We start from the raw sequence: 111258 nt of genomic DNA on the forward strand, positions 1-111258 counted from the left end.
GGAGAGCCCGTCGGGATCGACTCTTCGTTGCGGCGGTCTCCTGCCTGATGGCAGAGCGAGCAGCACGGCGTAGCACACCAAGGTCACATACACGCTTCCGCCGCTGATAAGGCGCGGTGATCGTGGGCGTGCTTCCCGATCGACCGATGCGGCTGAGGAAGCCAGCGCTGGTGCCGACCGTAGCGCTGGGCCGGCAGGTCACGAGCGGTCGGCGGCCCGGTGCGAGCCCGGTCTAGGGGGAGCAGGTTGGGAGCAGCGGGGTGCCCTGAACAGCTTTGAACAGCATCCAACGGCATCGAACAGCACTCAACTGCACCCACCCCTGCCTGCGGATCCACGTTCTCCCAGGTCAGAGCAGGTGCGGCGTCCTGCTTCCCGCGGAGTGCTCCGCGGTTCTGCGATGTAGTCGACAACGCTCTATGTCGCCTGGCAGGGGAGTGTGCGCAGGTCAAGGCGGTAAGGAGCCATTGGTTGGCCTGGCCTTGCAACTGGGAGCAGATTGGGTGCAGGTTGGCGAAGAGGTCTCCGTGCCCGAAGTGCTCACTGATGCCGGACAGAGACGAGGCGCTTTGACCTGCGGTGATGGAGATGGAGCGGTGCGGCGTGACCTCCCAGTAGATGTCGAAGTGGTCAGGCGTTGCTGCTCCCGCGATGGCTGGCGCCGGCCGACGTCTCGGTTCGCCTAAGGTCACGTCTTTAGGTGTGCTGCGGATCGATGTGGAGCGTTGTGGGTGAGCTTGCTGGGAGTCCGCCGCAGTTCCACCATTCGAGACACTGATCCCACGGGAAGCGTTCTGACCTGGCCCTTCAGGCTGGTGGACTCTTCGGCGGAACCGAAGGCGTCAGCACTGGCAGGCCGCGTGGAAGGCTCCCATGCTGATCAGGCGATCGAACTATCCATGACGCACGTTCCCGCAGGCTGCGGGTTTATGGGGCTCAGATCCCACTTCTGACGAATGACGGCAGGTGCTTGGCTGCCCTGCCGAATGGGTCCTGGTCTCTACGCTGTGCCCATGCAGGTCTTCCTTCCCGTTCTGTCGGCAGCGTTAGGGGCCGTCGTCGCCTTCGCCAGCGTGTGGTTGACCCAGCGCCGCACGGACAGCCGGTCTTTGCAGGAGCGCCGTGAACAGCGCCTGCTCCCCGCCTACTTGCGTTATCACTGCCATGTTCGCGAATGGGTCAAATCGATCGAGGGGCACGCACGGGCTGGTGGCATCACGGACGAATCCAATGACTTGATGCGGTCCGCCTTCGACAGTCTTAAAATGTCAGGCTACGAGATCGATTTGTTGGCCCCTCCTCACATCTCACGTGCAGCCGAGGAAGTTGAAGACCAGCTCTTGAGGCTCACCGAGAATCTGGGGTATGACCTGCGTCTTGCGTCTTTGAGTGCCGCCTCTGTTCCTGTCACCCGAGAGGTGATCAAGGAGGAGTTATTCCAGATAAGCGACGCAAGAATGACTTTGATGGTGCTAATGCAGCAAGATCTAGGTATACGAGTCATGGATGACTCGAGCATTGGAGTGCGAGACGAGAATCGGCTACTTCAGCAATAGCCATGACGGGCCAGGTCTCGGTCGCCGCTACAACTCACTGTGGAGTTGTCAAGGACCGAACGACGAGTGACCGTGCCCGCTGCGTTCCCGCGGCGGTACACCGTGAGCCGTCAGCGAACGCGGCCACGAAAAGCCCGACCTGGTCATCGGCGCAGCCGGCGTTGAGCACCAACCACGAGCCGGGCGCCAGCGGTGCCACCGGCCACGGCGGCGGCCCGTCGTCCGGATCTGTCGCGAGTCGGATGCCACGAGGCGTTTACCACCGCTGTGACCATGAGGACCTGACCGGTGCAAACGCGAGCCGGAGCGTCGCCTGCCGCGGAGAATCTGGTCCCGGTACTGCTGGAAGGTGTGCCGGACAGCGGTTAGCGACCGCCCGGCTGTCTCATGCCGTCTGGATCGGTCACATGGTCATCGAGGTCACCGCCCAGGCACCCGAGCTGGTGGACCGGGCTCGTGCCGCCGGCACCTGGCCATATCAGACTTGGACCCCTCAGGCGTAGCGCCCACACGTTCGGGGCCCGGCCGGCCGCTTTGGGAGCCCGCTCCACATCAGCGGGCTCTCCGCAGCCCGGCCTGACTCGAACGGTGCTGCCACCAGAGCGGGAGCGCATGGGCAAGGTTCGAGCCGAGCGATGCACGCCTCCCCGGTGTCCGGCTCCCCCGGGTTGTCGGCACGCTTCCCGGCGGGCGGTGCCTGGCCTGACGAACGCCGTCAGCGGGCCGGCCAGAAACCGATCATTATCCGCTCGGGGCCGACGGTGCGCCCGACCGGATCGAAGTCGGGCGAGCGCAGCAGCGCCCGCATCTGGGCCCTGCCTGCGACGTCGACGCGTACCCGGTAGCGGCCGGGAGGGCCTACTGGCAGAAGGTCGCTTACGGGGGCCATGTCGAGCAGGTGCGACAGGTACACGGTGCCGGTTTGCAGGGTGACCGCCGTGCTGTCGGTATCCGGCCACGTCGTGGAATCGACGGCCGCGGGTTCTCCGTCCCACGCCTGCACGGTCACCGACGCCCGACAGGTGGCGTTCGACGGGCTGGCGACAAACAGTGCGTCGCGCCCGCTCCAGCAGATGCGGTCCTGACTGAAGTCGGGGTCGCCGATATCGTCGGCGCGCTCGTCGAGCACGAGGAACAGGCCGTGGTCGGCGGCGACCGTGCCGCTGACGCTGCCGAGCAGATGTACCACCGTCACCTCCGCAGGGATATCCCAGCGTCACCTCCGCAGGGATATCTCAGGCCGACGCCGCACGGCGCCGGCCTGGGATATGGTTACCCGACTAACTGTCTACTGATGCACCTGGAGACTGCCCCGCTCAGTGGTTGCGGATCGGCCACGTCAAGGCCCCGGCAGAACCGTCTATTTCGCTTGGCACCGACAAAATACCTTCCGCGGCTGACGTAGCAGTTCATCGGCCCCACGACCGCCTGCTCAGCGAAGCCACCACCGCCGAAAGTCGGTGCGAGCAGGCGACGACCGTCAGTCGCCCGCCCGACAACCTCAGTGCCAGGGATGAAAGGCAGATCCGGCAAGGGTTGATACGACCCGCGAAAGCGGCTGGTACCGGCGAAGTTGACCCCTGCCGCGCTCACGTCGACGAGCAACTGCCCATCGATGGCCACCGGTTCAGGCAACTGACAAGATTCAAGACCTTGGGCCCGCCGAAGCGGGCACACTGCACGGCTCGCATGATCAGCACCGTGTACCGCGCCCGGCAGCAACCGGCCCACGCACAGTCCGACTCCATGATGTCCATCCGGTCCGATCGGCGAAGCGGGTGGTCCGCAAGGCTGTCGTGCCGAAGAGCGTGCGTAGGGCCAGCTAGGTGTTCTGTCCAGAGAGGTTGGGGACGCGGCTGGCGGGGGGCTGCCGAGTGCGGTGTGGTGGCGGTGATTGTTGTTTGTGTGGAGCCAGGCGGGCAAGGCGGCGCGTCGGGCGGACTCCGATCGGTAGGGCTTGACGCCGTGCGGATGCTTGTGCGGCGAGGCGCAACGACCCTGCTCGAACACGCCCGCGCTTCCTGGACCGCCATCTTCCGGAACTATTTCAACGACCCGAACCAGTTCAGGAAGGCCGCCGCGTTTCTCAGCTTCGCCATCGAGCAGCTCACCGACCTCATCGAAGGGTCGGGCTGGGAGCGGGAGTATCCCCGTGACGTCTGGCAGCTGCGCTTGTCTCGGCTACATCCCGCCGCCGCGTTACGGCAACTCAACCACACCGATATTCAGCAGCGCTGGCTCGTCGACTGCGCGAAGCGGTGGCTGCACTGGCGGCTGACCGTCGAGGAGAAGTCGATCAATACCGTGTCGGCCGATCTGCTGGCGCTGCGCCGGCTCTCGGCCTTTTTGACCGTGACCGGGCAAGCGCGCTACTCGATCCGCCAGCTTACCCGCCCAGTACTGGAGCAGCACATCGCCTGGCTGCACCAGCAACCGCAGCTCGGCAGCAGTGCCACCATCCGCGACAGCATCAGCGCCCTGGCGGTCTTCCTCCCGGCGTTGCAGGACCAGAGGACTGGGCGCCCGACCTGCCCCGAAACGCCGTCATCTACGCCCCGGACTACCCGAGAACGGATCCCGCTACGCGCCGGCGGCCTGAACGCCCACATCATGACCCAGGTCCGCGCGCACCTGCCCCGCTGGCCCCAGCCCGACGGCCGATTCCTGACCGAGCCATGCTGGCCACCGGGCTGCGCGTCGGTGACGCCTGCGCGTTCGGCTACGACCCGATCGTCCGCGACCGTGACGACAACCCGTACATCCGGTACTGGAACCACAAGATGCGCCGCGAAGCCTACGTCCCCATCAGCCTGGCAACGCTCGACAAGATCCGTGAACAACAGACCAGGGTGCGCGAGCAGTACCCGGCGGAGACTGCGGCATACCTCAGTCAGCCAGCTCCCCGGGGCCGGCCCGTTGACGGGTTGAGCGTTGGGGGCGGCCTCCCCAAACACGAGGTGGTCGTGCGGCTGTTGCCTGCGGTCCAGGGCAGGTCACCGCGTCTGGTGCCCGTGTTCAGTTGCTTGAGGATGCGGGCTTATGGCTCTCGAAAGAGGATGCGACACGTTGCTGTAAACGTTCGGATTGAGCGACTGACCCACCGCTCACACCAAGACCCTGCCGAGCCGCATGGTAGAAGCGATCACGTCGCGTGTTGGCCTGCTCGATGATTTCGGGTAGCGGCTGGGAAGTCTCCCCGACGCTACGGGCTCGGTGCTCGAGCCTCCAGACCGCCTCTCGCCAATCTTGCGCTGCAGCGACGGTGGCGGCGTCCCCAAGCAGCAGGACGTTTTCCCATACGAGGGTGTGCCTGAGGTCGGCGTTGGCGAGCAGAGCGAGTGCCGCTGTTTCGTCCAACCCCGAGCGGTACGCGTCACCGGCGTTCATGGACAGGACCTTCAGGGATACTGCCTGGATTTCCTTGAGCACTTGGGCGAACTCGCTGTACGCCTCCATCCGTCGTTCGTCCCATCGCACGGCCTGACCGCGTTTCCACTGGCTTCTGCTGGACAGGGCGGTCGCTAGACCTGTAGCCAGGGCACCGACGACGACGCCCAGTAGTGCCGGTAGCTGTGAGACGAACGCGTCCATCGCTCAAGGGTGTCACCCAGCGGCAACTCATGGATGGCGCCGGATTCACCGTTAATGCGACCCGCTGATGTCCTACAGCGCCGGAAACCGATTCCGTCGGCGTCCGCTTGCCTGATACCGCGACGGGCCGCTTCCCGTGATGCTCGCATCATGATCACCGTGATTCTGACCGGGGACGCTGGGAAATCTGGCTATCCGTCCGATCATTATGCGCGCGACGTGGAACGTACAGGAGTTGGTAAGGCGGTTCCCTCACGATGGAGTGAAGGCCTCCGGTTGTGGAGTGGATCTGTCGAGGAACCGCTCCGGCAACCAGGAGGCCTTCATGCTCCACCGTAATGCTGCTCTGACCCCACGCGCGCGTCTGCGGCTTGCGCGTCTGGTCGTGGACGAGGCCTGGCCGGTCGCCAGGCGGCACGGCGTTATGACGTCTCCTGGCGCACGGCCAAACGCTGGGCAGATCGTTACCGCGCGCAGGGCGCTGACGGTATGCGGGACCGTTCGTTTCGCCCCACCACAGCCCGACACGCACACCGCAGCCCGTGGTCCGCAAGGTCGTGCACCTGCGCTCCAAGCAGCGCCTCGGCCCCGTCCAGATCGGCGGGCGCCCGCCACCCCTCGGCCAGTCCTTTGTGGATGACAGCCGCGACCCGCAAGGGAAGAACAGGAATCGACGGACCGCCGAACCATTTGCTCGGGTGGTCCTGGGGCTGCTGACGAGCAGTACGCTGCCCTTGCGGTCGGCTTGCTCAACGGCGAGGGCGAGTGGACGCTCACCGAGCGCCTGGGCGTACGTGGGTCGTCCGCGCACTCGCCACCTGTAGACCACGCCGTCGACCGTGATGAGCCGAGAGCCCTTCGTGGTCAACGCCACGTCGGTCCCCTCGCCATCAGATGCCGGTGCCTGCAGCCAACCACGCCGCACCAGTGGTCGGGGTACACAGGGGGCACAGGACACCGTCAAACGTGGTCGACCAGCAACCAACGATGGCAGCCGGAGACGGTGTGTGACCAGGGACCGACCAGCATTCCTGCTGGTGGCGGGACACCGGCTCTTAGTTCCGCTCCAAGGTTTGAACGCCGTAGCATGCGCGCGTGTCAGATGACCCGATCTTCACGGCAGTGCTCGACAGCTTGCTTGAGTGCCTGGCGTTCTTCGAGCTGTGCGACGACGAGACACTCCACCCGGACATTGCCGTGCAGCAGATCGATGATGCAGCGTCCCGCCTGGGCGCGCTAGAACCTGCCGATCGGGCGCGTCTAGCCGCCGCCATCGCAGCCAGAGCGGAGAACTTCCAACCGCCCTACCGCCAGTTCGTCGAAGATGCGCCGGAGGCGTTCGGTCTCCTGGACGAGGACGATTGACCGAGCACCGCAGCCTGAGCTGTCGACAGCAACGGTGACAGCAACCGGCCCGGACGAAGAGGTCGGGTTGACCAGGCAGGTGGTCAACAAGTCCGGGAAGTATGGCCGGCTGCTGTCACGGGTGGACCTGTTCCAGGTTGTAGCCGCAGGTAGCGGTCGTTATGGAGTAGCCGACGGTGGCCGTCGCCAGCACGAGGCCAACACCGACGCCGAGGGCTGCTGCGCCTTTGGTGGACAGCCCAGTTCGCCAAACGCATACGGCAGTCACCACTGCGGCCGGGGGCAGCGAGAACGCGAGGGAGAGCCATACGGTCTCGCGCAACACCCATACCAACCAGGCTGGGTCTCCAGTGAGTTCCTCGCACGGCACCGGGTGTGCGGGCATAGGTGCCGCCGCCAGCGGCGCGGTGGCCAGACCAGCGAACGCGTATGCCAACAGTGTCCAGCCCATCGCAGCCCGGATCCTCGGCCAGTTATTCACAACACGGGACTGTGCCAGAGGCCGCCGAAGACGGCTACGGCGTTGCGCGTCCGTTTCAGGCGTCGCACCGGGAAGTGCGCCCAGGAGGCGTCGCCTACAGCAGGTGGCGGGTTCGGCGCGGATATTGGCGGGGTGTTGGAGAAGCGGGCGACGGAGTTGACCCGGTGGACCATCCACGGCGAGCGGGTCGTGTACGACACCCGGCGGGCGCGGTTGGGTATCGCTGAGGTGGAGTTGCCAGACGGCGTGCGCTTCGAGCAGTACGTGATCCGGGCTCCCCGGGTCGGCCATGGTCGCCGTCCTCGACGATCGGGAGCGCCTGTTGTTGATGCGGCGGCACCGGTTCGTGTTCGACCGGTGGGTGTGGGAGTTACCCGGCGGTTACGCCGACGAGGAGCAGCCGGCGCAGTGCGCGGTACGGGAGGTCGAGGAGGAAACTGGCTGGCGACCTCATGGGGTGGAGTCGTTGCGCTCCGACCACTGTTCCAGATGAGTCGCGGTCAGCAACTCGGTCATAGGATCTCCCTTACCGCCCCAAGATAGGGCGTCGGGGCGACAGTTTCGCTGCCGCGATGCTGCCTCCGTCTCGCGACTTCGCCGGCGGCCCCGGCCCCGACGCCATGCTCGGGACGGACCCTGACTGCACTGCTTCCGCTTATGCCGCATCGCGCTGGGCAGCGTCCCGCCAGGCTCCCGCATGTGCCGTCGCGCGGATCATCCGGTCCTTCCGGTCCGGCCACGATCCGCCCCGAATCTACGATGGCTTGATGACCATTTCCGACCGCGTCACCACGGACGAAGCCCGGGTCGAGGAGGCCCTGCGGCTGCTCTCCGGCGTGCCCGTCGAGCTGAATGTCGCCGTCAAGCGGCTCAGCCGTGGCAGCGGTGTCTACGCTTGGTGGGCTGCTCCCTCGGTCTTTCCCGACCTCCCCGGGCTGCCGAATGAGAACGTCCCGTCAGTACGGCTGCTGTACCTCGGACGGGCGACCAATTTGCGGGGCCGGATCCTGCGCAACCATCTGAGGCGTTCGGGCAGTTCGACTCTGCGTCGTACCCTGGCCGGACTTCTGCTAGCCGAGGGCTACCGGACGACCTGGACCGACCGTGTCGTCCTGGTCCCCGAGGATGAGGCGCGGCTGACCGCATGGATACACAGGCATCTGCGCTTGACGTGGGTGGAGGACGCGGAGCCGGCGACCATCGAGGCGGCGCTTGTCCGGCGTGTGCACCCACCGCTCAACGTACAAGGCGTCGACCCCGAGCATCTCCAATCGGCCGTGGTCGCGGCCAAGAACTCATACAACGCCAGCAGCCGCCCGGCCGAGCCTCCGCGAATGCCGTAACTGGTTGCCCGCCACACGCACGGGTGCGACTGGCGCTCATGCCGCCGATCTGTTGCTACGCGGTGTCATTCCACCCCGATCGAACCGGCTTCCGTCGTGCCGGCCAGAGCAGGAATTGATGGATTACGCCTCGTCGCCGGGATCGAGCCAGCGCCGGAGTGCGTAGGCGAGTCATGGATAAGTGCGCTCTCTCGAGGTTCGGGGTGAAAAAGTGTGCGAAAGATAGCTGTCATCGCGGAGCCCGGCGTGTGCGACGCTTGGGGGGCGTCCCGCCACGCACGATCCGCAGCACCCGCCTGGTCGACCTGGTCAACACCCTCGACCCCAAGCTCGTCGCCGCAGCACTCGGCCTCGACCCGCAAGCCCCGCTGATCTACCTCGCCGACCGGATCGACCTGGACCGACTCCAGGAGTTCAGCGGCCCATCCCAGTCGAGGGCGTAGATAGCGGCTGCTGACCCTCTCTACATCTCCACCCACAGGGAACCGGGCTCACAGCTCGGCAGGAACTCGCCGCTCATGCGATGCTTGCCGCCGCCTCCACCCTCCAGTGAGAACCCCAACGCAGCCCACTATCCCAGCCGTCAACAGCACCGATCCGCTGATGAAGTCAGCCACACGGTTCGGCCAGGGCAAGATCGAGGGAGTGGTGAACAGACCAAGGACAAACGGTTCAAGCACGGCTCCGGCGGGGACGACAAAGCGGGCCGCCACCCCCCACAGATTCGGCCGCCGCGCGATCGCGCCCACCAGTCCGAGCGGTCCGCCCACAACCATCGCAGCCAGGAGCCAGTGCCGGTTGGCCGTCCAAACACCCGGATCGAACATTCCGAAGGCTATCCCCACGCCGTAGTGCACCACGCAAGCGGTGAGCAAGGAGACCGCTCCGGCGGCAAAGGCCGAGACGGGGCGACGGACGAGCCACCCGGACCCCGCTGCCAGCCCGGCCCAGACCGACCCGGCATTGACCAGCTGGCTGAGCGTCAACCGCGCGGCAAGCAGCGTGTTTGCCTTGCCTTCAAGCTGACTCAGGGTCGTCACGTTCGAGGCAAGTGACACCAGAGCCAGCACGCTGGCCGCGGCAACCACCAGCCACCATCCCCGTCGATCCATAGCAAGAGGTTACGCACTAAAGGATCACCCCTCCGGACAGGACCGTCGCAGGGCTCGGTTGACTCAAGTCGCCCTGGACGAACCTGTCCGCTTTCGACGGTGCCTGACACACGTTCACGTGAACATGTGCCCCTTTGCCGAAGCTCTTGTTCGAGGTGAGCAGGGTGGAGCCCTTCTCGTATCGCTTGGAGATGACCTGGAAGACGAGGTTGGCTTGGGCGGGTTCCAGCGGCTGGTAGCCGACCTCCGGGACGTAGCCAGCGTTCGCGGCTTTGCCGAAGAGAGTGCGTCTGCGTCTCGGCGATAAGCCGCGGTTAGCCGATATCCCAGGACGCGAGGTGAGTGCCGCAATGCAGGCATTGGAACAGATACGCGGTGGGCTCACCGTTGCGATCGAGCCGGTGCAGGAACTCTTCGGTTTCCTCGGGTGACCAGCCCAGTTGCCGGTGGCTCGCCCGAAGCATGTTCAGGGCGTCCGGATGAGGTTCGACATCGCGGTAGCCAGCCGGGCCGAGAAAAGCCGCGCCATCGCCGCAGTGGTAGAGCCATGACTCTTGCTGCCAACCGGTGAAGCCAGGGGTCCGGCGAGTGATCTCCTCGATGACGTGGTGCGGCACGCCGTCAGGCACGTCGACCGCGTCGCTGAACTCGGCAGGCATGTCCAGGAGGTCGCTGCCATTCGTGGCGACGGCAACGACGCCGAGCGCCCTGGAAGCCTCCCCGGAGTAGATGCAGTGCAGGCAAAGAGTCCCGGGTTGCCTGCCGTAGATCGGTCCCCGGTAGCGAACTTGCCGAAGTTGACCGCAGACACTGCATTCGTGCTCAATCTGCATCGCCGAGCCCGTGGCTAAGGGGTCAGGGTGGTATCGAAACACCGGCTCGGTCACGAGCCCATCATGCCAACTGTTGGTCACAGCCCCGACGGGGCTGCTGATCCCCACCACCTCGCACACGCCTTCAAGCCCGGTCAGAGGACCGTTGATCTGGCGGTGTAGAAGAAGGCGTACTCGGGCGAGCCGGGAAGACTCTCGTCGTGGGCTCGACCGGCTCGGATGTCGAACGGCCAGCCGTACTTCGTCGCGAAGGCAGCGGCCACCTCGCGCAGCGCGGTTTCACCGGTGATCGGACGAGCGGTGCCGTTCACCACCAGGTCGAGGTCTTCGCCGCTCGCGGTGATGACGCAGGACGGGTTGCGCGCGAGGTTACGGCTCTTGCGGGAGCTGGGACGGCTTGCGACGCACGGCGTCTCGTCGACCAGCACCGGCATCACCGGTGTGGCGTGCGGGCGCCCATCTGGCCGTACCGTCGAGAGCCAGCACTTCTGCACCGACCGCAGGCAGGCCAGTGCCTGACTCCAGGGTTTCAGGGTCGCGACGTCGGTGTTGAACGGCGTCGCGTCCTCCGGCCGGAAGAGTAGCTCGGCAACCGGTGTGCTGGCGGTCATGCCGGGGCTCCGGACGTGCCGTACTCGTCGTGCAGCCGCCACCACTGGTAGGGCTGGGTCTGCGGCCAGCCCTCCGGCGAGTCCTCCCAGGCCTCCTGCCGGCCGTACGGTGCCAGGTCGAGGAAGGTCCAGTTGCTGCCGACCCGTTCTACCCCGCGGGCGGTGGTGGAGTAGGTACGGAAGATTCGTTCGTCGTCGCGGAGGAAGACGTTCAGCGCGAACCCGTCACCGGCTCCCATGTCCGCGTTGAAGCTGTTGTTCAGCGACGAGTACCACGGGACGGCCCAGCCCATCCGTCGCCGAAACGCCATGAGGTCGGCCAGCGGGCCGTGGGACGCCAGCGCCAGGGTGACGTCACGGGCGTTGAGGTGGGCCAGGTGTCCGATGTTGTCGGCGAACATCGAGCAGCCGGAGCAGACGTCGTCGGCGCCGTGCCACATGAAGGTGTAGACGACGAGCTGGCGGCGACCCTCGAACAGGTCGACCAGGCGGGCCGGCCCGTCGGGGCCCTCGAACACATAGTCCCGTTCGATCAGGGTCATCGGCAGCCTGCGCCGCGCCGCAGCGACGGCATCCAGCTGACGGGTGAGTTCCTTTTCTCTGACGCGGAGGGTGTCCAGGGCGGCTTGCCAGTCCTCGGTCGGCACGACGAGCGGCAGGTTCATGCGGCCTCTTCTCGGTCGAGGGACGTCCGGGCGGTCCGTTCCCTCAAGGGACGGACCAGGTGACGGTAGCAGCGTCCGTTCCCTTAGGGAATCCTCTTGCGTATCGTGGCGTCATGCAGCGAACGCAGTTCGGCGCCATGGCGTGCTCGATCGCCCGAACTCTCGACGTCATCGGTGAGCCGTGGTCCCCGCTGATCCTGCGCGACATCTACGCCGGCACGACTCGCTTCGAGCAGCTCCAGCGGCAGCTCGGCATCTCTCGCAAAGTGCTCGCCGAGCGGTTGAGTTGGCTGGTCGGGCACGGTGTGCTGGCTCGGCGTGAATACTCTGCCCGGCCGGTCCGCCATGAGTACACGTTGACCGACAAGGGCACGGAGTTGTGCGACCTGCTCCTGGTCCTGGTCCGGTGGGGCGACCGGTGGACCGCGAACGACGCCGGCCCGCCGGTGCTCTTCCGCCACCACGACTGCGGCGAGATCAGCCACGTGGAACTGCGGTGCGCGCAATGCGGACGACCCATGCACGCCACGGACATCGATCTGTTGCCCGGCCCGGGTGCCGATGCCGGAGCCGCCGACCGGGGGTGAACGGGTGAGGCGGTCGTCGACGTCTGGCGATCCCCACTTGACGTCTCCGCCTCAGGTGACCGTGGCGGCGGTAAGGAAGAACGTAACCGCGTACGTGAACCGGCGCGCCACAACGGCTTCGTCGAACTGCTCCTCGAAGGCACGAGCTTCGGCCGGGTCGAGTGCGCCGCGTCGAGCAGCTGTGGCAGCCCAACTGCGGAGGCCGAGGACGTTGTCGACGGCGGTGGGATTCCTGACCACCAGCGTTCGGGGCTCGACGGTGACGTCGGCCAGGCCGTGTGCGGCGAGGAGGCCACCATGTTGGTGCGCCAGTGTGCCGTTGCGGAGGAGGACGTCAGCCCGGAACCTCAGCACGCGCCGGGCCAGGCCCTGATCGGCGATGTCGAGCACCTGGGTGTCGTAGTCGGGGTCCGCGAGGACGACGCGACCACCCCGCCGGACGACCCTGATGAGTTCCTTGATCGCCGCGTCCGGATGGGCGAGGTGTTGCAGGGTGCGGTCGGCCCAGGCCCCGTCGAATGAGTCGGCGAGGAAGGGCAGGTGATGAGCGTCGGCGACGGTGCTGTGGGTCAGGCCGCGAGCTTGCATGGCAGCAGCCATGGTCAGTGCGTGGTCCACCGTCACCACGCTGACACTGTGTTGACCCTTCAGCCTGGCTGCGCTTGCCCCCGTGCCAGCCCCGACATCGACGTAGCGACGACCAGGCGCCGGCTCGAGCAGCTGACGGACCCGCTGCTGGTACGCCTGGTAGAAGGGTTCCTCGCTGAGACGGTCCAGGACGTCGACCCACGAGTCCGGATCCGGCTGGCGGTCGACGTCGGTGAACCCGTGCATGGTTGGCAGCTTAGATCGGGGGTTGCGCTCGCGATGTCGCCTCCGACAGCAACGGTGCCGGTCGGCGGCGCTGCTCGGAGGCCGCGCGTGACCACGCACGGTCCGGTCCGGAGCCTGCCGGCGACCGGAATCTGGGAACGGGACCATCAGGAAGGGGTGAAGAGGGTGCCAGTTCCCCTCGGAGAGACGATCTCAACTGCGGGCGCTGCCCCCGGACCACGACACGAGCCGGACAATACGTGGAGCAAGGACGCGCACTCGGACTGCCGCGACACGCAGGTCTCGGGCCACCGCCTCACCGATGACAGAGGGCGACCAGCACACGCCCCCGCCGGTCGAGGTCAGCGGGGGCGCTGTCGTTCCTGGAGCTACTGCTCGGCACCGACGAGGCTGGGGGAGTCGCTCTCTCCCGACACCTTCGCACTCACCAGTGAGGTGAGCACCGACAGCACCGCCGCACCGGATGCGATGCCTCCGGCGGCTGCCCAGTCCGCCTGCCACGCGTTGAACACGACATCAGCGCCCCAATAGAGGAGCAGGCCCTGTGCGGCGCTCTTCACCGCCCGCTCGGCGGTGGCCTTCCAGAACTTGGTGGTGAACATCTCGGTACCTCCAGGGGTAGATGCATCGGACCGTCCATATGCCAAGAATGCCTGGTCAGAGGCGGTAAGTGCTTGCCGCGCTGGCCGGAATCACCGGCTGCTGGGCCGGAGGCATCGGCGGAACAGGCCCGCGAGGAGGCGCTCGCAGTGCGCCACCCGCGTCCCTGGAACCTCGGCGCGGGCGATCACGCCGAGGACTGTCAGATCCGTGACTACGACGGAGGGCGGAAGCTGATGCGCATCAGCCGACTGTCGGCCCAGTCTTCGAGTCGGGTCGGCCGGATGGTGCCGGGGTCGTGGGGCTGATTGAGGTCCGCCACGATCTCCGCCAGCACGGCCTGACGTTCTGCTGGGTCGGTGACAGGGGTGGCCCGTGCGGGCAGATCCGCGCGTACCCCGTTCTTGAGGTGGAAGGTGAAGTCGGGATTGGCGAGCAGGTTCGCATGCCAGTCGGTCGCGCCACCGCCGGCGCCGCTGCACAGGTAGGTGGTGCCCGCGGCTCTGTAGAAGAAGATCTCGATGCGGCGTGGTCGGCCGGTACGGCGCCCCAGCGTGGTGATGTCGATGATCCGTTCGCTGGTGCCCGCGGCGGGGGTGATCTCGATGGCCCGTCGGATGTGGTCGGGCAGGTGGGACACGGACGTGTCCCGTGTGGAGTCGTTCGCCCCGGCCGTCCCCGGGGTGCTCATGCGGTCTCGGCCTGGAGGGCGGGCCCGAGGAGGAGTCCGCCGTCGATGACGTACTCCGACCCCGTGATGAACGACGCGTCCGAGGACGTGAGGAACAGCAGAAGCCGGCTGACCTCGCTCGGCTCCCCGAGCCGGGGGACGGCGAACGGCTCGGGTGAGTAGAAGTCGGCGATCGCCGCGACCGCGCCGGCTGCTGGTTCGTGGATGAAGGATGTCGAGATCACGCCGGGGTGGATGGTGTTCACCCGGATGTGGTCGCGGCCGAGTTCGAGTGCCGCCGTTTGGGTGAGGCCCCGCACGGCCCACTTGCTGGCGACGTACGGCGCGTAGTGCGCCGTGCCGCCCAGGCCCATCGTCGAGGCGACGTTGACGATGGCTCCTCCTCCCGCGCGGCGCAGAGCCGGGGCTGCGACCTTGATGCCGAGGAAGGTCCCGGTGAGGTTGATGTCGAGGATGCGCGACCACGTGGCCTGCTCCGTGCTCTCGATCGTTGCCGGCGGATTCTGCACGCCTGCGTTGTTGACGAGCACGTTCAGGGCGCCGAAGGCGTTCTCGGCGGCCAGCACGGCGGCGGACCACGAGCTTTCGTCGGTGACGTCCAGGCGGGCGAAGCGGGCGCGGTCCCCGAGCTCGTCGGCGAGAGCGGCGCCGCGTCGCGCGTCGATGTCGGCGATCACCACGTTCGCTCCCTCCGCGTGAAAGGCGCGCACGTGGCTTGAGCCCTGGCCGCCGGTCCCGCCGGTCACGAGCACTGTCTGGTTGTGGAAGCGGGGCATCAGATGCTCCTTGGGTACGGGGGTGAAGGGCCGGATCACCGGTGATGAGCGGCGGCCCAATGGTGAGCCGGTCGACTCACCATTACCCGACACTAGGTCGGCGGCGGTTGCGAGTCAAGCCACTCACCTCGTAGGCTCGGCCCATGAGCAAGGTCGTGCCGACGTACCACCAGCGGGTCGCCCAGGAGAAGCGCGCGTTGATCGTGACGGCCGCGACCGCGCTGTTCCTCGAGCTGGGGTACGACCGGACGTCGCTGGCGCGGATCGCCGAGTGCTCCGGCGTTTCGCGGGCCACCTTGTTCAAGCAGTTCCCGACCAAGGCCGCCCTGTTCGACGCCATCGTGACCGAGTCCTGGTCGACCGCGGCCGAGGAGGCTCCTCCGCCGGTCGGCAACGTCATCGACGGGCTGAGCATCATCGGTCGCCGATACGCCGAGCTGCTGGGCCGTTCCCAGATGACCGACCTGTTCAGGATCGTCATCGCCGAGCTGCCGCGCTTCCCCGAGCTGGCCCATGCGCAGTTCTCGCAGGGGAAGATGCCCTACTTCGAGTCCGTACGCAGCTACCTCCTCGCTGAGCACGAGGCGGGCACGGTGCGTGTCGAGGACGCGGAACTCGCCGCCACCCAGTTCCTGGGCATGATCTCCAACTACGTCTTCTGGCCGACACTGCTGGTGCCCGGCTGGGAGGTGAGTGCCGAGCGCGTCGCTCAGGTGGTCGACGAGGCCGTCCGCACCATCGCCGCCCGGTACGCCACCACGGGGCCGGGGGCATCCACCAACGACTGAGCCCCACCCACCGAGACGGAGTCCCGCCGCAGGAGCTGCTGCCCGCGCGAGGCCGTCAGCACGCCAGGTGATCCATCGCCCGATGGGTGCCGAGGTGCTACGAAGGGTACGTGTCAGACCCGACGAGTTCCCTCGACGCCACCTCCCTCGAGACTCCGCGCCTGCTGTTGCGCCGCTTGCAGGACGACGACCTGGACGGGTTCGCCGCGATCAACGCGCAACCCGAGGTGATGCGCTACATCCACGACGGCAACACCCTGGACCGCGCCGCGACCGCGAAGCGCCTGGCCGTCTATCAGCGGCACTGGGACGAGCACGGCTTCGGCCTGTACGCGGTGCAGATCAAGGAGACCGGCGAGCTGGCCGGTTTCACCGGACTGGCCGTGCCGACCTTCCTGCCCGAGATCATGCCGGCGGTGGAGATCGGTTGGCGGCTCGGCCGTTCGCACTGGGGTCGGGGCCTGGCCACCGAGGCGGCCCGGGCCGTCGTCGCCCGCACCCGTGCCGAGCTCGACCTACGGCGGCTGGTCAGCATCCACGTCGTCGGCAATGAGGCGTCCGCTCGGGTGATGGTCAAGCTGGGCATGTCGCTGGAGCGCGAAACGGTGCAGCCGGACACCGGCCGCCGGGTCCGGGTGTACGCGATGGACCTGTAGCGCGGCATCGATGCATGGGCCCGGCGACCAGCGTTGGCCGATCCGATCTGCGAAGCAGCCCACCATGATCGAGCAGTTCCGGTGACGTCGGATCATCCGACACGGCCCGCGGTTCCCGCCCCAGCGTGTTCCTACACTGCTCGGCGTGACATTGCAGGCGTACGACCGCGGGGTGCTCGCCGTGCAGCGGCGCGCTTTCGATGAGGCTCGTGAGCAGTTGGCGTCGGCCGGTTCGGACGACAGGGCGTTGCTGTTGCTGGGCCAGTTGGCCAGCAACGGTGATGGTGAGCCGGTGGACCCGGTGAGGGCCCGCCGGCTGTACGAGCGGGCAGCCGAGTTGGGCAACGGCGAAGGCGCCCACAATCTCGGCGTTCTGTACGCCACAGGACGAGGTGTCGCCCAGGACTTCGCGGTGGCGCTTGAGTGGTATCGGCGTTCGGCCGAGCTGGGTGATGTGCCTGCCCGCCGGATGGTCGGTCTGATGTACGCCACCGGGCAGGGCGTGCCGGTCGACGAGGACGAGGCGGAGCGACAGTGGCGATCGGCAGCGGCCGCCGGCGAAGTCCGGGCACTTCACGACCTGGGGACGCTCTTCGCGTACCACAAGAGCCGGCTGCCGGAGGCAGACCTCCTGGTGCGGCGGCAGGCTTCCCAGAGCGCCGCCGCGCAGCGACAATGCGGCGATGTCTGACGTCACTAAGCCGCTCCGCTATCGCCTCATCACCGGACCCGACGACGCTGAGTTCTGCGCCCGGGTCAGCGCCCTTCTCGACCAGGGCTACCAGCTGCACGGATCGCCGGCCCTGACCTTCGACGGCGACCGCGTCATCGCCGCACAGGCGTTGGTGCTGTCGCACTCCGCCAAGGGCAGCGCAGGGTGGTGACGTCCCAGCCTGCCCTTTCCGGATGACAGTACGTAGGGTCGGGGCGTGATCGAATCCCAACGCGAACCCGTACCGCGCAACGACGGTGGCGAGCTCGACACGACCCTCGCCTTCCTGTCCTTCGCGCGATCATGCGTGCTGAAGAAGGTCGCCGGCCTGAACGAGGAGCAGTTGCGGCGCCGCCTGGTCGTCTCCGACACCACGTTGCTGGGCCTGGTCCAGCACCTGACCGGCGCCGAACGGTACTGGTTCGGCTACACGTTCGCCGGCGACCCGCGTTACGCCGAGGTGGACTCCGGCATGGTGGTCGAGCCGGACCGCTCCCCGGAACAGGTCATCGGCGACTACCGGTCCGCGATCGCCGACAGCGACGCCCACATCGTCGCGGCCGCCGGCCCCGACGTCCGCACCGTGCAGAACGTCGATGACGCGCCCCGTACGCTTCGCTGGGTGCTCGCCCACATGACGGGCGAGACCGTCCGGCATGCCGGTCACGCCGACATCCTGCGAGAGTTGATCGACGGTGCCACCGGCCGGTAGGGAGCGCGGTTCCCGGGGCGACCGTTCCCCGATCGCCCCGGGTTCTCGTTCGGCGGATGTCCGGCGTACCCTAGATCGGGGTTGCGGGAATGAGTTCGACGACGCTGCCGGTGGCGCGGGACTGCTCAGCCGCCCAGACGACCCGGTGTGAGGAGATGCTCTCCTCCGGTCCGGAGGTGACCAGGGATCGGTCGCCGGTGGCGACCGCCGCGATGAACGCCTCGATGAGGGCCCCGTCGGCGCCGCCGTGTCCGTCGGCGGCCGAGGCGTCGCCTGCGGGGTCCAGGTCGATGGTCTCGACGGTGTCGGTGAGGAAGTCGTGGACGCGCAGGGTGCGGCCGTCGCCCTCGATGCTGCCGTACGTGCCGAAGATCCGGGTCTTGCGGAAATCGAGCGCGGTGAAGGCCGTCATCGTGAAGGCGACGGTGATGCCGCCCTCGTATTCGAGGTTGACCACCTGGTGGTCGACGACGTCGTTGCGTCCTGTGTAGACGCAGGTGCCGTACGGGCCGTCCTCCAGGGCCTTGCGGACGCCGTCCGCGCTGACGTCGTCGGTGAGCACGCCCAGCGGCCATGCCTCGTGGACCGGGTCACCGAGGAAACGTTCGTAGATCCGGATCGCGGAGTAGGCGCACGATCGTTCGACCGGGCAGTCGACGCAGCGCGCCGTCGCTCCGGCCGGGCGGTTCTCCGGCCGGAAGTGGGCGAGGCCGCCGAAGGAGGAGACCCGGCGGACCGGTCGGCCGATGAGGTGGCCGAGCCAGTCGATGTCGTGGCACGACTTGGCCAGCAGCATCGAGGAGGACTCGGCCTCCACCGCCCAGTTGCCGCGCACGTAACTGTGGGCGTGGTGCCACCAGCCGACAGGTTCCAGGTGGTCGATGCTGACGATGGCACCGATCCGCCCGGAGTCGATCAGCCGCTTGAGTGTCTGGGAGTAGGGCGTGTACCGGAGTACGTGACAGACGGCGAGGAGGACGTCGTTGTCGACGGCTGCGGCGACGATGCGTTCCGCCTGCTCGGGCAGCGGCGCCATCGGCTTCTCCAGCAGGATCGCGTAGCCGCGTTCGGCGAAGGCCACCACCGGCTCGACGTGCGCGCGATCGGGGGTCGCGACGATCACCGCGTCGGCGAGCCGGGGCTGTGCGGCGAGGTCCTCCCACGAGGCGAACCGGCGCTCCGCGGGTACGTCGAACTCGTCGGCCAGGGCGATGCGGCGGGCGGGGTCGGGATCGGCGACAGCCGCGATCGTGGCTCTGGTGGTGGCGGCGGCGAGGCGTGCGTAGGCAGCGCCTCGCGCTCCGGCACCGACGATCGCCAGTGTGATGGACATCAGGTGTCTCCTATTTGATGGCGCCGGAAAGGATGCCTTTGACGAAGTGGCGCTGGAAGAAGAGGTAGAGGATGACCACGGGCACGATGACGATGATCGTTCCGGCGCTGAGCAGCGGGATGTTGCGGCCGTAGGCCTGGATGAACTTGCCGAGCCCGGACGGCGCCGTACGCATCGCCGGGTCCTGGATGAGGATCAGCGCGAGCAGGAACTGGTTCCACGCCCACATGAAGTAGAGAAGGCCGAGGGTGGTGAGCGCCGGCCGTGCGGTGGGTAGCAGGACCTGGCGCAGGATCTGCCTGCTGGTCGCGCCGTCCATCTCGGCTGCCTCGGTGAGTTCCGGCGGCAGCGACTCGAAATGGCTACGCATCCAGAACACCCCGAACGGCATGAACGCCCCGATGAGCGGCAGGATGACCGCCCAGTAGGTGTTGAGGAGCCCGATCGACTTGAGGTCGTAGTAGAGCGGGATGACGATCGACTCGTACGGCAGGGCCAGACCCAGCATGAGCAACGCGAAGATCGGCCCCCGGACGGCGAGCCGCATCATCGCCAGCCCGTATCCGGCGAGCGTCGCGAGCACCAGTGCGAGGGGTACGACGCCGAGCGCGATGATCAGACTGGACTTCATGAGGTCCGCGAAGCCACCTGTCGACCAGGCGTCGACGTAGTTGTGCCACTGCGGATCCGACGGCCACGCGAGCCCCGGGCTGAGATTGTCCTGTGGTTGCAGGGACGCGGCGAGGATCGCGTAGAAGGGGACGAGCACCGAGGCGGTGGCGGCCAGCAGCGACAACCGGGTCATCGACCGGATCATGTCTTCTCCCGGGTGAGGCGGTTCAGGGCGAACATGACCGCGCAGGTCAGCAGGGACAGGACGACGGCGAGCGCACAGGCGGTGCCGACCTGCCCCGCGGTGAAGGTCAGGCGGTAGATGGCGACACCGGGCACCAGTGTCGACTCGCCGGGGCCGCCGGCGGTCATCACGTAGACGACGTCGAAGCTGGCCAGGGCGGCGATCACGGTGACGGTCGCGGCCACCGACATCTCCCGGCGCAGACCCGGCACCGTGACGTGCCAGAACTCGTGGATCGCGCCGGCGCCGTCGAGCCGGGCGGCTTCGTACAGGGCCGGATCGATCTTGCCGATGCCGGAGTACAGCAGCAGGAAGCAGAGCCCGGTCGAGACCCAGGTCCCGACGACTCCGACCGCGGGGTAGGCCCAGGTGAAGTCACCCAGCCAGGCCCGGGTGAAGTCGGACAGGCCGACCGCGCGCAGCAGCGCGTTGAACGGTCCGTCGTCGTCGAAGAACAGCTTCCAGACGCTGCCGACCGCCACCAGCGGAAGGATCTGCGGCAGGAATATGACGGTACGGACGAAGGGCATGCCCTTCCAGGGCACGTTCGCGACGAGCGCCGCCAGCACCAGGCCGAAACAGATCGGGATGACCGAGTAGAAGATGATCAGCCCGAAGGCGTGGACCAGGGAGAGCCGCAGCGCCGGGTCGGCGAGGATCTCCCGGTAGTTGTCGAGCCCGGCCCAGGTGGCGACGCCGATCCCGTTCCAGTCCCAGAACGAGATCCACAGGCTGTGCAGCCAGGGCGCGATCACGAAGGCCGCGTAGAAGAGCAGTGCCGGTGCGGTGTAGAGCAGCGGTACGAGTCGCGAGCGCCGGGCCCGCACCGGCGTCGCGGATGCGACGACGGTACGGTCCCGGACGGCCACGCGATTCGCGAGGCTGTCAGCCATGCGTCTTGGCCCAGTCGGCCTGGACGGCCCGGATGAACGCGGCCGGGTCGACCTTGCCGGCGATCAGCTTCTGGGTCTCGGCGACCAGCGTGTCGTTCATGGTCGCGGTCGCGTTGTTGTTGAACCCGATGAGCCCGTCATCGGTGTTGACCTTGTTCCACGCGGCGACCAGGTCGGCGGAGATGGTGCCGGGCTCGGCGGTCACCGTCGAGGTGTCCGAGGGCAGGAACCCCTGCGCGAACGAGGCCTTGGCGGCCTCCGGGCCGCGCAGGAAGTCCAGGAAGGCGGCGGCGGCCTGCGCGTTCTTCGACTTGCGCGAGATCCCGTACGCCACCGAGGTGCCGATCGCGGTGGCCTTGGGGCCGGGGAAGGGCACGAAGCCGGCGTCGCCCCGCAGCGCGTCGCCGATCTTCTTCGAGTCCCAGGAACCGTCGACGAAGAAGACGCCGTCGCCCTTGGTGAACTTGTCCACGGCACCCTGCAGGTCGATGCCGTTGGCGTCCTTGGAGTAGTAGCCCTTCGTACCCCAGTCGGCGATGCTCTGGGCGCCCTTGGCGTTCCCGGCGGTGTCGAAGGTAGATCCGCCCTCACCGAAGACCCACTTGGCGTACGCGGCCGGGCCGTCCGTGGACTGACCGATGAGCTGGATCGGGAAGGAGGCGTGGCCCTCCTTGTTGCCGAGTTGCAGCGGGGTCTCGCCGCCGGCCTTGGCCTTGGCCAGCGCGGCCTCCAGGTCCTCCAGGGAGGCCGGAGCGGCGGCGATGCCGAGCTTCTTCAACTTGGCCTTGTTGTAGTAGAGCCCGACCTGGGAGAAGGACGCGGGTGCCGCGTACAGGTCGCCCGAGCCGAGGGTGGTGCCGTCCTTGGCGACCCGCCACTGGTTGAGCTGTCCGGCCGGGTACGCCGACTCCCAGCCGTACGCCTTGGCGTAGGGCTGGAGGTTGAGGATCAACTGGTCCTTGACCGTGGTGCCCACCGCGTTGAGCAGCACGATGTCGGGCGAGGTGTCGCTGGAGAGCGCGAGGTTGAGCGACTTGTTGTAGTCGTCGTACGTGGTGTCGACGTAGTTGATCTTGACGTTGGGGTGCTTGGTCTGGAATGCCGGGATGATGTCCTTCATGGCGGCACCCGACTCGGGGGTGGCGATCAGTTTGAGTTCCACAGGTCCGGACGGAACGCCGGTCTGCACTGCCGCGTTCGCGTCGGCGGCCGGTTCGTCGCTGGATGAACTGCCCGGCGCGCACGCGCCGAGAGCGAGAAGCACGGCGGCCGCGCCGAGCGCACTCTTCGCTGAGGTCATTGACATCATGGGGGATCTCCCTGGGCAGGAGTGGTTTCGAAGAAAACTTGCGTTCGCTATAGTGAGCCGTCTACGAACGCACGTCAAGGGGCAGCGAATGACCGTAGGTGATGCTCTTCCAGGCGGGGACCAGAGCGCCTTACGGCATCTGAACACGCGTCGTGTGCTTCGGCTCCTCTACGAGGGGCCGTCGCTGACCATCAGCGGTGTCGCCCGCGAGACCGGGCTGTCCCGCCCCACCGTGCAGGGCATCCTGACCTCACTGGTGGAGTCCCGACTCCTGGTCCTGGACGGATTCGACAACGCCCCGACCGGAGGACGACCGGCGCAGCGCTACCGCTTCGCCGCGGACGCGGGCATCGTGGCCGGCCTCGACATCGGGGCGCACGCGGTGTCGGTGCGGATCGCCGACCTCGGCGGCGCGCAGGTGGCGGCCGCTCGCGCCGCCATCGACCCGGACCTGGAGCCCGCCGGCCGCATCGACGCCGTGGTCAACCTGCTGCGACGCACGATCCCGACCGACTCACCGCGGTTGTGGGCGGCCTGTGCCGGTTCCCCGGGCATCATCGCCGACGGTGTCGTGCGGCTGAGCGTGGCCATTCCGGACTGGACCGGAACGGCTCTGGCCAAGGAGCTCACCGCCCGTCTGGACTGCCCGGTCAGCGCCGTCAAGGACGCCAACCTCGCGGTCCTCGCCGAGCACCGGGTCGGTGCCGCGCAGGGGGTCGACCACGTCCTGTACGTGCATGCCGGGCACCGCCTCGGCGTGGGCGTGCTGGTGGACGGCAGGCCGTTCGGCGGCGGCCGGGGGGCGGCCGGAGAGATCGGCCGGCATCCGGGCCTGGGCTGGGAGGCGGCACCTCGCAAGCTGCTCTCCGATGCCGGGGTCGCTCCCGGCATGAATTCCCGCGAGTGGGTCTTCGCGCAGGCCAGGCGGGGGGACAGGCGCGCGGTCGAGGCCGTCGACGACTACGCGCGGGCCCTGGCCGAAGGAGTCGGCGCCATGGTCCTCGCCATGGATCCGCAGTTGGTGGTGGTGGGCGGTGGCATCGCCCGCGCCGGCGAGACGGTAATGGAGCCGGTGCGGCGCCACCTCGCCGAGATCCTGTACGAGTTGCCAGGTCTGGCGATCTCCGCGCTGGGAGACGACGCGGTGGCCATCGGCGCTGTCGAGACCGCCCGGGACGCGGTGCGCGCAGAGCTCTTCACCGATGGCTCTTGACAGCGCCAGGGCTCACCGGCATATTCCGAAAGAACTTTTCTTTCGTTTCCCTTCCCCCGGGAGTGCCTCATGGCGCATCGCTTTCGAAGAGTTCTCGCCGCCGCCGGTTCGATGATCCTCGGCGTCACGCTGGCCGGCGTCGTCACCGCCCCGCCGGCCCAGGCCGGCGACACCCCTCCCAGCCCGCTCGCCAAGCCGGGCTACACCCTCGACTTCGCCGAAGAGTTCGACGTCAACACCCTCAACACGAATCGCTGGCTGCCCTACTACCTGCCGCACTGGACCTCCCCGGCCAACCGGGAGCTGGGTGCCAAGGCGCGCTACACCATTGCCGACGGTGTGCTCACCCAGCGGCTCGACGCTGACACCCCGGCGTGGAATCCGCAGTACGACGGCACTGTCAAGATCTCCTCGTTCCAGACCTACAACAAGGACTACTGGCACAAGTTCAACGGGTCCATGCCGTTGAACCACCACGAGCCCGACTTCAACGGCTACACGTTCCAGTACGGCTACGTGGAGCTGCGCGCCAAGAAGTCGAACGTCGGCGGAGGCGGCCACCAGGCGCTCTGGCTGGTCGGCACCGGGGACACCTCCAGCGCCTCGCGCAACCCCGAGGTCGACATGGTCGAGACGTTCTTCAACGAGCCGAACAACTGGCGGATCGCCGCCCACGGCTGGGGCGACCCGAACTTCCTCTCCAGCTCGTACGCCTCGATCGCCCCCGTTCCCAGCGGGTCGCCGACCACCGAGTTCCACACGTACGGCATGGAGTGGTCGCCCACCGACCTCAAGTTCTACTACGACGGCCAGCTCTACCGGACGATCAACGACGCCCCCAACATGCCGATGGGGTTGATCATGGGCATCTACACCGACGCCGGCTCCGGTCAGCACAACAACGTCTGGCCCAAGACCTGGAGCGTCGACTACCTGCGCGTCTACAAGAAGGACGGCGGCTACCCGTTGTCCTACCAGCGGTTGAAGAACCGGCAGACCGGCCAGTACGCCAAGGACGACGGCAGCGGCACCGCCAAGTATGTCGCCGCTTCCGCCTCTGACCAGTCCGCCCAGTGGGCCGTCGAGAACGTCGACGGTTACGTCCGCTTCAAGAACCGCGCCACGGGCAACTACCTGCACGTGGAGAACCAGACCGGCAACGTGCAGACCGGGACGGTGCCCGGCACCTACTGGTCGGCGCAGTGGGCGCAGGAGTCCGTCGACGGTCGCCTTCGCCTGAAGAACCGCTGGAAGGGCACCTACGCCCACACCGAGAACGCGACCGGCAGCATCCAGTACGGCGCCGCGCCCGCCAACTGGTGGACCAGTCAGTGGGTGCTCGAACCCGCCTCCTGACGAACCGTTTCCGGCTCCATCGGCCGCGTGGAGCCGGAAACGGTCCCCCATCAACCGGGCTGCGCCAGTAGGAATAGCAGGAGCAATGCGGCGGCAATCAGCAGAGGGGTCGAGGCCCAGGCGACAGCTACCACCACCGCTGTCCTCGTGCCGTTGTGAGCAGGCTCTGACCTGCTGGTCGTGGTGGCGAATCCGGTCCGGCGGCGTCGTCTCGGGAAGACGTAGACGCCCACTCCCAGGAGTACGAGCCATAGCGGCACCAGCAGCGGCGCGAGCGCCGGCCAGACGGGCCACACCGGCTCGGTGAGTTTCCTGTTTCCAGGACCGCCCAGGTGAGAGCGACACCGGCCCGTGCCGTACACCAGCGGTCCGAAGCGAGCAGCGAATGACCGCAACGGCAGTAACTACTACGCCACGTTGTACGCACTGATCCTCAGTCTGGGTTGCCGAGGCGACTGGTTCCAAGTCATCTGCTTTGGTCCGCCGCCGACCGTGTTCATTGGCCAAAATCGGCCGGTGACCGTCGGTGACCTCCTCTTCTACGACTCCGGCAGCGCCAGCACCCTGGAAGAAGAGTTGGTGTGTGAGGTCAGACAACGGCTGATCCTGCGACAGCGATATGGGGCGGAGATAGCCTCGAGCAAGGGCCCTGACCTGCTCTGGCACGAGCAGGTGCACTCCATGCAGTGGTCCAGGTCCTCCCGTTGGGAAGTGTTCGCTGCTTCGTACCTCAAGGATCCCCACCGGTACGAGTCGGAAGCCAACCTCTATTGGTGCGGTTACGAGGTCTACCCGGGGGCGTCAAGGTGCTAGCCGTGCGGCGGATCTGACCGACCGCATCGAGCATGCGGCCGACGCGACAACGAGTGTCGCGTCGGCCGCATGCGCTGTCCCGACTCAGGGCGTGGCGGGTAACCCGGCGCGGCACAGTTCAAGAGCGTCTCGGGCGCCGCGCAGGGCTGCGATCACATTGGGCGAGGGTCGCACGTGCACTTCAGGGAAATCGGTACCGGTCGACGCGTCGGTGATCGGGTAGGCCAGTTGCTCATGCCCGAGCCGGAATTGGGCGTCGATGCCGGTGCGGTTGCCACGCGGGTCCTGGCGATGCCAGCGGCCCGCGAGGTATACGGCGACGAGGCCGTGCAGGAAGGGTTCTCCTCCGTCGGTCAGCTGTTGGTAACACAACCCTGCCGGAACGCCGGCGGCCCGGGCCACGGCCACCAGCAGGTGCGACTTGGCATAGCAGAGGCCGACGCCGGCGCTGAGCACCTCGCCAGCGGCGACGGTTATCCGCGGATCCTGGGCGTCCACGGAGTGTCGGATCCGGTCACGAACCCATGTGAAGGCGGCCCGCATGAAGTCGACGTCGTCCGGATGCGCCGCGCGTAGTTCACCGGCCAACGCCCGCACTGCCGGATGGCCCACCTCGATGACCGCGTCACCGCCCAGGTACTCCATCGGGTCGCCAGCAACCAGTTGCATAGCTGTCCTTTCCCCGCCGCTTCTCGGATCGAGGCTGCTCCATCGCGCCATGACCCATCGCGTTACGGTGACGGTGCTATCTCACCGCAGCCACGCTTCGCCTGTCGCCCTCATTCCCGCGCGCAGCTGCGGCAACGCGCACTGATCTGCCGCTGACAAGGCGCGGCGATCGTGAGCGTGCTTCCCGACCGGCCGATGCGGCTGCGGGAGCAATCGCCCTGCGGGCCCAACGTGGTGCCGGTGGAGGCCACCAGTTCCTCCCTGGCTGGGTCTCCGGCGCCCCGGCACGGCCGTGCGTTTAGCAGCCCCCGTAGCAGCGGTGGCCCCGGACGCCGCGCAGCCGGGCACCTACCTCGCCTGCGGGGTGCGGCTCAGACCACCGAACGTCGGTGCAGGTCGAGCAGATCAGTGGTCTGGTTCTCCCACACGGTGTAAAGGTCGTCGATGCTGTTGTTTCTGGCGTAGGTGAGTTCAGCGTGCGTCGCCGGCAGTAGCGTGATCAGCTGTAGCTCCGGCTTTCCGTCCGAGTCCGGCAGGGCGTCGAAACCATCGGCGGCGTACGGGTGGGTGCCAGCCACGACGCCGGCGATCTCGGTGCCGGGGACGACCGGGCCCGGATCCGCGGACATGACTACCTCGTCGAGGCCGAGCCCGGCCCGGCGCCCCATCACGATCGCGGTGGTCAAAGGCACGAGCAGGTGTGCCTCCTTCCGCTGCTCCGCGTGTACGGTGCAGACCAGCTCCTGCGGCAGCACCGCGGTGATCCGCTGGAACCGCAGGCCATTGGTGACCACCGAGACGAGGCTGTTCGGTGCGTAGCAGAACAACAGGCCGTAGCCGCGGTTACGGCCGAGGGCGGTCGGTTCCTCGAACTCCCGAGCCTCGCCCAGGTAGCGCTCCAGGTGTGGCAGAAAGTCCGCGAATCGTTCGGTCATGAGGGTCCTCCCAGCCTCGGCGGCCACTGACTATCGCCGGAGTCCGGGCCGGCTGGTATCCATCGGTTGGGTCGAGCCGGCCGTAGCCGAGCCGCCGTTGTCCGTGGCCGCCGCAGTGCAATCTGTCGTGTGGTTCGCTGGAGCACCATATGGCTGTAGTGACCGCAGCCGGGTACTGCGGATTCCGATCCATGAGCGGCGTTCGTCGGTGGGTGCTCGACCTGAAAGTGCCGGGACTCGTTCAACTCGGGTAGAGCCTGGGTGGGCGTTCCGCTATGCCTGCCTGCTGGCTGGGTCGTCAGGCCGGCAGGGGTGGATCAGGTTGCCGAGCGCGCCGGTCGGATCGTGCAACGCGCGGGCGCCGTCGGTGACGACTCGGCGGGTGCCGGGGTCGAGCGGTTCGGTGCCTGCCCAATCGGGCGCGCCGATGTTGATCTCCACTTCCAGGCCAGAGGCGGTGCGGAAGCGGCGTTCGATGACCGCGCCCCAGGATTGAACCCTCATCAGATCGCCGATGGCCAGTTCGTGCACCCAGAGGTTGTCGGCGTATCGAGCCTGGTCGGTAGTGAGCAGGACGAGGTCGACGTCTGAGTCTGGCCGGGCGGAGTTTCGGGCGTACGAGCCGGCCAGAAGTAGGCCGGCGACGTCCCGGTGTCGTGCTGCCCACCGTGTGACACGGCTGATGATCTCTTCAACTTCGGCGATCCGTTCGGACGAGAGCGCACTTGGTCCGTGGGTTGCCGTTCGGTCGTTGTGCATCGATCGGTCTCCTTGGGTGATGCGATGGCTGATCCCGGCGGCGTAGCTGGTCCAGTCGCCGGCGCTGGCGCATTGCCAGGCTGCCGCGCTGGATATGTGGGATGGGCTGCCTCGCCATTCGGCGGCGCCCCACCGAGCGCGAGCGGGCTGATCGCGCTGGTGACCGACCCGGTACGGCAGCGGACGCAGTTCCTGCGACAGCCAGCCGTGGCAAGCTGTCTGATCCTGGCCCGCGACTGCCTCGGCGTCGCTATCGGGCGGTTGCCGCGGGATCGGCTGCGCCGGATCGGCCGGGCCGCGCCGGCCGTGGGCGTGCTCACGCTGGTCACCCTGGTATTCGTCGCCCTCCCCCCGTCGGGGCTGACCGCCCTGCTCGGCTCGTTCACCAATGTGGCAGTGGCGGCGTTGCTCGTGCTCGGGGGGTATGCCTGGGTCGTGAGCCGCGCGGTCCGGCGCCATGGCACCACCCGATCATCGCAATGGGTGCCACGCTGCTGGCCACGACGGCCTGGCTCGCTGTCGACGATGCCTGGCGGAGTCGGCCGGAGCCGCGCGGCAGCGACGCCTTCTACCAGACGGGCGTCAGTGTGTCCGTGGCCGTCGAGACCGGGCCCGACGTCGAGACCGCCGTCGCCGTCGCGGCGCTGCTGCTCGGAGCCGCCCCGACCGTGCTGGCCTGCGCGAGGCTCAGCACGACCCACAACGAGACGCGCTGAGCCGCGCGCCCTCCAGCCGTGACTTCTGAACGGCGAGCGCGCACATCTAGCCGAGATGAGTGCGCCGCAGTGGGAGAGGGCTGCACCTCGTCGCTATGGTCGGTGTCGTGGAGACACTGGGCCGACTTGCCGGAGTCACGGTCGACTGCCGGGATCCGCAGCGACTGGCTGACTTCTGGTCCGTCGTGCTTGGAGGACGCGTGACGGAGTCCCTTCCCGGCTGGCGGCGCGTCACTGTCGCCGGGGGCGGCCCGGTGCTGACCTTCCAGCCGGTCCCGGAGCCCAAGGCCGGCAAGACGCGACTACACCTCGACATCGCCGTTACCGACATTGACGAAGCGGTCGATCGGATTGGGATGTTGGGCGGGCGGTGGACAGGTGAACGGCATGACTACCAAGAGGGCGCGGTCCTCGTCATGACCGACCCGGAGGACAACGAGTTCTGCGTCGTGCAGTACTACCGGGTGTGATCTGGTTAGGCTTTCGACCGAGCATCCGAGACCTGCTGACGGCGTCGTACGCGCCGTCGTCGTTGCACACTGATCACAAGCGGCCGCGAGAGTGTGGAGCCGTCGACACACTCTTCCGCTGCTGACCAGGCGCGGCGATTGTGAGGGTGCTGGCCGATCGACCGAAGCGGCAGCGGGAGCCAGCGCTGGCGCCAACCAAACACTGGCCGGCAGTCCACGATCGATTGGCGCTCGGGGTGAGCTCCGGTCCAGGGGAGCAGATCGGGTGATCCGGGTCGGGTGACGGGATCTCGGCACCGTCCACCCGGCGCCGTGCCCGGCTGGCGAGTCGCCGCACGGCGGCCGGGGTTGACCGGTGGCGAACGCCCGGGCCTGGGCGGACAGCCACGCGGGAACGTCCACGACGGTCTTTCCAGGCGGATCGCTGGCTGTGGGCTGCCCGGTCAGGCAGCGGTGGGATTGGTCAGCCGGTCCAGTTCGGTTGCGGCGAGTCGGCGCACTGTCTGATCGGGGTCGCGGGTATACCGGTGGAGGATGTCTGGGGCGGCGTCGGGCGCGACATGTCGCGCGACGACTGCGACCCGCTGACGGACCATCGGGTCCGGGTCATCCACCAATTCGGCGAGCAGATGCTCCCCGTGCGAAGGCCTGCCACCGGCGCCGGCGAGTCCGCTGAGGGTGGCAGCTCGTACTGCGGCCTCGCCGTCTCCTGCCAGCATCGTGAGTTGCGGCGCCACGCGGGGATCCGAGTCGGCCGCCTGCGCGAGCGCTTTGGCGGCTTGGACTCGCAGCTCCGGGTTTTGGTCGGCAGCCAGCGCCAGCAGCGTATCGACCGCCGCCGGCCCTCCGACCGAGCCGAGGGCTTCCGCGGCGCCTTCGCGGACGTGCCGGTCGGGGTCGTGGAGGAGCCGTTGCAAGGCCGGGGTCGCCTCGTGGCTGCCGAGTCGCCCGAGTGCGTAGGCGATCATGGACCGTACTCGCGGTGTCGGGTCGGCGGCGTGAGCAACGAGAGGTGCGACCGCGTCGACCCGGCCGGTGTAGCCAAGCGCGCTCGCGGCCGATACCCGTACCTGCTCGTTCAGGTCACGCAACGCCAGGACGAGTGCGCCGAATGCCCAGTCGTTGCCGGCTGGGTCAGGGAGCGAGCCGACAGCCATGGACCTGATCTCCGGGTCCGTGTCGGTAACGGCTGCGGCGAGGAGTTCGACATCCTGTACTTCGACCACGAACCCGAGAGCCCACAGCCCCACACGGCGCAGCTCTGAGGTCTCAGCAGTGGCGAAATCACGCGCCACGCCCCGGCTGGTCGCCCGATCTGCGTGCAGCAGCTCGATGACCTCGGCCTGCAAACTGTCCTGGTCGTCTCCGAGATCGCGCGCCGAAGCGCGTAGCAGCACCGGCAGTGCCGCCACGCCCTCGATGCCGGCCAAGACTTGGGCAATGAGGTCCCGGCCGTAGAAATTCCCCTCGTCGAGGAACCGGTCCAGCGCCTCCCGCAGCCGGGGTACCAAGGCAGTGTCCCCGGACGCTGTCAGGGCCGCGACGGTTGGCGCGATGTCGTCGTAATCGTCCTCAAGCTCCACGGCATGCCGGACCACAGTCTCCAACGCCCCACGGCTGTCGATCACCCGGTCACCATGCCAGACAACCATCGGCGGCGGAACTCCGCAGCTGAGCATCAGGTTCTGTGGATCATGCACGGCCGCGATCAGCGCGACTGCAGCGATGCCCACCCTGGCCATTGTCTCGGGTGTCCGGCTCCGTCTTGCGGATAGGCGTATACGCCTATAGGTTGCCTGGATGCCCTTGAACGCGTCACGGAACAGCCTGGTGTTGCCGATACTCGGGCTCCTCGTCGAGCAGCCCGCGCACGGCTACGACATCACGACCCGACTACGCGAGCGGTACGGACACCTCTCGGTCACCCGCAGCACTGTCACGTCCCTGCTGAAGGCGCTCGAGAAGGCAGGCATGGTCTCCTCCCGGCTGCCCGAGCGGGTAGGCAACCGGCCACCACGCACGGCCTACGAGTTGACTGCCGCAGGTCTCGCCGACTTCCGCCACAAGGTCGAGACTGGGGTACGCGACACCCAAGCCGCGTCCGTGGACTTCGTCATGGCGGTCGCCTACGTCGGAGTTCTTCCGATCGACCAGGCGACGTGCATCCTGGACGGTCGGGTCGACCGTCTCGAACAGGAACTGGCTGCCCTTTCGGGGGTGCTCGACGGTGACGTACTCGAAGTCCACATGCTCGAAGTCGCCTACTGGCGCACGATCGTCGCCGCCGAAGCCACCTGGATCAGGAGCCTGGTGCGTCGGATCCGCGCGGGCGAGATCGGCTGGCCAGCCCAGCGAACCGACCAATACGGAAGTGCGGACGCGTGAAGTTCGGTATCTATCCGGGCGGGCGGGTCGGCACGATGTGTTCCCACCCACCCGATGTCGCCGCGATCCGCCACCTCATCGACGACCTCTCGGACGGTCGCCCCTTCGTCATCCGCGAGTACGTGCACTTCTTCGGCGACGCGGCATCGCCGGATGTCGTCACCTCACTCGGTGCCGAAGGCGAACTCGCTCACCTGACGATGCCCGACGGGTGGTACGTCGAGGGAAACCGCGAACTGGACCTCGTGGTCAGCTACATCCCCCGGGCGGCGGACCTCTCCGGATGGCTGACCTTCCTCGACACCGTCATCGACCGCTACGGTCACCTGACGCGCTACCTCCAGGTGACGCTTGAGCCGAACTTCCCCATCCCGCTCATCGACGGAAGCGCACCCGGCGTGCTCGAGGCCCTGACCCTCGGCATCCCGCACGCACGCGCCGCACTGGACCGGCGGGGTCTCCAGCACGTGCGGATCGGCTTCTCCGTCGCCGAACCACCGGAGTGGTTGGGCGGCGACGACCAGTTCTGGTCGCACCTCTCCTCGGTCCCGTACCGGGACTTCGCGTCCCACGTCGACTACGTCGGCCTGGGCCTGTACCCCGACGCCTTCTCACCCGTCGCCCCACGGGGCAACCCGGGAGACACCGCCTCCCTCACCACCCACGCCCTGCACCACCTGCGGGACGGGTCGCTGCCCCGCGCGCACATCCCGCCCAGCACTCCCATCCACATCGCGGAGAACGGCACCCCCAGCGGGCCACCGCGCACCGAGCAGGCACAGTGCGACTCACTGTCAGACATGCTCGGCGTCATCCTCACCGAACAAGAGTCACTGAACATCACCCACTACGAACTGTTCAGCCTCAGGGACGCCGACAGCAGCTCCACGGAACCCACCGGGACACTGGGCATCGTCACCGACACCTACCGACCCAAGCCCGCCCTCGCCGTCTACCGCGACGTCGTCCGCAGCGCTGGCCCACTGCCCGTCCCCGGACATCCCTGAGCACGGCGAACCGAAACGCAGCGGGGCGGGCCAATGTCCACTGTTGGCCCGCCCGCACCGCTCTGAAAGCCGACGAACTCGCCGCCTCCCATCGAGGGGAGGCCGCGAGCCGGTTCTGGTGCCGAATCAGCTCACGCGGGGCCGTCGAGATAGCCGACGCGGGCATCCACGCGATGATGCCTGCCACCGTCAGGATCCGGTATCCGGATCGCCGTCGACCGTGCGCGTCGGCCACGGGCAATGTCCTGAGCAGGCCCATCAGGCTGGCGACCTCTTCGGGGCGTCCGAATGTGTAGGGTGCCGCAGGTGGCCCACCGGCCATCCCCGGATGTGGTCCGCGGCATGCCCCAACTGGCATCTACCGATATTCGAAGGAGGCCCGGCATGACTAGCCCACGCGAGACCTTTCTCCGACTGGTGAACGGTGTCTGCGACGGTCCGTACGAAGACTTGGCCGACCTGTACGCCGAAGACACCCATGTCGAGCATCCGTTCCACCCGCTCAACCCGCCGCCGCTGCGTAGCCGCAGCGAGTTGCACGAGCACTTCACCGCGCCGCCTCCGGTCGCTCGGACGCTGAACCGTAAGCCGGTCGACGTGACGATTCACGAAACTGCGGACCCGGAGGTGATCGTCGCCGAGTTCGCCTATCAGGGGCGGGTCGCCGAGACAGGTGAGGCTTTCACTGTGCCCTGCGTCTTCGTGATGCGTATCCGTGACGGGCTGATCATCGAGTCGCGTGACTACATCGACCACGTCGCCAGCGCGCGGGCTTGGGGTCAACTCGACAGCCTTCTGACCGCGCTCCGTCCACAGGAAAGCGAGGGCAGTGCTCGACCCTGATTCATGCTCGACACCAGAGCACTCGTCCGCTGACAAGGCGCGACGATCCTGAGGTGCGGCGCGGATGCCGTCAGAACGACGAGTCTGGCTCCGGAGCGGCCCCCAAGGGTGGAGGGATTGAGGGGCCTGCAGGGTGTAGCTGCGTGGCTTAGGATCACTGCCGCGCGGGGCCGTCGCCCGGCCTCGGACCTGGGGGAGGTTGTTCGTGCGGCGGTTCGCGGTGGTGTGTGCTGTTGTCGCGCTGTTGAGCGGGTGCGGTGGAGGCTCGTCTGGGCAGCCCACAAGCAGTAGTGGTGCACCGGTGGGTGACGACGGCGTGATCGAGCCGACGGGCCAGGCCGGTCTGCCGTCGGGCATCGTGATCTCGAAGGACAACGTCTCCGCTCGTACCAAGGACCTGCTGGTGTATGACCTCACCACGGGCAATCTGCTCGCCACTGCGGCGGCACCGGGCGAAGCCAGCGTCAACCGTCGGGAGGCGTTCGACGCGACGATGCAACGCCTGGCATACACCAACGGCTGCGAACTGCAGGTGGCGACGCTGACCGATGGCGCCTATGTCCCGTCCGGACAGTGGACCGCGCCGCAGGCGTTCGGCGAAGCTAAGCAGTGCTTTGACAACCCGACGTTCGGCGAGGACGGACGGATCCGAGCCACGGTCGGCGCCACGGTAACGGAGCCTGGCCGGGTGATGTCCGTCGATCCCTCCCAGCCTGACGCGGCTCCGAGGGAGGAGGGCGCGGGAAGCGTGCGAGAGGAGAAGCAGTTCCGTATCGCCGACGTGAAGAAGTCTGACGTGCGGGTTTACGTCCGCGGCAGCTCGGTCGCCAGTCTCATGGTCACCGGGGTCAAGCCGGGCGGTGATGTACTAAGCGGCGACTTCTGGTACGACTGCAAGACGCCTGTCGACAAGACCGCGTTCTTGTGCACCTCCTCTCTCGACATTTCGCGCCAGTACTACGGCAGCGTCGCTCTGGCTACGGTCGACGTGCCTGCTGGCACTGTCACGGTCAAGCAGGTGGCGCCGGCGAGTAAGGCTTCCCGACCGACGGTCCTGCCCTCTCCCGACAAGAAACGGGTGGCGATCAACGACTCCACTGGCTGGTACACCACGAGCCTCGACGGTTCTTCAAGCCCAGCCCGCCAGCCCCTCAGTGATCAGCAGATCCTCGGCGACATCCTCTTCTGGGCCTGAACCCACTCCTCGGAGATCGTGACCCGGCTGGTACGCGCTGAGCCGCGCGGCGCCTTGAACTGCGCCCAACCGCGTCCGCCAGTCGCTGCACAGCGGTGGCCGGGGGATGTTCGAATGATTCGGGGCACCGGAAGGTGTACAGCGAGTAGCCGCGCCCGATCTGCACGCCGACGGTGTCCGGGGACGCGGTCGGGTTCTCCTCGGACGGGCGCCAGCGCCGGAGACGACGTCGAGGGTGATGGACGACTCCCAGCCGTCCTCTCCGCCGGCAGGCGACAACCAGAGCCTCTGGCCGTCCGGGCTGAACGCCACGTTCCGTCGGTACTCGGCCGGGGGAATCCCGTCGAGCACGGTGATGCCCGGAGGGGCCCAGCGGACGGTGCTGTTGCCGTCCGCTACAACCAACTGCGGCTCGCCCGGATGCCAGGCAGCAGAGGGTGCCCGCCGGAGTCGGCCGCGGTGGGAGTCGTAGACGGCCGACCCTGCACCGACACCGCCGATCTCGCGCAGCTGCCCGACCTCGTACTCCCAGATCCGGATCGCCGGGCGTTCGGCGTCCCAACCGGCTATCAACGGCAGCTTGGGGTGGCAGAGCAACCGCTCGAGCGCGGCTCCAGAGGTCGCCGTCCTCAATCCCATTCTCGTCCAGCGCGTTGTAGATCGTCAGCCAGCCGTCCGCGAATCGTAGGCCCAGCGCCATGGCGCCGTCTGCCAAGTCGCCGCCGGCCCACTCCAGAAGCTCTACCGCCTCGAGCCGCTGCCCGTGCCGATCAGCCAACGCGGCGGGAGCATCATCACGCCAGCGGAGCAGGAAGCTGTCTGACGTCGGCCATACCGGCGTCTGGGCCACGTCGATCGAACAAAACGTGATCGACAGATCATCGAACTTCTGATGGTTCACCTCGAGGCGCTCCTCGTCGAAGTCGAAGACCATCGGGCAGTCGGCGAACCAGGTGCCGTCGGCGTCATCCCAGACCACCCAGCTGGACGTCAGTCGCCGGCCGACAAGCCCCCGCAACCGTTGAGCGTGACGACTGGCGACTTCGGCAGCTCCGTTCAGCCAAACTGGCTGGTAGTCGGTGATAGTCCTGAGCCGGCCTGATTCACGGTCGGATATCCGGATCTGCGCCCGTGCCGTGCCGCGCCTCGACGCGAGGAGCTACGGCCGACGCAACGACCGCTGAACGTAAACTGCCCGGGGCCCCGGGAACGACCTGCGGAAGGTGCGTATGTCCTCTGCTGACAAGGCACGGCGGTGGCGGAAGATCCTGTCCGAATTGCGCCCCGCACTGCCGGGAGAGTGGCGCCTGCGCGGCGTCGGCGTCGGCAGCGTGTTGGCACGTGAGCCGCTGGACTGGTCCCTGGCCTGGATCGGATACTCCGGTTCGCCCACCCGGCCCGTGGGCTGGGTCACCGCCGGCGTGCAGCCGCTCGTAACGTCCCTCACGAGTTGGGCTATGACCTATGGCGTGCGGATGGACGAGGCGCCATCAGGGCCGCCGACGGTGGACCTGATGTCCGATGCGGCGGCCGGCCAGACCCGGCAGTTCGTGCTCGACACCGGCCTGACAACAATCGACGAATGGCCGCCCGCGCGCCTCGCCGACGCGGCCGAGCGGTCCTTCGCCCAGGACCCGCGCCAGCGCCGCATACACTGGCACCATCTACCGGGTTGGCGGGTGGTCAACGGCACCGCTTCGCCAGTCGAGCCCGCGACGCAACTCGCTCAGCTGTGCCGCGACCGGGCCGCCGGGTATTCCGGCAAGGGCGTCCGGCAACTGGTGGAGAAGGCCACGTTCTACGAACGGCTCATCCAGGCATGGCACGACGGAGAACGCGAGGCGGCTCTCCGGTTCCTGACCTCGCACCGGGATCAGGCGTTGGCCGCCCGGAAACTCGACAAGGTGCTCACCCCGTAGGTCGCCGTACCCGGTTCGCCCAGGGACACGAATGCCCTCCGGCCGGACCTGAGGGCGTCCTCGCGCAGGTAGACATCGCGGTGGTCGTACTGGCCTCGCCTGCGTCGCCGACAGGTGGCGCAGTAGGTCCTCCCCCCGGTCAGGCCGCCGCTCGGCTCATCGCGGCACTGGCCAGCCCGTTCAACGTGGTCAGATCGGCCGCACCCAGGTACGAGTCCGACATCATGACCACCACCAGGTAGTGGCCGACCGCGGCGGCGACATATCCGACGTAGCGGTCGCCCTCGTCGTAGGTGCCGAGGAACAGCACCGTGTCCGGCCCGAGGTGGTCCTCGGCGACTGGGTCGAAGCCCTCCTCATCGCCGCCAGCCCCGCACCGGCCGAGCTGCGCCTTCAGTTCGGTGACGTACGCGTGTGCCCCATCGCCGCGGTACCAGGCGACGTTCTCGTAGATCCGAAATCGGGTACCGAGGTCGGCCGCCTCGGTGTGGCTCACGACCGGCTGCGGCACCGGCGTGTCCGCGCACGGCTGGGGTAGCAGCGACCACACCAGCCCGTCCTCCACCGGCCCCGGCACGGCCCCGCCGAGATCGTCCGGCTGCAACATGATCCGGTCAGGGATCCCCCGTGGCCGCTGCTGCGCCGCCGCCGGCCCGCTCGCCGACACCAGCCCCAGGATCGCAGCCGTCACCACAACCAATGTCTTTCGCATGCGAACCATCCTTTACATCGCTGGTAACCAATGGATGAGCGCAGATACCCAGCTATTCGTGAGTACGCGACACCACGCCCGGCACTGCTCATGATCAACCGCCAATCAGCGAACCGCCGTCCTGCACCATCCGTGGACCGGTGGGCCGAACCACCCGATGAGGACGCCCATCCGGACCCCTATTGAGCCGATAACGCCGCGTCCTCGTTTCGCGCCGGCGGTGTGCCTCGCCGCCACACCGTCCGTGCAGGGGCCACACCAGGGACGTCTACACAAGCGGGTCGGGCTACTATCTGGCTCTGAGGTCGAGAGGCGCTGCGACGGGCGGAGCCCGCCACGCTCGGCCTGCAATTCTTCGACAAGGGCGCCTCCGAGCTTCGGAGGTGGGCTACTTGAGCGCGTTGTTGAGCCAGAGGACCACTGCATCGGCGCTGCGGCAGCTGATGTCCCAGCGCATTCTGGTGTTGGACGGTGCCTGGGGCACGATGTTGCAGGGCGCACAGCTCACCGCCGCGGACTATCGAGGCGACCTGATCGTCGACCATCCCCAGGACGTCAGCGGTGATCCGGACCTGCTCAACCTCACCCGGCCGGACATCATTCTGGACGTACACCGGCAGTATCTGGCCGCCGGCGCCGACATCACCACCACCAATACCTTCACGGCGACCAGGATCGGCCAGGCCGACTACGGGCTCCAGTCACTCGTTCATGAGATGAACGTTCAGGGTGCGCGGCTGGCCCGGCAGGCGGCGGACGAGTTTGGCGGGCGGTTCGTGGCCGGCTCGGTCGGGCCGCTGAACGTGACGTTGTCGCTGTCGCCGCGGGTCGAGGATCCGGCGTATCGCGCCGTCGACTTCGACGACGTGCGCGCGGCGTACGCGGAGCAGATCTCGGCGTTGGTCGAGGGCGGTGTCGACCTGCTCTTGATCGAGACAATCTTCGACACGTTGAACGCGAAAGCCGCGATCGCCGCGGCCCGTGAGGTCGCACCGCAGCTGCCGCTGTGGATCTCCGTCACCATCGTCGACCTCAGCGGCCGGACCCTGTCGGGGCAGACGGTGGAGGCATTCTGGCGGTCGATAGAGCGGGCCGAACCGCTTGTCGTCGGCGTCAACTGCTCGCTGGGCGCCGCCGAGATGCGCCCGCATGTCGAGGAGCTTTCCAAGATCGCGGGCACCTACGTGGCGTGCCACCCCAACGCCGGTCTGCCGAACGCCTTCGGCGGCTACGACCAGAGGCCGGAGGAGACCGCCAGCCTGATCGGCGAGTTCGCCGCGGCTGGCATGGTCAACATCGTTGGCGGCTGTTGCGGCACCTCACCGGCCCACGTCGCCCGGATCGTCGACGCCGTGGCTGGCACACGCCCGCGGACGGTTCCCGTCCCGGCTGACACCACCCGGTTCAGTGGGCTGGAGCCGTTCGCGATCGGTCCGGACACCGGGTTCGTGATGATCGGCGAGCGCACCAACGTCACCGGCTCGGCCAGGTTCCGTCGGCTCGTCGAGTCCGACAACTATCAGGGCGCCGTCGACGTGGCCCTGGAGCAGGTCCGCGGCGGGGCCAACCTGCTCGACGTCAACATGGACGCTGACCTGCTCGACAGCGAACGCGCCATGACGACCTTCCTCAACCTCATCGCTACCGAGCCCGAGGTCGCCCGGATCCCGGTGATGATCGACAGCTCGAAGTGGACGGTCCTTGAAGCTGGCCTCAAGTGCGTGCAGGGCAAGGGCGTGGTCAACTCGATAAGCCTCAAGGAGGGCGAGGAACCATTCCTGGCTCAGGCGCGCCGGATCCGTGACTACGGCGCCGGCGTGGTGGTGATGGCCTTCGACGAACAGGGCCAGGCCGACACCACGGAACGCAAGGTGTCCATCTGCGGCCGGGCCTACGACCTGCTCGTGGAGCAGGCCGGGTTCGCGCCGGAGGACATCATCTTCGACCCGAACGTCCTCGCGGTCGCCACCGGCATCGCCGAGCACAACGGGTACGCGAAGGCCTTCATCGACGCTCTCCCGCTGATCAAGGCGCGTTGTCCGGGTGCTCGCACCAGCGGCGGCATCTCCAATCTGTCGTTCTCCTTCCGCGGCAACGACGTGGTTCGCGAGGCAATGCATTCGGTGTTCCTGTCGCACGCGGTCCGCGCAGGGTTGGACATGGGCATCGTCAACGCCGGCCAGCTCGCCGTGTACGCCGATATCCCCGCCGACCTCCTCGAACTCGTCGAGGACGTGATCTACGACCGGCGTCCGGACGCCACCGACCGCCTGGTCACCTTCGCGTCGACAGTCACCGGTTCCGGCACGAAGCGCGAGGTCGACCTGTCCTGGCGCGAGGCGCCGGTGACCGAGCGGCTGTCGTACGCGCTGGTCCACGGCATCGTCGACTTCATCGAGCAGGACACGGAGGAGGCCCGGCAGGGTCTGGCCCGCCCGCTCGAAGTCATCGAGGGCCCGCTGATGGACGGAATGAAGATCGTCGGCGACCTGTTCGGCGCCGGCAAGATGTTCCTGCCGCAGGTGGTCAAGAGCGCCCGGGTGATGAAACGCTCGGTCGCCTACCTCCAGCCGTTCATGGCAGCCGAGAAGGAGCAGGCCCGCCTGGCGGGCCGGGTCGACCCGGGCCGCGGGCAGGGCAAGGTCGTGTTGGCGACGGTGAAGGGGGACGTGCACGACATCGGCAAGAACATCGTCGGCGTGGTCCTGGGCTGCAACAACTACGAGGTCATCGACCTGGGTGTGATGGTTCCGGCTGGCCGGATTCTGGACACGGCCGTCGCCGAGGGCGCCGACGCCATCGGCCTGTCCGGCCTGATCACGCCGTCGCTTGACGAGATGGTCTCGGTCGGTGCCGAGATGCAGCGCCGCGGCCTCAAGGTGCCCCTGCTGATCGGCGGGGCCACGACGTCGCGTCAACACACCGCCGTCCGCATCGCCCCCTCGTACGACGGCACAACCGTGCACGTGCTCGACGCGTCCCGGGTCGTCGGCGTGGTCTCCGACCTCCTTGATGACGGGCGGGCCCGCGAGTTGGACCGCGCCAACCGGGTCGAGCAGGAGCAGTTGCGCGAGGCGCATGCCAACCGGCACTCCCAGCCGATGCTCGGCCTGGCTGAGGCCCGCGCAAACCGCGAGAAGGTCGACTTCAGCGACCTGCCGACCCCAGCCTTCACCGGCCTGCGGACAGTCCAGCCCACCCTCCCCGAGCTGCGCGAGATGATCGACTGGCAGTTCCTGTTTCTGGCCTGGGAACTCAGGGGCAAGTTCCCGGCGATCCTGGACCAGCCGGTCGCCCGCGAGCTCTACGACGACGCCAACACCCTGTTGGACGAGATCACGGCGAGCGGGTCCTTCCAGGCCCGGGGCGTCTACGGCTACTGGCCCGCGCACTCCGAGGGCGACGACATCGTCCTCGGCAGCGGGTTGCGCCTACCGATGCTGCGCCAGCAGACGGTCAAACCGGCCGGCCGCGACAACCGTTGCCTGGCCGACTACGTGGCCCCCGACGGCGACCACCTGGGCGGCTTCGCCGTGACCATCCACGGCGCCGATTCCCTCGCCGCACACTATGAGGCCCAGCACGACGACTACCGCGCGATCATGGTCAAGGCGCTGGCCGACCGGCTTGCCGAGGCCTTCGCCGAGTACATCCACCTGAAGGCCCGCCGCGACTGGTTCGAGCCAGACGCCGAGCCGGACCTCGCCGACCTGCACGCCGAACGCTTCCGAGGCATCCGACCGGCGCTCGGCTACCCGGCCAGCCCAGACCACAGCCAGAAGCAGGAGCTGTTCGACCTGCTGAATGCCGCCGAGCTCGGCCTCGGCCTGACGGAGTCCTTCGCGATGACGCCGGCCGCCAGCGTCAGCGGGCTGATCTTCGCCAACCCGGCAGCGAAGTACTTCACAGTGGGTCGTATCGGCAAGGATCAGGTCGAAGACTACGCAGCCCGCCGCGCCATGAACGTCGCTGACGTCGAGCGGTGGCTGCGGCCCAACCTGGCCTATGAACCGTCCTGACCGGTGTGCCGGCCAGTGGGCAGCGCCCCGCCGTCATTGGCCTCCCCGGGTCATCCGGCGCCGACGCGGATCAGGCAGGGTTGGCGGTGGCTTGGACGAACGACAGGAGCCGCGGGAGTACGTAACAGAATTCGCCGCCGCCCCATGAGTCCACGAGGCCGCCGGCTCGTTCCATCGCGTCCCAAAGCGGTTCAGTAGAGCGGATGATGGCTTCCGCAGTGGCCGTATCGACGTCGATGGCGGCGCATACAGCCGCCGTCAGTTCCGTGCGGGACTCGGCCGGCATGTCTTCGAGCGGATCGCGATGCATCCGCAGAAGTTACCTCAGCAGACGTGAGCGCTCACGAAGCTGACAAGGCGCTCGATCGTGGCCGTGCTTCCAATCGTCCGATGCGACTGCGGGTGCAATTGCCCTGTTGCCCAGGCCATTGCGGCTGTCGGTGGGCCGGCGGGTCGGGGGACCTGTTCGGGATCGCGGGGCGGGCGCGGATCCTCCGCGCCCGCCTTGCCGTGCTACCGGGCCGACCAAGTGGGGCAGCCCCTCTCGGCGTCGGGGGACGCCGTGATCGATGGCTACGCGTGGCAGGATGCCTCGGTGCGTCCTCGGCTGTTCCTCCTTTCCGCTGCTGCGCTGAGCTCTGCCGTCCATGTGGCGGGTGTCCTGACGGCTCGTCCGATCTGGCGTTACGCCGAGGTGCTGAGCATCGTTCTGCTCCTTGCCTGTGCCATGGTCAGCCGATCGCCGGGACCTCGCTGGGCGATCGGGGTGGGCCTCACGGTCCTGCTTGTGCACGCGGCCCGGACGGTGCCGGAGGCCCGGGACAGCGGTGGCGGTGGCTGGAAGGTGCTCGTACCCGGCTCGGGCTTCGACACACCGTCCGCGTTCGAATCGGGTCTGTCCCTCTGCTGGCCGTCGTTGACCGCGGTGTTGGGGCTACTCATCGCCTGGCGCCGCGGTGGGTGGCGCCTACCGACGGCCGTGCCGGCTGTCGCGGGGGCACTGCTGGTCATCGGGTACGCGGTCGTCCGTATCGTTGGTACTGGACGTGCCGTTGCTGCTGAACCTTCACGAGCGTCCGGCACCGGCGTGGCCGACGTGATGATGGCCGCCCTGCCGCCCCTGGTTCTCGGGATTACCGCGTTGGCACTCGCCTCGGCGCTCGCAGGTCACCGTCGACGGCTCGCCTCGCTCGGCGCGGCGTTGTTGGCACTCATGGCGCTCCTTTTGATCGACGCCTGCGTTGCCACGGTCCCGATGCCCCTGTACGTGGGTGACGCCTACGCCGTGTTCGCCTGGGATGCCATCACGCCAACGCTGTCCATGCCGCAACCGATGCCGGCGCTCACGGCGGCTGTCGAACTGACCGCGTACCTGCTGCTCGTCGCGGGCCTGACAAATTCACACGGACCGGCGAGTGTCGGGAACGGAGGGTGGCGGACCCGTCGCGTTGGCCTACCCGAGTAGCGTCGCCGCCGCGGCCAGGGTGGCCAGTGACAGCGTCGTGGTCACCACCACCGCCCGATTGGCCACCGCCTCGCCGAAGCCGTACTCCTGACCGAAGATGAACGTGTTCTGCGCTGTCGGCAGGCCCGCGCACACCACCACGGCGAGCAACTGGGGCGCGGACAGGTGCAAGGCCAGCCCGGCCGCGTACGCGATGACCGGCTGTGCGACGAGCTTCAGCGCGGTGATCAGGGCCAGCTCAGCCAGCTCGGTCGGCTCTGCCGGCGACGGCGCCGGGCGGTGCAGCGACGCGCCGAGCGCGACGAGGGCGGCCGGAACCGCGGCGCCCGACAGCAGGGTGAGCGACACGCCGGCCGCCGATGGCAGATGCAGGCCCGCGGCCGAGCACGCGACGCCGAGCAGCGACGCCAGGATCACCGGGTTGCGTACCGGCAGGGTGGCGATACGGCGGACCCTTATCCGCCCGGCCGGGTCGCTGTGCCGGTCCAGGGCGACCAGGATGACGGGCGTCACCACCAGCACCTGCAGCAGCACCACCTCCGCCAGGAACGACACGTCGCCGAGGACCTGCGTTGCGATCGGAATGCCGAGGTTCGCCGAGTTCACGTACCCGGCGGCCATGCCCCAGATCGGCCGTTCGCCGGGCTCGCGACCGAACAGCCAGCTCGCGCCCACCCAGCCGAACCCGACGACCGCGGTGGTGCTCAGCCCAAAGGCGAGCAGTGAACGGCCGTCGAACCCGGAGAGCGGCATTCGGGACAGGGCCAGGAACAGGGCGGCTGGCATCGCAAGGTGGAACACGAACCGACCGAGCACCGACGCCCCAGCCTCGCCCAGCAGGCCCCAACGACAGGCCGCGTAACCGAGCGCGGTGAGGATCCAGATCGGCACGAACGCCGACACCAGGTTCATCCGGGTGTCACCGACGGGCTGGTGTCGCGCCGGTTGTCAGACACATCGACGCGTCCAGGGCACGGCCACCTGGTCGCCAGCTCAGGCGTAGCCGTCCGGCTCGGTGTAGCCGTGTCTGAGCAGCGCGGTCCGGAGCTGGTTCTGCCACGTCTTCTCATCGGCTTCGCGCCATTGGTGCTGGCGTGCGCATTGCCAGTTTGGCGGCGGTTCCTCGGGGACGAGACACCCGCCGAGCGCAAGGTCGCCGTCGGCAGCGGCCTTTCTGGCCTCCGGGGCCGGTAGGCCGAAGAGCAGTGGGACGCCCGTCGTGTGGCATTCGGGGCAGGTTGGATTCACCTCGCCACGGTACCGACCCGGCGGCGTCCACGCGCGCGGGCCGCGGCACGTCGAGCTGCACCGGCCGGCACCACGCCGCCCTCCTCACCTCACCAGGCACCACGCCTGGCAAGGCAGGTCGAATGAGGACCCCGTGGTCCAGGAAAAGAATTGCAGGCTGCTGGTCATCCTGTTCTCGGCATCCGCTCATTCAGGCTGGCGGCGCGCGTGCCCGTATTTCACTGGCAGGTCGACGCGACATGAGGTCAAATGGACTTCCGGGTCCTACTATTCTTGTAATATCCGACCCGCGCCGCTGGATACACTTGACCGATGGGCGACGAGCAGGTGGCTGCGCCAACGAAGCAGCGGAGGATCAGTCAGCGGGGTGCCGCGACGCGAGAGCGGATCCTCGAGGCGGCCAACCGGCTGATGTTCGTCCGCGGAGTGAACGCGACGACCCTCGACGACGTCCGCGAGGCAAGCCAGACGAGCAAGTCCCAGCTCTATCACCACTTCGCCGACAAGCAGGAGTTGGTGCGCGCGTTGGTCAGATACCGAGGCGCGCTTGTGCTTCAGCGCGAGCGTGGCGGGCTTGAACGACTGAGGTCGTTCTCGGGGCTGGTCCGTTGGCGTAACGCGCTTGTCCAGGCCAACTCGCTGAACAACGGCAGACACGGGTGTGGTCTCGGGTCGATGGCCATCGAGTTGTCCGACCAAGATGAGCAGGCTCGATCGATGCTGTCGGAGACGTTCGCGGCATGGGAAAAACTGATAAGTGATGGTTTGCACCGCATGCGGGACAGCGGTGCACTGCGTCCGGACGCCGACCCGGAAAAGCTGGCCACGGGGTTGATGGCAGCACTGCAGGGGGGCTACCTGCTGGCGAACGCCGCGCACGACGTCGCACCCATGGAAGTTGCTCTGGACATGGCGCTGGACCACATCAAATCGTTCCTCGTGAAACCGTCCGGCGAGCCGACCCGCTGAGGTTCCCGTTACGGCCGACCAGCCAGACCGCTTGCTGTCCGCCGAGTTCTCACTGACGAACGCGGATGACCGTCTTTCCGGTGGTTCGTTCGAGCGGACCGGAGGCGACGACGTCGTCGAGGGCCTGGACGCTGCTGATGTTTGTCCGGAGTCGTCCATCCCGCACCCGCTGGACGACCTCACCCAGTTGAGCCCGATCGGGCACGACGACGAAGTCGACAGCCAGGCCGTCGGCGGGCCGCGCCTCCGGCGGCCCGACGACGGACACCAGCGTTCCTCCGGTTCGAACCAGGCCTGCGGACCGCTTCCCGATGTCGCCGCCGATGACATCGAACGCCAGATCGACTCCGCCGACATCTTCGAGGACATCGTTCTCGAGGTCGACGAACTCGTGTGCGCCGAAGTCGAGCGCCGTCTGGCGGTGGGCAGCGCGCCCGGTGCCGATCACGTGGGCGCCGGCCTCACGCGCGAGCTGCGTCACCATCGAACCGACTGCGCCGGCCGCTCCGTGCACGAGGACACTCTGCCCCGCCTGGAGGCGGCCGTGTTCGAACAGGCCCTGCCACGCGGTCAGACCCGAGATCGGCAGGCTCGCGCCCACCGCGAAGTCCACGTCGCCGGGCAGCGGGGCGAGGTTACGCGCCTCGACGGCCACGAACTCCGCCAGGGTGCCGTCACGATGCCAGTCCGTGAGGCCGAACACCCGCTGTCCCACCGACAGTCCCGTCGTGCCATAGCCGAGAGCGGTGACCACTCCGGCCAGCTCGTGCCCGGGGATCGACGGCGTCCGGTCGCGGCCGAGGCGATCGGTCCAGGTCGAGGGCCACGCCAGCTCTGTCGGGACGAATCCCGACGCATGAACCTGAACGACTACGTCATTGAGCGCCGCGGCCGGCTCGGGCCGCTCCGTCAGCGTCATCCCGGCCATTCCCGCGGCCTGATCCGTCACTACAATCGCCAACATTCGGCGCCTCCCTGTATCCGGTCCCCGTTCGCGCGGTCACGAGGTGCACGTTTCGTTTCACAAGCATGTGCGGCGCCAAGCCTCGGTGTCCCACCACGCCGATCGGTAGCGGTTGTGGCGCGAGGGTCTCGAGGAACGAGCGCGATAGCGCATCGTCGGCAAGGCGAGGTTGGGGTCGAGGCCGCGCTGGCGCGGTCCCCGTCGTCACGTTCGAGGGTCAGTCGCGGCCGGTCGTGGCGCCGCCCCCGGCGACGATCTGGCGGGTCGTGGCGAGCCCATGTCGCTGCTGCCGTCGACGATCACTTTACGGCCCTCGGAACTCTCACTCGTGACAGTTGGTCCTCTCCTCACCGAAGCGCCACGCCCCGAACCTAGTCGCGATGGAACTGGTCGGTCAAGTCCAAGTCTTGGGCCGAGTCGGTGCTACTGTGGTGGTGGTCTTCCCCAGTAAAAGCCCATTTTGTCACCATCGAACCGGCTGCTCGCCGCCAGCTTACCTGGACTAGATGGTCCATCAAAGGCGGCGGCTGGGTCGGGAGTGGCGTTGTCGAGAGCGAGGATTCCGGCCACGGGATGGTCCGCACCCGGGCCCGCTCTCGGCACGAGGGTCACGGCGTTGCGGTTCATACACCTCGACGACCTGGCGAGCGCAGGGTACGGCGAAATACGCACGTTTTTCACGAGTGACAGCGACACTGACAGCGACGACAAGTAAGGAGACGACGTGACCACCGAGAAGGTGATTCTCGCCGGCGGCTGCTTCTGGGGCATGGAGGAGCTCTTCCGCCACCAGCCCGGCATCGTGTCCACGCGCGTCGGCTACAGCGGCGGCGACGTCCCGAACGCCACCTACCGCAACCACGGCACCCACGCGGAGTCCATTGAGGTTGTCTACGACACCGAGAAGACCGACTTCCGTACGCTGCTCGAGTTCTTCTTCCAGATCCACGACCCCTCGACGAAGAACCGCCAGGGCAACGACATCGGCATCAGCTACCGCTCGGCCATCTTCTACAACAGCGACGAGCAGAAGCGGGTCGCCGAGGACACGATCGCCGACGTCGACGCCTCGGGCCTGTGGCCCGGCAAGGTCGTTACCGAGGTCACCCCTGCCGGCGACTTCTGGGAAGCCGAGCCCGAGCACCAGAACTATCTGCAGACCTACCCCGACGGCTACACCTGCCACTTCCCCCGCCCCGGGTGGAAGCTCCCGAAGCGGTCGGCGGCCTGACACTCCCGGCGCGCGGATCCCGGGTCCGCGCGCCGGCGTTCCGCCAGGTGCGCCGGCAAGGACGTCCCTACCGCTGGTGCTGTCGATGTCGCCTACGGGAGGTCATCTCTTGGGTACCAGGATCCAGAACGTCCGACTCGACGCCACGTCCAACGAACAACTCATGGCGCTGGCGAACGCCGGTGCCGCAGCCTTCGGCCATACCGCCGCACTCCAGGTGGAACGGACCTTGGCCCAGCTTCTGCGACTACGCGTCGCGCAGATCAACAACTGCAGCTACTGCCTTCTGGTGCACCACGCCGCCGCCAGTACCGCCGACATCCCGCCGTCCAAGGTCGAGACCCTCACCGCGTGGTGGGAAACGCATCTGTTCTCCGAGGAGGAGCGAGCCGCGCTGGCCTACGCCGAGGTGTTGACCCGAGCCGCCGACGCCACAGTCAACAACCGCCTCCAGGAAGCCCACGACAGGATGACCACGCACTTCACGGAGGGCGAGATACTGGAGATCGTGGGGATTGTGATCAACATGAACATCTGGACGAGACTCAAGCTCGCCGAGGGTGCCATGCCCACAACGGCGCCCGCCGCATGAATTGAAACGCCGCCCTGTCGTCGCGGCAGGTTGGCACCCGTCCTGCCGACATCTCGACCCGCACTGGTGGCCCGATGATCTGTGGAGCCCAGGATCCGCACCGGCGCCGAGCTTTCGTGACGGCCGAGCAGTCGGTGCGCGTCCTTGCCCTGCAGTCTCACCTGCGTCGCATTATCTCGTACAGCGCCGTGCCCCCACCTCGGTCACATTGATCAGGCCCCACCCTGCGTGGCTGAGGTGATCGGCCACGGCGAGTGCCTGGCTGATGCTGGCCCCGCCGGCCGCATAGGCGGCCGCTGCACGGTGCCGGTGAGGCTGGAGACGTCTCGTAATTCCGGGTGAGATTCGCAGCCGGATGCGACTCTGGGGGCATGACGGGTCCAGCCCAGGATGACACCGAGGTGGCATACATGCGGGAGGTCACCGCGTTGACCAGGAGCCTCCTCGACGCCGAGGATCCTTACGAGGTGGCGCTGGACATCCACGGGGTTTCTGCGCATGCGTCGTTGGAGGTGGAGTCAGCCGGCTTCGTGTGGCTCATCTGGGGCGATCTGACCGACCGGGTGGAGCTCAACCCTGACGAGCATGAGCAGGCCGCAGCCGAGATGGTCCGGGCGGCACGGGAGTGGCTGTCGCTGGACCTTGCCGATCGTGAGGCGGTGGCCAGGTATCTGGACTACTGGGTGCACGACGTGTGCGGCTACGCCAGGCGGACCGGCACGGGGGCCGACTGATTTGCGAGAACTCTGCTGAGCGGTACCTCGTTATCCGTGCGTCTGTCTGGTAGGGACGCCCGGCAGGATGCCAGGGGTGCAGGCGTTCACGCGACGACCCTCAGGACGTAGATCGACAAACCGCTGTGGACCGTGGTGCCTCGTCGTTCCAGACGTCGTCACACCGTCTTGCTCGCCCAGTAATCCCGTTCGGGCAGGAGAACCCACTGGTCGGCGGGGCCGGTGATGCATCGGGCGTCGGCCGGGCGCAGGCCTACGAACGCGCACGCGTATTGGAGGGCCTGCAGAGGGTAGAGGTAGCTGAGCAGGACCATCTGGCTGGTGTCTCCGCTCCACGCGGCACCGCCAGGGTGCAGGTCCCAGCCGATCATCTCCCCATCGCGGTGGATGCTGCCCTGGTTACCGCTCTTCGGGTTCGCGTAAAGGCCGTAGGCGACGGTGCCGACGGACAGCAGCCGACCGACCAGGGGTGTCTGCGGCTGGTATCCCCACGGTTGGGTGATCACACAGCCGCCAGGCACGTCGGTGATACCGACGAGCAGCAGATCGTTCGTCTCCGAAAGCCATTCCCAGTCGTGCTCGTCGTCCGGCTCGGGCTCCTCTTCGACATCGACGCCGTAGTGGGCGAGCAACTCGTCCTCGGTCATCGGGGTGCCGTCGAGCCGGCGGATCGCCTCGGTCACGTCGACTCCCGCGACGCAGAGGAGCCCGGTCCCGTCGTAGTAGTTGACCTGCAAACGTTCGCCAAGCTCACCGGCCAACGCGACGGCTTCCCGCTCGGCCGGGCTCAGCTCGACACCGGCAGGGGCGGTGCCGAACAGGTCGGGTTCGGGCCCCGCGAGGTTCAGCCGACCGGGTGACCAACCGGCCATCATCGGTCGCCACGGGTCCGCACCAGCGGCAGCCAGAACCTTGGCGTTGTCGTGCCGCCGCGAGTGAACCGCAAGCCACAGTGGGGACCGGCCGTCGTACAGGACATCGATATCGGATGCTGCGGCGGCCATCGCCGCCACAACCGCGGGTGACGAGTGCTCCGCCGCGACGTGCAGTGCCGAGTCGTGCCCGAGCGGCATGCAGGGGTCGGCTCCCGCCGCCAATCGCGCCAGCACCTCATCCTCGCCGCGACCACCCCACAGCCGCACCCCATCCCAGTCCGCCATGACCCGCCCTCCCCGTCGTCTGTCAACGCGCGCGACGCTAGATGGCGCATACGACACCCTGCAAGAGAGTGCCGACAGCCTCGCAGAGCCAAAGCAGATGGAGCTGCACAGCGCCCTTTCCGCGCAGGCACCCCTGAGGATTGTCCCGGTGGCGCTGAAACGCCCCCGCCGGCCGAGGTACGCCTGGTGACGGTTCCTGGCCGAGCAGGACCTGACCACTCCCGGCGGGCAGGAGGACGGATGAGCGTGTAGTTGCCGAGCGGGCGGGTGCTGGTGCGGTCGAGGCAAATTCTTCTGTGCCCTCGGAGAGGGCCGGGGTGCGGAAGCGCAACCCCGGGCCCTCTCCGGTCTGCTCCGCCCGTCTGGCGCGGAGGAGGGGTCTCTCAGGTCACCCGCAGCGTTGACCGTTGAGGGTGAAGGCGGCTGGTGCCGGATTATTGCCGCTCCACGTGCCGTTGAAGCCGATGCTCGTGGACGCGCCGGGGGCGAGGTTGCCGTTCCAACCCATGCTGTCCGCGGTGACGCTCGTTCCGGTCTGTTTCCAGGTGGCCGACCAGCCCTGGCCGACCTTCTGGCCGCTGGTGGGGAAGTCGAAGGCGAGTTTCCACCCGTCGATCGCGGTGGCACCGGTGTTCTTGATCGTCACGCTGGCGGTGAAGCCGCCCGGCCAACTGGTCGCCGTGTAGCCGACAGTGCAGCCGGCGGTCGGGGCGGTGGGCGCGGTCCGCACGGTCAGGCCGGGCGAGGCCGCCGAGACGTTGCCCGCCGCGTCGCGGGCGGTTACCACGAAGGTGTACGGGGTGTCCGGGGTCAGCCCGGTCACTGTGTACGTGGTGCCGGTGGCGCTGCCCACCTTCACCGTTCCGGTGGTGTCGACCCGGTGCACGTCGTAGCCGGTGACGGCGGTGTCGTCGGTGGACGGCGTCCAGGCCAGCGTGACGCTGTCGCCGGTGATCGTGCCGGCGGTCGGCTTGCCCGGGGCGGTCGGCGCCTGGGTGTCGCCGGGCGTGGTGCCGCGCGGCAGCACCAGGTGGGTGATCGAGTTGGCCGGGAAGGTGGCCGTGAGGCCGCTGGCGGTCACCGGCTGGTCGGCCTCCCGGACGACGCCCGCAAGGTCGGCCCCGCTGTAGCGGTAGACCTGGGCGGTGCTGGCGGAGGCGCCGGTGAGGGCGATCGGGCTGGTCAGGTCGTCGCCGGTCTTGTTGACGACGACCACTGTGAGCGCCTTGTCGGCCCTTCGCTCGGCGGCGTACACGGCCAGTTTGCCCTGGTCGGCGCTTGTCGCCTGGACGGAGGTCTCGCCGAACGCCCCGCCCTTGCCGTCGTAGTTGCGGTAGACGCGGAAGGCGTTGGCCACCGGCTGGTCGGCGGTGGGCGCGGTCCAGAGGGTGGCCAGGTCGAGCCCCTCGCGGCCGAAGATGCCGAGCACGTCCGCCTGGGCGAGCGCGCCGTTGAGCGACCCGTAGCCGCCCCAGTTGTACTCGGTCATCGCGATCTTCGTGCCCGGGTAGTGCTTGTCCACCAGCTCGCGCAGCCGCGGAATGTACCGGACCGGCTGGTTGATCCAGCTCTCGTCCACGTAGGTCGGATCCCAGAGCTGGCGGGTCGAGCGCAGTCGCAGCGCCTGGGTGTTGGCGTCGCCAGCCGCGTCGCCCAACACGCCGGACTGCTGCGGGTAGAGGTGGACGTCGAAGTAGTCGAGGATGCGGGTGCCGTGCTGCTGCTCGTACTCGCGCATCCGGTCCAGGTACCACGGGCCGAGATCCTGGCCGCCGTGCGCGGCCTTGTCCGGTGGGTTGGACCAACAGCCGGTGCGTGAGCAGGTGTCCTGGTCGAGGCCCGAATAGAAGATCGAGTTTAGGCCCCAGCCGACCGGCCCGAGCGTCTTCGCACCGGGGTCGGCGGCCTTGATCGCGGCGGCGTACTCGTAGGTGCGGTCGCGTAGCTCGTCGTAGCCCAGCCCGGCCGGGCGGACGTCGCGGTGCGTGGAGTGCCACAGGTCCGGCTCGTTGTCCAGGTTGTAGAACTGGACCCCGCCGTCGGCGGCGGCGCCGAACTGCCCCTTGAGGTGGTTGACGAAGTCCGTGACGTACTCCGGACCGACGGCGATGCTGGTGTCCTTCGGATCGTTGCCGGTGACCGGTGACCCGTCGGGCTTCTTGCCGTTGCCGCAGTCCGGTGCCCACTGGTCGGTGGACTCCTGCGGGCCGTACTTGGCGACGCTGAAGCCACACGCCCGCGACCGGTCCTTGGCGATCCAGCCGAGCATCGGCACCGTCATGACCGTGGCGGCGCCGGTGGCCTTGTTCCGCTGCACGAACCGGTCGGTCTCCGAGCCGTTCGGGAGATCGGCCGGAGCCGGGTTGTCGTTGGGGATGTTCTCGAAATACCAGTCGGCCGCGCGGTTGGTGGTGTCGGCACGGAAGTTGTAGCGGGTGGTGGCGTTGCCGCCGTAGCGGTGCACCGGCAGCCGCAGATCACGGGCGAGGGCCTCGTCGGCGAAGTTCATGCCGTAGATGTACGGGCTGATCTGGTGCCGGGCGGCCGTGGTGTCGACGGTCAGCGCCGGGCCGGCCACGGCCAGGGCGGGCTCCGGCAGGGCCAGACCGCCGAGGGCCGTGGCGAGCACGACCGGGAGTAGAGCGGTGGTGGGACGCACGAGCATTCCTTCCGGATAGGAGGCTCGTCGATGGGAGCGCTTCCAAAGGATTGCGCTTTCCGGACTTCCCGTCAACGCCCGAAGGCCACTTGTGGATCAATCCGAGCCGAGCGATCTGCCGCAGGGGGCGGCTCGTTGCGCAATGGTTCAGCGACCACGTTGCCGGCCACGACGGTCCTGGCCTCGGCCGGGTGGTCACGAGCGCGGGTGCCCCCGGCGAGCACAATGGCCTCGGCGCGCAGCCCGACACGCCAGTGGAGCCAGACCCGGATGACGTGCCGTCGGGGCGCCACCTGGCGCGATGGGTATGGTCGAGCCCGCCACTGCGGCAGCAGGCGGCTCCCCAGATTCGCAGCCGTCGGGCTGGCAGCTCGCTTACACGCCCAGACCTCCCAAGACCGTCACTTCCTGGCTGGTGAACTCACCCGTCAGCATCGGCATGGCCTTGGCGATCGCCGCCTTGGTCTCGGGGAGCTGCAACGAGGCGTCGTGCCTTTCCTTGCTCTGCCACACCTCACTCACCCAGATCGTCACGTCGTCGGTGTCCGAGACGCTCACCACATACAGATCGCATCCGACCTCGCGTAAGGCATCGGTGCCGCTCAGCAGGATGTCCACGACGTCATCCCGGTGGCCGGGCTTGGCTTTCATCGATCCGATGTAGCCGTAGGACACAGCGACTCCTTCAGGCGGCGGCGAGCCGATCGCATACGTCCGACGAGCGACTCGCAAGGGGGCGATTTCTGCCGAGTCGAGCATACTGATCTATCGCTGGCGCGGGCGGCGAGCGCGGGCGGGACGAGCAGCTTTGCCGGTCGGACGCCGAGGTCAAAGACGAAAGCGTTTTCCCACGTGGGAACCTCCGAGTAATTGGGGGAGCATCTGATCCGCGAGCGGCGTGGGTACGTGGTACGACTGCTCCAGCAACAAGCCGACGAAGCGGACGGGCTGGTGATGACCAATAGCGTGACCAGTCTGCTGCGTAAACGTGAGAGTCCCCAGCGGCCGACCTTTCTGGAACTCTTCTTCGACCTCGTGTTCGTCTTCGCGCTCACCCGGATCGTGCACGAGTTGGTGCTGGACTACACCAGGGATCACGTTGCGGAGAGGCTGACCACGTCCCTTGCGGAGAACGGTGAGACTCTGCTGTTGTTCCTGGCGGTCTGGTGGATCTGGACCCAGACGGCATGGGTGACGAGCAAATTCGATCCGTTTCAGCCGGCAATCCAGTTCGTGGTCCTCGCGACGATGTACGGGAGCCTGCTCCTGGCGGTCGCGATTTCGGGCGCTCTGGCCGATACCGGCCTGCTCTTCGCGAGCACCTACGTCGCGATCCAGGTGGGCCGCACCCTCTTCTTCGCGCTCATCGTGCGAGGTCACAACCTCCGCCGGGTCAACATGCTGGCGCTCGTCTGGTTCGGCGCGTCGGCCGTGCCGTGGCTCGCCGGAGCTTTCGCACCGGAGGTGACGCGCAACTCACTGTGGACGCTGGCTCTGGCCATCGACTACCTGGGAGCCAGGCTCGGCTGGCCGGTCCCGGGAATTGGTCGCTCACGGGTGTCCCCGTGGTCCGGCGCGGGCGAGCACCTGGCCGAACGCTACTGGCAGCTCGTCATCGTCGCGCTCGGTGAGACGATCCTGACGTCCGGATCGAGCCTTCTGCGCGGCCCGATCGTGCCGGAACGGACAATGGCCCTCACCGTGTCGTTCCTCATCACTGTGTTGCTGTGGCGGATCTACTTCTATCGAGCCGGCCAGATCCTGGGCGAGGCGATCGCGGTGTCCGCCGACCCCGGCCGCGTCGGCCGGCTCGCCGAGTTCGCACACCTGCTCATGGTGGCCGGCATCCTCGCTGCCTCCGCCGGCTCCGAACTCACTCTGATAGATCCCACCGGAGACGCCAGACCCGCCTGGGTCGGGGCCATCCTCGGTGGGCCCGCGCTCTTCCTCGCCGGGCGCTCGCTGTTCGAGTACGCGGCTTTCGCCCGGGTGTCCCGTCCACGGCCGATCGGGATCCTCGTCCTCGCGGCCATGGCGCCGGTGATGGTCGGCCGACCGCCACTCGTTGTCGCTCTGGCTGCTGTCGTCGTCCTGCTCGGCATCGCCGTCTCGGACACGATCCGCGCTCACGGACGCCCCCTGGAGCAGGCCTCGCCGCCAGGCTGACCTGTGCCCGGGGCCGTCCACCGCCAACGCGCCGCACAGGGAGGCCGGCAGTCAGTCGCGTTGCAGGCCGGCGAAGATCACCGCGAGCGTACGGGCCTGCAGCTGCTCATCCCATCCCCCGTGCAAGGCCCCTTGGCAGACGCTGGCAAGGAGCGCCATCACTTCGGGTAGCCCTACCGGGGCGGCGACGGCTCCGGTGGCTCGGGCCTGTTCCAGTAGCCGACCCACCGCCTCCTCCAGATGGCCGACCGCCTCGGGCAGCCGGATGGTCACCCCGGATCCGGCAAGCAGGTCGACGACTGTCTTCTTCGCCGCGGCCTGCGCCACCATGTGGGCGAAGAAGGCGAACAGGTCGCGCTGCCCGGCCTCCTCGACGAGTTGTCCCAGCAGTCGCTTCATGATCGCAGCCAGCAGGTCGTCCTTCGTGGGGAAGTGGCGGAAGACCGTGCCGATGGCGACGCCGGCCCTGCGGGCCACCTCCTCGGTGGAGCCTCGGGAGCCGAACTCGGCGAAGACGGCCTCGGCGGCGTCCAGGATGCGTGCTCGGTTGCGCTGCGCGTCAGCGCGCAACGGCGGACCCTCTACCAAAATGAGTCTCCACTCACTATTGTCGACGCAAGTCGAGTGCTGACTCATTATCGGGGGGAGACGACTGTGACACCAAGAGCGATCTTCGAGAGCATGCGCACGCAGTGGCTCGCGAACCAGCCCACCTACGAGGCCGACCTGCTCGCCGACGACGTGGTCATCGAGACACCGTTCGCCGCGCCGGGTCGCCCTACCCGTACCGAGGGGAAGCAGCGGGTGCTGGAGTACACGCGGGGGAGTCGAGCAATGTTCCCGGTCCGATTCGACGACTGCCGCAACGTGGTCGTGCACGAGACCACCGACCCCGAGGTGATCGTGGTCGAGTACGAACTCGTCGGCACTCACGCCGAGACCGGGGTGACCGCCGCGGCGCCGTTCGTCGGGGTGCTGCGAACGCGGGACGGCAAACTGGCCCACTGGCGCGAATACCAGCACACTCTCGCCATCGCCCAAGCCGTCGGCCAGGCATAGGCCCGGATCCGATCAGGCTGTAGAGGGCGACCCTGAGACACCAGCACGGGACCGATGACCGACGCCGCACCCGCATGACGTGCACTCGATGATCCGACCTGTGTTCCTGGACGTCGCTGAAACCGCCGCAGTCCTGCTGTGCGAACCGGTGGTCGCCGCACTTTGACGGGCAGATGGAGGTCAGCGCCTCCGCTCGGGCCGCGTGGCCCATGCCGCAGCGACGGCGCAGAGCCCGAGGCAGGCGAACAGGCAACCCAGCGCGCCACCCAGCAGCATGACCCCGGCCGCGATGCCTTCCACGGGCGTCAGCGTAGGCGGCCGGTTGCTGTGTCACCGCAACGGGCAGTCGGGCACCGTGTGGCGCTACGACCACCCGTCGGCGCCCGGCTCGACCCGACCGAGCGCCGACGGGGGACCGTACGACCCTTCTGAGCACCTACTCCTTCACACCGATGTCGTCGATCGGAGGGACGCTGAGCAGCCGACGGACGGGCCACACGGTGGTTGCCAACGCCAGCAGTGTCGTGCCGCCGAGCACCGCCACCCACCCAAGCGGCGGGACGTACGGGATCGGGCTGCCGGTCAGTCCGTTGACGATCGCGCTCAGGGTCAGCGCCGCGATCGTCGCGCCGATCAGCACCGCGGTGCCGAGCAGCCCGGCCTGTTCGGCCTGGACCATCGCCCGAATCTGGCGGCGGGTGACCCCGACCAGTTGAAGTAACGCCAACTCACGGCGGCGGGCCAGTGCGGCCATCACCATCGTGGTGGCCGCCGCCAGCGCCGCGTACCCCACCATCACGCCGATCAGCAGCCGGTTCAGCCAGGCGCCGAGGGCCAGATCGGTGCTGATCAGACGCGTACGGGTGGCGGCGTCGACAACCTCGGCCCCGGGTCGTCCGGCCGACCACGCGGCCAACGCGCTGTCGGCCTCCGGGCCGGCGCGGACCAGGACCTCGTCGACGGTGTTCCCGTCCGTGTGCCCGGCGACCGTCTCGGCAGCCAGTGTGACGTCGCCGAAGCCGAGGCCACGGCCGTAGACGGCGACGACGTCCAACGTGACAGGCGTACCGTCGCCCAGCCAGAGTTCCACCTTGTCGCCGACGTCCCAGCCGGACGAGGACGCCTGCGTCGCGGACACGGCGACAGTTCCCGCGCGCAGGTCGGCCAGGTTGCCCTCGCGCACGTCCAGGTCCATCGTCGACGTGCTGCCCGCCGGGTCGACCGACTGAGCGCCGACCGGTTCGATGCCGCCGAGCGCGCGCACCACCACCTGCGTACGGCGCACGCCGGTGGCCGCCCGCACCCCGGGCAACTCGCGGATCTCCCGTGCCGCGTCGGCCGGTAGCCCACCCGGAGCGACGAGCACCCGCTCGGCGAGGGTTCCCGTGCTGCTCTGCGTGGTGGTCTGCCGTTCCAGGTTGGTCTGCAGGAACCACACCGAGCCGCCGAAGCCCACCGACAGCACGAGGGCGATCAGGACGGTCGCCATGCCCTGCGCGTTGGCCCGCAGGTTGGCCGCGGCCAGGTAGCCGCTGACCCGCCACACCCGCGGCAACAACGGTGTGAGCAGGCGTGCCGCGTACGCGTTGATCCTCGGTGCGAGCAGCGCCACCGCGATGACGAACAGGTACAGCATGCCGACCGCACCGGCCAGCGCCCCGGTCGACCCGGCGGCGCCGAGCGTGAACGCCCCGGAGGTGCCGGCCGCGGCGAGCGTCAGCACACCGGCGATGAGCCGCACCCGGCCGCTACGTCGAGGCTCGACGGCGATCTCGCCGAGCGCCTCGATCGGCTTGATCCCGGTGACCCGGCGCGCGGCGACCAACGCGGCGAGCACCGCCACGAGGACCGCCGTACCGACAGCGGGCGGCACCGCGAACAGGCCACCGACCATCGGGAAGCCGGCCGGTACGAACCCCCGCCCGACCAGTTCGCCGTGCACCCAGCGCGCCGCCAGCAGGCCGGCCGGGCCGCCGATCGCGGAGCCGACCAGGGCGAGCAGCGCGGCTTCGGCGATCAGCATGCGACGCACCTGCCCCGGCGTGGCCGCTACCGCGCGCAGCAACGCCAGGTCACGTCGACGGTGCCGGACGGACAGCCCGATCGTGCCGGCCACCACGAAGACGATCAGCAGGACGACGTACCCCCCGAATGCTGATCCGGCCTCGACCAGCAACGTCCGGGCGGCCTGGTTCTCCGACTGCTCGACGGTCCCACGGTCTTTCCCGACGTACGCGGTGGCGCCGGCCGCCGACGCGATCTCGCGTACCGCGTCGAGGTCGGCACCGGGCGTCATCCGCACGCCGATCGCATCCACGCGGCCCGGGTGGGCGGACAACCGGGCGGCCTGCGCGTCGGTGAAGAACACCGCCGCCGAGCCGGTCTCGGTCGTTCCGCTCACCAGGTACGACCGCCCGACGCCGCCGACGACCAGGTCGATACGGTCGCCGGGTGCCACGCCGAGCCGGGTGTCGACCAGCACCTGGTCGTCGGCCCGTGGCGCGGCACCCGCGCCGATGGGACGACCGGTGAAGGTGTACGTGTCCCAGCCGTGTCCCACGGCTGCGGGTGAGCCGATCACCAGCTCGTCGTCGCCGGTGACGGCCGTGACGCCTGGCACCTGCCGGATCCGGTCCACCAGCGCCGCGTCCACAGTGCCGCCCTCGGGCAGCGTGACGGTGCTCGTGGTGGTGTCGCCGAACTCCCGGAACGTGTGGCTGACCGTGCGGTTGGCGACGATCACGTCGGCCGTTGCCCAGAGCCGTGGCTCCGCGCGGAAACGCAGCCCGGATTCGACGAGGGTGCCCATCGCCACCAGGATCAGCACGCCGACGATCAGGGCCAGCAGGGTCGCGGTGGCGGGGCCGGAGCGGTGCCGCAGCAAGCGGGCGGCGAGGCTGGTCATCGGAGGACCCGCCGATCCAGCGACGCCAGGTGCTCGGCGATACCAGCGGCGCCGAGCTGCGGAAGGTCGGCGACGATCGCGCCGTCGGCCAACACGAGCACCCGGTCCGCGTACGAGGCGGCGATCGGGTCGTGGGTCACCATCACCACTGTCAGCCCGTGTTCGTCCACCACCGCGCGCAGCAGCGTCAGCACCTCCGTCGCGCTGCGGGAGTCGAGGGCGCCGGTGGGCTCGTCCGAGAAGATCACCTCGGGGCGGGTGGCCAGGGCCCGGGCGATCGCCACCCGCTGCTGCTGGCCGCCGGAGAGCGCGGCCGGCCGGTGGTGCAGGCGGTCGGTGAGGCCGACCCGCTCGACCACCCGGGTCAGCCAGGCCCGGTCCGGACGGACGCCGGCCAGGCGCAGGGGGAGCAGGATGTTCTCCTCGACGGTGAGCGCGCCGATCAGGTTGAACGCCTGGAAGACGAACCCGATCCGGGTGCGCCGCAGCTCGGTCAGCCGGGTCTCGGACAACCCGGACAGGTCGGTGCCTCCGATCACCACCCGACCGGAGGTGGGCCGGTCGAGCCCGGCCGCGGTCTGCAGCAGCGTGCTCTTGCCGGAGCCCGAGGGCCCCATCACCGCGGTGAAGGTGCCCCGGTCGAAGCCGACATCGATGCCCGCGAGCGCGGTCACCTGATCGGGGCCGGTGTCGTACACGCGGGTGAGGCGTTCGACGCGTACCGCCGGTTCGGTTGTCTGTCCCGGATAGTCCGGCATTCTGGTGGCCTCTCTCCGTGTCATCGGCAGGAAATGCGCGCACCAGAAACGCTATTGACGTGGAAGAACGGCAACCATCCCGCGGGCTGCCGGGTTCGGGTACAGCAGGCGCTACCGCCGATCGCCGTTGAGGTAGCGCAGCACGGCGGTGACCCGGCGGTCGGCGCTGTCGTCCGGTGGAAGCTGAAGCTTCGCGAAGATGCTGCGGATGTGCTTGTGCACCGCGCCGTCGGTGACGAACAGCCGCTCGGCGATCGCGCTGTTGCCGAGCCCTTCGGCCATCAGCCCCAGCACCTCACGCTCACGCGGCGACAGCTCGCTCAGCGCCGTGTCCGTCCGGCGGTTGCGGGCGAGCAGTTGCGCCACCACCTCCGGGTCGATCACGCTGCCGCCGTCCGCGACGCGGTGCAGCGCGGTGAGGAACTCCTCGACCCGGCCCACCCGCTCCTTCAACAGGTAACCCAGCCCGACGGCGCCGACCGAGAACAGGTCGGTGGCGAACGCCTGCTCCACGTACGCCGACAGGACCAGCACCGCCAGGCCGGGTCGGCGCCGCCTGGCCTCCACCGCCGCCACGATGCCCTCGTCGGTGTGGGTCGGCGGCATCCGTACGTCCACGATCGCGACGTCCGGCGCGTGCTCGTCGACGGCGACCAGGAACTCGCCCGGAGTGCCTGCCGTGGCGACCACGTCCAGGTCCTCCGCCCGCAGCAGCAGCGCCAAACCCTCGCGCAGCAGCGGGTCGTCCTCGGCGATCACGATCCGCATGGCAGCTCCACGTCCATTCTCGTCGGCCCTCCCGGTGGGCTGGTCAGCGTCATCCGGCCGTCGTACGCCTCGACCCGCCGACGGATGCCGGTGAGTCCGGAGCCGCGGGTCTCGTCCGCGTCGCCGTGCCCGTCGTCCTCGACGCTCACCAGCAGCCGACCGCGTTCGAGGCGTACCGCCACATCCACCCGGCTCGCACCGCTGTGCCGGACGACGTTCGTCAGCGCCTCGGCCACCACGAAGTACGCGGTGGCCTCGACCGAGGCCGCGCAGCGCACCGCCACGTCCACCTCCAGTCGGCAGGGCACCGCGCAACTGCCGGCCAGGCCCGACAGCGCACCGGCGAGACCCCGGTCGTCCAACACCGGTGGCAGGATCCCGCGCACCACCGTCCGCAGCTCGCCGAGTGCCTGTTCGGCAGCATCCTGCGCCTGCCCGAGGATCTCGTCGGCGCGGTCCGGGTTGCGGCGCACCGCCCGGCGTGCGGCGCCCAGCAACACGTTTACCGCTACCAACCGGTTCTGGGTGCCGTCGTGCAGCGACCGCTCGATCCGGCGCAGTTCGACAGCGTGGGCGTCCAGCGCGGCGGCGCGGGTGGCGGTCAGCTCGGCCACCCGCAGCGACAGGTCGACACCCGGCGGGGGAGGGAGCAGCCGTCGACCCGGCCAGGCCTGGAGCCGGGGCAGGACCGGGGTGAGCCAGATCGCGGCGGCCAGCCAGCCCACCCCGAGCACCCCGACCCAGAGCGCGTCGGACAGGCCGTCGATGCGCCACCAGACGATCCCCGGCGCGGCGTCGGGGGGGACCAGCCGGTACCACAGCGGGAAGGTGGCGTCCTGCACGGCATAGAGCGGCAGCGCGAGGCCGACCAGCCCGGTCACCAGGCCGACGAGCGAGTACAGCCCGAGCCAGCCGAGCTCCCGGCGCACGAACGGATCCCGCGTCGCCGCCCGCAACCCGTCCGGCACCGGGCCCGGCGTGGGGATCGGGTCGCCCCAGCGGGACAGCCGGGCGCGCTCGCGGTCGGCCACCGACCGCACCGCCCGCAGCGCACCGGGCGCCGCCAGCAACCCCACCCCGGCCAGGCAGGTCACCGCCACGATCGCCGCCCAGAGCAGCGCGCCCAGCGCCAGCGTGGCGGTGCCCAGCCCTCCGACGAGGTGCTCCAGGGCGTCGACCGAAGCGCGAACCCGGCCCCGCACGTACGCCATCGACCCACCTCCTCCGTCAACATAGGCCACCGCAAGCCCGGCCCGGCAACGCCCGGCGCGGAAGGTACAGCCTGCTGTACCACTGCCGTCGAGCTGGCGGGATCGTCGCCGCCGGGCACCCGACCTAGCGTTGACGGCGTCGAGAAAAGCTCGCCGAAGGAGGCAGTCATGACCGATCCGTACCGCATCGCCGAGGCCCCCGCCGCGGCACCGAAGAAGCCCGGCGGCCTGCTGCGCCCGCTGCTGTGGCTCGCGTTCTTCGTCAGCGCGGCGGCCAACGTGGTGCTGTCGACCGCGGTGGACAACCCGTGGATCAGCTCCGCGTTCGGCCTGGTGGCGCTGATCTGCGCGGGCGCGCTGATCGTGCACCACCGCCGCAACCGCGCGCGGGAGTCGTAGGAACGCAGACCCCACCCACCGCGCTCAGGTGGTCGCTCAGCGGGGGACAGTGGCGTCGTCGTGGGTGGTCATGGTCTCCTGCCGAAGCGGCTCCTCGCGCAGGATCGCGGCGTGCAGCCACGAGTCCGGGATGGCGAAACCGTCGACGAGGGTCCGCATGTGCGGCCGTAGCTCCTTGAGGAGGGAGTTGACGACGCCGGTGATGGCCTTGGCGCGGGCCGGTGTGAAGCGGCCGTGCTCCAGGAACCATCCCTTGTTGGCCTCGATGACGCTGAGCGCGTACAGGTCACAGACCCGGGAGAGCAGCGCCCGGACCGCCGGGTCGGCGGTGTCTTCGATGCCGGCGACGAACGCCTCCAGGGTGATCCGGTCGATGTGCGCGGCGGCCACGCTCAGGACGTGGTCCTGGACGTCGTTGAAGATGTCGAAGGGCCGGTCCTTCTTCGTGGCCGCGCCGTTGCGCAGGCGGCGGACCGCACCGTCGAGGAGGTGCCGCTCGCGGTCCTCGAACACCTTCAGGTGCCAGCCGCGGTCGGTGACGGCGACTTCCTCGTCGCGACCGGGCACGGCGCCGATCAACCGCTCGATGAGGGACCGCGCGGCGGTCCGTTCGAGCACCATCTCGCGGACCTGCTCGGCGACGAAGGAGGCGCGCCCCCAGCCGTCCAGCGAGCCGAACTCGTCCCGGTAGCCGGTGAGCAGTCCCTTCGCCACCAGCTGCAACAGCACCGTGTTGTCGCCCTCGAAGGTGGTGAAGACGTCGGTGTCGGCCTTGAGGCTGGGCAACCGGTTCTCGGCCAGGTAGCCCGCGCCGCCGCACGCCTCGCGGCACATCTGGATGGTGCGGGTCGCGTGCCAGGTCTGCGCGGCCTTGAGACCGGCGGCCCGGGACTCCAGCTCCCGTTGCCGGTGCTCGTCGACCGGCTGGTCGCCGCCCTGCACCTCACTGAGCGCGGCGACCAACTCGGTCTGGGCGAAGTGCAGCGCGTACGTGGTGGCCAGGGCGGGCAGCAGCTTGCGCTGGTGGGCCAGGTAGTCGTTGAGCAGCACCTCCCGCTCCGCGTCGGGTGTGCCGAACTGGCGGCGGATGTCGCCGTAGCGCACCGCGATGGTCAGCGCCGACTTGGTGGCCGCCGACGCGGCGCCGCCCACGCTCACCCGTCCGCGCACCAGGGTGCCGAGCATGGTGAAGAAGCGCCGGGAGTCGTTCTCGATGGGGCTGGAGTACGTCCCGTCCTCGGCGACCTGACCGTAGCGGTCCAGCAGCATGTCCCTCGGCACCTGGACGTGGTCGAAGGTGAGCCGCCCGTTGTCCACGCCGAGCAGGCCGGCCTTGGGCCCGGCGTCGCCGATGCTCACGCCGGGCAGCGGGTTGCCCTGCGCGTCGCGGATCGGCACCAACCACGCGTGTACGCCGTGCCGCTCACCGTTCGTGATCAGCTGCGCGAAGACCACCGCCATCTTCCCGTCCCGGGCGGCGTTGCCGATGTAGTCCTTGCGGGCCGCCTCGTGCGGGGTGTGCAGATCGAAGGTCTGCGTCTGCGGGTCGTACGTGCAGGTGGTGCGCAGTTGCTGGACGTCGGAGCCGTGCCCGGTCTCGGTCATGGCGAAGCAGCCGAAGATCGTGCCCGAGACGATGTCCCGGAGATAGGCGTCGTGGTGCCGTCGGGTGCCGAGGGCCGCGACCGCGCCGCCGAACAGGCCCCACTGCACGCCCGCCTTGACCATCAACGACAGGTCGACCTGCGCCAACATCTCACTGGCGATGATCGAGCCGCCGACGTCGCCGCTGCCGCCGTACTCGGTGGGGAAGGCCGACGCCATACCCAGCTCGGCGGGGAGTTCGCCGAGCAGTCGGGTGATCCGCTCACGCGCCTGGTCACCTGTCTCGCCGTACACCGGGAGGAAACGCTCGTCGAGGTTGTCGCGGTGCGCGGTGCGCACCTTGGCCCACGGCCCGTCGAGCAGTTCCCGCAGGCGAGCGAGGTCGATCTGATCGGACATGGTCCCCCCTCGGCTTGCGGACATATGGGTACAGGCCGTACTCGATCAAGAGTACCGGGGTCGGCGCGCGGCTGAGGTGGCCGTGCCGCTGTCGCCGCTGTAAGACCGACTCCGGTAGTGGTGATCGTCACGCAATCCGTAGAACATCGAGGAATGCGTTCACCGCTGGGGTCCGGCCCAGGCGGCTCCAGACGAGGTGCTCGACCCGGGCCGGCGCATCGGTGACCTCGATGACGGTCACGCCGTTGAGCCGTGGCACGTAGGCGGAGGCCAGCATGGCGACGCCGAGACCCGCCGCGACGAGGTCGGCCATCAGGTCGGCGGCGGTCACCTCGAACGCGACGTCGCGGGCGAGGCCGGCGGCGGAGAACGCCTGATCGGTCTGGGCCCGCCCGGCGGTGCCGACCGGGAAGTCGACGAAAACCTCGGCGGCGAGCCGGTCGAGGTCGACTGCCGGTTCACGCGAGAGCGGATGATCCGGGGCGACCACGGCGACGAGCCGGTCCCGGGCGAAGCTGTGTGCGTCGACGCCCTTCGGCTGGACCGTTTCCGGCAGCCCCAGGAACGCCACGTCGATGACGCCCTGTTTGACCTGCTCCACGAGTGCGTCGCTCCCACCGACGCGCAGGCCGACGCGCACGAACGGGTACCGCTCCCGGAACACGCGAAGCGTGGCCGGAATGTCGACGGCCGCGACAGTGGGGATCAGGCCGACAGTCAGTCGTCCCCGTACCTCTCCCACCGCCGCCGCGACCTCGGCGGCCGCGCGTTCGGCGGCGTCCAGGCACTGACGGGCGGCGGGGAGGAACGCCGCGCCCGCCGGGGTCAGCCGCACCCGGCGGCTGGTCCGCTCGAAGAGCCTCGCGCCGAGTTCCCGCTCCAGGCGGGCGATCTGGTGACTCAACGCGGACTGGACGACCAGGCACCGTTCGGCGGCCCGGGTGAAACTGCTCGTCTCGGCGACGGCGAGCACGTAGCGCAGCTGGTGGAGCTCCATCGATTCATCTTCTCTGTAGATCGATCGGATGACAAACATGCGTTGGACTCATTGATGGCTGCGCGATGAGACTTCCGACATGACAAGTTCCGGAGCGGAGAAACTTCCCGGCGGCACGTTCACCAGCGATCTGCCGCGCACCGCCCTGACCGCGCTCGCCCCGCTGGCGTGGGGCACCACCTACGTCGTCACCACCGAGCTCCTTCCGCCGGGCCACCCACTGTTCGCGGGCTTCCTGCGCGCGTTGCCCGCCGGTCTGGTAGCGCTGGCGATCACCCGTACGCTGCCGAGGGGGGCGTGGTGGCCGAAGGCGGCAGCGCTCGGCGTACTGAACATCGGGCTCTTCTTCCCGCTGCTCTTCGTCGCGGCGGAGCGGCTGCCGGGAGGCGTCGCGGCGACCCTCGGTGCGGTGCAGCCGCTCGTGGTCGCCGTCCTGGCCGCGACGCTCCTGCGGGAAGGGCTCTCCGTCTGGCGGGTCGTGTGGGGTGTCGCCGGGGTGTTGGGCGTCGGCCTGGTGGTGATCGGGCCGGACGCCGCGCTCGACACTGTGGGGATCGTCGCCGGCCTCGTCGGCGCGGCCACGATGGCGCTCGGGGTGACCCTCACCAAGCGCTGGAAGCGGCCCGCCGGGGTGAGCCCGACGGCCTTCGCCGGCTGGCAGCTCAGCGCGGGCGGTCTCTTCCTGGCGCCCCTCACCTTCCTCGTCGAAGGACCGCCACCGGCGATCGACCCGCCCGCCGCTCTCGGCTACCTCTGGCTGGGCCTGGTCGGCGGTCTGTGCGCGTACGTCCTGTGGTTCCGCGGCGTCGTCGCGCTGCCCGTGACCTCCGTCGCGGTTCTCGGTCTGCTCTCGCCGCTGGTCGCCGCGCTGCTCGGTGCCGTGGTGCTCGGTCAGACGCTCGGTCCGATCGAGCTTCTCGGGTTCGGGCTCGCGCTGGCCGCGATCGCCGCGGGGCAGCTTCCCGCGCCGACCCGTTCGCGGGCGCAGCTCGTACCGGAAGGGGCGGTTCGATGAAGATCGCCGTAGTCGGAGCCGCGGGAATGGTCGGCTCGCGCGTCGTCGACGAGGCCGCGGGCAGGGGACACGAGACGATCGCCGTCTTCCGCAGGCGGAGGCCGGAGGCACTGCCGTACGGCGTGACCGCCGTCGCTGGCGACACGGACGACCCCGGGCGGCTCAGCCGGCTCTTCGACGGCGTCGACGCGATCGTGGCGGCGACCCGTCCCGCCCCCGGGTACGAACACGCCGTCTCCGCGACCACAACTGTGCTGCTCGACGCGGCCGAGGCGGTCCAGACGCGCATCGTCGTCGTCGGCGGTGCCGCCCCGCTGTGGGTCCCCGGCCACCCCGACCGACTCGTCCTCGACAGCCCGGAGTACGTGCCGGAGGCTTGGCGCACCATCGCCGCCGCCAGCGTCGCGCAACTCGACGCCTGCCGGGCGCACCGGGCCGACTGGGTCTACCTCAGCCCGCCGGCCATCCTCGAACCCGGAACCCGCACCGGGACGTACCGACGGGGCACCACGACGCTCATCACCGGCCCCGACGGGGCGTCCCGGATGTCGGCGGAGGACCTCGCCGTCGCCGTCCTCGACGAACTGGAGAGCCCAGGCGGGGACAGGCACTTCACAGTGGGATGAAGCGCCGCGCATGCCCGTCGCGCTGCCGCCATGGCGATCATCGAGGTCTGTCGCTACGATCCGATACCGATGCATTACTGAGCGTTGATGCGTGCTGCTCGTGATCCCTGATCACTGGCGATCCGGCACCGCTACGACGTGGTGCCGGCCCGAGGATCACGCCGTCTCGACGAAGGGAATCCGGATGACGGAGAGCGCCCAGACCACCGAGAGTCGAAACGTTCCACCCGCGCGGCCGTACCCGTTCAGTGTGCCCGACCGCCTCGTCGTCGACCCGACCTACGGCGAGCTGCGCGAGACCGAGCCGATGATCCGGGTGCAGCTCCCCTACGGTGAGGAGGCGTGGCTCGCCACCCGCTACGAGGACGTCCGTACGGTCCTCGGCGACGTACGGTTCGGTCGCGCCCCGGCCGTCCAGCGCGACGAGCCCCGGCTCACCCCGCGCCAGCAGTACAGCGGCATGCTGACAATGGACCCGCCCGATCACACTCGGCTGCGCCGGCTGGTGGCGAAGGCGTTCACGGCCCGTCGCGTCGAGGCGCTGCGACCCCGAACCCAGGAGATCGCCGACGCGCTGGTCGACGACATGGTCCGGCTCGGTCCTCCGGCCGACCTGGTGGAGCACGTCGCCACACCGCTGCCGATCCAGGTGATCTGCGAACTGCTCGGGGTTCCGTACGCCGACCGTGACCGCTTCCACGTCTGGTCGGAGGCGATCGTCTCGACCACCTCGCTGCCGCTGGAAACGATCCAGGAGTACCTGAACAACCTCTGGGGCTACATCGGTGCTCTGGTCGCCGAGCGCCGCCGCGATCCGGGGATCGACGACCTGCTCGGCGCGTTGGTGCGGGCCCGCGACGAGAACCAGGATCGGCTCAGCGAGACCGAGCTGGTGGAGTTGGCCGGCGGGCTGCTCGCGGCCGGCCACGAAACCACTGTCACCCAGATCCCCAACTTCATCTACGTCCTGCTGCACAATCCGGACCAGCTCGCTCGGCTGCGGGCCGATCCGTCGCTGGTGCCGGCCGCGGTCGAGGAGCTGCTGCGGTACGTGCCGCTCGGCGTCGGCTCTTCCTTCGCCAGGTACGCCAAGGAGGACGTCGAGGTCGGCGGGGTGCTGGTCCGGGCAGGTGAACCGGTGCTCGGCTCACTGTCGTCGGCGAATCGGGACGGCACGGTCTTCGCCGACCCGGACCGGCTGGACTTCGACCGCGAGCAGAAGCCGCATCTGGGCTTCGGGCACGGCGTACACCACTGCGTCGGCGCGCAACTGGCCCGCATGGAGTTGCAGGTCGCCGTCACCACCATCGTCACTCGCCTGCCCGGGCTGCGGCTCGCCGTGCCCGAGGACGAGCTGGAGTGGAAGCGCGGCATGTTGGTGCGGGGTCTGCTCGGCATGCCGGTGGCCTGGTGAGTGCCGCCTGGCGGGTCGAGGTGGACGCGCGCCGTTGCATCGGCACGAGCATCTGCGCCGGTACCGCGCCCGAGCACTTCCGCCTGGTCGACGGCCTGTCCGCGCCGGTGGCCGACGTAGTCACTCCGGCCGAGGCCGTCATCGACGCCGCAGACTCGTGCCCGGTGGAAGCGATCACGGTCCGCGACGCCGCCGACGACCGGCTGATCGCGCCCGAGGAATGACCCGAGATCGAGCCCGCCCGTTAACGCCCGCGAGCTGAGCAGCCGCGGATTGTCGTGCCCGTGTGGTGCGGGTGCGGCTGGTGTGCGGTGGGGTGCACGCCGGGTCCGTGCGGGTGACAGCTATCGAGGCCCGAGCCCTGTCTTTCCGTCAATCAGCTCACGTACGACATCGAGGTGACCCGCATGGCGTGCGGTCTCCTCGATCATGTGAAGAACGATCCGCCGCAGGTCGGTGACCTCGTCGCCGAGGGGCGCACCCGGGTGACGCCCACGCGCAGGCGCAGACAGTGGTGTGGCGGCGAGGATGGCGTTGGACCGCTCGCACTGTGCGCGGTAGAAGGCGAAGACCACTGCTGGTGGTCGTGGGGTGTTCAGGGGCGTGTGGTCGTCGTCGGGCCAGGCCAGCGGCTGGGCGGAGCCGGTGGCGACCTCCTGGAACCAGTGCCGCTCCGCGTAGCCGAGGTGCTCCACGAGACCCAGCGGTGTCCATCCCGAGGGCAGCACGGCGGTTGTCAGAGCTGCGCGGTCGAGGCCGTCGACAATAGCGAGAACGCTTGCACGTTGCGCCTCCAGGAACATCGACAGTGCCGTCTTCTCAGCGTCTTCCACCCGCTCCACATCCCTTCCGGTAAGTGATGATCTCGGTCGGGACGCCTCGTCCGGACCCTTCCAACGAGTACGGCGCACGTCAGTCGCCACCTCCTGCCGCGAGGTGCCCGTCAGGCTGAGAGACCCAGCCAACGCCGTCGGCGGCGGGCAGGTCATCCTACGGTGAAGCCGCCGTGACTGATGGTCTCGTTGAGCCAGCCAAGCCAGGTCACCCACAGGTCGTCGCCCTCCAGCTCCGCACGCAGATGCGGCGACGAAGCCTGGTAGCGGTACAGCGCCTGCTCGATCTCCTGCGCACCTACCAGCCACGGGCCGTTACTCATCAGCTTGAACTCCGGGATACCGACCATGCCAGGGACCGTCTGGGCTGCGGCCGCGCGCTCTGCCTCGTTGTAGGCGTCCCGCCGACCCTGATCGGCGGACTGCCAGTCGTCCATGTCTTTGAACGGCCAGGCCGGAAAGGGCTGCGAGGTTGCCTGGTAGGTCATGCCCGTGCGGCGCATACCGTCACGGCAGAAGGCCATGCCGGCGATGTTCAGATGGAATTGAAAGGGAGCCATCAGCGACTCGTACTCGCTTCCGCCGCACGGTGGGGTGTGCGCGCACGGCTCCGCCAGATCGAGGCAGGCTTCGAAGCGGGAGCGCGCCGTAGCAGCAGGTTCGGGTAGGTCGACCCGCTCAAGGTGGTAACTCATGAGATCCTCCGCCGTCGGCACGACAGTCTGGCGCTCGACGTCGTGACATTCTGCCGGTCGTAGGCGGGCCGCACCCCGGGGGCGAGGCACGACCCGTCGTTGCTGTCTGCCCGCCTGGGGTGATCGTCGTTTCAGACGTGTGGTGTTCCGTCCGACCCGACGATCCCGTGACCGGAGGCGGCGGGTATGGCAAGCCACCGCTCGATGGCGGCAAAGTCGGGATCGGAGAGTCCCATCCGTGGGTCGACCCGGTGCAGCAGTGCCGGTCCGGGGTGGTTGGCGGCCACCCACGTCCGGTCAAAGTCGCTGATCTCGTCGTCGACCCACACGAAGGGCCGTCCAGCCGCCCAGGCGACAAGCGTCTCGGTCTTCCAATGCACGCCCCGCGTCGGTTGCACCTCATCCTCTTCCGACCAGGCGACGACAGGCAGTTCCGGTAGGCCGATTCGCGGTGCGACGTCCGCGTTCGCGTCAGCCATCCAGGTGGTGGCCCAGACCAGCTCACAGCCGAGCGCGCTGAGTCGCCTGCCGTGCATCGGATTGAGTCTCGACAGGAGAGGGTTGGACATCTCGTCCCACAGGTCGGCCGCGTCGGCCCTGGCGGCACGTCCTGCTGAATCCTGCGGCCGCTCGCCAATCGGGATGAGTGGTCCATCCACGTCGAGAAAGAGCAGGGGGCGTTCAGCGCCAGTGGTCACCGTCGCACGATAGCCATCACGGTCCGAATCGAGCCAGACGAGGCCAGGGCGTTCGCCGGGCAGGCCGGCGTCAGCCGACGGGCGCTCACCGAACGGCTGGCGAGCACGACGTGGTACGCCGTCAGCAGTGCTCGGAGCATCCACCCGCGCGGATCACCTGCTGACCGCCAGGCTGGCCCTCGGTCTTTTTCTGCGATCGGCAGTGCCCGATGCCACATCACCGCAGAACAGAACACTTCCGACCTATTAGAACGTAGCGACAGGACCGGCGGGGAAGGGCCGGGTAATAGCGAGACTTCGGCTAGTGATGGCGAAGCAATCACCCTGTAAGGTCATCGAGTCCCGTCGCCAGACCGATTTGCCTTTGACATGGGGAGGCTCAGCTATGGTCACATCTTCTGTGACCCCCACGACGGTGTCCGCCGAACGAGGGCTGGCACGCAAGACTCTGCGGACGAGTTCGCTTGTGACGTTCGGGGCGACCGCGTCGTCCCCAATGGCCGTTCTCGTCGGCGGTATCGTCGCCACCTATGCGGCAACCGGAAATACCAGCGTAGCCGCCAGTTTCTTGCTCCTGACCGTCGTGATGCTCCTCTGGGCGCCGGGATACATCGCCATCGCCAGGTACGTCCAACCCAGCGGGATCTTCTACACCGCCCTCGCCGCCGGACTGTCTCGGCTCGTCGGTGTCGCCGGAGCGCCGGTGGTGCTCCTTGCCTACAACACCATTCAAATCTCGCTGTACGGGCTGCTCGGTTCGGTGGTCAGCGGCTTGATCGGCGGGCCGTGGTGGATTTTCGCTCTCATCGCGTGGGCCATCGTGGCGGCATTCGGCCTGCAACGCACCGGCGTCAGCACCGCCATGTTCGGGACCATCCTGATCGTCGAGGTCGCGCTGCTGATCGTGTTCGTGCTGGTTGGTCTGGCCCACCCCGCCGGCGGCAACTTGACGTTCGAGGCGCTCAACCCGACGCAGTTGTTCAGCACCGGGGTGGTGGCCGGGCTCGCGGTGCTGCCACTCGGCTTCGCCGCGTTCTTCGGCACCGAAACCATCGCCGCGTACGGTGCGGAGGCGCGCTCACCCCGGGCGGTTTCCCGCAGCATCATCTACGTGATCGTCGGCCTGGGCCTGCTCTACGCCCTGTGCGCCTGGGCGATGGTGGCGACCGTGGGTGCCGACCGGGTCATCGACCTGGCCCGCGACCCGGCAGCGCCGCTGCCGTTCGAGGTCTTCTCGGACTCCCGCGCTGGCAGCGCCGGCGTGCTGTTGATGGCGCTTGGTGGTCTGCTGCTGATCAGCAGCGTCCTCGCGGCGATGATCAGCTTCCACAACAGCGTGGCGAGGTACCTGTTCACGCTCGGCAAGGACCGGCTGCTGCCCGCTCGCCTCGCCACGATCCGTGAGGGCGGGTCCGGCGCGCCCCAGGGCGGATCGATCGCCCAGTCGGTCACCGCTCTGATCGTCATTCTGCTCTTCGTGGTGAGCGGTGCCGAAGCGCTGACCATGTTCACCTGGCTGTCCAACATCGCCGCCGTCAGTCTGATGCTGTTGATGGCGATGAGCTCACTCGCCACTGTCCGCTTCTTCGCCCGCGGCGGTGGACGCAGCGAGTCGCTGTGGGCCCGGGCGATCGCCCCCACGCTCGGCGGGATCGCCATCGGGGTGATCCTCCTGGTCACACTGATCAACATCAGTGCCGCGCTTGGCACGCCACCTGGCTCTCATCGAGCGTGGCTGGTGCCCGGGACGGTCGGTGCGTTCGTCCTCATCGGGGTGTTGTGGGCGATCAGCCTGCGGGCCCGCCAGCCGGAGCTGCTCGATGGGTTCGGCGAACGCGAGACGAACCCCACCCGGCAGGTCGACGAGGATCTGGGCCACCTCACGCTCTGAACAGTACGTCACGACAGCAGGCAGGCGGGGCCGCGGAAGCGGCACCGCCTGCCTGCTGTCGTGACCCCTACGCCGTCGCGCCTCTGGCCTGAGCGAGCCGTTGCGCGCCTTGGTGGACGAGCGTCGCCAACTGCGCGATCCCGGCCCAGATCGGGGCGTCCCCCGGGTGGCTGTGCAGCGGCCGCCACGCCTCGTACGTCGGTGTCGTGGACTGGATCAACGGCCTCTCCCACGGGTCGGCCGGCCGGTCGACGACCATCCTCGTCTCTTCGGGGTCCATCAGCTGGATGTAGAACCGTCCTGGAATCCGGTCCTCGCCTTCCACCTTGCGCATCGTCTGCTCCCAGCTGCCCAGCGGACCGTCCAGGGAACTGACCGCGATGCCGATGAACGTCGACTCCGCGGTGACCCGGTCGTCGACCCGATTGCACATCTGCGGTGGCTGACGCGGATCCAGTCCGCCGTGGTCGAGGTAGTGCCGTGCCGTCTCGCCGAGGTCATAGAGCAGCCGGGGGAGGTACGACACGTCCTCGCCGGCCTTGTCCAGACGCGTCGCCGCGCCCACTTCGAAGACCGGCCGCTGCAACGTGGAGCCGACGACTGGTACCGCGTAGAGGAACGCGAAGCCGTAGGGGCACAACGGGTTGCGTCGACGCTGAGTCCACGCGTGGCGGCCGTGCATCGTGTTCATCAGGCCGACCCGACTCAGCGCGGAGGAGCGCAACGACGCCCAGATCCGTCGCGTTTCGGGATCGCTGATCGGAGGTGCGGGTGGCGACTCACGGGCAGCCGGCGGTGGATCAGGTGGTAGCGGTTGCTGCGCAGAGGGCCCGGCATGCCAGGAGGCCGGCTGGTACTGCTCGGCTGCCGGCACCTCGCTGGCGGGCGCTACCCAACCATGCCGTCCGTCCGGTGCCGGTGGGGGTGATGCGGTGTAGCCGCTCGGCTGCGGGTCCCAGTGCGCAGCCGTCCTTCCACTGCTCGCCGCTGCCCTCCAGTCCTCGGGGGTCCTCTCAAGAGGACCCAGGTGGGTCGCGGGCCTGTCGTACGCCACGGTGTGGTCCTCCCAAAAGACGTCGCCATAGCCTCTCATCGAACACACACCGCGATCAACCGCGCACCACGAGTCGGCTCGATCATTCGACGCAAGGGGCGGTTGCCTGGGCGTCGCGGTCATGGTCCACTCATCGCTTAATTGCCTATCAACGGAGTGCCCGTGACCATCCCCTACCATCGGCGATGCCGCCTGCTGGTGTGTGATGTCGTGGACGCCACTGTGGACGGCCAGCGATGACCGCTCCCACAAGCGTTCCCGACGGCTTGTCGCTCGCTGCTCAGATCGAGCAGTTGCGAGCCACCTTAGCGGCGCGCCGGACGATTGGCTTTCCGGCCGCCCTGGACATCGACTACGAACCGGTGACCCCGCTGTTCGGATTGTTGATCAACAATGTTGGCGACCCGGACACCGACCCCGACACCGGCCACACGAAGGCCTACGAGCGAGAGGTCATCGACTGGCACGCGAACCTCTTCGGCGCCCCCGCCGACGATCGGTGGGGATACCTGACCAGCGGTGGCACCGAGGCGAACCAGGCGGCGATCCTGCTCGCCCGCGACAGATTCGCGGGCGCGAATCCGGTGCTGTACTACAGCGAGGCCACTCACGACTGGATCCGCAAGACGGCAAGTGCGCTCGGCCTTCCCGAGGTCGTCATCCGCACCGACGCCCGGGGAGAGATCGACTATGACGATCTGCGGGGCGAGTTGGCGCGGCGAAGAGACCGGCCGGCAATCGTCGTGGCAAACGCGGGTACGACCGTGACGGAGGCGGTGGACGATCCCGCCCGAGTTCGCCGTGCCCTGTCTGACCTGGCAATCCGCAACTCGCACCTGCACGTCGACGGTGCGCTCGCCGGCGTTCCGTTGGCCCTGCTGCCGGACCGGCCGGTGGCCATCGATCTCGGCGCTGTGGTCGACTCCGTGGCAATTTCCTGCCACAAGTTCTATGGCACCACGATTCCGGGCGGCCTCGTGGTGACTCGCCGCTCGCTGCAACGGGCGGCCCGGCAGATTTCCTACACGGCCACGACCGACAGCACCATCAGCGGCTCCCGCTGCGGCCAACTCGCCGTCCAGATGTGGTACGCCCTGCGACTGCTCGGCGAGGCCGGGCACCGCGAGCGCGCCGAACGCGCCCGGGAGACGGCTCGCTTCGCCCACTCGCTGCTGGCCAGCGTCGGCTGGCCGGCTTGGCGCCACGTCCACGCGTTCACTGTCTACTTCACGACTCCGCCGCCGGCAATCGCCCGCCGCCACGGCCTCTCCAACGCCGACGGCGGCATCAGCCACCTGATCTGTATGCCAGGTGTCACCCGCCAACAGATCGAGGCGTTCGTGGCCGACATCGCCACCGTCAAGGGTGCAGAGCAGCCCATTCCCAGCCGTGGGGTTCGGCGACTCGTGCCCGTCGCGCAGCTACTCCTCAGCACCGACCGCACCTGATCGGCCGCCATCGCCCTACCGGTGCCGCCCGCCCTGGGTAGGGCGGGCGGAGGCGCACCGGATGACGCTCTCTGTTCTCGGCCGTGGGTCAGCGTGGCGGGACTGGGCACCGACACCGGTGGCGTCGACGCGGGCTGACTGGTTCGTCGCCGTGCCCCACGGGTGCCGGAACGGGTCAGGCGGAGAATGGACCGCGCACCGTGACACCTCCATCGACGACGACGCTCTGCCCGGTCACGTAGGACGAGAGCGGCGAGGCCAGATAGACGGCAGCCGCAGCGGCGTCGGCGGGAACGCCGAGCCGGCGCATCGGGATCTCGGGCACCTCGTCGCCGAGCTGCGCGGAGTTCGCCACCGCAGTGGCGATCGCGCCGCACGCCACCACGTTCATCCGGATCCCGTCGCCCGCGTACTCCGCCGCGACGGTCTTGGCGAGACTGAGCAGGCCGGCCTTGGCAGCACCGTAGCCGGCCTGCATGGGTGCGGCCATGACCCCGGTGACCGATCCGACGCTCACAATGGAACCACCCTGTCCCTGGGCCAGGAAGGCACGGACTGCCGCACGGGCCGCGCGGACCACATAACCGAGGTTCATCTCGTACGCGAGATCCCAGTCGTCGTCGCTCATCTCGTGCAGTCGTACCGCCGGCACAAACGCGAGCTGCCCGCCCACGACTGTCACAAGCGTGTCGAGCCGACCAAACTCGGCCACTGTTGCGTCGACGAACTCGGCTACAGCTGATTTGGACCGGACATCCCCGGCGAGCGCACGCGCGTGGGCACCTGACTGGACCAACTCATCGACGGCCTCGTGCGCCCGGCGTGAATCGATGTCTGCGACGGCGACAGCCGCACCGGCCGAGGCGAACGCACGCGAGATCTCCCGGCCGATTCCCTCGCCTCCGCCTCCGACAATCAGCGCGTTCATGCCGTCGAGAGGGCGTGCCCAGCTATTCATGATCGAACTCTTTCACACCGATGGGAGCTGCCGGGGGAGGGACCTGCCGCCGAGCGCACTCGCGGGCAGGGTCTCACCACCCGGGGTAGCCATCGACCGCCGGCGGGCCGACTGTGTCGCACATCGTTTGCGGCTGTCGGATCTCCCTGAGCCACTCGGCTACCGTCTCATCACCGGACCCGATGACGCCGAATCCTGCGCCCGCGTCAGCGCCCTTCTCGATGCCGTGCCCGGCGGCGAGCGGTGATCCTGATCCTGGGCATCCGCTCGCGCCGGCAGACGAATTCGCGTTGTCTGCCGCAGCGCTCGTGGGGGAAGATCGCGTTCATGACGTACTGGAAGGGCGCCCCGCGCCTCGCGAAGTGACCGGCCCGGCGCTGGTGTCGCCGCTTGACGACTGGGGATGGCTGGAAGCGGGCATCGCCTCGGGTGATGTTCTTGTCCCGTGCGGCGACGTACGGTCACGCATCTGGCATGGGGTCGAGGCCGACCGGGACGGGCCGACGACCCGTCGTCTGCTGACCTTCACGACCGACCACCGCCGGTCGGCCCGGCGGATCATCTTCGAGCTGTTGCGCGAGCTGTGCTTCCAGCGCCCTCGCTGGCCGTTGGTGGCCGCCGCCGCCGAGTCGGCAGTGAGCGACGTGGATCCGCAGGTGCGACAGTCCACAGCCGCGTTACTTGTGGGCACCGCGGAACCTGCTCGGGCCATGTCGGCGTTGGTCGCCGCGACGGATCCGGTCGTCCGGACCGCCCTCGTGGATGCCATGCCCTGGAAAAAGATCGCGCAGCGTCAAGCCATCCTGGAACGCCTGCGGTCGGATCACGTTCCGGCCGTCCGGCTACTGGCCAACATCGCCGGGTTCAGCAGCGCCGACCCGTCGGCCTGGCCAGCACATGACGCTGCGTGCCGCGCCGGGGCGGGTGACACCGATGCTTACCGGCCTCCTGCAGGACGACCTCGCCGATATCCGGTCGGCGGCACTGCACACGTTGGCGGCTTCACTTACCGCGTCCCGCCTGGCCGCCGACGGACTCGCGGCGATGTTCGGTGATCCTGAGCTCGGTGCGGTGGCCGCCATCGCCTTGGGCAGCGTCGGCGACCACCGGGCGGTGCCGCATCTGGTACGGCTGATGCTCGCCGACAGCGACGAACCGCGCCTGGCCGAGGCGTTCAAGGTGGTTGCCCGGGCCGGGGCTGATCCGCAGTCGTCGGTGGCCGCGGCCCGGCAGATCTTGGCCGCGCTCCCGGATTCGTGTGTACCGGTCCTGCCGATGCGGGTGCTTGCCGCGTTCGGTCCGGCCGCGGTTGCCGCGGTGCCGGAACTCATCGCCAGACTCAGGGGGCCGAGAACGACACCCCGAGCTGTGTGATCTATGTCCTGGGACGGATCGGGCCAGCCGCCGCAGCCGCGGCAGCGCTGCTGGGCCAGTACTCGACCCAGGGTGCGACGCTTGCCCTCCTCACAGTCACCGCCGACCGGGCGGTGGCCGACAACTATCTCGCCGGCCGGCCGGAACAACCTGGCCGAGATCTACTCGCGCTTGCGCTGCTGACCTGGCTGGTCGAGCACGGCGGGCTCACCGCCCGCCAGCACAGACAGCTGCGGCACCTGTTCCGGGCGCCCAGCTTCGGGCAGGTGAAGTCGGCCGGTGCACTGTGGTGCCAGGAGGGTCCCGCGGTAGCCGCTGAACTGCTTGCGGTCTTGCCGGAGTACCTCTCCGAGGACCTGTACGGGCGCGAGGCATTGCGGGTCTTCGCCGCGATGGGGCCGCACGCGCGGCCGATACTCGACCGGCTGGACCGGTTCGTGGCCGCCCGACATCGAGTCGGGATGAGTATCGGCGACCTCGACGCCGAGATGCGCGCGGACGAGACGCTGCACGCCGCTGCCATCGCCGCCCGACAGAAGATCGCTGAATGACCCGCGCCGCGCACGGGCCGAGGCAACCGCGGATCGGAGAGTAGCGGGCGGTGTCGATCCCGGCCATCCGCTGCCGCTGATGTCGCGCGGCCGTGCCGGTGTGGGTGAAAAATTCTCGGAGCAAAACGGTAACCGAATCGGCTGGCCATCGCGTCAGGTAGGCGAAGGATCGCCACGGCGGGCGGTCGGCCGAGGAGGTACCGGACATGGGCGACGTGCGGAGTCGTTTCAGGGACGATATGGCCCGATACCCCGCCCCACCGATGGGTGATCTGGTCCAGCAGTCAGTGGTGCAGGGCCGCCGGCTGCGCCGCCAGCGCCGACTGGTGCAGCTCGGCGCGGGCGGATCGGCGTTGACTGTGCTGCTGGTGATCGGCTTGGCCGCCGGGCCGCTGCGCGTCGGTGCGGGTGACGCCGGTCAGCCTGGCGGGCCGAACGTCGGTGTGCCGGGTGGGCCGGTCGACCCGGCCGCGCCGTCGCGGGCCGGGGCCGCAGCTAATCCCGCCCCGGGCGGGTCTCTGACCGGCACCGACGAGCAGCGCAACGGAGCGATCCAGCCGCCCGTCTCGCCGACTCCGTCGACGACGGTGATCGACACCGTGCGGATCGGGGCGGGGCCGGATGGTGATCTGCTGACCACCACCCCGCAGGGCGCGCTGGAGCTGTTGGTCCGGCTGCTGCCGAAGGGAAAGACAAGCGGTTATGCGAGCCTGCCGAGTAGCGGGGCAGGCCCCGGCATGCCGTACGTCCAGCTCTACCTGGATCGTGGCAACGGGCCGGGCATGCTGCGACTCTCCATCTACCAGGACAGACTCGGCGGCGACCCGCCCCCGGGAACGGTCGAGCTGACCGAGCTGCCTGACAACTGCGTACAGAACAAGATGGTCACTGTGCACCACCGGGGTGGCCTCCAGGTCGACCTGATGATCGCCACCTGTCTGGCCTGGGAGGGCATGGGAAACACGCCGGCGTTGCCCGCCCTGTCCGTGCAGGAGGCGATCGGGGTCGCCGCCAACCCGATCTGGGGGACGAAGCTGCCGGCCGAGTACGTGCACTCCGGTGCCAAGAGCTTCGCGGCGCTGGCCCGGTCGAATGGCTGACGAAGACTTCGTGGAATTCGCGCAGGCGGTTGCGGGCCGCCTGCGCGAAGCCGCGTTCCTGATGTGTCGCGACTGGCATCTCGCCCAGGACCTCACCCAGACGACGCTGGCCAAGGTGTACGCGAACTGGCGGCGGGTCCAGCGCGCCGACGATCCGCACGCCTACGCCCGCAAGATTCTGCTCCGCTCCATGATCGATCAGCAGCGGCGTCGCTCCAGCCGCGAGTTGGCGATGTCGGCGCCGCCGGACCGGGGCGAGGAACATCCGAGCGAGCTGCGCATGACGCTGCTCGACGCGGTCGCCACCCTGCCGTTACGGGATCGGGCGATCATCGTCCTGCGCTACTGGGACGACCTGAGTGTGGAAAAGACCGCCGAGGTGGTGGGCGTCTCCATCGCCGTCGTCAAAAGCCAGAGCATGCGCTCCCTCAACCGGCTCCGCGACTTGCTCGACGAGACGCGCGCCGAACTGTTCGCCGAGGAGCGCCACTGACGGGTCCGGTTGCGGCGCGACCTGCGGTGGCACATTTCTGGGTTGGGGAGGTTCCGTGTCGGTATCGAGCAGCAGGACGCGCCAACGTCCGCTTCGCGGCGGCGGACGACGCCCCGTCGCCTGGGTGGTGCTGGGGGTCCTGTCGATGTTTGTGGTGCTGGCCGCCGGCTGCTATCGGCGGGAGGCCGACGTCGAACCCGACGAGCGACACAGCGCAGACGCGGAGCGGGGCGGGGCGGACATGCTGCTGACGGCGGACGATCTGGGCGCGGACTGGCGGGAGGACACTCGCACCGGTCCACCGCCGTGGCCGTGGGAGCAGGACAGCTGCCCCGACTACCGGAGCAGCGACTATCCGGCGAAGGCGCATCGGCGTACTGCGGTGGAGCGCTACTACCGGCCGGCTGGCGGCTCACCACCGGTACACCACGTCGTGGAGACGTACGAGCCTGGCTGGGCGCAGCGGAGTGTCGACGACGTTCGCCAGGTCCTACTGCGGTGCGCGAGCTACCTGGTCCATGGATCGCAGGTCTCCTTCCACATAGTCGATTCGCACTACCTGGGGGGCCTCGGCATGCTCATTCGGGGCCGCATCGAGCGTGCCGACATCTCGAGTGCCGTCACGTACTTCGTCATGCTGAGACGGGGCGAGACGGTCTCGACGGTCAGCCTGCCCGACTCGGGCAGCCAGGCCGCCGTCGACTCCGTCGCGGCGAAGGCGGTGGCCCGTCTTGGCTGAGCGGAAGGGTCGGCAGCTGCCACGCCGTTGGGTCGTCTCGGCGGTCACCATGTCGCTCGCTGGCGTCGCGACGGCCGCCTTCGGCGCCACGCGCGGGCACAGCGGCGACGGAGCCGGCCCATCGCCCGCGACATCCCCTGCCAGCCCGATTCCCACGACGCCAGCCGTCGACCGGATCGACCAGGCGAGCACCCGCATCAGGGCCTACCTGCGGCGGTACGACGGCCGGGTGGCGGTCGCCGCACTGGATCGACAGGGTGCGGCTGAGGTGACCGTCGGTACCAGACGGTTCGAGACGGCCAGCATCGTCAAGGTCAACATCCTCGCGGCCCTGCTGCTGCGCCAGAGGCCGCCGGGCAGGGCTCTGGCAGCGGACACCAGGCGGTTGGCCGAAGCCATGATCGTGTCCAGTGACAACGCCGCGGCGGAGGCCCTGTGGGACAGGATCGACGGCGCAGGTGGCCTCATCGCCGCGAACCGCACGCTCGGTCTGCGGGAGACCAAGCCCAGCCCGCACTGGGGACGCACCACTACCACCGCCGCTGACCAGCTCCGTCTGCTGACCGCGCTGACGTCGCCGACAGGGCCGCTGACCCCAACGGACCGTACCTTCGTCATGGGTCTCATGAAGAAGGTGATTCCCGAGCAACGCTGGGGAATCACCGCCGCGCGAGGGTCGGGGAATCCCTCCGCCTATGTCAAGAACGGCTGGGACACCGCCGATGCCGACGGCGGTCGCTGGCTCGTCAACAGCATCGGGCGGATCGTCGAGCCCCGGCACGACTGGCTGGTCGCCGTGCTCTCCGATCACCACGTGAGCCAGCAGGAGGGCGTCCGCGTCGTCGAGAAGGTCGCCACGTACGTGCTCAAGGAGTTGCGCGCCGCCACTGCGGGTGACGGTCCTGCCCCGGGGTAGGACATCACGTGCGGGACCAGCACTCGGTTTGCCCTGCGGGCGCGGGCCGGTGGCTCTCGACGGGGAGAGACGACCGCCGCGTGCAGTGCCCAGCCGTCGGCGGCAGGCAACGCTCATTGCGTTTGCAAGATCACACTGTGTGTCCCATTATCGAATCGCGACGTCGAGGGGGCCACCATGCAGCCGGGGCAGTGGGATCCACAGCAGCCGCAAATCTTCGATCCGATGATTCCTGTCAATGAACGGCCGCTTCACCTACGGCACCCACCCGGAGTCGACCCGGCCACCGGCGCCCCGATCGCCTGGATTTACGAGCAACAGGCGCAGCAGCAGCAGCCGGTGCGGCCGCAGCAGCCCCAACGCGGCGCGGTCTACCGGGCGGATTACGTAGCGCCCAAACAACCCGCGCCAGCCGCTTCCCCACCAGAGCGGGCCGACACCCCGCCGCCACGATCCGCCTACCAGCCGACGTGGCGGGATCACCGGGCGCTGCACTGGCGCAGGTGGTCCGGCGTCTACATCTGGTTCGGCAGCCTGGTGATATTCGGTTTGGTCTTTCTGTTCATGTACCTGGAGAGCACCGATTAACAACCGCTGACGAACCTGCCGGGCGGCGCTCGCGAGGCGGGCGACGTTGCGACCCGCAGCATCACTCATGTCGCCGATCCGTCGGCCGCACGGCGCAAGCGGTTTCCTCGGCGCGCGACGCCGCCATAGAGATGGACGCGATTGTCGACAACGTGCTCCGGCTCGCCGCCCGGAAACCGGTCGGCTGCGGCACTGCCGTTACTGACATGAACCAACCAGTCCTCGTAGTACCAGCTCGGGTCGCATGCGCAATCGGTGAACCGGAACCGGAAATTGGCTCGGTACCTGCCGACCTGCCCGTGCGCGAGAGTGAACAGACGGGTCGACACCCTCGACCGGGGAAACGCGGCCCTGCCCGGCAGGCGCGCGACGGTGACCGCCGAGCCCTCGAAGGTGAGCCGAAGAGTCAGGTCGAGGGCGATGCTCACGCCACCGGTCAGTATTTCGCTGCGACGCGAGTAGCTGGCCGCCTCGTCAGCCAGCACGTCATGGACCACGACATCGCCGGTTGGCAGCGGCGCGGGAAGCATCACCGGGCGGTCGAACCCCCGACGGGCGTTGGCCTCCGGAGCGCCGCGTGAAGCCCCGCTCCATCGCACCCGCACCCGCTGGATGACAATCACGCCCCAGACCATGGCTCACGGCGACAGGTTTCGCCAGCCGATATCCGCTCAGGCCGCGTCGAGCGTGCCGCCGGAGTTCTCCCACCACTGCCACCCGTCGCGGAGCCGAGGGCCGGGCCCGCAGCCGCGCGACGTGGATGACTCCTCCTACCGAGTTGGCCGGACCGGCTCCCACTCCACTTCCTGCCAGGCGCGTCGCAGCAGCCTGGTGAACTCCTGGTCTCCGGGGAAGGTTGTCGCGTCCACCGCGGCGATCGGCTGGGCCGCGCAGCGCGAATTGGTGGCGACGGCCGAGGTCATCTCGCTGAGAGATTCGCGTGTCGTCTTCCGGGTTACCTCTGGGACGCCGAGCCGCCGCAGGCCGAGTCGAAGCAACTGCATGGTGATGCCCGCCAGGCGCGGACCCTCGGTCCAGACGACCTGCGTACCGTCCCAGCAGGCGATGTTCCATACCGAGCCCTCGAGGAGGTCGCCGTCCCGACCGACGAACAAGACATCGTCGAATCCCGCCTGGCGGGCTTGACGACGATGGAAGGTCAGGCCCAGCGTGGCCAGGTGTTTGAGCTGCGCAAGCTCTCGCTCGTACTGAACAGTTCGGACTCGCAGCGGTGGACCTGCAGCACCGTCGACCGGTTCGTCGACGGACACCATGATGTCGGTGTGCGGCCATCGGGTGGGGTTCGGAAGGACGGTGACCTGGACGGACGCGTCGTCCCGGTCGCGCAGCGCGCGGTCGACGAACGTTCTGATCTGGTCGTCGGACGCGGGAACGGCCTCGGGAAACAGCACGGCCGAGGCCTCGCGCAGCCGGCGGAGATGGAGGGAGAGCCCCGGCACGGCCGCACCGCGTACCTGCATGGAGGTGAAGTGGCCGTAGTTCCACACGGCTGCCCGATGCACGTCTTCGACTGTCGCCGGCTCGCCGTTGATCTCCACGTGTGTCACCGCGTCATGGTGTCACCCGGCGCGGAGCCCGACGCGGATGCGGTGCGCGCGGCAGGTCCGCCGGCGGGGCGTGCTCTCGCCGACGGACCTCACCGTGGGCCTACGGTTTGCGGGCGAGGAGCCCGACGAAGGTGTGATAGGTGTCGGTCTGCTTCGGGGCGGGCGTACCCGGCTCTGGGCGCCACTCGGCGAGCGGCACCAGCCCCGGTTCCAGCACCGTCAGCCCATCGGCGAACGACAGAATCTCCTCGTCGGTGCGCCAACGGCCGGTGCCCAGCGACTCGTTGAAGATCCGCTCGACCTCGCGGGCCTTGCGGGAGCCCTCCGGGTCCCGCTCGGCCGGGTCACGGAAGTGCGAGATTGCCACGTAGCTGCCGGACGGCAGCGCGTCGATCAACGCCGCCGCCACCGCTCGCGGATCCTCGTCGTCACCGAGGTGGTGCAGGATCGCGAAGAGCAGCAGCCCGATCGGTCGATCGAAGTCGAGGAACCGACGTACGTCCGGATGGTCGAGGATCTCCTGCGGTGCCCGGATATCCGCCTGGATCACCGTCGCGGTGCCCTCCGCGGCGAGCAGGGCACGCCCGTGGGTCAGCACGATCGGATCATTGTCCACGTAGACCACCTGGGCCTTGGGATTGTGCTCGGTGGCGACCTCGTGCACGTTGCCCTGGGTGGGCAGCCCCGATCCGATGTCGAGAAACTGGTCGATGCCCGCCTCGGCGACCAGGAAGCGAATCACCCGGCGCAGGAAGGCCCGGTTCGCCTGGCCGGCCGCCGGCCCGTCCGGGGTGATTCGCAGGGCGTGCTCGGCGACCTGCCGGTCGGCCTCGAAGTTGTCCTTGCCGCCCAGGAAGAAGTCATAGACCCGGGCCACGCTGGGAATGCTCGGGTCGATGCCGGGGGGTGCCGCCTTGTCGGGGGTCACAGGCGTCTCCATTCGAAGGGGATGGGCGCAGGCCGGGGTGTGCGGGCGGTGCCGGGTAGCGGCGAGTGTAGCGATCGGGAGAGGTGAATTCCGCCCCGGCTGGTATCGCTCCCAGTGAACCGTCTTTCACCCGCGTGAGCCAGAGTCACCTGTCTGGTGACCGTCCCGGCGGCGACGGCGCGGTTCACGACAGCCCGTCCCTGACGATGCCAGTGACGACGAGGAGGACAGCGGCGGCGAGCAGTGCGAAACCCATGATCCGGCCGAGCCGCTTCGATTCGGCGTTGTTGGCCGCCCGATAGACGCGCACGCCACTCACCGCCGCCACGCCGAGGGGTGCCCCGACGAGGAGGAAACCGAGGAACGACAACGGGTCGAAGATCCCGTGTTCGTCACCGACGATGGCCAGTTGGTAGCCGACGTTGCCCAGGGCGAGAAGGCAGAAGAGGAACAGCACCACCGACACGAGCCCCACGCTCTTGCGAAAGTCATGCCACTGATCCAGCTTCTCCGGAATCGACGTCACCCGGTTCGTCTGCGCACCGTCGCCCACGCCTGCACGATGCCACAGGCGGCCCACCGACTGGGCCACCCGGACCTCGGCCACGACCGCGAGGTCCGGCACTCCGCGCCTGGCGTGGTGCCGGCGGCGTTGCCCGCCCCACGACCAGATGATGCTGCGGGGTCAACAGGTGCGCGGCTGCCAGGTCACCTTCGTCACGTACATGGGCACATACAGGTCCCCTCCGCCGGGGCGGGCGCACAGCGCACCGGTCAGCTTCTGCCCGAGGTACGTGTAGGACCAGGTGATCTCGGCGTTCGGTGTCGCCTCCGATGGCCGCCATGTCCGACGAGGCCACATCCGCCGTCGGCGTCGAAGGATCCCGGTCATTCCCGGACCTCGTGGCGCCGACGCCTGTAATCGGAGAGCTCCGGCGGGACAACTCAAACCGGGGGTGTCGGCGGGCGCCTCTAGGATGACGGCGAATCTGCCCGATGGAATGCCGCTTCGAATAGAGGTAGTGGAGTGAATCCCGATTTGCGGGAGCTCATCACCGAGCTACGTACCGATCTGGAGGCCGACCAGCCCGCGACGTTGTACTGGGCGCAGATCCACGAGGGTGCTCCGGCCGAGAAGATTCCGGCCGAGTTGCCCCAGTCGGTCCGGGAGTTGCTGGAAACCGCCGACGGCATCCATGCCGGCTCGTTCGACCTTTTCGATGCCAAGGAAATCGACAATCACCAATACTGTCTCGACCACATGCCCGAGTTCACCGGCGTCGCTGACGAACCCCACAAGTGGCTGGTCTTCGGCCAGCTGTCCGACGAGCCGCTGCTGATCCGACGCGACACCGGGTCGGTGTGGTACTTCCCCGCGGAGACCACCGACGAGTGGTTCGCCCGCGAGTTCTTCCTTGAGGTCACCCTGGACCTCGACTCGTTCCTCGCCTACTACGTCTTCGGCGCCGGTTATGGCGAGATCGGCTCCGACAAGGACGGATGGTGGAACTTCCTCGTCGAGCAGGGTCTGACCGTGCCCGGCGACGATGAGGCGGAGGAGGAGGCCGACGGCTGACCGGTAGACCGCCGCGATGGTCCCCACGTTCTTGACCTCCACCCAGCATTGGCGGAGCTGAGCCGCGCGCCCCTCAGCCACCGCCTGCAACGAATGCACCACGGCAGCCCCCGCTCAGGTCAACCATCGACAAGCGCGGAGAACTGTTCGCCGCGGTTGAGTCGGTCGACGAGGTCGAGCACGGCCTGGTGCCCGCCGCGTGCGTCGACCCACCGGTACACCCGGCAGGCGGCTCTGGCGTACACCTGCTCATCCGAACCGGCAGCGCGTAGCCATTCGGGCAGTGTCCGTGGCAGCGCCTCCGATGAGGCGATGCGGCAGCGGTCCGGAGCGTCGGCAGGCAGCAGGTACCGCCCGTCGTCGGAGACCAGCACGGCAAGCCCCTCGTCGAACCACTGGGGAATCTGGTCACGTCGGGAACCGAGGCGCACATGAAGCTCCACATGCGAGAACTCGTGTGCGGTGATCACCGGGTCGATGCCCCGGGGTGACAGCATCACCGCCCGGTTGAGCACGGCCACTCCCCGTTCGCCACCTCCGCCGATCCGCTCGTAGCAGCCGGGCGTGAAGCACGCGAGCACTGTCGGCGCACTCTTGCGGCCCGGGTAGAAGGCGTCGACCCGCTGATTGGCATCGCCGTACGCCGCGATGAGCCGCTGCTGGTCAGCGTCCGACGACCCGCGCTCGGCATAGAGCCCGTCGCGCACCGGCGCCAAGCCGTAGCAACGGGGGCAGGTGGTCGCGGCAACCGACGGGTACGCTGCACCCACCGTCGCACCCACCGCCAGCAACAGGGCGGCCAGCCCTGCCGCCACCCACCGCCAGCGTCGTCGTCCACGAATACGCACGCCCCACTGTGGCAGGTCCCGGCGGGCCGTGTCGCCGCACCCAGCGGGCCGACCGGGGAAGGTGAACGTCGTGGACGCCCACGGCCCGGCGGATATTCGCCCTGGTCAGCGCAGCCCGGCACACCATTCTTCGCGGTGGACGTCGAGGTAGTCGGCGGTCGCCAGCCAGTAGGGACCGTCCTCGGTCCAGATCCTGGCCCAGGGCTGGCGCTGTTGCCGGGCGCCCGCCCGCAGCAGGTCGTACATTGCTCTGGCGCGACGCCCCAACATGGCGGCCAGCGCCGGACGGGAGGCCTCATCGAGACCGTAGCCGTCAACGAACGCCCGCAGCCGTGCCACGGACTGCGGCACCAGCCGGTCCGCGCGGAGGCCGGCCATGCTCTGGGCGGCGTACGCGAGGTCCCACAGTCGCGAGCCCGGCGCGGCCCCGTCCCAGTCGATCAGCACCCAGCCCTGAGCTGACCTGACCAGGTTCCAGGGCGCCACGTCGTTGTGGCAGATCATCTCGTTCCGGTCGGGCGGGATGACCTGGTTCCAGGTGGCGCCGGCCGGCGGTACGAAGCTGGCCAGCGCCGCATGCAGCCGCGCCAGCATCTGGCCAATCGAGCGCAGTTCCACCATGGAGTACGTGCCGGACTCCGCACCCATCTCGCCGGGCACGTATTCGAGCACCTGCCTGCCCCGCTCGTCCCGGCCCAGCGGACGAGGGCACGAAGTGAATCCCACTGCATGCAGATGCCCGAGCAGCAGATCGACTGTCTCCGTCCAGGGTCCGACCGGCCGACGAACAGTGTCGCCGACCCGTACGACCCCGGTGGTGACGTTGCCTTTCAACACTTCTTCGCGGTTGCTCACCCCGAGATCTTGCCCCGAGACGTCCGGCGGGGCTGTTCGCAGGGCCGCGCTGGTAATCTGCGCGTGGAATCGGGATGTGCACGCGTCCGGTGGCTGGGTAGGCGCGTCTCTTCGTCATGCGAGGAGAACGCCGTGTCGTACCGAGATCTTGCCCGCGCTACCCGCTTCGCCGTCTTTCCCATCGGGTTCGTCGCGCGGCTGCCGTACGCGATGACACCCCTGGCCACGCTGCTGCTGTTGCAGCAGAGCACGGGCAGCTACGCCTTCGCCGGGGCGGCCGCCGCGGCGCAGAGCCTCGCCATCGGCGCGGGTGGCATCGTCGTCGGACGGCTCGCGGATCGCACCAGCATCCGTCGGCTTGGCCTGTTCATGGCCATCGCGAACGCCATCGCCCTGACCGGTCTCCTGGCCGCCACCCTCGCTGACCGTCACGTGCTCTTCGCTGCGGCTGTCCTCGTCGGCGCGACCCAACCGCAGGTAGGTCCCCTGATCCGCGTTCACTGGTCCTATCTGGCGAGGTCGCGGCCTGCGCGGCCAGGTCTGGTCACCACCGCGCTGGCGTACGAGGCCGCTGCGGACGAAGCGAGTTTCATCGCCGGGCCCGCCGTCGTCGGGACTGTTGCTGCGGCCTCGGCGCCGGTCCCGGCCGGTGCGCCACTGACTGCCTGCATCGTGCTCCTCCTCGCCGCTGCGGTGCCCCTGGCGATGCTGTACGAAACCGCGCCCGAACCGACGCCGGCGCGGACGTCGACAGCGCCACTGCCCAGAGCCGGGGTGGCCGCGTTGTGTGCCGCCATGGCGATCATGGGCGCCGTCTTCGGCAGCGTTCAGGTAGGTGTGACGGCGTACGCCACCGCAGCGGACAACCCCGCCGCCGGCGGGATGCTGTACGCCGCACTCGGCGTCGGTAGCGCCGTGGCCGGCATCGGCTACGCCTGGCTCCCACCGCGGGTGCCCTTGCGGACCCGCTATCGGCTCTCCGCTCTCGGGCTGCTCATCGCCATGATCCTGCTGCCCGCCGGGGGCGGGCCGCTGCCACTCGTGGTGGTCGTCCTGGTGGCGGGGTTCGCTGTCGCGCCACACCTGATCAGCATCTACGCCCTCACCGAGCGACTGGCGCCCACCCGAATCGCGACAACGATGACCATCGTCTGCGCCGCCGGGCCCATCGGCACGGCCGTTGGTCAGTCACTCGCCGGCATGCTCGTGGAGCAGTTCGGACACCGCGCCCCGTTCCTGCTGCCACCCGTACTCGCGGTGGCTGCCCTCGGCCTGACGCGAACGAAGTGGATCATCTCGACAGAGCGGAACTCGGCCCCCGTCGCCGACGTCGAGCTACCTACCGAACAGGCCGCGAGCAGAGGGTGAGACGCAGGTGACCTGGCCGCGGCGCGCTGGCCTGGGACATGCTGAGCTTGACCGGGCTCGGTCTGTTGTTCGGGCTCGTGGGGAGCGGCGAGGGGACGGCCGGTGCCGTGCTGGGCCTCGGCGCTGGGTTCCTCACAGTTCCGTAGGCGCCCCGGGCCGGGTCTGCTGCCAGGGATCGCCGGTCGCGCCGGCGGCGAGGTGTTCTTCGTAGCTTGCCACCTTGTCGTTGACGAGGTCGAGGCAGTCGCTCAGCTGCGCGAGCTGCGCGGTGATGCGGCGCTGGTGTTCGCGGAGCAGCTGAAGCCGTTCGGCCTCGTTGCCGCTGCCCTCGCGGACGAGTCGGGCCAGCTGGCTGATCGTGGTGAGGGGCATCCCGGAGGCCCGGAACTTCACGCAGTTCGTCAACCATTCGACGTCCCAGGCGCTGTAGACCCGCCGGCCCGATCCGTCGCGCCGCACCTCGCTGGCCAACAGGCCCCTACGCTCGTAGAGCCGCAGGGCGTGCACGCTCAGCCCGGTGCGCTGCGCCACCTGCCCGATGCTCAGGTCTCCGTCCGACACAGTGCCGACCGTAGCCCGTAGCCCGTAGCCCGTGGCCCGTGGCCCGTAGCCCGTGGCCGTGGCCCGTGGCCGTTGACCTAGACCGCGGTCCAGCACCTAGCGTCGGGCGACATGACCAGCGACCCGACCCGCGCCGTGTTCGGCGCCCACAGCACCACCGGCGACGTCCTCGCCGGAGTCGACCTCACCGGCAGGACCGCAGTCGTCACGGGCGGCTACTCCGGCCTCGGCCTTGCCACCACCCGGGCGCTCGCCCGGGCCGGGGCTCGGGTCGTCGTCCCCGCTCGGCGGCCGGAAACGGCTCAGCGGGCGCTCGCCGACGTGGCCGGGGTCGAGGTCGACCAGGTCGACCTCGCCGACCTCGCCTCCGTCCAGGCGTTCGCCGAACGGTTCCTCCGCTGTCATTCCGTCCTCGACATCCTGGTCGCCGGCGCCGGGGTGATGGCCTGCCCGGAGACCCGGGTAGGCCCCGGCTGGGAGGCGCAGTTCGCGATCAACCACCTTGGCCACCACGCGCTGACGAACCTGCTGTGGCCGGCGCTCACCGCCGCCGGAAATGCTCGGGTCGTCTCGGTCGCCTCCGGGCGCGACCCCTCGTGGCGGATCCGCTGGGACGACGTGCACTTCGAGCGCGGCTACGACAAATGGGCGGCCTACGCCCAGTCCAAGCTCGCGAACATCCTGTTCGCCCGCCACCTCGACCTGCTCGGCAGGCCGCACCGGGTGCGCGCCTTCTCCGTCAATCCGGGCTACATCCAAACCCCGTTGCAACGACACCTCGCGGTCGAGGAGATGGTCGCCGCCGGCTGGATCGACGCCGACGGAACTCCGGCGCCGGGCCTGTTCAAGACCGTCGAGCAGGGCGCGGCGACCCAGGTCTGGGCCGCCACCTCGCGTGACCTCGACGGGTACGGCGGCGACTACTGCGCGGACTGCCAGGTCACCGACGGCAGCCCGGGGGACAGCGGTGCGGCGGCCCGGCTCTGGGCACTCTCGGCCGACCTGACCGGCCTCGACCTCATCGACCGGACCTGACCGGCAGCGCGGCCTCCGGGCAACGCCAGCTTCGCGTGTGCGTGGTCGGATCACCGCCGCCGCACCCGCGGTGGCCCGTCCCGAGCTGACTCCGCGTGGTCACTGTGGATGCCCGTTCGACGGAGACCACGCTGGCGGATCATCGCGGTAGCGCCGGCCGTTGACGGGAATCTATCCACGCATGTCCATGCCAGCCTTACTTTCACGAACGTCGATGTCCCGGCCCTGGCTCGATGGGGAGCGTCGGTGCGCCGCGGACTGTTGTGGGAGGAGACTTCATGCGCGGACGCAGATGGGCGACAGTGGTGGCGGCGGTGGCACTCGCACTGGGTGGGCTGGTCGGGATCGGCGCCACGCCGGCTGCGGCGGACCCGCAGGGCGGCACGTTGCGCGGGGTCTACTACGACGGCCAGTTCTGCAACAGCTACGGCAGTGAGGGCGCCCGGACCGGGCAGTGGAGCTGGTACTACTGCGAGTACCGCCAGTACGGCCCCAGCGCCCCCGGCTTCTACTTCCTCTGGACCTTCACCTACTAGCGCCTGACCGGGCCGCGAGCGCCCGGTTCGCGTACACGTGCTGCCTGAGCGCGGACCTGGTCGTGGTTGGCCGGGTCCGCGACGTGCGTCCGCACTGTCCGCGCCGCCCCGCCGAGCGGCACCAGATGCGCGACACCGCTCGGTCGGACCCGGACCGCTGAGCCGGCAGGGATATTTTTGCGGGGCGCGCATATTTGCGTCGGACGCAAGTAGTGCTAGCGTGGTGGCATGACAGGGCTGCGGGAGCGCAAGAAGGCCGAGACGCGGGCGGCGCTCGGCTGGGCCGCGATCCACCTCACCGCGGAGCACGGCTACGACAACGTCCGCGTGGAGGACATCGCCGCGGCGGCCGGGGTGTCCCCGCGCACCTTCAACAACTACTTCTCCAGCAAGGCAGAGGCGATCGCCTCCCGCCATCTCGACCGCAGTCTGCGCACCGCCGCCGCGCTGCGCGAACGTCCCGTCGGCGAGCCGCTCTGGGCCGCGCTCACCCAGGCCGCGCTCGAGCAGTTCACCCGGGGCCCCGAGGTCGAGGCGATGCCATCGCCCGCGCACGCCCAGTGGGTGGCCGGCGTCCGCACCATGCTCGCTGAGCCCGCACTGCAGGGCGAGCGACTGCGCGCCGTCGCGATCGCCGAGGCCGAGTTGGCCGCGGCGGTCGCCGAGCGCACCGGCACCGACCTCGCCACCGACATGTACCCGAGGCTCGTCGCGGCCGCCGCCAGCGCCGCAGTCGCCGTCGCCATGCAGCACTACCTCGACAGCCCCGACCCGCCCACCCCGATCGAGCGCCTCATCACCGACGCCTTCACCCAGCTCGCCGCCGGCCTTCCGGCACCGCCTCGCTGACGCTCCGCCTCAGCTCCCGCACCGCCTGATCCACTTCCTCAGCCGCGTACCCCGCGGCGGGCCGGCCGTGTGCCGCGCCTGCCGTGGCGATGACGCACGCCCCGAAAGGATCACGATCGTGATCGATGTCATCATCGTCGGAGCCGGTCCCAACGGCCTCATGCTCGCCTGCGAACTCGCCCTCGCCGGCGTCCGCCCCGTCGTCCTCGAACGTCACGTCACGCCCACCGGCGAGCCCCGCGCCAACGGCCTCGTCGGCCAGGTCGTCCGCCTCCTCGACCGGCGCGGCCTCTACGAGCGGCTCAGCGGCGAGAGCACCCCGCCGACCCCTCAACCAGCATTCACCTTCGGCGCGTTCCCGCTTGACCTCACGATGCTCGCGGAGAACCCGCACTACGTGCTCGGCGTGCCGCAAGCCCAGCTCGAAGCCGCCCTCGCCGACCGGGCCGTCGAACTCGGCGTCGACCTGCGCCGCGGCCACGAGGTCGTCGACCTGCGCCAACGCCCCGACGCGGTCGAGGTCGGCCTTGCCGACGGTACGCGGCTCAGCTGTCGCTTCCTCGTCGGCGCCGACGGCGGACGCAGCGTGGTGCGCCGCCTCGCCGGTATCGACTTCCCCGGCGTCACGAACGACCGGTCGGTGTCCCGCACCGCCACCGTGACCGTCCCCGCGTCATTCCTCGATCCCGAGACCGGCGGTCTGCGCGTCCCCGGCTACGGCGTCGTCCCGCCGTTCCAGCACACCCGCACCGAGCGTGGCCTGATCGCCTGGGCCCCGTTCCCCGGCCGGCCGGCGATCCTGAGCGCGACGGAGTGGCCCGACGTGCCGACGAGCGACGAGACCCCGATGAGCCTCGCGGAGTTGCGCGCCAGCGTCGCCCGGGTGCTCGGCGCCGACGTTCCGCTCGACGCGCCGGACGGCCCCGGCCTGCTGCGGCGGCTGACCGCAGGCAACACCCGCATCGCCACCCGCTACCGTGCCGACCGTGTGTTGCTGGTCGGCGACGCCGCGCACGTGCACCCCGCGATCGGCGGCCCCGGCCTCAACCTGGGCCTACCGGACGCCGCCAACCTGGGATGGAAACTCGCCGCCACGGTGCGTGGCTGGGCACCGCAGGGCCTGCTCGACACGTACGAGAGTGAGCGTCGCCCCGTGGCGGAACGGGTCGTCATGTCCACCCAGGCGCAGTCGGCGCTGATCAGCCCCGGCGCGGAGATCACCGGCCTGCGGCAGCTCTTCGCCGAACTGCTGGCCAAGCCGGAGGTGACCGGGCACATCGCGGCGCTGATGTCCGGCGCGGACGTCCGCTACCCGGCCGACCCCGCTGACCCGTTGGCCGGCCGCTGCGCCCCCGACGTGGTTGTGCACGGTGACCACGGCCCGGTGCGTCTGGCCGAACTGACCCGCGCCGCCCGGCCGCTGCTGCTGGACTCCACTGGCACCTACGCCGAGGTCGCCGCGCCGTGGTGCGACCGGGTCGAGGTGGTCACCGGCCCGCTGGAGGGCACCACCGCCACCGCGTTGCTCGTACGCCCCGACTGCTTCGTCGCCTGGTCCGCCGGGGACGCCGACACGTTGCGCGTCTCGCTCACCCACCACTTCGGTCAGCCGAGATGAGCGGCCGGCGGCCCGTCGCCAGCGGCGTGGACAGCCGCGGATCCGGATCCGCGACGTAGTTCGCGCCACACCCCGTGCCGGCGCACGGCCCACCCGAGCCGCCGCACGCTCGGATGCCGCACAAACAGCACCGCCACCTGGCGGATCAGGCCGATCCGGTTGTCGCTCACCTGGTTGTCGATCGCCTGCCAGATCAGCTCGCGCACCCTGGTGTTGTTCAGTACGGCTCGCACCTCACGCCGTACCGCGGGATCCTCGGCCGCCGCGGCGATGGCGGCAGCCTGACCCGGCCGGTCCGCAAGCGGCTCCACCGCCGCCGCGACGACCGGCCGGCGTACCTCGTCCTGCTCAAGCAGCAGCAGCACGGCCTCCCGAATCTCGGTCGTGTCCAGGGCGGACCGCAGCAGGCTCACCAGGCTGCGCTCGACCTCGCGGTCATGATCCGCGACGGACAGCGTGGCCAGCAGCACCGCCACCTCGTCGAGATCGATCAGGTGGCGCAATCCGCTGTGGAACTCCGGCAGCTCCCAGGCAACCTGGAGCGCCTTGACGAGATTGCGGTTCATGAACCATCCGCTACCCGGAAGCGGCAGTCGGCGAAACCCGCGGCTGCTCCGGTGACAGCGTGTGGTGGACACTTCCTGGCATGAGTGGTTTGTCAGTGGACCAGCAGCGTCTGCAGCGGATCGTCCGGGAGTTCGGTGCCCACTGGACCAGTGCTGCCGCCGACATCGAGACCTACCTGGCGGCCCAGGTCTCCGACACAAGTCACCGAGAGGTGGTCGGACCACTGCTCGCCGCCAGCGCCGCCAGCGGTGTGGTACGGGTCGGGGATCGGGAGGTCGCGGCCTGGGGTGACCCGGACGTCCCGGAGATGGCATTCAGCGTCACCAAGTCGGTCGTGTCGGTCGTGGCTGGTCTGGCCTTCGACGACGGACTGTTGGTGCCAGACCAACCGGTGCACCAGGTCGTCGACATCCCCGAGTTCCACGGGCCGCACAACGAGCGGATCACCTGGCGTCATCTGCTGCAGCAGTCGAGCCAGTGGGAGGGTGAGTTGTGGGGCAAGCCGACGAGCGTCGACGCGCAGAGTTTCCGCGAGGGGACCGAGTCGCACGGCACGCCGCCGGGGGAGGGGTGGGCATACAACGACGTGCGGATGAACCTGCTCGCGTACGCACTGACGCTGCTGTTGCGCAGACCGCTGCCGGACGTGCTGCGCGAGCGGGTGATGGACCCGATGGGCGCCTCTGACCAGTGGTCGTGGCACGGGTACCGAACGAGCAAAGCCGACGTCGACGGCCACTCGGTCGAGGTGGTCTCCGGCGGCGCGCACTGGGGTGGGGGTCTGTTCGTCCCGGCCCGCGACCTGGCCCTGATCGGGCAACTCTTCCTCAACCAGGGGACCTGTGCGGGAACCCGACTGCTGAGCGCCGAATGGGTCACCCAGTCGTGGACCCCGTGTCCGGTCAAACCGGAATACGGCTACCTGTGGTGGCTCAACGATGAGCAGGTGCCGTGGCCCGGTGCGCCGACGACCGGCCGTAGCGCGCGCGGCAACGGCGGACGGCACCTGCTGTGGGTCGATCCGGCCCGTGAACTCGTCCTCGCCTCCCACTGGACCGAAGAACCGCTCGATCTGATCCGCGCCATTTCTCGTACCGTCACGAACCCCACCGGCTGAGTGCCGGGGTCCGGGGCCGCGACCGGATCGGTGGCTGTGGGCGAGGAAATGGATGCGCCGCGCACCACCTGGTCAGGGGCGGTTGTGGACGAACCAGGCGTCTCCGGCGGGCAGGGCGACGGCGACCTCCCACCGGCTGAGCTCAAGGTTCGGGGCGAGCGCCTTGAGTTGGCCGGCCGCGGCCCACGCCTCGTCACCCGGCGTCGGGCGACGACCCACCTGGAACTGGAGCATGGTGCCCCACGACGCGACCAGACGGGCATCCCACCGCTGCCGCCACTGCGCCAGCACCTCGGCGAGCCGCTCCTGGTCATCCGGGACGAGCGCACCGTTGAAGTCCACCCAGTACGCCGAAGCGCGGACATCCTCGGTGGGCAGCAACATGAGCAGCGTGCTGTCCGGGGTGTACCAGTAGTCGAACTGGGTCACCAACCGCACGCTGTCCAGGACCCGGGCGTGCAGGTCGGTGTCGGCGAGCAGCCGCTCGTACAGGGTCCGCCCCAGCGTGGGGACCGGGGTCGGCAGTGCCACCTCCGACACCAGCGCCGACAGGTCGACGCCGGCCGCGCCCCGGGCGTGGTAGTCGAGCTGGCCCTCGTCGACCACCTGGTCCTCGCTGTAGTGGCGGAAGCCCAGCCAGGGTTCGGAAGACCGCGCCGCCTCGACGAATGCGCGTAACTCCGCCGTCGACGGGCCCGGCTCGGGCTCGGACCGAATGCCCATCGACTCGTCGAAGTCGTCGCTTACCAACACGGGCAGGCGGCCGGTGACCGGCGCCAGCCTGTCGGCGGCCTGCCAGGCCTCCCGCAGGTGCCCGGGGTCGAGGTCGGCGACGAGGACGGTGCCGGACGGGCCGTGCCCGATCGGCAGACCGGCAAGTGGGGTATCGGCGAATGCCGCGGCGATCTGGTCGAGGTCGTTGCGCACGCCGGAAGTATCCCGGGTTGCTGGCGTCAGGGGGTGCCCCCTGGCGTCCCGCTCGGCGACCGCGAGCCAGGGGGCCTGCTCACCTCACCTGCGGCGCAGGAACACGTGCAACGCGTTGCTGCTCCCCACCGGCGTTACGTTGATCAGCTCCCACCCCTGGTGACTGAGCAGGTCGGCGGCGGCGAGCGCCTGAGCCATGGTGTCCCTGCCGACGGCGTAGACGACCACGGCAAGGTGCCGGTGCGGGTAGGCGCGTAGATCGACCTGTTGCTGGAGGACCGCCGCCGCGGTGATCACACGGTAGCGACTGACGGTTTCGAGGGTCTCCTGAGGCATGTCCCGACGATAGGGGCAACCGGCATGGTCGTCGCCCGGCCGGGACGGTGCGGGGATTGGGCCAGGCCGGAGCTCGCGGAGCGACCGACCAGGCAGGGCAGGCGTCGCGACGAGGTGACGGACCTACCGCGACACGGCGTTTCCGTCCCGGTCGGGGGTGCCCGGCCGCGAGGCCGCGGAGGAACGGTCGTCGCTTCGCACCGGCCGGGTGGGGCCCCGCCACGCGTCCAGGGCGAGAAGCGTGAGCGCGAGAAGCGTCAGCAGCCCGCCGACGAGGGCCAACGGGCGTGCCCCCGAGTTGGCCAGGAGGACACCGCCGAGCAGTGAACCGCCGGCGATGCCGGCGTTGAAGGCGGTGCTGACCCCGGCTGACGCGATGTCGGTGCTGCCCGGGGCCAGTTGCAGCATCCGGCTCTGAACGGCGGAGCCGAACGTCGCGTATGCCAGGCCGATCCCGGCGACGAACGCGACAGTACCGGGCTGGAGCGCGCCGAGCGCGTACAGGCCGAACAGCGAGGCCGTGCCGATGCTCAACGGCGTCAGCAGCGAGGCGGTCGGCCGGGTGTCGAGCGTCCGGGCCACGGCCAGCGTGCCGACGACACCGGCTGCACCGGCGGCGAACAGCAGCGGCGCCAACACCGCGTCGGCGAAGCCGCTGACGTCGAGCAGGAACGGTGTGAGGTAGGTCTGCAGGGTCATGAAGCCGCCGATGCCGAGGGCGGTCGCGACCAGCAGCAGGGTGAAGCGCCGTCCGTCCGGTGCGGTCCCCCGGGCGGCGCCGCCAGCGGCCGGGGGATAGCCGGGCAGGAAGACGAGCACCGCGGCGGCGATGACCACACCGACCCCGGCCAGCACCGCGAACGCCGCCCGCCAACCGGCCTGCTGCCCAAGCCAGGTGCCCAGGGGTACGCCGAGCACCGGGGCGAGCGCCGCCCCGGTCGCGAACAGCGCCACCACCCGGCCACGGACCGCGACCGGGAAGGGCCCGGTCACGGTCGCCGTGGCGACGGACCAGAACAGGGCCTGGGCGAGGGCGGTGGCGAGTCGGGAGCCGGCCAGCACGGTGTACGTGGACGCCAGCGCGGCGGTGGCGTTCGCGGCGGCGAACAGGAGCATCGTGCCGCCGAGCAGGTGCCGTCGGGGGATCCGCTGGGTCAGCCGGGTCAACGGCACGGACGCCAGGACGACCACCACGGCGTACCCGCTGACCAGCAGGCCCACCTCGGAGCGGGACCGGTCGAGATCGAGTGCCATGTGGGTCAGCAGGCCGACGGGCAGCAACTCGGTGGTGATGAACGCGAACGCGGCGAGGGACAGGGCGACGAGCACTGCTTTGGCCCGTCGCGGCGACACCTCCGGCGTCATGGCCCCCCCAATCATGGTCACCGTAGTCGAGGGGCGGGGGTCAGGATCGCGGCCGGAACGGGGCGAGCACGGCCCGGATCTGGTCGGCCGCACCCCAGTCGTCGTCGAACTGCGCCAGCACGGCGAGGTGCTGGCGCAGCTGGACGATCGGGAGCCGGGCCGGCCAGTCGTCGTCGAGCGAGGTCAGGTCCGCGTAGACGTCGAAGAACCGTCGCGCCTCGGGCGGGGGCGAGGTGGACCACACGTGGGCGAGGTCGACCTCGGCCCACATGTAGGACACCGCCGGGTCGATGAGCGCCGGCCGGCCGTCCGCGGTGGCCAGGATGTTCTCGGTCCACAGGTCGCCGTGCGTCAGGCACGCCGGCCGGTCCGGCAGCAGGTCGGGCAGCCGGTCACAGAGTCGCTCCAGCGCCGCCCGGTCCTCGGCGTCGAGTGCCGCCTCCACCCGGGGCTCTCCGAGCCACCGGAGCAGTCGGTGCTCCGCGAAGAATGCGTGGCCGTTGTCATGCCACGTGTTGACCTGGCGGCGGCGGCCCAGCCAGTTGTCGTGGTGCCAACCGAAACGAGGATGGGTCGTGTTCAGGTGCATGGCGGCGAGCAGGTGCGCGAGCCGTTCCCAGAAGATCTCGCTGGGCGGCCTCGGGTGCAGCACCGACAGCACGAGCAGTCCACGGTCCGCCCGGAGCACCTCGGGCGTCGGGACGCCGCCGAGTTCACGCAGTGCGGTCAACCCCTCGGCTTCGGCCACGAAGACCCCGTCGTCGGCCGGCCCGTCGGCGAAAGCCTTGACGAACACCGGCGGCCCATCCCGGCGGGTGGCGATGCCCGCTACCGCGGCAGCACCGCCGGCCACCGGTGCCACCCCGTCGACCTCGCCCATCCCGGCCGCGAGGAGGCGCTCCAGCAGGATCGTCGTCGCGCGCATCGGGACGCACTCCTCATGGTCGGCGTGCTTGATCAACCGAGTCTAGGGGGCGGCGAACCACCGCCGGTGCGGTGGTGGCGTCCGCCGCACCCCGAGCGGTCCCGCACCCCGGCCGGTAATCAGCGGATTGTCGACGCGTCGATGATCTCGGCGATCGTGTCGAACGGTTGGTGCTGACCGATCTCCTTGGCCATGATGACGGCCTGGGCGCGGTAGCCGGGGTCGCTCAGCACCGTCCGCACCGCGGCGCGCACCTCGGTGGGGCTGGGCCGGCCGGTATGCAGGTTGACACCGGTGCCGCTCCACTCGACGCGGGCCGCCACCTCCGGCTTGTCCTCGCTGGCAGCGGCGACCACAAGCGGCACCCCGTGGTACAGGGCGGTCTGCACCCCGCCGTATCCACCGTTTGTGACAAGCGCGTCGGCGTGCGGGAGCAGCCTGTCGAACGGCACGTACCCGGCCAGCCGCACGTTGTCCGGCACGTCGATCAGGGCCCGGCGGACCAGCTCGGGCCCGTCCGGGCGTGCGGTGGCGGCCACCACGAGGACGTCGAGGTCGGCGAGGGCACGCACCGTGGGGACGACCAGCTCGGTCAGATCGGTGTTGGCGACCGTCCCCTGCGTGACGACCACCACCGGCTGGTCGGCCGACAGCTCGGGCCACCACGCCGGCTCCGCGTAGGTGCGGCTGGCCGGAGGTGGAAGCGTCCCGACGAAGCGCAGGTGCTCCGGGAGGTCGGCGCGGGGGTACTCGAAGCTGGGCACTGTCAGTTGCAGGTAGTGGTCCGTGTGCCGGAACGGCACGTCGAAGAGGTAGTCGGGTATCGGCACACCCAACGAGGCGAGCGTCGCCGCACCGAAGCTCTGTAGCTCGGCGAAGAGCTGGCGCACCTCGGCGTTCATCGCTCGGTTGCGGGCGCGCGCCTCCTCGCCCGGGGTCGGCGGTAACCCGGCGCCGAACGGGGGTGTGTCCGCGCTCTGGATCAGCAGGGGCACGGAGCCCAGCGTCACGAGCGTCGGGCGCTCCCGCGGCGGCGCGGCGAGGCTGAGTACCGGTATCGACCAGAATCCGAGCTCACCCACCACCACGTCTGCGGGGAACCTCGCCAGGAGCGCCCGCAGACCCCGCACCTGCGCGGGTAGCTGGCCCAGGAAGAACGTCTCGAAGTCGAACGACAACTGGGCCGGCCCTGGTGGCAGGGTGGCCCGCAGCGGGAAGAGCGAATCCAGCCTCCGGTCGTCCAGGTCGGCTTCCGGCGGCAACGGCTGGAATCGCGCCCCGGTCCCCAGCGCGCGTGCCTCGAACCGCGACCCGGTGTAGACGACCACGTCGTGGCCCCGCCGTACCAGGTCCGCCACTACCGTGAGGACCGGGCCGACGTGCCCCTCGAAGGGGGTCGCACCGACGATCACCTTGGCCATCTGCGTCTCCTGATCTGTGCGGCCGGGCCGGCGATCAGCACGCCGGCACCAGTCGGGTACGGGTCACGACTGCCGCGTCTCTTGGTCGTCCACGAGCTGGATGATCGTCTTGCCGGGTGTGCGGCGGTCGGGGGCGAACGCGGCGGCCGTTTCGGAGAGCGGCCGTACCGCGCCGACGATGGGCTTGAGGTGCCCGTTGCGGAGGCGCTGGGCGAGATCGGTCAGCCGCGCGCGATCGGGCTCGACGACGAAGAAGATCGCTCGTCCGTTCGTCGGCTGGATGGTGGGCGGCGCGGCGATGGTGACGAGGGTGCCGCCCGGACGCACCAGTTCGGTAGAGCGATCGAGGACGTCGCCGCCGATGACATCGAGCACCACGTCCACCTCGCCGACCTGCCGCAGGTCGTCGGCGTTCAGGTCGACGAAGGTCTGCGCGCCGAGGGCGAGCACGACGGCGCGGTCGTCGGCCCGGCCGGTCCCGATCACGTGGGCGCCCACCTCGCGGGCGAGTTGGACGGCGATCGAGCCGACGCCACCCGCCGCGCCGTGGATGAGGACGCGCTGGCCAGTCGTGAGATGGGCGTGATCGAAGAGCCCCTGCCACGCGGTCAGTCCGGAGATGGGCAGCGCCGCGGCCACGGTGTGGTCGATGCCGGCCGGGAGCGGGGCGAGGTTGCGAGCCTCCACAGCGGTGTACTCGGCCAGGGAGCCGTTGCGGGCCCAGTCGGTAAGCCCGAACACCCGCTGGCCCACGGTGAGCCCGGTGGTGCCGTAGCCGAGTTCGGCCACGACACCGGACAGTTCGTGCCCGGGGATGGTGGGGGTCCGGTCCCGGCCGGCGCGATCGGACCACGTCGCCGGCCAGTCGAGTTCTCCGGGGGTGAAGCCGGCCGCGTGTACGCGCACGATGACGTCGTTCTCCGCGGCGTGCGGGTACGGCATGTCGGTAAGGGTGAGCCCGCTGACACCCACGGTTCGGTCGCTTATGGTGATCGCTCGCATGCTCGATACCTTCCTTCCAGGAATGTTCGTCGTCTCGGCTCGACAGCTCAGCTCGGCCAAGGGGATCCGACGATGCGCTCGACAGTTGTCACCCGCTGGAAGCCGGGGATGAAGTGTTCGAGGATGTCGGAGTTCACAGTGCCGTTCGTGGTGTCGGGGCGGTTCTTCAGCCCGTCGAGGTGGGCTCGTAGGAACCCGTCCTTGAAGTCACCCCGTGGGTGCACGGCGAGGATCTCGTTCAGCTGATCGTGCTGGATTCCGCTCAGGCCGAGGCCGAGCACGTCGGTCAGGACGCCGAGGTAGGTGGTCGCGATCTCCGGACCCATCCGGTCGGGGACGCCCGGCGTGGTGTGCAGCGCGATCGCCGTCCAGACGGTCTCGGTGGCGCTCGTCGAGAAACCCCGGTCCCGGAGGAACTTACGGGCGTGGTCGGCGCCATCGATCTCGAAGCGCTGCTCGACGTCGGAAAAGGGGGTCAGCAGGCCGGAATCGTGGAAGATCGCCGCCAGATAGAGCAACTCCGGGTCCGGCGTCACGCCAAGCCGCTGCGCGTGCAGCAGGCCGAAGAGATAGACGCGGCGGGAGTGGTGGTAAATGAGCGGCCTGGTCGTCTCCTGGATGTGCCTGGTCGCTTCGGCGACCGCTGCGGTCTCAGGAATCTCCAGCCCCGCGATGACCTCTGGCATGGTCGCTTGCCTTTCCGGACGGTGTCGGTAGCGGTTGACGATCGCCATGCTGCCTTCCGATCGTCGTACGCTGCCGCCTTCCGCCGGCCAGGAACCACTCATATCCGGACGGTCAGGGATCGCGGATATGCGCTCCATCACACACCATCTCGCCCGCCATTCGCCGACGATCGCGGAAGTTCGTCACCCGGCAGTCGGCACGTGAGCGGGAGCACAGGTAATGGGGTGATACCAATAAGCGGTGTCCATTCCTGCGGTCCGCCGGCCCGATGGCGGTCGCGACCGTCGGGGCTCCCATCGCGTCGCGATCCTCGTCTACGACGGGGTGACGTTGCTTGACGTCGCCGGCCCGGCGGAGGTGTTCAAGGAGGCGAACCGGTTCGGGGCGGACTACCGGATCGTGCTGCTGTCGCCGACCGGTGCGGACGTCACGTCGAGTCTCGGGATCCGGATGGCGGTCGACGGTGCCGTCTCCCCGGGGCATGCCATCGACACGCTGCTGGTGGCCGGGTCCGATCATTATCCGCGTGCGCACGTCCCCGCCGACCTGGCCGACGCCGCCCGGATACCGGCGGCCGTGGCCGGCCGGGTCGCGTCGATCTGCACCGGGGCGTTCGTCCTCGCCGCCGCCGGCATTCTCGACGGCAAGCGGGCGACCACGCACTGGCGGGTCGCGCACGAGCTCGCCGTCAGGTGTCCGACCTGCCGGGTCGAGCCCGACGCGATCTACGTTCGTGACGGCACCACGTACACCTCGGCCGGCGTGACGGCCGGCATCGACCTGGCGCTCGCGCTCGTCGAAGAGGACCACGGGCCCGACCTGACGCGGGACGTCGCCCGCGTCCTGGTGGTGTACATGCAGCGGGCGGGCGGCCAGTCCCAGTTCTCGGCGCCGTTGCAGGGGCCGCCGCCCCGGTCGCCGGCGCTGCGCCGAATCACCGACCTGGTGACGGCGGACCCCCGTGGCGACCACTCGCTCGCCGAACTCGCGAAACACCTGAACGTGAGCACCCGGCACCTCACCCGGCTCTTCCACGACGAGCTGTCCACCACACCGGCTCGCTATGTGGAGAAGATCCGATTCGACCTGGCTCGGGCGCTGCTCGACCAGGGTCACACCGCGACGCAGGCCGCGACGCTCGCCGGGTTCCCCAGCTACGAGAGCATGCGACGGGTCTTCGCCCACAAGCTGTCGATCACGCCCGCCGCCTACCAGCGGCGGTTCAGTACGGCTCGCCGCGCCCGCGAGCCGGGTGGACCGCACCGGTAGAGCCGGACCTCAGCACCGGTTGCGGGGTTGGGCGAGGAAGCGCAGATACTCCACCCGGTCGAACGGGTTCCCGTCGGTGCGGGGCCGGCACGGGGGGTCGCCGGCCACCAGGCGGTCGCCGCCGGGCGCGGACGACCACAGCCCGTCCCCGCCGGACAGGTCCGGCAGCCGCCGCTGCGCCTGCGGTTCGAGTCGCGCCGGCAGCAGCCCGCCGATCCGCCAGCCGGCGGTGCTCTCGTCGGTGCCGTCGATCTGGGCGCCGAGCTGCCCCAGGTACGACGTGACAGCGCCGAGCCGGTCGGCGGGTACCTCCGCCTCGAACCGTCGGCACGGCTCGAAGACCCGGGTGCCGGCCTCGGCGAGCGCCCGCATGAGGACGTACGGCGTCAGGTCCCGGAAGTGCCCGGCAGTGGTGATCGGCGACCAGTAGCCGCTGTGGGTGAGGGTGACCCGGATGTCGGTGACCGGCCAGCCGTGGCGACCCTGGTCGAGAGCGGCGCGGGTGGCCTCCTCGATGGCCCTGTGGAACGACAACGGCAGCGAGCCGAGTTCGACCCCCAGCCGGTAGTCCACCCCGAGGCCGGGCTCGACCCGGAACCCGACAGTGCCGAAGAAGCCGTGCCCGATGATCTCCACCGCCGTACCGGTGCCGACGGGCCGCTCGACGTGCATGAGTCGGCCCGACCCGAACTCGGCCTCGATCCCGTACGCCTCGGCCAGCGTGGCGGCCAGCACCTCGCGCTGCACCTCGCCGTAGAGCAGCACGCTCGTGCCGCCGTCCGGGGCCACCCGGGTCCGGATGAACGGATCGGTGTCCGCGATGTCCAGCAGCGCGGCGTGCAGCGCCAGCGTCCGGGCCGGATCGCGGGGGCGCACCACCGCCTCCAGGGTCGGCGGGGGGAAGTACGACCGCCCGTCGAGCCCGGCCGGGCTGCCGAGCTGGTCGCCGAGGCGTACCCCGGTCAGGCCGGCGACCCGGGCGATGTGCCCGGCGGTCAGTGCGGCCGGCGGATGGTCCCGCCCGGCCGGCGCGGCGTGGTCGGTGGCGACGCCGATCACGTCGAGTCGGGTGATCCGGGCGCGGGTCGCGGTGATCCTGCCGTCCGGCCCCCGGCGGTACGCGACGACCCGCTGGCGCGCCCCGAGCTGCCCACCGTACGACCGCAGGTACGCCACCCGCTCGCCGGCGGGGTCGCGTTCGATGGCGAAGACCCGGGCCCGCGGCTCGGGCTCGGCCGGCGGCGACGCCGGGAGCAGGGCCGCGATGGCGTCGAGCAGCTCCGGTACGCCGGCTCCGGACAGCGCCGAGCCGAACAGCAGCGGGTGGAGCTGCCCGGCCGCCACCTGGACCCGAAGCGCCCTGTCGATCCGATCCGGGTCCGGCGGCAGGTCGTTCACCAGGGCGGCCAGCAGCTCGTCGTCGTGCTCGGCGAGGGCCTCGGCGAGCTGGCCGGTGCCGCTGTGGTCGTAGCGCCGAAAGGTGGCCTCGGGAGTGCCGGGCGCGTGGACAGTGCCCAGCGGGGCGACGGCCGGGGTGAGCAGTCGGCGTACGTCCGCGACCAGCTCGTCGGCGCGGGCGCCGGTCCGGTCGATCTTGTTCACGAAGATCAGCGTGGGTAGCCGGAGCGACAGCAGGATCCGCATGATCCGCCGGCTGTGTGGTTGCACTCCCTCGACGGCCGACAGCACCAGGATCGCCGCGTCGAGCACCCCGAGCGCGCGTTCGACCTCGGCCACGAAGTCGCTGTGCCCGGGGGTGTCGAGCAGGTTGACCTGGCGGCCGGGTAACCCGAACGCGGCCACGGCGCTGCGGATGGTGATGCCCCGACGGCGCTCGATGTCGCCGCGGTCGGTCTGGGTGGTGCCCGCGTCGACGCTGCCGAGCCGGTCGATGACGCCGGTGGCGTGCAGCAGCCGTTCGGTCAGGCTGGTCTTACCGGCGTCGACATGGGCGACGATGCCGAGATTGATGGTCTGCATGGGCTGACGGGTCCTCGAAAGCTCGCGTCCGGATGGGCGGGAAGGTTTCGAGGCCGCGCATCGCCGTGCTCCCGTCGGTCGGTAGTGTCCCGTCGTGCCGCCGGACCGACTGTGGCCCGGGTCCCGGTTGGGCCCACGCTGGCACGGCCGAAGCCGGCCGGTCCACCGAATAACGCCCCGGCCGGCCGTCACCTGGTGTGATTCCACCGGCCGGGTGACGCTTGATTACATCGCTTCACGTCAATAGATTGACGGTGGGCGCCGCCGAGGTCCCGGGTGACCGGGCCGTCGGCGACTGACAGGTCCATCCCGAGCCGGGCACCGCGGTCGTACGCACCGACCAGCCGTTTGTGGCGCGTCCGCGCCGCAACCAGGGCGCGTTGGCGCGTTGCGTCCCGTTCCGGACGCGCGTCGCCGCGCCGCCACCCTCCCGCTCGATGGCAGAAGGACCTCTCATGACGATTCTCCGCGCCCGCCCCGGCCCGACCCTGGCGATAGTCGCCGCACTGGCCGCCGTGACCGCTACCGGAACGGCCCTGCTCACCAGCCCCGCCGCGGCCGCCCAGGGCTGCCGGGTCGACTACACGCCCAACCAGTGGCCCGGCGGCTTCACCGCCAGCGTGAAGGTGTCCCCGGGCGACACCGCCGTCTCCAGTTGGACAGTCACCTGGACGTACGGCGGGGACGAACGCATCACGAACGGCTGGAACGCCACCGTCAGCCAATCCGGCTCGACGGTGACCGCCCGCAACATGTCGTACAACGGCAGCATCCCGGCCGCCGGGGTCACCGAGTTCGGCGTCCAGGGCACGTACGGCTCCAGCGGCGGCGCGCCGACCGGGTTCAGCCTGAACGGCGTACCGTGCAACGGCACCGGGCCAACCCCGACCGGCGGGCCCACCACGATGGTGCCGACGACGCCGCCGCCGACCACTCCGCCGCCGACGACGCCCCCGCCCACCACGCCGCCGCCGACGACCCCGCCGCCGACGACGCCTCCCCCGACCACGCCGCCGCCGACGACCCCGCCGCCGACCGGGTGCGCCGGGGCGGTGCTCTGCGACGGCTTCGAGAACCAGAACGGCTCGACGCCATCCGGCGACTGGACCGTGGTGAACCCGGACTGCTCCGGTGCCGGCACGGCCACCATCGACACGGCCACCACGCACAGCGGCAGCCGGGCGGTCCGGATCAACGGCGCGGCCGGCTACTGCAACCACGTCTTCATCAGGTCCACCAAGAACCTGGGCAGCGTGGGCAGTGTCCGCTACGGCCGGATCTGGGTGCGGCACACCACCGCCCAGCCCACCGAGCACACCACGATGATGGCGATGACCGACGCCGCCGACGGCAACAAGGACCTGCGGATCGGCGGTCAGAACGGCGCCCTGCAGTGGAACCGCGCCTCCGACGACGCGACACTGCCCGAGCAGAGCCCGGCGGGGGTGGCGCAGAGCGTTCCGCTACCCACCAACCGGTGGGCCTGCCTGGAGTTCATGGTGGACGGCTCGGCCGGTCAGCTCCGTACCTGGCTGGACGGCAACTCCATCTCCGGGCTCACCGCGGACGGCGTACCAACGCACGACATCGACGGCCAGTGGTACAACCGGACCTGGCGGCCCCAGCTCACCGATCTCAAGCTGGGCTGGGAGAGCTACGGCGGCGGGGCCGACACCCTGTGGTACGACGACGTCGCGGTCGGGTCCAGCCGGATCGGCTGCTGAACCTCCGTCCGGTGCGGGTGTCGAGGGGGTGACCCGGTTGCCGGGTCACCCCCTCGACCCCTCGCGGGGAGTGTTCGCGGGATCGGCAGGCTTCAGGTCGCGCTGCAGCCGGCGGTGGCTCCGTTGCCGCTCCCGGTGCCCTGGAAGCCGAAACTGGTGCTCTGGCCCGCGGCCAGTCGCCCGTTGTAGCTCTGGTTCAGGACGGTGATGGTGCCGCTGGTACCACTGGCAACACCGTTCCACAGCGAGCTGACCGACGTTCCGATCGGCAGGTTGAGGGTGACCCGCCAGCCGGTGAGCGCGTTGGACCCCGCGGTTACCGTGACGTTGGCGACGAATCCGCCGTTCCACTGGTCCTGCACGGAGTAGACAGCGGTGCAGGCGCCCGGCGGTGGCGTGGTCGGGGGAGGCGTCGTGGGCGGTGGCGTGGTGGGCGGTGGCGTGGTCGGGGGAGGCGTCGTGGGCGGCGTGCCGTCGTCAAGCGTCAGGTTCTTCTGCTGGACGGTCCACTGGGTGCGGCACAGACCGCAGTTGGGGCCGACGAAGTTGGCACCCGCGGTGGTGTCGCCCTTCAGCCGCCACTTGAGGTAGAGCCCCGCCACCCGGCCGAACTCGCCGCCGTTGGTCTGGTCGTACGTGCCGCCATGCCCGACGTTCAGGTTGCCCATGAAGGCGGGCAGGCTGGCTGGCAGCTTGCCCCAGTCGTCGATGGCGTTCGGGTACGCGATGTCGCTCGGACCGCCGATGAAGTACGCGATCGGCTTGGTAAGTCTCCGGAGTTGGTAGTCGTCGGCATCGTTCAACAGGCCGCTGCTGAAGATGCCGGTCGTGGTGACGCGCGGGTCGTTGGAGACGGCGTAGGCCTCCAGACCTCCGCAGGAGAAACCCGCGACGGCGACCTTTGTCGTATCGATCTTGTTGTAGTACTTGCTGCCCTGCCGGGAGTTCTCCGCGAAGGCCCAGTCGATGGACTGGGTGAGCATCTGGGAGGTGGTGGAGCCGGATCCGTTCGGCGCTCCGTTGGCGATGGCGAGGAAGCCGTGTGAGGCGATCTCCCGGAGGAAATTGCCCTGGGAGAGACCGTTGGCCGAGCAGCCGCCGTTGCCCCAGACGAGGATCGGCAGGCGCTCGGCCGGGAGGGTCTGCGGCCGGAAGATGGTGTGGTTGGCCAGGCCGGTCGAGGTCTCGTAGTCAGCGGGATAGGGGCCGGAGCCGCCAACCGCGGCATCGGCCGGTGTCGCGCCGAGCGCCATGATCACGGATGCGATCGGGACGACGGCGGCCGTCAGTCCCACGTAGATCTTCGATCTTTTTCTCATGCACTCCTCCAACGGATGCGTTGATCACGCTCCCGGTGGTGGCGGCGGCCCGGTTCTGGTGCCCGCCCACCCGACATTGTGGTCTGTGCTGGCCGCGGGGCAGATCGAGGTGGGCGCGACGGCCACCCGAGCACGGTCCCCGTAGGCGATCCGATGGGAGCGGTATGCAGTTACTATCACCGCCGTAACGATAAGTGTCAATGTTCGACCGGATGCCCGGCCCGTCCCCACCTGCGTCAGCCCTCATGAAGTGGCGCCGTTGCCGACTTCCGGCGACGGCGCCACGTGCGATGCCACACCACCATGCTGTCCGACCTCACGGGTACCGCCACAAAACCAGACAGGGGATACAGTCGATGGTATGGCGACGGCCCTTCATCCGGATCCGCGTCCGTCCGCCTCGCGCCTGTCGGCACGACAGTGGTTACTGGTCGCCGTCGCCGGCTTGACCGGTGCCGCACTCGGGGTCCTCGCCTGTTACTCCCTGTTGAACCCCCGCTGGGGGGTGCCGCACGCGGTTACGGGCACCGTCGTAGCGGTCAACGCCGACGCCAGCGCGTTCGTGGTCCGGCCCGATGGGCGGCAACCGTCGGCGAACAAGGCCGACGACGGCGGCCACGGCTATCAACTGGGGCCGGTGGAGTGGGTCGACTACGCCGGTCAGACCCACCACGAAGGCACACCCGTCTGCCTGGCTCCGCTCTCCGAAGGGGCCAAGGTCGAGCTGATGGTGGTGGATGTGCGCGGAGGCACCGGTGGGCCGGAGGCGCTGATCAGCCGGGTCCGGTGCCTGAGCGCCCGGTGATCCACCGACCGCTGACGCCGGGCCCCGGTGCTCGCGGGCTCAACCGTCGTGGTCGATGTCCAGCTTGCCGGTGACCGGGCTCGACCGGCAGTACGACCGGCTCCCGTGGGGACGACCGACGAGGCGGTGGCGGAGCATAATCGCGGCCATGCAGCTTGCCACCGTTCGCGAAGACGTCGCTGTCATCGACGCCCTGCTCGGGGACATCGCCAACCGTCCGGTGGACCTGACAGATCCGGACTGGCAGGCGAAGCTGGCGGCCGGGGTGCCGCCTGTGGAGGAGGCTGGAGTGGCGGCCGAGGCGGAGGCGGCCCTGACCGCACTGCTGGACGCGTACGAATCCGGTGACGAGGCGGTCAGGGACGAGGTCCGGCAGATCTTCCGGGCCCACCAGGCCTTCGGCTGGGGGGTCGGCCTCACGGGTCAGTGGCCATCCGCGGCCGCCGAGTTCCGACGGCGGCTGGTCCACGTCTCGGCTCGGGACCAGTCGGAGGATCCCCGCGACGACCTCGTCCAGATCTGGGAGTTGTGCGCCACGGCGCGCGGACGCGGGGTGGACATCGAGCCCATCGTTCGTGCGGTCGCGGACATCTCGGGTGAGATCGACCATCTCGGCATGGGATCCACCCGCATCCTGATTCTGCGGGGCCTGGAACACCACTGACATCGCCACATCCTCGCCGCGCTGTCGGACCGACTGCCTAGAGTCCGCCGCATGTACTTCGTGTGCCGGTGGCGGGAGGAAACACCGCTGAGCAAGCGGGTGGTCGTCCTACCCGATGCGACAGTGCTCGACTGGTTCCGCCGGGGTTGGTGTTGTCCCGATCCGGAGGAGTGGATCGACAGCGAGCTGGGTGGTGACGTGTACGGGTTGGACTCGATCTTCGAGGAGGCCCGGAAGCGGCGCCTGCCCCCTCCGGAGTCCGTCGACCACCTGCGCGAGCTGCTGCGCGAGCACCTCTGGGTGGAGGGTGACGACGACGCCACCTTCATCCGGCTCGGCAGACACTCCCTGCGGGTGCGTACCGACGACGACGAGGTGGACCTGGCCTACTACTTCGTCGACGACGCTCTGGCCGTCGCCGCGCCCGACCGGCTCGCGTTCGCGCTGCACGACACCTGGCCACTGCCCGCCGATGCGGCAGCCGCCGATGCGATCTTCGACCACGGCGTGCCGGTCCGTACCCTGGGGATGGCCGCGTCCGGGCCCGATTCGGTCTTCTCGGTGCGGCTGTGCTGGAGCTCGCCGGACACGAGTCGCAACCTGGACCTGGCCGGAGCACTCGTCTTCCCCGGCCACACCCTGCCGGATTTCGCCGCCCACCTGCGCACCGTTGACGCCACCGACATCAGCCGCTGGCCGCACGACGCCCAGTTGTTGTGGGCGATGGTCGCGCCCGACGAGGAGGACGTGGGCGCGGCTCTGGAACGGTACGCTCGCCTGCCCGGGTATGACCCGTCACCGGCCAGCCTCGCCACCGCCGGGCACGACGCGAGCCACCGGGAGGTCCTGCGGTTGCTGACCCCGGAGCCCGCCACCGGATCGCTGATCCGATCGGGCCCGCACATCGCGCAGGTCGCCCGGTACATCGACGATTTCTTCGGGTTCGACCAGTGGTTCCTCTTCGACACCCGGTGGGCGGCGGCCCACCCTGACCTGGCCCGTTCACTGCTGCGCTACGCGGCGCACTGGGACCCGTACGACGGCTTCGCGCCGGCCTAGGGAGCGCGGCCAGGGTCGGTGACACCGTCGATCATGGGCGACGAGCGGATCAGGTCCGCCGCACGTCGGCGTGGAGGCCGTAGCGGGCCCGCGAGTCCGCCGCAGGTTCCGGCCGGCGTAGTACCTGTGCGCCGTCATGCTCCGCCGCTCAGGGCTTCCGGTGCGGTGCAGGGGCTTGCCGTCCGCCCCGGACGTGACCGGTGCTGAGGGCGTAGCCGACGGTCGTCACGCCCATCGACACTCCCCAGCCGAGGAACACCAGCAACGTGGCGGTCACCGCCCACCCGTCCCACACGTCCGACCACGACAGCTCACCGGACAGGAGGCGTCCGACGAACATCGCGCTGCTCAGCACGCCGTACACGACAAGCGTGAGCGCCACCGCCCCGGCTGGGACCACCGCCAGCAGCCGGGGGACCGGTCGACCGCCCAGGCCCGGCATCCAGCGCGGAAACTGCTGCCCCCACCGTTGCACCAGCCCGAGCACGAGCAGGCCGGCGAGCGGTGGGACGACAGTGATCGCCACCCCCGTCAGCATCGACAGGTCGTTGTCGATGTCGTTGAGTGCCTGTTCGGAGATGCCGAACGGAACGCCGAGGACCCAGAGCCCATGTGGCAGGGCCCAGCCGACCACCGGCAGGGTGACCGCCACGTACGCCCAGCGGCGCGTCCAGCGGGGCACCGGCCGGTAGCCGGGCGTCACCGGCCCGGGCCGGGGGCCGGACGCGTTCGCCAGCCCGGCGAACAGGATGCCACCGGCCAGTAGTGCGAGTCGGGCGCCGAGGTCACGCCAGTCCGAGGGGCGTCCGGTCAACGCCGCCGGGATCTCGAAGACCAGGTGCAGCGGGAACGCTGTGGCAAACAGCAGCGCCGCCGCGAGCCAGCTACCCGTGGCGGCGGTACGCCCGGGGGAGTGGACCGCGCCCACGACCACCGCCGCGAGGGCGAGGCCGACCGCCAGCGCTCCCCAGCCCGCCCAGAAGGGCAGCGTCTCGACGCGGTCGGCACCGCATCCCCCGGCCGGATCGACCAGAGCGGTCCGGTCGCAGGCGGTGTACGCCCATCGGCCACCGGCGATCCAGAACAGGCGCAGGGCTGCCTCGCCGACGAGGAAGAGGGCGGACGCCAGCGCCCACTGTCTCACCCGCTCGGCGGCTGCGGGTCGGTGCGTACGAGTGGCGCGGTCGGACATGTCGCTCCCCCACGGACGGTGCCGGTTCGGCTCACCGGACCGTTGGCCGAGGTGCGGGCCGTCGGCCTCGGAGACCAGCAGCCACCCGCCGGCAATCACGAATTGATGATCTGCGGGGTTGGAGGGCTTCTCCTCCCCGGCGCAGGGGAGTGAGCTCCCT

113 protein-coding genes, 3 pseudogenes and 1 riboswitch are annotated in these 111258 nt (G+C 69.2%); of the genes and pseudogenes, 57 read left to right on the top strand and 59 right to left on the bottom strand.

Going from position 1 to position 111258, the window contains the following annotated elements:
• Positions 1–1013: 1013 nt before the first annotated feature.
• On the top strand, positions 1014–1556 hold the full coding sequence (locus AB0B85_RS19685; RefSeq protein WP_357409202.1) for a hypothetical protein: 543 nt from the start codon (positions 1014–1016) through the stop codon (positions 1554–1556).
• Positions 1557–2271: 715 nt separating this feature from the next.
• On the opposite strand, the gene AB0B85_RS19690 is transcribed toward AB0B85_RS19685, so the two are convergent.
• Complete coding sequence (locus tag AB0B85_RS19690) at positions 2272–2745, bottom strand: hypothetical protein (protein ID WP_357409204.1); 474 nt, start codon at positions 2743–2745, stop codon at positions 2272–2274.
• Between the two features lie 776 nt (positions 2746–3521).
• On the opposite strand from AB0B85_RS19690, the gene AB0B85_RS19695 reads away from it, so the two are divergent.
• Positions 3522–4484: a hypothetical protein gene (locus AB0B85_RS19695; protein ID WP_357409437.1), complete on the top strand. Its 963-nt coding sequence runs from the start codon at positions 3522–3524 to the stop codon at positions 4482–4484.
• An 87-nt stretch (positions 4485–4571) separates the two neighbouring features.
• Here the strand turns inward: AB0B85_RS19695 and AB0B85_RS19700 are convergent, their stop codons facing one another.
• Entirely contained in the window at positions 4572–5147 is a 576-nt protein-coding gene (locus AB0B85_RS19700) for a hypothetical protein (RefSeq protein ID WP_357409206.1), read from the bottom strand.
• A 325-nt stretch (positions 5148–5472) separates the two neighbouring features.
• Between AB0B85_RS19700 and AB0B85_RS19705 the strand changes: the two are divergent.
• Together AB0B85_RS19705 and AB0B85_RS19710 are read left to right on the top strand one after the other, a co-directional pair.
• Positions 5473–5755, top strand: a pseudogene (locus tag AB0B85_RS19705) (leucine zipper domain-containing protein); the annotation flags it as partial.
• A 487-nt stretch (positions 5756–6242) separates the two neighbouring features.
• Positions 6243–6512 (top strand): hypothetical protein, encoded by a 270-nt coding sequence (locus AB0B85_RS19710; protein WP_357409208.1) that lies wholly within the window; start codon positions 6243–6245, stop codon positions 6510–6512.
• 115 nt (positions 6513–6627) lie between these two features.
• Here AB0B85_RS19710 and AB0B85_RS19715 read toward each other — a convergent pair whose 3' ends face one another.
• Positions 6628–6963, bottom strand: a complete 336-nt coding sequence (locus AB0B85_RS19715) for a hypothetical protein (protein WP_357409209.1) — start codon at positions 6961–6963, stop codon at positions 6628–6630.
• A 162-nt stretch (positions 6964–7125) separates the two neighbouring features.
• Between AB0B85_RS19715 and AB0B85_RS19720 the strand changes: the two are divergent.
• The 3 genes and pseudogenes from AB0B85_RS19720 to AB0B85_RS19730 form a co-directional block, all read left to right on the top strand.
• Positions 7126–7444: pseudogene (locus AB0B85_RS19720) on the top strand (NUDIX domain-containing protein); the annotation flags it as partial.
• A gap of 316 nt (positions 7445–7760) precedes the next feature.
• A complete protein-coding gene (locus AB0B85_RS19725; protein WP_357409212.1) occupies positions 7761–8336 on the top strand; it encodes a GIY-YIG nuclease family protein in 576 nt (191 codons plus the stop codon).
• Between the two features lie 248 nt (positions 8337–8584).
• Entirely contained in the window at positions 8585–8779 is a 195-nt protein-coding gene (locus tag AB0B85_RS19730) for a hypothetical protein (protein ID WP_357409214.1), read from the top strand.
• 48 nt (positions 8780–8827) lie between these two features.
• On the opposite strand, the gene AB0B85_RS19735 is transcribed toward AB0B85_RS19730, so the two are convergent.
• From AB0B85_RS19735 to AB0B85_RS19755, 5 genes and pseudogenes are all read right to left on the bottom strand, one after another.
• Positions 8828–9448 (bottom strand): hypothetical protein, encoded by a 621-nt coding sequence (locus tag AB0B85_RS19735; RefSeq protein ID WP_357409216.1) that lies wholly within the window; start codon positions 9446–9448, stop codon positions 8828–8830.
• A gap of 133 nt (positions 9449–9581) precedes the next feature.
• Positions 9582–9701 (bottom strand): annotated as a pseudogene (locus AB0B85_RS19740) (ATP-binding protein); the annotation flags it as partial.
• Between the two features lie 61 nt (positions 9702–9762).
• Positions 9763–10335, bottom strand: coding sequence for a CbrC family protein (locus AB0B85_RS19745; RefSeq protein WP_357409217.1), 573 nt, complete (start codon positions 10333–10335; stop codon positions 9763–9765).
• Positions 10336–10415: 80 nt separating this feature from the next.
• Positions 10416–10892, bottom strand: a complete 477-nt coding sequence (locus AB0B85_RS19750; protein ID WP_357409220.1) for a pyridoxamine 5'-phosphate oxidase family protein — start codon at positions 10890–10892, stop codon at positions 10416–10418.
• Positions 10889–11557, bottom strand: coding sequence for a DUF899 domain-containing protein (locus tag AB0B85_RS19755; RefSeq protein WP_357409222.1), 669 nt, complete (start codon positions 11555–11557; stop codon positions 10889–10891). Before AB0B85_RS19755 ends, AB0B85_RS19750 begins: the two co-directional genes overlap by 4 nt.
• A 113-nt stretch (positions 11558–11670) precedes the next feature.
• On the opposite strand from AB0B85_RS19755, the gene AB0B85_RS19760 reads away from it, so the two are divergent.
• Positions 11671–12144 (top strand): helix-turn-helix domain-containing protein, encoded by a 474-nt coding sequence (locus AB0B85_RS19760; protein ID WP_357409224.1) that lies wholly within the window; start codon positions 11671–11673, stop codon positions 12142–12144.
• Between the two features lie 51 nt (positions 12145–12195).
• On the opposite strand, the gene AB0B85_RS19765 is transcribed toward AB0B85_RS19760, so the two are convergent.
• From AB0B85_RS19765 to AB0B85_RS19780, 4 genes are all read right to left on the bottom strand, one after another.
• On the bottom strand, positions 12196–12978 hold the full coding sequence (locus tag AB0B85_RS19765; RefSeq protein ID WP_357409226.1) for a methyltransferase domain-containing protein: 783 nt from the start codon (positions 12976–12978) through the stop codon (positions 12196–12198).
• Positions 12979–13346: 368 nt separating this feature from the next.
• A complete protein-coding gene (locus tag AB0B85_RS19770; RefSeq protein ID WP_278144631.1) occupies positions 13347–13580 on the bottom strand; it encodes a holin in 234 nt (77 codons plus the stop codon).
• A gap of 212 nt (positions 13581–13792) precedes the next feature.
• On the bottom strand, positions 13793–14269 hold the full coding sequence (locus AB0B85_RS19775; RefSeq protein WP_357409229.1) for a nitroreductase/quinone reductase family protein: 477 nt from the start codon (positions 14267–14269) through the stop codon (positions 13793–13795).
• Positions 14266–15045, bottom strand: a complete 780-nt coding sequence (locus AB0B85_RS19780; RefSeq protein ID WP_357409231.1) for an SDR family oxidoreductase — start codon at positions 15043–15045, stop codon at positions 14266–14268. Before AB0B85_RS19780 ends, AB0B85_RS19775 begins: the two co-directional genes overlap by 4 nt.
• 143 nt (positions 15046–15188) lie before the next feature.
• Between AB0B85_RS19780 and AB0B85_RS19785 the strand changes: the two genes are divergently transcribed.
• The 5 genes from AB0B85_RS19785 to AB0B85_RS19805 all read left to right on the top strand — a co-directional run bounded on the left by AB0B85_RS19785 (position 15189) and on the right by AB0B85_RS19805 (position 17913).
• Positions 15189–15833, top strand: a complete 645-nt coding sequence (locus AB0B85_RS19785) for a TetR/AcrR family transcriptional regulator (protein WP_357409233.1) — start codon at positions 15189–15191, stop codon at positions 15831–15833.
• A 110-nt stretch (positions 15834–15943) separates the two neighbouring features.
• Positions 15944–16489 carry a GNAT family N-acetyltransferase gene (locus AB0B85_RS19790; protein ID WP_357409235.1) on the top strand — a complete coding sequence of 182 codons (546 nt, stop codon included), beginning with the start codon at positions 15944–15946 and terminating at the stop codon, positions 16487–16489.
• A 145-nt stretch (positions 16490–16634) separates the two neighbouring features.
• The gene (locus tag AB0B85_RS19795; protein WP_357409237.1) at positions 16635–17180 is read left to right on the top strand and encodes a tetratricopeptide repeat protein; all 546 of its coding nucleotides are present in this window, start codon (positions 16635–16637) and stop codon (positions 17178–17180) included.
• Positions 17173–17373, top strand: a complete 201-nt coding sequence (locus tag AB0B85_RS19800) for a DUF1737 domain-containing protein (RefSeq protein ID WP_357409239.1) — start codon at positions 17173–17175, stop codon at positions 17371–17373. The genes AB0B85_RS19795 and AB0B85_RS19800 overlap by 8 nt, the downstream gene beginning before the upstream one ends.
• Positions 17374–17418: 45 nt before the next feature.
• Complete coding sequence (locus tag AB0B85_RS19805) at positions 17419–17913, top strand: DinB family protein (RefSeq protein ID WP_357409241.1); 495 nt, start codon at positions 17419–17421, stop codon at positions 17911–17913.
• Positions 17914–17983: 70 nt separating this feature from the next.
• Here the strand turns inward: AB0B85_RS19805 and AB0B85_RS19810 are convergent, their stop codons facing one another.
• Genes AB0B85_RS19810 through AB0B85_RS19825 form a run of 4 tightly spaced genes read right to left on the bottom strand, consistent with a single transcriptional unit; the run spans position 17984 to position 22304 of the window.
• The gene (locus AB0B85_RS19810) at positions 17984–19246 is read right to left on the bottom strand and encodes a Gfo/Idh/MocA family oxidoreductase (protein ID WP_357409243.1); all 1263 of its coding nucleotides are present in this window, start codon (positions 19244–19246) and stop codon (positions 17984–17986) included.
• A 10-nt stretch (positions 19247–19256) separates the two neighbouring features.
• Entirely contained in the window at positions 19257–20051 is a 795-nt protein-coding gene (locus AB0B85_RS19815; protein WP_357409245.1) for a carbohydrate ABC transporter permease, read from the bottom strand.
• A gap of 8 nt (positions 20052–20059) precedes the next feature.
• Positions 20060–20995 carry a sugar ABC transporter permease gene (locus tag AB0B85_RS19820; protein WP_357409247.1) on the bottom strand — a complete coding sequence of 312 codons (936 nt, stop codon included), beginning with the start codon at positions 20993–20995 and terminating at the stop codon, positions 20060–20062.
• Entirely contained in the window at positions 20988–22304 is a 1317-nt protein-coding gene (locus tag AB0B85_RS19825; RefSeq protein ID WP_357409249.1) for an extracellular solute-binding protein, read from the bottom strand. Before AB0B85_RS19825 ends, AB0B85_RS19820 begins: the two co-directional genes overlap by 8 nt.
• A 154-nt stretch (positions 22305–22458) precedes the next feature.
• On the opposite strand from AB0B85_RS19825, the gene AB0B85_RS19830 reads away from it, so the two are divergent.
• Positions 22459–23517 carry an ROK family transcriptional regulator gene (locus tag AB0B85_RS19830; protein ID WP_357409251.1) on the top strand — a complete coding sequence of 353 codons (1059 nt, stop codon included), beginning with the start codon at positions 22459–22461 and terminating at the stop codon, positions 23515–23517.
• Between the two features lie 69 nt (positions 23518–23586).
• Positions 23587–24873: a family 16 glycosylhydrolase gene (locus AB0B85_RS19835; RefSeq protein WP_357409253.1), complete on the top strand. Its 1287-nt coding sequence runs from the start codon at positions 23587–23589 to the stop codon at positions 24871–24873.
• Positions 24874–25770: 897 nt separating this feature from the next.
• Here the strand turns inward: AB0B85_RS19835 and AB0B85_RS19840 are convergent.
• From AB0B85_RS19840 to AB0B85_RS19850, 3 genes are all read right to left on the bottom strand, one after another.
• Positions 25771–26331, bottom strand: coding sequence for a transglutaminase family protein (locus AB0B85_RS19840; RefSeq protein WP_357409255.1), 561 nt, complete (start codon positions 26329–26331; stop codon positions 25771–25773).
• Positions 26332–26726: 395 nt separating this feature from the next.
• Complete coding sequence (locus AB0B85_RS19845; RefSeq protein WP_357409257.1) at positions 26727–27290, bottom strand: suppressor of fused domain protein; 564 nt, start codon at positions 27288–27290, stop codon at positions 26727–26729.
• 273 nt (positions 27291–27563) lie between these two features.
• Positions 27564–28508 carry a nucleotidyltransferase domain-containing protein gene (locus AB0B85_RS19850; protein WP_357409259.1) on the bottom strand — a complete coding sequence of 315 codons (945 nt, stop codon included), beginning with the start codon at positions 28506–28508 and terminating at the stop codon, positions 27564–27566.
• Positions 28509–28528: 20 nt separating this feature from the next.
• Here AB0B85_RS19850 and AB0B85_RS19855 point away from each other — a divergent pair, with 20 nt between their 5' ends.
• Together AB0B85_RS19855 and AB0B85_RS19860 are read left to right on the top strand one after the other, a co-directional pair.
• Positions 28529–28765, top strand: a complete 237-nt coding sequence (locus AB0B85_RS19855; protein ID WP_357409261.1) for a hypothetical protein — start codon at positions 28529–28531, stop codon at positions 28763–28765.
• 95 nt (positions 28766–28860) lie between these two features.
• On the top strand, positions 28861–29235 hold the full coding sequence (locus AB0B85_RS19860; RefSeq protein WP_357409427.1) for a VOC family protein: 375 nt from the start codon (positions 28861–28863) through the stop codon (positions 29233–29235).
• A 443-nt stretch (positions 29236–29678) separates the two neighbouring features.
• Here the strand turns inward: AB0B85_RS19860 and AB0B85_RS19865 are convergent, their stop codons facing one another.
• Positions 29679–30968, bottom strand: coding sequence for a HEAT repeat domain-containing protein (locus AB0B85_RS19865; protein ID WP_357409263.1), 1290 nt, complete (start codon positions 30966–30968; stop codon positions 29679–29681).
• A gap of 67 nt (positions 30969–31035) precedes the next feature.
• Here AB0B85_RS19865 and AB0B85_RS19870 point away from each other — a divergent pair, with 67 nt between their 5' ends.
• From AB0B85_RS19870 to AB0B85_RS19890, 5 genes are all read left to right on the top strand, one after another.
• Entirely contained in the window at positions 31036–31620 is a 585-nt protein-coding gene (locus tag AB0B85_RS19870; RefSeq protein ID WP_357409264.1) for a PadR family transcriptional regulator, read from the top strand.
• Positions 31617–32627: a hypothetical protein gene (locus tag AB0B85_RS19875; RefSeq protein WP_357409266.1), complete on the top strand. Its 1011-nt coding sequence runs from the start codon at positions 31617–31619 to the stop codon at positions 32625–32627. Before AB0B85_RS19870 ends, AB0B85_RS19875 begins: the two co-directional genes overlap by 4 nt.
• Positions 32628–33011: 384 nt before the next feature.
• Positions 33012–33470 carry a nuclear transport factor 2 family protein gene (locus AB0B85_RS19880; RefSeq protein ID WP_357409268.1) on the top strand — a complete coding sequence of 153 codons (459 nt, stop codon included), beginning with the start codon at positions 33012–33014 and terminating at the stop codon, positions 33468–33470.
• A 301-nt stretch (positions 33471–33771) separates the two neighbouring features.
• A complete protein-coding gene (locus AB0B85_RS19885; RefSeq protein ID WP_357409270.1) occupies positions 33772–34665 on the top strand; it encodes a hypothetical protein in 894 nt (297 codons plus the stop codon).
• Positions 34666–35942: 1277 nt separating this feature from the next.
• Positions 35943–36584: a hypothetical protein gene (locus tag AB0B85_RS19890; RefSeq protein WP_357409272.1), complete on the top strand. Its 642-nt coding sequence runs from the start codon at positions 35943–35945 to the stop codon at positions 36582–36584.
• 139 nt (positions 36585–36723) lie between these two features.
• On the opposite strand, the gene AB0B85_RS19895 is transcribed toward AB0B85_RS19890, so the two are convergent.
• On the bottom strand, positions 36724–37296 hold the full coding sequence (locus AB0B85_RS19895; RefSeq protein WP_357409274.1) for a hypothetical protein: 573 nt from the start codon (positions 37294–37296) through the stop codon (positions 36724–36726).
• Between the two features lie 301 nt (positions 37297–37597).
• A riboswitch (S-adenosyl-L-homocysteine riboswitch) is annotated at positions 37598–37673 on the top strand.
• Between the two features lie 24 nt (positions 37674–37697).
• On the opposite strand from AB0B85_RS19895, the gene metH reads away from it, so the two are divergent.
• Entirely contained in the window at positions 37698–41315 is a 3618-nt protein-coding gene (gene metH / locus AB0B85_RS19900; RefSeq protein WP_357409429.1) for a methionine synthase, read from the top strand.
• A gap of 70 nt (positions 41316–41385) precedes the next feature.
• On the opposite strand, the gene AB0B85_RS19905 is transcribed toward metH, so the two are convergent.
• Positions 41386–41625 (bottom strand): hypothetical protein, encoded by a 240-nt coding sequence (locus AB0B85_RS19905; protein ID WP_357409277.1) that lies wholly within the window; start codon positions 41623–41625, stop codon positions 41386–41388.
• Between the two features lie 285 nt (positions 41626–41910).
• Between AB0B85_RS19905 and AB0B85_RS19910 the strand changes: the two genes are divergently transcribed.
• Positions 41911–42780 carry a hypothetical protein gene (locus tag AB0B85_RS19910; protein WP_357409279.1) on the top strand — a complete coding sequence of 290 codons (870 nt, stop codon included), beginning with the start codon at positions 41911–41913 and terminating at the stop codon, positions 42778–42780.
• Here the strand turns inward: AB0B85_RS19910 and AB0B85_RS19915 are convergent.
• Together AB0B85_RS19915 and AB0B85_RS19920 are read right to left on the bottom strand one after the other, a co-directional pair.
• A complete protein-coding gene (locus tag AB0B85_RS19915; protein WP_357409281.1) occupies positions 42769–43692 on the bottom strand; it encodes an AEC family transporter in 924 nt (307 codons plus the stop codon). The genes AB0B85_RS19910 and AB0B85_RS19915 overlap by 12 nt on opposite strands.
• Before the next feature lie 81 nt (positions 43693–43773).
• Positions 43774–44028, bottom strand: a complete 255-nt coding sequence (locus tag AB0B85_RS19920; RefSeq protein ID WP_357409283.1) for a hypothetical protein — start codon at positions 44026–44028, stop codon at positions 43774–43776.
• A gap of 312 nt (positions 44029–44340) precedes the next feature.
• On the opposite strand from AB0B85_RS19920, the gene AB0B85_RS19925 reads away from it, so the two are divergent.
• Entirely contained in the window at positions 44341–44997 is a 657-nt protein-coding gene (locus AB0B85_RS19925; protein WP_357409284.1) for a TetR/AcrR family transcriptional regulator, read from the top strand.
• A gap of 49 nt (positions 44998–45046) precedes the next feature.
• Here the strand turns inward: AB0B85_RS19925 and AB0B85_RS19930 are convergent, their stop codons facing one another.
• Positions 45047–45961 (bottom strand): NADP-dependent oxidoreductase, encoded by a 915-nt coding sequence (locus tag AB0B85_RS19930; protein WP_357409286.1) that lies wholly within the window; start codon positions 45959–45961, stop codon positions 45047–45049.
• 724 nt (positions 45962–46685) lie between these two features.
• On the opposite strand from AB0B85_RS19930, the gene msrA reads away from it, so the two are divergent.
• From msrA to AB0B85_RS19945, 3 genes are all read left to right on the top strand, one after another.
• Positions 46686–47192, top strand: a complete 507-nt coding sequence (msrA, locus tag AB0B85_RS19935; protein ID WP_357409288.1) for a peptide-methionine (S)-S-oxide reductase MsrA — start codon at positions 46686–46688, stop codon at positions 47190–47192.
• A gap of 163 nt (positions 47193–47355) precedes the next feature.
• Complete coding sequence (locus AB0B85_RS19940) at positions 47356–47784, top strand: carboxymuconolactone decarboxylase family protein (RefSeq protein WP_357409291.1); 429 nt, start codon at positions 47356–47358, stop codon at positions 47782–47784.
• Positions 47785–48155: 371 nt separating this feature from the next.
• On the top strand, positions 48156–48518 hold the full coding sequence (locus AB0B85_RS19945; protein WP_357409293.1) for a hypothetical protein: 363 nt from the start codon (positions 48156–48158) through the stop codon (positions 48516–48518).
• Between the two features lie 158 nt (positions 48519–48676).
• On the opposite strand, the gene AB0B85_RS19950 is transcribed toward AB0B85_RS19945, so the two are convergent.
• From AB0B85_RS19950 to AB0B85_RS19960, 3 genes are all read right to left on the bottom strand, one after another.
• Positions 48677–49678 (bottom strand): ankyrin repeat domain-containing protein, encoded by a 1002-nt coding sequence (locus AB0B85_RS19950; protein ID WP_357409295.1) that lies wholly within the window; start codon positions 49676–49678, stop codon positions 48677–48679.
• A 388-nt stretch (positions 49679–50066) separates the two neighbouring features.
• Positions 50067–52337: a glycoside hydrolase family 44 protein gene (locus AB0B85_RS19955; RefSeq protein ID WP_357409297.1), complete on the bottom strand. Its 2271-nt coding sequence runs from the start codon at positions 52335–52337 to the stop codon at positions 50067–50069.
• 375 nt (positions 52338–52712) lie between these two features.
• Positions 52713–53012 carry a putative quinol monooxygenase gene (locus AB0B85_RS19960; protein WP_357409299.1) on the bottom strand — a complete coding sequence of 100 codons (300 nt, stop codon included), beginning with the start codon at positions 53010–53012 and terminating at the stop codon, positions 52713–52715.
• 195 nt (positions 53013–53207) lie between these two features.
• On the opposite strand from AB0B85_RS19960, the gene AB0B85_RS19965 reads away from it, so the two are divergent.
• Positions 53208–54503: a low temperature requirement protein A gene (locus AB0B85_RS19965; protein ID WP_357409301.1), complete on the top strand. Its 1296-nt coding sequence runs from the start codon at positions 53208–53210 to the stop codon at positions 54501–54503.
• 51 nt (positions 54504–54554) lie between these two features.
• Here AB0B85_RS19965 and AB0B85_RS19970 read toward each other — a convergent pair whose 3' ends face one another.
• Positions 54555–55073 carry a helix-turn-helix domain-containing protein gene (locus AB0B85_RS19970; RefSeq protein ID WP_357409303.1) on the bottom strand — a complete coding sequence of 173 codons (519 nt, stop codon included), beginning with the start codon at positions 55071–55073 and terminating at the stop codon, positions 54555–54557.
• An 84-nt stretch (positions 55074–55157) separates the two neighbouring features.
• Here AB0B85_RS19970 and AB0B85_RS19975 point away from each other — a divergent pair, with 84 nt between their 5' ends.
• A complete protein-coding gene (locus AB0B85_RS19975) occupies positions 55158–55562 on the top strand; it encodes a nuclear transport factor 2 family protein (RefSeq protein WP_357409305.1) in 405 nt (134 codons plus the stop codon).
• A gap of 436 nt (positions 55563–55998) precedes the next feature.
• On the opposite strand, the gene AB0B85_RS19980 is transcribed toward AB0B85_RS19975, so the two are convergent.
• The 4 genes from AB0B85_RS19980 to AB0B85_RS19995 form a co-directional block, all read right to left on the bottom strand.
• A complete protein-coding gene (locus AB0B85_RS19980; protein ID WP_357409307.1) occupies positions 55999–58467 on the bottom strand; it encodes an ABC transporter permease in 2469 nt (822 codons plus the stop codon).
• Entirely contained in the window at positions 58464–59225 is a 762-nt protein-coding gene (locus tag AB0B85_RS19985) for an ABC transporter ATP-binding protein (RefSeq protein WP_357409308.1), read from the bottom strand. Before AB0B85_RS19985 ends, AB0B85_RS19980 begins: the two co-directional genes overlap by 4 nt.
• A gap of 111 nt (positions 59226–59336) precedes the next feature.
• Positions 59337–59993 (bottom strand): response regulator transcription factor, encoded by a 657-nt coding sequence (locus AB0B85_RS19990; RefSeq protein ID WP_357409310.1) that lies wholly within the window; start codon positions 59991–59993, stop codon positions 59337–59339.
• A complete protein-coding gene (locus AB0B85_RS19995) occupies positions 59981–61204 on the bottom strand; it encodes a sensor domain-containing protein (protein WP_357409312.1) in 1224 nt (407 codons plus the stop codon). Before AB0B85_RS19995 ends, AB0B85_RS19990 begins: the two co-directional genes overlap by 13 nt.
• 168 nt (positions 61205–61372) lie before the next feature.
• Between AB0B85_RS19995 and AB0B85_RS20000 the strand changes: the two genes are divergently transcribed.
• Positions 61373–61603, top strand: coding sequence for a hypothetical protein (locus AB0B85_RS20000; RefSeq protein ID WP_357409314.1), 231 nt, complete (start codon positions 61373–61375; stop codon positions 61601–61603).
• Between the two features lie 36 nt (positions 61604–61639).
• Here AB0B85_RS20000 and AB0B85_RS20005 read toward each other — a convergent pair whose 3' ends face one another.
• Complete coding sequence (locus AB0B85_RS20005) at positions 61640–63607, bottom strand: acyl-CoA dehydrogenase (protein ID WP_357409316.1); 1968 nt, start codon at positions 63605–63607, stop codon at positions 61640–61642.
• A gap of 127 nt (positions 63608–63734) precedes the next feature.
• Positions 63735–64604 (bottom strand): LysR family transcriptional regulator, encoded by an 870-nt coding sequence (locus AB0B85_RS20010; RefSeq protein WP_357409318.1) that lies wholly within the window; start codon positions 64602–64604, stop codon positions 63735–63737.
• Positions 64605–64683: 79 nt separating this feature from the next.
• Between AB0B85_RS20010 and AB0B85_RS20015 the strand changes: the two genes are divergently transcribed.
• The 4 genes from AB0B85_RS20015 to AB0B85_RS20030 all read left to right on the top strand — a co-directional run bounded on the left by AB0B85_RS20015 (position 64684) and on the right by AB0B85_RS20030 (position 67883).
• The gene (locus tag AB0B85_RS20015) at positions 64684–65619 is read left to right on the top strand and encodes an EamA family transporter (protein WP_357409320.1); all 936 of its coding nucleotides are present in this window, start codon (positions 64684–64686) and stop codon (positions 65617–65619) included.
• Entirely contained in the window at positions 65616–66245 is a 630-nt protein-coding gene (locus tag AB0B85_RS20020) for an NAD(P)H-binding protein (protein ID WP_357409322.1), read from the top strand. Before AB0B85_RS20015 ends, AB0B85_RS20020 begins: the two co-directional genes overlap by 4 nt.
• 184 nt (positions 66246–66429) lie before the next feature.
• On the top strand, positions 66430–67659 hold the full coding sequence (locus AB0B85_RS20025) for a cytochrome P450 (RefSeq protein WP_357409323.1): 1230 nt from the start codon (positions 66430–66432) through the stop codon (positions 67657–67659).
• Entirely contained in the window at positions 67656–67883 is a 228-nt protein-coding gene (locus AB0B85_RS20030; RefSeq protein ID WP_357409326.1) for a ferredoxin, read from the top strand. Before AB0B85_RS20025 ends, AB0B85_RS20030 begins: the two co-directional genes overlap by 4 nt.
• Before the next feature lie 120 nt (positions 67884–68003).
• On the opposite strand, the gene AB0B85_RS20035 is transcribed toward AB0B85_RS20030, so the two are convergent.
• The 3 genes from AB0B85_RS20035 to AB0B85_RS20045 all read right to left on the bottom strand — a co-directional run bounded on the left by AB0B85_RS20035 (position 68004) and on the right by AB0B85_RS20045 (position 69861).
• A complete protein-coding gene (locus tag AB0B85_RS20035; protein WP_357409328.1) occupies positions 68004–68492 on the bottom strand; it encodes a DinB family protein in 489 nt (162 codons plus the stop codon).
• A 152-nt stretch (positions 68493–68644) separates the two neighbouring features.
• Positions 68645–69187, bottom strand: coding sequence for a hypothetical protein (locus tag AB0B85_RS20040; protein ID WP_357409330.1), 543 nt, complete (start codon positions 69185–69187; stop codon positions 68645–68647).
• A 131-nt stretch (positions 69188–69318) separates the two neighbouring features.
• Positions 69319–69861 (bottom strand): HAD domain-containing protein, encoded by a 543-nt coding sequence (locus tag AB0B85_RS20045; protein WP_357409431.1) that lies wholly within the window; start codon positions 69859–69861, stop codon positions 69319–69321.
• 409 nt (positions 69862–70270) lie between these two features.
• Between AB0B85_RS20045 and AB0B85_RS20050 the strand changes: the two genes are divergently transcribed.
• Complete coding sequence (locus AB0B85_RS20050; RefSeq protein ID WP_357409332.1) at positions 70271–71776, top strand: APC family permease; 1506 nt, start codon at positions 70271–70273, stop codon at positions 71774–71776.
• 67 nt (positions 71777–71843) lie between these two features.
• Here AB0B85_RS20050 and AB0B85_RS20055 read toward each other — a convergent pair whose 3' ends face one another.
• Entirely contained in the window at positions 71844–72467 is a 624-nt protein-coding gene (locus tag AB0B85_RS20055; protein ID WP_357409333.1) for a hypothetical protein, read from the bottom strand.
• A gap of 599 nt (positions 72468–73066) precedes the next feature.
• On the opposite strand from AB0B85_RS20055, the gene AB0B85_RS20060 reads away from it, so the two are divergent.
• Positions 73067–74278 (top strand): histidine decarboxylase, encoded by a 1212-nt coding sequence (locus AB0B85_RS20060; RefSeq protein ID WP_357409335.1) that lies wholly within the window; start codon positions 73067–73069, stop codon positions 74276–74278.
• Between the two features lie 175 nt (positions 74279–74453).
• Here AB0B85_RS20060 and AB0B85_RS20065 read toward each other — a convergent pair whose 3' ends face one another.
• The gene (locus tag AB0B85_RS20065; protein WP_357409433.1) at positions 74454–75206 is read right to left on the bottom strand and encodes an SDR family oxidoreductase; all 753 of its coding nucleotides are present in this window, start codon (positions 75204–75206) and stop codon (positions 74454–74456) included.
• 212 nt (positions 75207–75418) lie between these two features.
• Here AB0B85_RS20065 and AB0B85_RS20070 point away from each other — a divergent pair, with 212 nt between their 5' ends.
• From AB0B85_RS20070 to AB0B85_RS20105, 8 genes are all read left to right on the top strand, one after another.
• A complete protein-coding gene (locus tag AB0B85_RS20070; protein WP_357409337.1) occupies positions 75419–76291 on the top strand; it encodes a hypothetical protein in 873 nt (290 codons plus the stop codon).
• Complete coding sequence (locus AB0B85_RS20075) at positions 76281–76610, top strand: hypothetical protein (protein WP_357409338.1); 330 nt, start codon at positions 76281–76283, stop codon at positions 76608–76610. Before AB0B85_RS20070 ends, AB0B85_RS20075 begins: the two co-directional genes overlap by 11 nt.
• Complete coding sequence (locus AB0B85_RS20080) at positions 76607–77161, top strand: hypothetical protein (protein ID WP_357409340.1); 555 nt, start codon at positions 76607–76609, stop codon at positions 77159–77161. Before AB0B85_RS20075 ends, AB0B85_RS20080 begins: the two co-directional genes overlap by 4 nt.
• 263 nt (positions 77162–77424) lie before the next feature.
• The gene (locus AB0B85_RS20085; protein ID WP_357409342.1) at positions 77425–78261 is read left to right on the top strand and encodes a hypothetical protein; all 837 of its coding nucleotides are present in this window, start codon (positions 77425–77427) and stop codon (positions 78259–78261) included.
• Positions 78262–78271: 10 nt separating this feature from the next.
• The gene (locus tag AB0B85_RS20090) at positions 78272–78754 is read left to right on the top strand and encodes a SigE family RNA polymerase sigma factor (RefSeq protein ID WP_357409344.1); all 483 of its coding nucleotides are present in this window, start codon (positions 78272–78274) and stop codon (positions 78752–78754) included.
• A gap of 55 nt (positions 78755–78809) precedes the next feature.
• Positions 78810–79493, top strand: a complete 684-nt coding sequence (locus AB0B85_RS20095) for a hypothetical protein (protein ID WP_357409346.1) — start codon at positions 78810–78812, stop codon at positions 79491–79493.
• Complete coding sequence (locus AB0B85_RS20100; RefSeq protein ID WP_357409348.1) at positions 79486–80409, top strand: serine hydrolase; 924 nt, start codon at positions 79486–79488, stop codon at positions 80407–80409. Before AB0B85_RS20095 ends, AB0B85_RS20100 begins: the two co-directional genes overlap by 8 nt.
• A gap of 177 nt (positions 80410–80586) precedes the next feature.
• The gene (locus AB0B85_RS20105) at positions 80587–80997 is read left to right on the top strand and encodes a hypothetical protein (RefSeq protein ID WP_357409350.1); all 411 of its coding nucleotides are present in this window, start codon (positions 80587–80589) and stop codon (positions 80995–80997) included.
• Between the two features lie 65 nt (positions 80998–81062).
• Here AB0B85_RS20105 and AB0B85_RS20110 read toward each other — a convergent pair whose 3' ends face one another.
• The 5 genes from AB0B85_RS20110 to AB0B85_RS20130 form a co-directional block, all read right to left on the bottom strand.
• Positions 81063–81620 carry a hypothetical protein gene (locus tag AB0B85_RS20110; protein WP_357409352.1) on the bottom strand — a complete coding sequence of 186 codons (558 nt, stop codon included), beginning with the start codon at positions 81618–81620 and terminating at the stop codon, positions 81063–81065.
• A 147-nt stretch (positions 81621–81767) separates the two neighbouring features.
• The gene (locus tag AB0B85_RS20115; RefSeq protein WP_357409354.1) at positions 81768–82565 is read right to left on the bottom strand and encodes an aminotransferase class IV; all 798 of its coding nucleotides are present in this window, start codon (positions 82563–82565) and stop codon (positions 81768–81770) included.
• 100 nt (positions 82566–82665) lie between these two features.
• Entirely contained in the window at positions 82666–83493 is an 828-nt protein-coding gene (locus tag AB0B85_RS20120; RefSeq protein ID WP_357409356.1) for an SAM-dependent methyltransferase, read from the bottom strand.
• A gap of 184 nt (positions 83494–83677) precedes the next feature.
• A complete protein-coding gene (locus tag AB0B85_RS20125) occupies positions 83678–84046 on the bottom strand; it encodes a hypothetical protein (protein WP_357409358.1) in 369 nt (122 codons plus the stop codon).
• Positions 84047–84178: 132 nt separating this feature from the next.
• Positions 84179–84385, bottom strand: a complete 207-nt coding sequence (locus AB0B85_RS20130; RefSeq protein ID WP_357409360.1) for a hypothetical protein — start codon at positions 84383–84385, stop codon at positions 84179–84181.
• Between the two features lie 135 nt (positions 84386–84520).
• On the opposite strand from AB0B85_RS20130, the gene AB0B85_RS20135 reads away from it, so the two are divergent.
• Positions 84521–85069 (top strand): hypothetical protein, encoded by a 549-nt coding sequence (locus AB0B85_RS20135; RefSeq protein ID WP_357409362.1) that lies wholly within the window; start codon positions 84521–84523, stop codon positions 85067–85069.
• Between the two features lie 119 nt (positions 85070–85188).
• Here AB0B85_RS20135 and AB0B85_RS20140 read toward each other — a convergent pair whose 3' ends face one another.
• Positions 85189–85917 (bottom strand): hypothetical protein, encoded by a 729-nt coding sequence (locus AB0B85_RS20140; RefSeq protein ID WP_357409364.1) that lies wholly within the window; start codon positions 85915–85917, stop codon positions 85189–85191.
• Positions 85918–86022: 105 nt separating this feature from the next.
• Entirely contained in the window at positions 86023–86772 is a 750-nt protein-coding gene (locus AB0B85_RS20145) for a phosphotransferase (RefSeq protein WP_357409366.1), read from the bottom strand.
• 132 nt (positions 86773–86904) lie between these two features.
• Between AB0B85_RS20145 and AB0B85_RS20150 the strand changes: the two genes are divergently transcribed.
• The gene (locus AB0B85_RS20150) at positions 86905–88140 is read left to right on the top strand and encodes an MFS transporter (RefSeq protein ID WP_357409368.1); all 1236 of its coding nucleotides are present in this window, start codon (positions 86905–86907) and stop codon (positions 88138–88140) included.
• 132 nt (positions 88141–88272) lie between these two features.
• On the opposite strand, the gene AB0B85_RS20155 is transcribed toward AB0B85_RS20150, so the two are convergent.
• Positions 88273–88701 carry a MerR family transcriptional regulator gene (locus AB0B85_RS20155; protein WP_357409370.1) on the bottom strand — a complete coding sequence of 143 codons (429 nt, stop codon included), beginning with the start codon at positions 88699–88701 and terminating at the stop codon, positions 88273–88275.
• A gap of 111 nt (positions 88702–88812) precedes the next feature.
• Here AB0B85_RS20155 and AB0B85_RS20160 point away from each other — a divergent pair, with 111 nt between their 5' ends.
• The 4 genes from AB0B85_RS20160 (at position 88813) to AB0B85_RS20175 (ending at position 92739) form a co-directional block, all read left to right on the top strand.
• Positions 88813–89736 carry an oxidoreductase gene (locus AB0B85_RS20160; RefSeq protein ID WP_357409372.1) on the top strand — a complete coding sequence of 308 codons (924 nt, stop codon included), beginning with the start codon at positions 88813–88815 and terminating at the stop codon, positions 89734–89736.
• A 278-nt stretch (positions 89737–90014) separates the two neighbouring features.
• Positions 90015–90272 (top strand): hypothetical protein, encoded by a 258-nt coding sequence (locus tag AB0B85_RS20165; RefSeq protein WP_357409374.1) that lies wholly within the window; start codon positions 90015–90017, stop codon positions 90270–90272.
• Positions 90273–90500: 228 nt separating this feature from the next.
• Positions 90501–91121 carry a TetR family transcriptional regulator gene (locus AB0B85_RS20170; protein WP_357409376.1) on the top strand — a complete coding sequence of 207 codons (621 nt, stop codon included), beginning with the start codon at positions 90501–90503 and terminating at the stop codon, positions 91119–91121.
• Positions 91122–91239: 118 nt separating this feature from the next.
• Entirely contained in the window at positions 91240–92739 is a 1500-nt protein-coding gene (locus AB0B85_RS20175) for an FAD-dependent monooxygenase (RefSeq protein WP_357409378.1), read from the top strand.
• On the opposite strand, the gene AB0B85_RS20180 is transcribed toward AB0B85_RS20175, so the two are convergent.
• A complete protein-coding gene (locus AB0B85_RS20180) occupies positions 92727–93305 on the bottom strand; it encodes a hypothetical protein (protein WP_357409381.1) in 579 nt (192 codons plus the stop codon). The two genes, AB0B85_RS20175 and AB0B85_RS20180, sit on opposite strands and share 13 nt — an antisense overlap.
• Before the next feature lie 80 nt (positions 93306–93385).
• Between AB0B85_RS20180 and AB0B85_RS20185 the strand changes: the two genes are divergently transcribed.
• Positions 93386–94423: a serine hydrolase gene (locus AB0B85_RS20185; RefSeq protein ID WP_357409383.1), complete on the top strand. Its 1038-nt coding sequence runs from the start codon at positions 93386–93388 to the stop codon at positions 94421–94423.
• A gap of 72 nt (positions 94424–94495) precedes the next feature.
• Here AB0B85_RS20185 and AB0B85_RS20190 read toward each other — a convergent pair whose 3' ends face one another.
• The 7 genes from AB0B85_RS20190 to AB0B85_RS20220 all read right to left on the bottom strand — a co-directional run bounded on the left by AB0B85_RS20190 (position 94496) and on the right by AB0B85_RS20220 (position 101085).
• The gene (locus tag AB0B85_RS20190) at positions 94496–95350 is read right to left on the bottom strand and encodes a DUF4253 domain-containing protein (protein WP_357409385.1); all 855 of its coding nucleotides are present in this window, start codon (positions 95348–95350) and stop codon (positions 94496–94498) included.
• Between the two features lie 84 nt (positions 95351–95434).
• A complete protein-coding gene (locus AB0B85_RS20195; RefSeq protein WP_357409387.1) occupies positions 95435–95686 on the bottom strand; it encodes a transcriptional regulator in 252 nt (83 codons plus the stop codon).
• Positions 95687–95809: 123 nt separating this feature from the next.
• Positions 95810–97066 carry an MFS transporter gene (locus AB0B85_RS20200; RefSeq protein WP_357409389.1) on the bottom strand — a complete coding sequence of 419 codons (1257 nt, stop codon included), beginning with the start codon at positions 97064–97066 and terminating at the stop codon, positions 95810–95812.
• A 25-nt stretch (positions 97067–97091) separates the two neighbouring features.
• Positions 97092–97976 carry a fructosamine kinase family protein gene (locus tag AB0B85_RS20205; protein ID WP_357409391.1) on the bottom strand — a complete coding sequence of 295 codons (885 nt, stop codon included), beginning with the start codon at positions 97974–97976 and terminating at the stop codon, positions 97092–97094.
• Between the two features lie 119 nt (positions 97977–98095).
• Positions 98096–99397, bottom strand: coding sequence for a nucleotide disphospho-sugar-binding domain-containing protein (locus AB0B85_RS20210; RefSeq protein WP_357409394.1), 1302 nt, complete (start codon positions 99395–99397; stop codon positions 98096–98098).
• A 63-nt stretch (positions 99398–99460) separates the two neighbouring features.
• Positions 99461–100399, bottom strand: coding sequence for an NADP-dependent oxidoreductase (locus AB0B85_RS20215; RefSeq protein ID WP_357409396.1), 939 nt, complete (start codon positions 100397–100399; stop codon positions 99461–99463).
• Positions 100400–100446: 47 nt separating this feature from the next.
• Positions 100447–101085 carry an HD domain-containing protein gene (locus AB0B85_RS20220; protein WP_357409398.1) on the bottom strand — a complete coding sequence of 213 codons (639 nt, stop codon included), beginning with the start codon at positions 101083–101085 and terminating at the stop codon, positions 100447–100449.
• 241 nt (positions 101086–101326) lie between these two features.
• Here AB0B85_RS20220 and AB0B85_RS20225 point away from each other — a divergent pair, with 241 nt between their 5' ends.
• Positions 101327–102355, top strand: coding sequence for a GlxA family transcriptional regulator (locus AB0B85_RS20225; RefSeq protein WP_357409400.1), 1029 nt, complete (start codon positions 101327–101329; stop codon positions 102353–102355).
• Positions 102356–102364: 9 nt separating this feature from the next.
• Here the strand turns inward: AB0B85_RS20225 and AB0B85_RS20230 are convergent, their stop codons facing one another.
• Positions 102365–104335, bottom strand: a complete 1971-nt coding sequence (locus tag AB0B85_RS20230; protein ID WP_357409402.1) for a translation factor GTPase family protein — start codon at positions 104333–104335, stop codon at positions 102365–102367.
• Between the two features lie 455 nt (positions 104336–104790).
• Here AB0B85_RS20230 and AB0B85_RS20235 point away from each other — a divergent pair, with 455 nt between their 5' ends.
• Positions 104791–106059, top strand: coding sequence for a cellulose-binding domain-containing protein (locus AB0B85_RS20235; protein ID WP_357409404.1), 1269 nt, complete (start codon positions 104791–104793; stop codon positions 106057–106059).
• Between the two features lie 92 nt (positions 106060–106151).
• Here the strand turns inward: AB0B85_RS20235 and AB0B85_RS20240 are convergent, their stop codons facing one another.
• Positions 106152–107378 (bottom strand): cellulose binding domain-containing protein, encoded by a 1227-nt coding sequence (locus AB0B85_RS20240; RefSeq protein ID WP_357409406.1) that lies wholly within the window; start codon positions 107376–107378, stop codon positions 106152–106154.
• 361 nt (positions 107379–107739) lie between these two features.
• On the opposite strand from AB0B85_RS20240, the gene AB0B85_RS20245 reads away from it, so the two are divergent.
• The 3 genes from AB0B85_RS20245 (at position 107740) to AB0B85_RS20255 (ending at position 109906) form a co-directional block, all read left to right on the top strand.
• Positions 107740–108183 carry a hypothetical protein gene (locus AB0B85_RS20245; protein ID WP_357409408.1) on the top strand — a complete coding sequence of 148 codons (444 nt, stop codon included), beginning with the start codon at positions 107740–107742 and terminating at the stop codon, positions 108181–108183.
• Positions 108184–108331: 148 nt separating this feature from the next.
• Entirely contained in the window at positions 108332–108847 is a 516-nt protein-coding gene (locus AB0B85_RS20250; RefSeq protein ID WP_357409409.1) for a hypothetical protein, read from the top strand.
• A gap of 51 nt (positions 108848–108898) precedes the next feature.
• Positions 108899–109906: a hypothetical protein gene (locus tag AB0B85_RS20255; protein WP_357409411.1), complete on the top strand. Its 1008-nt coding sequence runs from the start codon at positions 108899–108901 to the stop codon at positions 109904–109906.
• Between the two features lie 148 nt (positions 109907–110054).
• Here AB0B85_RS20255 and AB0B85_RS20260 read toward each other — a convergent pair whose 3' ends face one another.
• Positions 110055–111197: a hypothetical protein gene (locus AB0B85_RS20260; RefSeq protein ID WP_357409413.1), complete on the bottom strand. Its 1143-nt coding sequence runs from the start codon at positions 111195–111197 to the stop codon at positions 110055–110057.
• Positions 111198–111258 lie beyond the last annotated feature (61 nt).

This window comes from Micromonospora sp. NPDC049044 (assembly GCF_040649215.1).
GTDB lineage: Bacteria > Actinomycetota > Actinomycetes > Mycobacteriales > Micromonosporaceae > Micromonospora.

Excerpts from the sequence above, each read along its gene's own strand:
- AB0B85_RS19685 (WP_357409202.1), top strand. The coding sequence starts at position 1,014 with ATGCAGGTCTTCCTTCCCGTTCTGTCGGCAGCGTTAGGGGCCGTCGTC.
- AB0B85_RS19700 (WP_357409206.1), bottom strand. The coding sequence starts at position 5,147 with ATGGACGCGTTCGTCTCACAGCTACCGGCACTACTGGGCGTCGTCGTC.
- AB0B85_RS19715 (WP_357409209.1), bottom strand. The coding sequence starts at position 6,963 with ATGGGCTGGACACTGTTGGCATACGCGTTCGCTGGTCTGGCCACCGCG.
- AB0B85_RS19725 (WP_357409212.1), top strand. The coding sequence starts at position 7,761 with ATGACCATTTCCGACCGCGTCACCACGGACGAAGCCCGGGTCGAGGAG.
- AB0B85_RS19735 (WP_357409216.1), bottom strand. The coding sequence starts at position 9,448 with ATGGATCGACGGGGATGGTGGCTGGTGGTTGCCGCGGCCAGCGTGCTG.
- AB0B85_RS19750 (WP_357409220.1), bottom strand. The coding sequence starts at position 10,892 with ATGACCGCCAGCACACCGGTTGCCGAGCTACTCTTCCGGCCGGAGGAC.
- AB0B85_RS19755 (WP_357409222.1), bottom strand. The coding sequence starts at position 11,557 with ATGAACCTGCCGCTCGTCGTGCCGACCGAGGACTGGCAAGCCGCCCTG.
- AB0B85_RS19760 (WP_357409224.1), top strand. The coding sequence starts at position 11,671 with ATGCAGCGAACGCAGTTCGGCGCCATGGCGTGCTCGATCGCCCGAACT.
- AB0B85_RS19765 (WP_357409226.1), bottom strand. The coding sequence starts at position 12,978 with ATGCACGGGTTCACCGACGTCGACCGCCAGCCGGATCCGGACTCGTGG.
- AB0B85_RS19770 (WP_278144631.1), bottom strand. The coding sequence starts at position 13,580 with ATGTTCACCACCAAGTTCTGGAAGGCCACCGCCGAGCGGGCGGTGAAG.
- AB0B85_RS19775 (WP_357409229.1), bottom strand. The coding sequence starts at position 14,269 with ATGAGCACCCCGGGGACGGCCGGGGCGAACGACTCCACACGGGACACG.
- AB0B85_RS19780 (WP_357409231.1), bottom strand. The coding sequence starts at position 15,045 with ATGCCCCGCTTCCACAACCAGACAGTGCTCGTGACCGGCGGGACCGGC.
- AB0B85_RS19785 (WP_357409233.1), top strand. The coding sequence starts at position 15,189 with ATGAGCAAGGTCGTGCCGACGTACCACCAGCGGGTCGCCCAGGAGAAG.
- AB0B85_RS19800 (WP_357409239.1), top strand. The coding sequence starts at position 17,173 with ATGTCTGACGTCACTAAGCCGCTCCGCTATCGCCTCATCACCGGACCC.
- AB0B85_RS19810 (WP_357409243.1), bottom strand. The coding sequence starts at position 19,246 with ATGTCCATCACACTGGCGATCGTCGGTGCCGGAGCGCGAGGCGCTGCC.
- AB0B85_RS19815 (WP_357409245.1), bottom strand. The coding sequence starts at position 20,051 with ATGACCCGGTTGTCGCTGCTGGCCGCCACCGCCTCGGTGCTCGTCCCC.
- AB0B85_RS19820 (WP_357409247.1), bottom strand. The coding sequence starts at position 20,995 with ATGGCTGACAGCCTCGCGAATCGCGTGGCCGTCCGGGACCGTACCGTC.
- AB0B85_RS19825 (WP_357409249.1), bottom strand. The coding sequence starts at position 22,304 with ATGATGTCAATGACCTCAGCGAAGAGTGCGCTCGGCGCGGCCGCCGTG.
- AB0B85_RS19835 (WP_357409253.1), top strand. The coding sequence starts at position 23,587 with ATGGCGCATCGCTTTCGAAGAGTTCTCGCCGCCGCCGGTTCGATGATC.
- AB0B85_RS19840 (WP_357409255.1), bottom strand. The coding sequence starts at position 26,331 with ATGGAGTACCTGGGCGGTGACGCGGTCATCGAGGTGGGCCATCCGGCA.
- AB0B85_RS19845 (WP_357409257.1), bottom strand. The coding sequence starts at position 27,290 with ATGACCGAACGATTCGCGGACTTTCTGCCACACCTGGAGCGCTACCTG.
- AB0B85_RS19850 (WP_357409259.1), bottom strand. The coding sequence starts at position 28,508 with ATGGCGCCGGACCGCGCGGCTCACGACCCAGGCATACCCCCCGAGCAC.
- AB0B85_RS19855 (WP_357409261.1), top strand. The coding sequence starts at position 28,529 with ATGGGTGCCACGCTGCTGGCCACGACGGCCTGGCTCGCTGTCGACGAT.
- AB0B85_RS19860 (WP_357409427.1), top strand. The coding sequence starts at position 28,861 with ATGGTCGGTGTCGTGGAGACACTGGGCCGACTTGCCGGAGTCACGGTC.
- AB0B85_RS19870 (WP_357409264.1), top strand. The coding sequence starts at position 31,036 with ATGCCCTTGAACGCGTCACGGAACAGCCTGGTGTTGCCGATACTCGGG.
- AB0B85_RS19880 (WP_357409268.1), top strand. The coding sequence starts at position 33,012 with ATGACTAGCCCACGCGAGACCTTTCTCCGACTGGTGAACGGTGTCTGC.
- AB0B85_RS19895 (WP_357409274.1), bottom strand. The coding sequence starts at position 37,296 with ATGCGAAAGACATTGGTTGTGGTGACGGCTGCGATCCTGGGGCTGGTG.
- AB0B85_RS19905 (WP_357409277.1), bottom strand. The coding sequence starts at position 41,625 with ATGCATCGCGATCCGCTCGAAGACATGCCGGCCGAGTCCCGCACGGAA.
- AB0B85_RS19915 (WP_357409281.1), bottom strand. The coding sequence starts at position 43,692 with ATGAACCTGGTGTCGGCGTTCGTGCCGATCTGGATCCTCACCGCGCTC.
- AB0B85_RS19925 (WP_357409284.1), top strand. The coding sequence starts at position 44,341 with ATGGGCGACGAGCAGGTGGCTGCGCCAACGAAGCAGCGGAGGATCAGT.
- AB0B85_RS19930 (WP_357409286.1), bottom strand. The coding sequence starts at position 45,961 with ATGTTGGCGATTGTAGTGACGGATCAGGCCGCGGGAATGGCCGGGATG.
- AB0B85_RS19940 (WP_357409291.1), top strand. The coding sequence starts at position 47,356 with ATGGCGCTGGCGAACGCCGGTGCCGCAGCCTTCGGCCATACCGCCGCA.
- AB0B85_RS19945 (WP_357409293.1), top strand. The coding sequence starts at position 48,156 with ATGACGGGTCCAGCCCAGGATGACACCGAGGTGGCATACATGCGGGAG.
- AB0B85_RS19950 (WP_357409295.1), bottom strand. The coding sequence starts at position 49,678 with ATGGCGGACTGGGATGGGGTGCGGCTGTGGGGTGGTCGCGGCGAGGAT.
- AB0B85_RS19980 (WP_357409307.1), bottom strand. The coding sequence starts at position 58,467 with ATGACCAGCCTCGCCGCCCGCTTGCTGCGGCACCGCTCCGGCCCCGCC.
- AB0B85_RS19985 (WP_357409308.1), bottom strand. The coding sequence starts at position 59,225 with ATGCCGGACTATCCGGGACAGACAACCGAACCGGCGGTACGCGTCGAA.
- AB0B85_RS19990 (WP_357409310.1), bottom strand. The coding sequence starts at position 59,993 with ATGCGGATCGTGATCGCCGAGGACGACCCGCTGCTGCGCGAGGGTTTG.
- AB0B85_RS19995 (WP_357409312.1), bottom strand. The coding sequence starts at position 61,204 with ATGGCGTACGTGCGGGGCCGGGTTCGCGCTTCGGTCGACGCCCTGGAG.
- AB0B85_RS20000 (WP_357409314.1), top strand. The coding sequence starts at position 61,373 with ATGACCGATCCGTACCGCATCGCCGAGGCCCCCGCCGCGGCACCGAAG.
- AB0B85_RS20005 (WP_357409316.1), bottom strand. The coding sequence starts at position 63,607 with ATGTCCGATCAGATCGACCTCGCTCGCCTGCGGGAACTGCTCGACGGG.
- AB0B85_RS20010 (WP_357409318.1), bottom strand. The coding sequence starts at position 64,604 with ATGGAGCTCCACCAGCTGCGCTACGTGCTCGCCGTCGCCGAGACGAGC.
- AB0B85_RS20015 (WP_357409320.1), top strand. The coding sequence starts at position 64,684 with ATGACAAGTTCCGGAGCGGAGAAACTTCCCGGCGGCACGTTCACCAGC.
- AB0B85_RS20020 (WP_357409322.1), top strand. The coding sequence starts at position 65,616 with ATGAAGATCGCCGTAGTCGGAGCCGCGGGAATGGTCGGCTCGCGCGTC.
- AB0B85_RS20025 (WP_357409323.1), top strand. The coding sequence starts at position 66,430 with ATGACGGAGAGCGCCCAGACCACCGAGAGTCGAAACGTTCCACCCGCG.
- AB0B85_RS20040 (WP_357409330.1), bottom strand. The coding sequence starts at position 69,187 with ATGAGTTACCACCTTGAGCGGGTCGACCTACCCGAACCTGCTGCTACG.
- AB0B85_RS20050 (WP_357409332.1), top strand. The coding sequence starts at position 70,271 with ATGGTCACATCTTCTGTGACCCCCACGACGGTGTCCGCCGAACGAGGG.
- AB0B85_RS20055 (WP_357409333.1), bottom strand. The coding sequence starts at position 72,467 with ATGAACACGATGCACGGCCGCCACGCGTGGACTCAGCGTCGACGCAAC.
- AB0B85_RS20060 (WP_357409335.1), top strand. The coding sequence starts at position 73,067 with ATGACCGCTCCCACAAGCGTTCCCGACGGCTTGTCGCTCGCTGCTCAG.
- AB0B85_RS20065 (WP_357409433.1), bottom strand. The coding sequence starts at position 75,206 with ATGAACGCGCTGATTGTCGGAGGCGGAGGCGAGGGAATCGGCCGGGAG.
- AB0B85_RS20070 (WP_357409337.1), top strand. The coding sequence starts at position 75,419 with ATGACGCCGAATCCTGCGCCCGCGTCAGCGCCCTTCTCGATGCCGTGC.
- AB0B85_RS20075 (WP_357409338.1), top strand. The coding sequence starts at position 76,281 with ATGTTCGGTGATCCTGAGCTCGGTGCGGTGGCCGCCATCGCCTTGGGC.
- AB0B85_RS20085 (WP_357409342.1), top strand. The coding sequence starts at position 77,425 with ATGGGTGATCTGGTCCAGCAGTCAGTGGTGCAGGGCCGCCGGCTGCGC.
- AB0B85_RS20105 (WP_357409350.1), top strand. The coding sequence starts at position 80,587 with ATGCAGCCGGGGCAGTGGGATCCACAGCAGCCGCAAATCTTCGATCCG.
- AB0B85_RS20130 (WP_357409360.1), bottom strand. The coding sequence starts at position 84,385 with ATGACCGGGATCCTTCGACGCCGACGGCGGATGTGGCCTCGTCGGACA.
- AB0B85_RS20160 (WP_357409372.1), top strand. The coding sequence starts at position 88,813 with ATGACCAGCGACCCGACCCGCGCCGTGTTCGGCGCCCACAGCACCACC.
- AB0B85_RS20165 (WP_357409374.1), top strand. The coding sequence starts at position 90,015 with ATGCGCGGACGCAGATGGGCGACAGTGGTGGCGGCGGTGGCACTCGCA.
- AB0B85_RS20170 (WP_357409376.1), top strand. The coding sequence starts at position 90,501 with ATGACAGGGCTGCGGGAGCGCAAGAAGGCCGAGACGCGGGCGGCGCTC.
- AB0B85_RS20180 (WP_357409381.1), bottom strand. The coding sequence starts at position 93,305 with ATGAACCGCAATCTCGTCAAGGCGCTCCAGGTTGCCTGGGAGCTGCCG.
- AB0B85_RS20185 (WP_357409383.1), top strand. The coding sequence starts at position 93,386 with ATGAGTGGTTTGTCAGTGGACCAGCAGCGTCTGCAGCGGATCGTCCGG.
- AB0B85_RS20195 (WP_357409387.1), bottom strand. The coding sequence starts at position 95,686 with ATGCCTCAGGAGACCCTCGAAACCGTCAGTCGCTACCGTGTGATCACC.
- AB0B85_RS20200 (WP_357409389.1), bottom strand. The coding sequence starts at position 97,066 with ATGATTGGGGGGGCCATGACGCCGGAGGTGTCGCCGCGACGGGCCAAA.
- AB0B85_RS20205 (WP_357409391.1), bottom strand. The coding sequence starts at position 97,976 with ATGCGCGCGACGACGATCCTGCTGGAGCGCCTCCTCGCGGCCGGGATG.
- AB0B85_RS20210 (WP_357409394.1), bottom strand. The coding sequence starts at position 99,397 with ATGGCCAAGGTGATCGTCGGTGCGACCCCCTTCGAGGGGCACGTCGGC.
- AB0B85_RS20215 (WP_357409396.1), bottom strand. The coding sequence starts at position 100,399 with ATGCGAGCGATCACCATAAGCGACCGAACCGTGGGTGTCAGCGGGCTC.
- AB0B85_RS20220 (WP_357409398.1), bottom strand. The coding sequence starts at position 101,085 with ATGCCAGAGGTCATCGCGGGGCTGGAGATTCCTGAGACCGCAGCGGTC.
- AB0B85_RS20230 (WP_357409402.1), bottom strand. The coding sequence starts at position 104,335 with ATGCAGACCATCAATCTCGGCATCGTCGCCCATGTCGACGCCGGTAAG.
- AB0B85_RS20235 (WP_357409404.1), top strand. The coding sequence starts at position 104,791 with ATGACGATTCTCCGCGCCCGCCCCGGCCCGACCCTGGCGATAGTCGCC.
- AB0B85_RS20240 (WP_357409406.1), bottom strand. The coding sequence starts at position 107,378 with ATGAGAAAAAGATCGAAGATCTACGTGGGACTGACGGCCGCCGTCGTC.
- AB0B85_RS20245 (WP_357409408.1), top strand. The coding sequence starts at position 107,740 with ATGGCGACGGCCCTTCATCCGGATCCGCGTCCGTCCGCCTCGCGCCTG.
- AB0B85_RS20250 (WP_357409409.1), top strand. The coding sequence starts at position 108,332 with ATGCAGCTTGCCACCGTTCGCGAAGACGTCGCTGTCATCGACGCCCTG.
- AB0B85_RS20255 (WP_357409411.1), top strand. The coding sequence starts at position 108,899 with ATGTACTTCGTGTGCCGGTGGCGGGAGGAAACACCGCTGAGCAAGCGG.